This window comes from Nocardioides sp. PD653-B2 (assembly GCF_002117935.1).
Classification (GTDB): domain Bacteria; phylum Actinomycetota; class Actinomycetes; order Propionibacteriales; family Nocardioidaceae; genus Nocardioides.
In genome coordinates, this window is the sequence record NZ_BDJE01000011.1 from 1 (window position 1) to 111,778 (window position 111,778).

At 72.0% G+C, this 111,778-nt stretch carries 116 protein-coding genes and 1 riboswitch (1 of these 117 cut by a window edge); of the genes, 78 read left to right on the forward strand and 38 right to left on the reverse strand.

Annotation, left to right across the window (positions count from 1 at the left end; all coding sequences use genetic code 11):
• Positions 1-56: 56 nt before the first annotated feature.
• Entirely contained in the window at positions 57-512 is a 456-nt protein-coding gene (locus tag PD653B2_RS04895; protein WP_085871220.1) for a hypothetical protein, read from the reverse strand.
• A 397-nt stretch (positions 513-909) separates the two neighbouring features.
• On the opposite strand from PD653B2_RS04895, the gene PD653B2_RS04900 reads away from it, so the two are divergent.
• The 8 genes from PD653B2_RS04900 (at position 910) to PD653B2_RS04935 (ending at position 9,509) form a co-directional block, all read left to right on the forward strand.
• A complete protein-coding gene (locus PD653B2_RS04900) occupies positions 910-2,073 on the forward strand; it encodes a substrate-binding domain-containing protein (protein ID WP_085871221.1) in 1,164 nt (387 codons plus the stop codon).
• 169 nt (positions 2,074-2,242) lie between these two features.
• A complete protein-coding gene (locus PD653B2_RS04905; protein WP_165763328.1) occupies positions 2,243-2,959 on the forward strand; it encodes an SDR family NAD(P)-dependent oxidoreductase in 717 nt (238 codons plus the stop codon).
• 94 nt (positions 2,960-3,053) lie between these two features.
• A complete protein-coding gene (locus PD653B2_RS04910) occupies positions 3,054-4,442 on the forward strand; it encodes a YhfT family protein (protein WP_133058942.1) in 1,389 nt (462 codons plus the stop codon).
• A gap of 112 nt (positions 4,443-4,554) precedes the next feature.
• Complete coding sequence (locus tag PD653B2_RS04915) at positions 4,555-6,183, forward strand: GMC family oxidoreductase (protein WP_085871224.1); 1,629 nt, start codon at positions 4,555-4,557, stop codon at positions 6,181-6,183.
• Positions 6,180-6,641, forward strand: coding sequence for a hypothetical protein (locus tag PD653B2_RS04920; protein ID WP_085871225.1), 462 nt, complete (start codon positions 6,180-6,182; stop codon positions 6,639-6,641). Before PD653B2_RS04915 ends, PD653B2_RS04920 begins: the two co-directional genes overlap by 4 nt.
• Positions 6,638-7,738 (forward strand): Ldh family oxidoreductase, encoded by a 1,101-nt coding sequence (locus tag PD653B2_RS04925; protein ID WP_085871226.1) that lies wholly within the window; start codon positions 6,638-6,640, stop codon positions 7,736-7,738. Before PD653B2_RS04920 ends, PD653B2_RS04925 begins: the two co-directional genes overlap by 4 nt.
• The gene (locus PD653B2_RS04930) at positions 7,735-8,823 is read left to right on the forward strand and encodes a mandelate racemase/muconate lactonizing enzyme family protein (RefSeq protein ID WP_085871227.1); all 1,089 of its coding nucleotides are present in this window, start codon (positions 7,735-7,737) and stop codon (positions 8,821-8,823) included. The genes PD653B2_RS04925 and PD653B2_RS04930 overlap by 4 nt, the downstream gene beginning before the upstream one ends.
• On the forward strand, positions 8,820-9,509 hold the full coding sequence (locus tag PD653B2_RS04935; RefSeq protein WP_085871228.1) for an HAD family hydrolase: 690 nt from the start codon (positions 8,820-8,822) through the stop codon (positions 9,507-9,509). Before PD653B2_RS04930 ends, PD653B2_RS04935 begins: the two co-directional genes overlap by 4 nt.
• Before the next feature lie 17 nt (positions 9,510-9,526).
• Here the strand turns inward: PD653B2_RS04935 and PD653B2_RS04940 are convergent, their stop codons facing one another.
• The 6 genes from PD653B2_RS04940 to PD653B2_RS04965 are packed head-to-tail and all read right to left on the reverse strand — an operon-like array spanning position 9,527 to position 14,272.
• Positions 9,527-9,928: a thioesterase family protein gene (locus PD653B2_RS04940; protein WP_085871229.1), complete on the reverse strand. Its 402-nt coding sequence runs from the start codon at positions 9,926-9,928 to the stop codon at positions 9,527-9,529.
• Positions 9,929-9,974: 46 nt separating this feature from the next.
• A complete protein-coding gene (locus PD653B2_RS04945) occupies positions 9,975-10,901 on the reverse strand; it encodes a cyclase family protein (protein ID WP_085871230.1) in 927 nt (308 codons plus the stop codon).
• A complete protein-coding gene (locus tag PD653B2_RS04950; protein ID WP_089503886.1) occupies positions 10,889-11,317 on the reverse strand; it encodes a MaoC family dehydratase in 429 nt (142 codons plus the stop codon). Before PD653B2_RS04950 ends, PD653B2_RS04945 begins: the two co-directional genes overlap by 13 nt.
• Positions 11,314-12,963: an AMP-binding protein gene (locus PD653B2_RS04955; protein ID WP_085871231.1), complete on the reverse strand. Its 1,650-nt coding sequence runs from the start codon at positions 12,961-12,963 to the stop codon at positions 11,314-11,316. The genes PD653B2_RS04950 and PD653B2_RS04955 overlap by 4 nt, the downstream gene beginning before the upstream one ends.
• Positions 12,960-13,940: an aldo/keto reductase gene (locus PD653B2_RS04960; protein ID WP_085871232.1), complete on the reverse strand. Its 981-nt coding sequence runs from the start codon at positions 13,938-13,940 to the stop codon at positions 12,960-12,962. Before PD653B2_RS04960 ends, PD653B2_RS04955 begins: the two co-directional genes overlap by 4 nt.
• Positions 13,941-13,948: 8 nt before the next feature.
• Positions 13,949-14,272, reverse strand: a complete 324-nt coding sequence (locus PD653B2_RS04965) for an NIPSNAP family protein (RefSeq protein WP_165763329.1) — start codon at positions 14,270-14,272, stop codon at positions 13,949-13,951.
• A 180-nt stretch (positions 14,273-14,452) separates the two neighbouring features.
• Between PD653B2_RS04965 and PD653B2_RS04970 the strand changes: the two genes are divergently transcribed.
• The 7 genes from PD653B2_RS04970 (at position 14,453) to PD653B2_RS24200 (ending at position 20,801) form a co-directional block, all read left to right on the forward strand.
• On the forward strand, positions 14,453-15,412 hold the full coding sequence (locus PD653B2_RS04970; protein ID WP_165763330.1) for a sugar kinase: 960 nt from the start codon (positions 14,453-14,455) through the stop codon (positions 15,410-15,412).
• On the forward strand, positions 15,409-16,149 hold the full coding sequence (locus PD653B2_RS04975) for an IclR family transcriptional regulator (protein ID WP_085871235.1): 741 nt from the start codon (positions 15,409-15,411) through the stop codon (positions 16,147-16,149). Before PD653B2_RS04970 ends, PD653B2_RS04975 begins: the two co-directional genes overlap by 4 nt.
• Entirely contained in the window at positions 16,146-16,775 is a 630-nt protein-coding gene (locus PD653B2_RS04980; RefSeq protein ID WP_133058943.1) for a bifunctional 4-hydroxy-2-oxoglutarate aldolase/2-dehydro-3-deoxy-phosphogluconate aldolase, read from the forward strand. Before PD653B2_RS04975 ends, PD653B2_RS04980 begins: the two co-directional genes overlap by 4 nt.
• Before the next feature lie 210 nt (positions 16,776-16,985).
• The gene (locus PD653B2_RS04985; protein WP_165763331.1) at positions 16,986-17,738 is read left to right on the forward strand and encodes an electron transfer flavoprotein subunit beta/FixA family protein; all 753 of its coding nucleotides are present in this window, start codon (positions 16,986-16,988) and stop codon (positions 17,736-17,738) included.
• A complete protein-coding gene (locus PD653B2_RS04990) occupies positions 17,738-18,676 on the forward strand; it encodes an electron transfer flavoprotein subunit alpha/FixB family protein (protein WP_085871238.1) in 939 nt (312 codons plus the stop codon). Before PD653B2_RS04985 ends, PD653B2_RS04990 begins: the two co-directional genes overlap by 1 nt.
• 38 nt (positions 18,677-18,714) lie before the next feature.
• On the forward strand, positions 18,715-20,343 hold the full coding sequence (locus PD653B2_RS04995) for a GMC family oxidoreductase (protein WP_207559334.1): 1,629 nt from the start codon (positions 18,715-18,717) through the stop codon (positions 20,341-20,343).
• Positions 20,340-20,801, forward strand: a complete 462-nt coding sequence (locus PD653B2_RS24200; RefSeq protein WP_089503887.1) for a hypothetical protein — start codon at positions 20,340-20,342, stop codon at positions 20,799-20,801. Before PD653B2_RS04995 ends, PD653B2_RS24200 begins: the two co-directional genes overlap by 4 nt.
• A 28-nt stretch (positions 20,802-20,829) precedes the next feature.
• Here the strand turns inward: PD653B2_RS24200 and PD653B2_RS05010 are convergent, their stop codons facing one another.
• Positions 20,830-21,771, reverse strand: coding sequence for a phosphotriesterase family protein (locus PD653B2_RS05010; protein WP_165763332.1), 942 nt, complete (start codon positions 21,769-21,771; stop codon positions 20,830-20,832).
• Positions 21,772-21,821: 50 nt separating this feature from the next.
• Here PD653B2_RS05010 and PD653B2_RS05015 point away from each other — a divergent pair, with 50 nt between their 5' ends.
• Positions 21,822-22,754 carry a shikimate dehydrogenase family protein gene (locus tag PD653B2_RS05015; protein ID WP_207559335.1) on the forward strand — a complete coding sequence of 311 codons (933 nt, stop codon included), beginning with the start codon at positions 21,822-21,824 and terminating at the stop codon, positions 22,752-22,754.
• A gap of 29 nt (positions 22,755-22,783) precedes the next feature.
• Here the strand turns inward: PD653B2_RS05015 and PD653B2_RS05020 are convergent, their stop codons facing one another.
• Positions 22,784-23,578, reverse strand: a complete 795-nt coding sequence (locus PD653B2_RS05020) for a GntR family transcriptional regulator (protein ID WP_165763333.1) — start codon at positions 23,576-23,578, stop codon at positions 22,784-22,786.
• A 121-nt stretch (positions 23,579-23,699) separates the two neighbouring features.
• Between PD653B2_RS05020 and PD653B2_RS05025 the strand changes: the two genes are divergently transcribed.
• The 7 genes from PD653B2_RS05025 to PD653B2_RS05055 all read left to right on the forward strand — a co-directional run bounded on the left by PD653B2_RS05025 (position 23,700) and on the right by PD653B2_RS05055 (position 29,462).
• On the forward strand, positions 23,700-24,107 hold the full coding sequence (locus PD653B2_RS05025; RefSeq protein ID WP_085871244.1) for a DUF2620 family protein: 408 nt from the start codon (positions 23,700-23,702) through the stop codon (positions 24,105-24,107).
• Positions 24,097-24,519, forward strand: a complete 423-nt coding sequence (locus tag PD653B2_RS05030) for a PRD domain-containing protein (protein WP_085871245.1) — start codon at positions 24,097-24,099, stop codon at positions 24,517-24,519. Before PD653B2_RS05025 ends, PD653B2_RS05030 begins: the two co-directional genes overlap by 11 nt.
• Positions 24,516-25,718, forward strand: a complete 1,203-nt coding sequence (locus PD653B2_RS05035; protein ID WP_165763334.1) for a phosphopentomutase — start codon at positions 24,516-24,518, stop codon at positions 25,716-25,718. Before PD653B2_RS05030 ends, PD653B2_RS05035 begins: the two co-directional genes overlap by 4 nt.
• Positions 25,703-26,917 carry an alanine racemase gene (locus PD653B2_RS05040; protein ID WP_165763335.1) on the forward strand — a complete coding sequence of 405 codons (1,215 nt, stop codon included), beginning with the start codon at positions 25,703-25,705 and terminating at the stop codon, positions 26,915-26,917. Before PD653B2_RS05035 ends, PD653B2_RS05040 begins: the two co-directional genes overlap by 16 nt.
• A complete protein-coding gene (locus tag PD653B2_RS05045; protein WP_085871248.1) occupies positions 26,914-27,192 on the forward strand; it encodes an HPr family phosphocarrier protein in 279 nt (92 codons plus the stop codon). Before PD653B2_RS05040 ends, PD653B2_RS05045 begins: the two co-directional genes overlap by 4 nt.
• On the forward strand, positions 27,189-28,865 hold the full coding sequence (gene ptsP, locus PD653B2_RS05050; RefSeq protein WP_085871249.1) for a phosphoenolpyruvate--protein phosphotransferase: 1,677 nt from the start codon (positions 27,189-27,191) through the stop codon (positions 28,863-28,865). The genes PD653B2_RS05045 and ptsP overlap by 4 nt, the downstream gene beginning before the upstream one ends.
• A 93-nt stretch (positions 28,866-28,958) precedes the next feature.
• The gene (locus PD653B2_RS05055) at positions 28,959-29,462 is read left to right on the forward strand and encodes a DinB family protein (protein WP_085871250.1); all 504 of its coding nucleotides are present in this window, start codon (positions 28,959-28,961) and stop codon (positions 29,460-29,462) included.
• Between the two features lie 328 nt (positions 29,463-29,790).
• Here the strand turns inward: PD653B2_RS05055 and PD653B2_RS05060 are convergent, their stop codons facing one another.
• From PD653B2_RS05060 to PD653B2_RS05075, 4 genes are read right to left on the reverse strand one after another with little or no spacing between them, the layout of a single operon-like run.
• Positions 29,791-30,735, reverse strand: coding sequence for a phosphoglycerate dehydrogenase (locus PD653B2_RS05060; protein ID WP_085871251.1), 945 nt, complete (start codon positions 30,733-30,735; stop codon positions 29,791-29,793).
• Positions 30,732-31,322, reverse strand: a complete 591-nt coding sequence (locus tag PD653B2_RS05065) for a glucose-6-phosphate isomerase family protein (RefSeq protein ID WP_085871252.1) — start codon at positions 31,320-31,322, stop codon at positions 30,732-30,734. The genes PD653B2_RS05060 and PD653B2_RS05065 overlap by 4 nt, the downstream gene beginning before the upstream one ends.
• Before the next feature lie 23 nt (positions 31,323-31,345).
• Positions 31,346-32,557, reverse strand: a complete 1,212-nt coding sequence (locus PD653B2_RS05070) for an aminotransferase class V-fold PLP-dependent enzyme (RefSeq protein WP_085871253.1) — start codon at positions 32,555-32,557, stop codon at positions 31,346-31,348.
• Complete coding sequence (locus tag PD653B2_RS05075) at positions 32,547-33,863, reverse strand: aspartate aminotransferase family protein (protein WP_165763336.1); 1,317 nt, start codon at positions 33,861-33,863, stop codon at positions 32,547-32,549. The genes PD653B2_RS05070 and PD653B2_RS05075 overlap by 11 nt, the downstream gene beginning before the upstream one ends.
• Before the next feature lie 197 nt (positions 33,864-34,060).
• On the opposite strand from PD653B2_RS05075, the gene PD653B2_RS05080 reads away from it, so the two are divergent.
• The 7 genes from PD653B2_RS05080 (at position 34,061) to PD653B2_RS05110 (ending at position 42,423) form a co-directional block, all read left to right on the forward strand.
• Positions 34,061-35,116, forward strand: coding sequence for an SIS domain-containing protein (locus tag PD653B2_RS05080; RefSeq protein WP_085871255.1), 1,056 nt, complete (start codon positions 34,061-34,063; stop codon positions 35,114-35,116).
• A gap of 94 nt (positions 35,117-35,210) precedes the next feature.
• Positions 35,211-36,761, forward strand: a complete 1,551-nt coding sequence (locus PD653B2_RS05085) for a sugar ABC transporter ATP-binding protein (protein ID WP_085871256.1) — start codon at positions 35,211-35,213, stop codon at positions 36,759-36,761.
• Positions 36,758-37,744 (forward strand): ABC transporter permease, encoded by a 987-nt coding sequence (locus PD653B2_RS05090; RefSeq protein ID WP_085871257.1) that lies wholly within the window; start codon positions 36,758-36,760, stop codon positions 37,742-37,744. The genes PD653B2_RS05085 and PD653B2_RS05090 overlap by 4 nt, the downstream gene beginning before the upstream one ends.
• 96 nt (positions 37,745-37,840) lie before the next feature.
• Positions 37,841-38,626, forward strand: a complete 786-nt coding sequence (locus tag PD653B2_RS05095; RefSeq protein WP_085871258.1) for an SDR family NAD(P)-dependent oxidoreductase — start codon at positions 37,841-37,843, stop codon at positions 38,624-38,626.
• Positions 38,627-38,628: 2 nt separating this feature from the next.
• A complete protein-coding gene (locus PD653B2_RS05100) occupies positions 38,629-40,686 on the forward strand; it encodes an FAD-dependent oxidoreductase (protein ID WP_133058944.1) in 2,058 nt (685 codons plus the stop codon).
• A gap of 4 nt (positions 40,687-40,690) precedes the next feature.
• Complete coding sequence (locus PD653B2_RS05105) at positions 40,691-41,458, forward strand: electron transfer flavoprotein subunit beta/FixA family protein (RefSeq protein WP_085871260.1); 768 nt, start codon at positions 40,691-40,693, stop codon at positions 41,456-41,458.
• The gene (locus PD653B2_RS05110) at positions 41,455-42,423 is read left to right on the forward strand and encodes an electron transfer flavoprotein subunit alpha/FixB family protein (RefSeq protein WP_165763337.1); all 969 of its coding nucleotides are present in this window, start codon (positions 41,455-41,457) and stop codon (positions 42,421-42,423) included. Before PD653B2_RS05105 ends, PD653B2_RS05110 begins: the two co-directional genes overlap by 4 nt.
• Positions 42,424-42,444: 21 nt before the next feature.
• Here the strand turns inward: PD653B2_RS05110 and PD653B2_RS05115 are convergent, their stop codons facing one another.
• From PD653B2_RS05115 to PD653B2_RS05130, 4 genes are all read right to left on the reverse strand, one after another.
• Positions 42,445-43,539, reverse strand: a complete 1,095-nt coding sequence (locus tag PD653B2_RS05115) for a Gfo/Idh/MocA family protein (protein WP_085871262.1) — start codon at positions 43,537-43,539, stop codon at positions 42,445-42,447.
• On the reverse strand, positions 43,532-44,692 hold the full coding sequence (locus PD653B2_RS05120) for a Gfo/Idh/MocA family protein (protein ID WP_085871263.1): 1,161 nt from the start codon (positions 44,690-44,692) through the stop codon (positions 43,532-43,534). The genes PD653B2_RS05115 and PD653B2_RS05120 overlap by 8 nt, the downstream gene beginning before the upstream one ends.
• 44 nt (positions 44,693-44,736) lie before the next feature.
• Positions 44,737-45,570 (reverse strand): sugar phosphate isomerase/epimerase family protein, encoded by an 834-nt coding sequence (locus PD653B2_RS05125; protein WP_085871264.1) that lies wholly within the window; start codon positions 45,568-45,570, stop codon positions 44,737-44,739.
• A gap of 67 nt (positions 45,571-45,637) precedes the next feature.
• Positions 45,638-46,558, reverse strand: coding sequence for a sugar phosphate isomerase/epimerase family protein (locus PD653B2_RS05130; protein ID WP_085871265.1), 921 nt, complete (start codon positions 46,556-46,558; stop codon positions 45,638-45,640).
• A 105-nt stretch (positions 46,559-46,663) separates the two neighbouring features.
• Here PD653B2_RS05130 and PD653B2_RS05135 point away from each other — a divergent pair, with 105 nt between their 5' ends.
• Together PD653B2_RS05135 and PD653B2_RS05140 are read left to right on the forward strand one after the other, a co-directional pair.
• Positions 46,664-47,929: an ROK family transcriptional regulator gene (locus PD653B2_RS05135; protein ID WP_085871266.1), complete on the forward strand. Its 1,266-nt coding sequence runs from the start codon at positions 46,664-46,666 to the stop codon at positions 47,927-47,929.
• Positions 47,926-48,213, forward strand: a complete 288-nt coding sequence (locus PD653B2_RS05140) for a putative quinol monooxygenase (protein WP_085871267.1) — start codon at positions 47,926-47,928, stop codon at positions 48,211-48,213. Before PD653B2_RS05135 ends, PD653B2_RS05140 begins: the two co-directional genes overlap by 4 nt.
• Positions 48,214-48,236: 23 nt before the next feature.
• Here the strand turns inward: PD653B2_RS05140 and PD653B2_RS05145 are convergent, their stop codons facing one another.
• From PD653B2_RS05145 to PD653B2_RS05170, 6 genes are all read right to left on the reverse strand, one after another.
• Positions 48,237-49,484: an ROK family protein gene (locus tag PD653B2_RS05145; RefSeq protein ID WP_085871268.1), complete on the reverse strand. Its 1,248-nt coding sequence runs from the start codon at positions 49,482-49,484 to the stop codon at positions 48,237-48,239.
• Between the two features lie 70 nt (positions 49,485-49,554).
• Positions 49,555-50,181 (reverse strand): bifunctional 4-hydroxy-2-oxoglutarate aldolase/2-dehydro-3-deoxy-phosphogluconate aldolase, encoded by a 627-nt coding sequence (gene eda, locus PD653B2_RS05150; RefSeq protein ID WP_089503889.1) that lies wholly within the window; start codon positions 50,179-50,181, stop codon positions 49,555-49,557.
• 96 nt (positions 50,182-50,277) lie between these two features.
• Complete coding sequence (locus PD653B2_RS05155; RefSeq protein WP_085894206.1) at positions 50,278-50,469, reverse strand: ferredoxin; 192 nt, start codon at positions 50,467-50,469, stop codon at positions 50,278-50,280.
• Positions 50,469-51,443, reverse strand: a complete 975-nt coding sequence (locus PD653B2_RS05160; RefSeq protein ID WP_085871270.1) for an alpha/beta hydrolase — start codon at positions 51,441-51,443, stop codon at positions 50,469-50,471. Before PD653B2_RS05160 ends, PD653B2_RS05155 begins: the two co-directional genes overlap by 1 nt.
• A 13-nt stretch (positions 51,444-51,456) precedes the next feature.
• The gene (locus PD653B2_RS05165) at positions 51,457-52,944 is read right to left on the reverse strand and encodes a fatty acid desaturase (RefSeq protein WP_085871271.1); all 1,488 of its coding nucleotides are present in this window, start codon (positions 52,942-52,944) and stop codon (positions 51,457-51,459) included.
• Positions 52,945-53,121: 177 nt separating this feature from the next.
• Positions 53,122-53,715, reverse strand: a complete 594-nt coding sequence (locus PD653B2_RS05170; protein WP_133058945.1) for a hypothetical protein — start codon at positions 53,713-53,715, stop codon at positions 53,122-53,124.
• A 114-nt stretch (positions 53,716-53,829) separates the two neighbouring features.
• Here PD653B2_RS05170 and PD653B2_RS05175 point away from each other — a divergent pair, with 114 nt between their 5' ends.
• Together PD653B2_RS05175 and PD653B2_RS24770 are read left to right on the forward strand one after the other, a co-directional pair.
• On the forward strand, positions 53,830-54,246 hold the full coding sequence (locus PD653B2_RS05175) for a hypothetical protein (RefSeq protein WP_085871273.1): 417 nt from the start codon (positions 53,830-53,832) through the stop codon (positions 54,244-54,246).
• On the forward strand, positions 54,246-55,580 hold the full coding sequence (locus tag PD653B2_RS24770) for a hypothetical protein (RefSeq protein WP_165763338.1): 1,335 nt from the start codon (positions 54,246-54,248) through the stop codon (positions 55,578-55,580). Before PD653B2_RS05175 ends, PD653B2_RS24770 begins: the two co-directional genes overlap by 1 nt.
• Positions 55,581-55,632: 52 nt before the next feature.
• Here the strand turns inward: PD653B2_RS24770 and PD653B2_RS05185 are convergent, their stop codons facing one another.
• The 4 genes from PD653B2_RS05185 to PD653B2_RS05200 form a co-directional block, all read right to left on the reverse strand.
• The gene (locus PD653B2_RS05185) at positions 55,633-56,214 is read right to left on the reverse strand and encodes a hypothetical protein (RefSeq protein ID WP_085871274.1); all 582 of its coding nucleotides are present in this window, start codon (positions 56,212-56,214) and stop codon (positions 55,633-55,635) included.
• Complete coding sequence (locus tag PD653B2_RS05190) at positions 56,201-56,707, reverse strand: SigE family RNA polymerase sigma factor (protein ID WP_345775742.1); 507 nt, start codon at positions 56,705-56,707, stop codon at positions 56,201-56,203. The genes PD653B2_RS05185 and PD653B2_RS05190 overlap by 14 nt, the downstream gene beginning before the upstream one ends.
• Positions 56,708-56,797: 90 nt before the next feature.
• A complete protein-coding gene (locus PD653B2_RS05195; RefSeq protein ID WP_085871275.1) occupies positions 56,798-57,265 on the reverse strand; it encodes a PTS sugar transporter subunit IIA in 468 nt (155 codons plus the stop codon).
• Between the two features lie 158 nt (positions 57,266-57,423).
• Positions 57,424-57,882, reverse strand: a complete 459-nt coding sequence (locus tag PD653B2_RS05200) for a nuclear transport factor 2 family protein (RefSeq protein WP_085871276.1) — start codon at positions 57,880-57,882, stop codon at positions 57,424-57,426.
• A 151-nt stretch (positions 57,883-58,033) separates the two neighbouring features.
• On the opposite strand from PD653B2_RS05200, the gene PD653B2_RS05205 reads away from it, so the two are divergent.
• Complete coding sequence (locus PD653B2_RS05205; protein ID WP_085871277.1) at positions 58,034-58,468, forward strand: ribonuclease H family protein; 435 nt, start codon at positions 58,034-58,036, stop codon at positions 58,466-58,468.
• Positions 58,469-58,546: 78 nt separating this feature from the next.
• Complete coding sequence (locus tag PD653B2_RS05210; RefSeq protein WP_085871278.1) at positions 58,547-59,605, forward strand: endonuclease/exonuclease/phosphatase family protein; 1,059 nt, start codon at positions 58,547-58,549, stop codon at positions 59,603-59,605.
• A 42-nt stretch (positions 59,606-59,647) separates the two neighbouring features.
• On the opposite strand, the gene PD653B2_RS05215 is transcribed toward PD653B2_RS05210, so the two are convergent.
• Positions 59,648-60,148 (reverse strand): thioesterase family protein, encoded by a 501-nt coding sequence (locus PD653B2_RS05215; RefSeq protein ID WP_165763339.1) that lies wholly within the window; start codon positions 60,146-60,148, stop codon positions 59,648-59,650.
• A gap of 166 nt (positions 60,149-60,314) precedes the next feature.
• Positions 60,315-60,644, reverse strand: a complete 330-nt coding sequence (locus PD653B2_RS05220) for a winged helix-turn-helix transcriptional regulator (RefSeq protein ID WP_085871280.1) — start codon at positions 60,642-60,644, stop codon at positions 60,315-60,317.
• Between the two features lie 118 nt (positions 60,645-60,762).
• Between PD653B2_RS05220 and PD653B2_RS05225 the strand changes: the two genes are divergently transcribed.
• Complete coding sequence (locus PD653B2_RS05225) at positions 60,763-61,617, forward strand: SDR family oxidoreductase (RefSeq protein ID WP_085871281.1); 855 nt, start codon at positions 60,763-60,765, stop codon at positions 61,615-61,617.
• Between the two features lie 10 nt (positions 61,618-61,627).
• Here the strand turns inward: PD653B2_RS05225 and PD653B2_RS05230 are convergent, their stop codons facing one another.
• Entirely contained in the window at positions 61,628-62,446 is an 819-nt protein-coding gene (locus tag PD653B2_RS05230) for a putative protein N(5)-glutamine methyltransferase (protein WP_242665144.1), read from the reverse strand.
• On the opposite strand from PD653B2_RS05230, the gene PD653B2_RS05235 reads away from it, so the two are divergent.
• From PD653B2_RS05235 to PD653B2_RS05265, 7 genes are all read left to right on the forward strand, one after another.
• A complete protein-coding gene (locus PD653B2_RS05235; protein WP_242665145.1) occupies positions 62,415-62,774 on the forward strand; it encodes a hypothetical protein in 360 nt (119 codons plus the stop codon). The genes PD653B2_RS05230 and PD653B2_RS05235 overlap by 32 nt on opposite strands.
• Complete coding sequence (locus tag PD653B2_RS05240; protein ID WP_085871282.1) at positions 62,771-63,187, forward strand: hypothetical protein; 417 nt, start codon at positions 62,771-62,773, stop codon at positions 63,185-63,187. The genes PD653B2_RS05235 and PD653B2_RS05240 overlap by 4 nt, the downstream gene beginning before the upstream one ends.
• A gap of 35 nt (positions 63,188-63,222) precedes the next feature.
• On the forward strand, positions 63,223-63,654 hold the full coding sequence (locus tag PD653B2_RS05245) for a hypothetical protein (protein WP_133058946.1): 432 nt from the start codon (positions 63,223-63,225) through the stop codon (positions 63,652-63,654).
• A 19-nt stretch (positions 63,655-63,673) separates the two neighbouring features.
• The gene (locus PD653B2_RS05250; protein WP_085871284.1) at positions 63,674-64,861 is read left to right on the forward strand and encodes an NADH:flavin oxidoreductase; all 1,188 of its coding nucleotides are present in this window, start codon (positions 63,674-63,676) and stop codon (positions 64,859-64,861) included.
• Positions 64,862-64,976: 115 nt separating this feature from the next.
• Positions 64,977-66,068 (forward strand): diacylglycerol kinase, encoded by a 1,092-nt coding sequence (locus PD653B2_RS05255; RefSeq protein ID WP_085871285.1) that lies wholly within the window; start codon positions 64,977-64,979, stop codon positions 66,066-66,068.
• Positions 66,065-66,871 carry an SDR family oxidoreductase gene (locus tag PD653B2_RS05260; RefSeq protein ID WP_085871286.1) on the forward strand — a complete coding sequence of 269 codons (807 nt, stop codon included), beginning with the start codon at positions 66,065-66,067 and terminating at the stop codon, positions 66,869-66,871. The genes PD653B2_RS05255 and PD653B2_RS05260 overlap by 4 nt, the downstream gene beginning before the upstream one ends.
• A gap of 9 nt (positions 66,872-66,880) precedes the next feature.
• A complete protein-coding gene (locus PD653B2_RS05265; protein WP_085871287.1) occupies positions 66,881-67,942 on the forward strand; it encodes an MBL fold metallo-hydrolase in 1,062 nt (353 codons plus the stop codon).
• Here the strand turns inward: PD653B2_RS05265 and PD653B2_RS05270 are convergent.
• Entirely contained in the window at positions 67,932-68,378 is a 447-nt protein-coding gene (locus tag PD653B2_RS05270) for a GNAT family N-acetyltransferase (protein WP_085871288.1), read from the reverse strand. The genes PD653B2_RS05265 and PD653B2_RS05270 overlap by 11 nt on opposite strands.
• A complete protein-coding gene (locus PD653B2_RS05275) occupies positions 68,375-69,289 on the reverse strand; it encodes an alpha/beta hydrolase (protein WP_133058947.1) in 915 nt (304 codons plus the stop codon). Before PD653B2_RS05275 ends, PD653B2_RS05270 begins: the two co-directional genes overlap by 4 nt.
• Before the next feature lie 94 nt (positions 69,290-69,383).
• Positions 69,384-69,492: riboswitch (TPP riboswitch) on the forward strand.
• On the opposite strand from PD653B2_RS05275, the gene PD653B2_RS05280 reads away from it, so the two are divergent.
• The 6 genes from PD653B2_RS05280 (at position 69,492) to PD653B2_RS05305 (ending at position 77,851) form a co-directional block, all read left to right on the forward strand.
• Positions 69,492-70,535 carry a thiamine ABC transporter substrate-binding protein gene (locus PD653B2_RS05280; protein ID WP_085871290.1) on the forward strand — a complete coding sequence of 348 codons (1,044 nt, stop codon included), beginning with the start codon at positions 69,492-69,494 and terminating at the stop codon, positions 70,533-70,535. It overlaps the preceding riboswitch by 1 nt.
• A gap of 5 nt (positions 70,536-70,540) precedes the next feature.
• Positions 70,541-72,187 carry an ABC transporter permease gene (locus tag PD653B2_RS05285; RefSeq protein WP_242665146.1) on the forward strand — a complete coding sequence of 549 codons (1,647 nt, stop codon included), beginning with the start codon at positions 70,541-70,543 and terminating at the stop codon, positions 72,185-72,187.
• The gene (locus PD653B2_RS05290) at positions 72,187-73,191 is read left to right on the forward strand and encodes an ABC transporter ATP-binding protein (RefSeq protein WP_085871291.1); all 1,005 of its coding nucleotides are present in this window, start codon (positions 72,187-72,189) and stop codon (positions 73,189-73,191) included. The genes PD653B2_RS05285 and PD653B2_RS05290 overlap by 1 nt, the downstream gene beginning before the upstream one ends.
• A gap of 45 nt (positions 73,192-73,236) precedes the next feature.
• Positions 73,237-74,280: a phosphatase PAP2 family protein gene (locus tag PD653B2_RS05295; protein WP_085871292.1), complete on the forward strand. Its 1,044-nt coding sequence runs from the start codon at positions 73,237-73,239 to the stop codon at positions 74,278-74,280.
• A gap of 240 nt (positions 74,281-74,520) precedes the next feature.
• Positions 74,521-75,819 carry an NlpC/P60 family protein gene (locus PD653B2_RS05300; RefSeq protein ID WP_133058948.1) on the forward strand — a complete coding sequence of 433 codons (1,299 nt, stop codon included), beginning with the start codon at positions 74,521-74,523 and terminating at the stop codon, positions 75,817-75,819.
• 70 nt (positions 75,820-75,889) lie between these two features.
• The gene (locus tag PD653B2_RS05305; protein ID WP_085871294.1) at positions 75,890-77,851 is read left to right on the forward strand and encodes an acyl-CoA dehydrogenase family protein; all 1,962 of its coding nucleotides are present in this window, start codon (positions 75,890-75,892) and stop codon (positions 77,849-77,851) included.
• A gap of 121 nt (positions 77,852-77,972) precedes the next feature.
• Here PD653B2_RS05305 and PD653B2_RS05310 read toward each other — a convergent pair whose 3' ends face one another.
• Positions 77,973-78,533 carry an inorganic diphosphatase gene (locus PD653B2_RS05310; RefSeq protein WP_278247442.1) on the reverse strand — a complete coding sequence of 187 codons (561 nt, stop codon included), beginning with the start codon at positions 78,531-78,533 and terminating at the stop codon, positions 77,973-77,975.
• Positions 78,534-78,614: 81 nt separating this feature from the next.
• Between PD653B2_RS05310 and dacB the strand changes: the two genes are divergently transcribed.
• The 13 genes from dacB (at position 78,615) to PD653B2_RS05375 (ending at position 90,571) form a co-directional block, all read left to right on the forward strand.
• The gene (dacB, locus tag PD653B2_RS05315; protein WP_085871295.1) at positions 78,615-80,021 is read left to right on the forward strand and encodes a D-alanyl-D-alanine carboxypeptidase/D-alanyl-D-alanine endopeptidase; all 1,407 of its coding nucleotides are present in this window, start codon (positions 78,615-78,617) and stop codon (positions 80,019-80,021) included.
• A gap of 29 nt (positions 80,022-80,050) precedes the next feature.
• Complete coding sequence (locus tag PD653B2_RS05320) at positions 80,051-81,091, forward strand: zinc-dependent metalloprotease (protein ID WP_085871296.1); 1,041 nt, start codon at positions 80,051-80,053, stop codon at positions 81,089-81,091.
• A 13-nt stretch (positions 81,092-81,104) separates the two neighbouring features.
• Entirely contained in the window at positions 81,105-82,070 is a 966-nt protein-coding gene (gene tilS, locus PD653B2_RS05325; protein WP_085871297.1) for a tRNA lysidine(34) synthetase TilS, read from the forward strand.
• 49 nt (positions 82,071-82,119) lie between these two features.
• The gene (locus PD653B2_RS05330) at positions 82,120-82,884 is read left to right on the forward strand and encodes an Ig-like domain repeat protein (RefSeq protein ID WP_085871298.1); all 765 of its coding nucleotides are present in this window, start codon (positions 82,120-82,122) and stop codon (positions 82,882-82,884) included.
• A gap of 15 nt (positions 82,885-82,899) precedes the next feature.
• Positions 82,900-83,451: a hypoxanthine phosphoribosyltransferase gene (gene hpt, locus PD653B2_RS05335; RefSeq protein ID WP_085871299.1), complete on the forward strand. Its 552-nt coding sequence runs from the start codon at positions 82,900-82,902 to the stop codon at positions 83,449-83,451.
• Between the two features lie 267 nt (positions 83,452-83,718).
• On the forward strand, positions 83,719-85,809 hold the full coding sequence (ftsH, locus tag PD653B2_RS05340) for an ATP-dependent zinc metalloprotease FtsH (RefSeq protein ID WP_085871300.1): 2,091 nt from the start codon (positions 83,719-83,721) through the stop codon (positions 85,807-85,809).
• A gap of 4 nt (positions 85,810-85,813) precedes the next feature.
• On the forward strand, positions 85,814-86,437 hold the full coding sequence (gene folE, locus PD653B2_RS05345) for a GTP cyclohydrolase I FolE (RefSeq protein ID WP_085871301.1): 624 nt from the start codon (positions 85,814-85,816) through the stop codon (positions 86,435-86,437).
• 36 nt (positions 86,438-86,473) lie between these two features.
• Positions 86,474-87,313 (forward strand): dihydropteroate synthase, encoded by an 840-nt coding sequence (gene folP / locus PD653B2_RS05350; RefSeq protein ID WP_085871302.1) that lies wholly within the window; start codon positions 86,474-86,476, stop codon positions 87,311-87,313.
• Positions 87,310-87,681, forward strand: a complete 372-nt coding sequence (folB, locus tag PD653B2_RS05355) for a dihydroneopterin aldolase (RefSeq protein WP_085871303.1) — start codon at positions 87,310-87,312, stop codon at positions 87,679-87,681. The genes folP and folB overlap by 4 nt, the downstream gene beginning before the upstream one ends.
• Positions 87,678-88,247 carry a 2-amino-4-hydroxy-6-hydroxymethyldihydropteridine diphosphokinase gene (gene folK, locus PD653B2_RS05360; RefSeq protein ID WP_085871304.1) on the forward strand — a complete coding sequence of 190 codons (570 nt, stop codon included), beginning with the start codon at positions 87,678-87,680 and terminating at the stop codon, positions 88,245-88,247. The genes folB and folK overlap by 4 nt, the downstream gene beginning before the upstream one ends.
• 7 nt (positions 88,248-88,254) lie before the next feature.
• Complete coding sequence (locus PD653B2_RS05365; protein ID WP_085871305.1) at positions 88,255-88,743, forward strand: DUF3180 domain-containing protein; 489 nt, start codon at positions 88,255-88,257, stop codon at positions 88,741-88,743.
• A 10-nt stretch (positions 88,744-88,753) separates the two neighbouring features.
• Positions 88,754-89,347, forward strand: coding sequence for a hypothetical protein (locus PD653B2_RS05370; RefSeq protein ID WP_085871306.1), 594 nt, complete (start codon positions 88,754-88,756; stop codon positions 89,345-89,347).
• Between the two features lie 129 nt (positions 89,348-89,476).
• Positions 89,477-90,571 (forward strand): GNAT family N-acetyltransferase, encoded by a 1,095-nt coding sequence (locus PD653B2_RS05375; protein ID WP_207559336.1) that lies wholly within the window; start codon positions 89,477-89,479, stop codon positions 90,569-90,571.
• Here the strand turns inward: PD653B2_RS05375 and PD653B2_RS05380 are convergent.
• Positions 90,561-91,604, reverse strand: coding sequence for an ABC transporter ATP-binding protein (locus PD653B2_RS05380; RefSeq protein WP_207559337.1), 1,044 nt, complete (start codon positions 91,602-91,604; stop codon positions 90,561-90,563). The genes PD653B2_RS05375 and PD653B2_RS05380 overlap by 11 nt on opposite strands.
• 3 nt (positions 91,605-91,607) lie before the next feature.
• Between PD653B2_RS05380 and PD653B2_RS05385 the strand changes: the two genes are divergently transcribed.
• Genes PD653B2_RS05385 through PD653B2_RS05395 form a run of 3 tightly spaced genes read left to right on the forward strand, consistent with a single transcriptional unit; the run spans position 91,608 to position 94,084 of the window.
• Positions 91,608-92,315 (forward strand): ABC transporter permease, encoded by a 708-nt coding sequence (locus PD653B2_RS05385; protein WP_085871307.1) that lies wholly within the window; start codon positions 91,608-91,610, stop codon positions 92,313-92,315.
• On the forward strand, positions 92,312-93,076 hold the full coding sequence (locus PD653B2_RS05390; protein WP_085871308.1) for an ABC transporter permease: 765 nt from the start codon (positions 92,312-92,314) through the stop codon (positions 93,074-93,076). The genes PD653B2_RS05385 and PD653B2_RS05390 overlap by 4 nt, the downstream gene beginning before the upstream one ends.
• A 51-nt stretch (positions 93,077-93,127) precedes the next feature.
• Entirely contained in the window at positions 93,128-94,084 is a 957-nt protein-coding gene (locus PD653B2_RS05395) for an ABC transporter substrate-binding protein (RefSeq protein ID WP_085871309.1), read from the forward strand.
• 79 nt (positions 94,085-94,163) lie between these two features.
• Here the strand turns inward: PD653B2_RS05395 and PD653B2_RS05400 are convergent, their stop codons facing one another.
• On the reverse strand, positions 94,164-95,273 hold the full coding sequence (locus PD653B2_RS05400; protein WP_085871310.1) for a glycosyltransferase family 2 protein: 1,110 nt from the start codon (positions 95,271-95,273) through the stop codon (positions 94,164-94,166).
• 34 nt (positions 95,274-95,307) lie between these two features.
• Here PD653B2_RS05400 and PD653B2_RS05405 point away from each other — a divergent pair, with 34 nt between their 5' ends.
• The 10 genes from PD653B2_RS05405 to PD653B2_RS05450 all read left to right on the forward strand — a co-directional run bounded on the left by PD653B2_RS05405 (position 95,308) and on the right by PD653B2_RS05450 (position 106,844).
• Positions 95,308-96,426 (forward strand): sulfotransferase family protein, encoded by a 1,119-nt coding sequence (locus PD653B2_RS05405; protein ID WP_085871311.1) that lies wholly within the window; start codon positions 95,308-95,310, stop codon positions 96,424-96,426.
• The gene (locus PD653B2_RS05410; RefSeq protein ID WP_085871312.1) at positions 96,423-97,337 is read left to right on the forward strand and encodes a hypothetical protein; all 915 of its coding nucleotides are present in this window, start codon (positions 96,423-96,425) and stop codon (positions 97,335-97,337) included. Before PD653B2_RS05405 ends, PD653B2_RS05410 begins: the two co-directional genes overlap by 4 nt.
• A 437-nt stretch (positions 97,338-97,774) precedes the next feature.
• A complete protein-coding gene (locus tag PD653B2_RS05415) occupies positions 97,775-98,710 on the forward strand; it encodes a Rossmann-like and DUF2520 domain-containing protein (RefSeq protein ID WP_085871313.1) in 936 nt (311 codons plus the stop codon).
• Positions 98,707-99,603 (forward strand): pantoate--beta-alanine ligase, encoded by an 897-nt coding sequence (panC, locus tag PD653B2_RS05420; RefSeq protein ID WP_085871314.1) that lies wholly within the window; start codon positions 98,707-98,709, stop codon positions 99,601-99,603. The genes PD653B2_RS05415 and panC overlap by 4 nt, the downstream gene beginning before the upstream one ends.
• Positions 99,603-100,022: an aspartate 1-decarboxylase gene (panD, locus tag PD653B2_RS05425; RefSeq protein ID WP_085871315.1), complete on the forward strand. Its 420-nt coding sequence runs from the start codon at positions 99,603-99,605 to the stop codon at positions 100,020-100,022. The genes panC and panD overlap by 1 nt, the downstream gene beginning before the upstream one ends.
• A gap of 9 nt (positions 100,023-100,031) precedes the next feature.
• Positions 100,032-101,708: an L-aspartate oxidase gene (locus PD653B2_RS05430; protein ID WP_089503890.1), complete on the forward strand. Its 1,677-nt coding sequence runs from the start codon at positions 100,032-100,034 to the stop codon at positions 101,706-101,708.
• Positions 101,705-102,682: a carboxylating nicotinate-nucleotide diphosphorylase gene (gene nadC / locus PD653B2_RS05435; RefSeq protein WP_085871316.1), complete on the forward strand. Its 978-nt coding sequence runs from the start codon at positions 101,705-101,707 to the stop codon at positions 102,680-102,682. Before PD653B2_RS05430 ends, nadC begins: the two co-directional genes overlap by 4 nt.
• On the forward strand, positions 102,679-103,452 hold the full coding sequence (locus PD653B2_RS05440) for a type III pantothenate kinase (RefSeq protein WP_085871317.1): 774 nt from the start codon (positions 102,679-102,681) through the stop codon (positions 103,450-103,452). Before nadC ends, PD653B2_RS05440 begins: the two co-directional genes overlap by 4 nt.
• 89 nt (positions 103,453-103,541) lie before the next feature.
• Positions 103,542-103,868: a histone-like nucleoid-structuring protein Lsr2 gene (locus PD653B2_RS05445; protein WP_085871318.1), complete on the forward strand. Its 327-nt coding sequence runs from the start codon at positions 103,542-103,544 to the stop codon at positions 103,866-103,868.
• A gap of 396 nt (positions 103,869-104,264) precedes the next feature.
• Entirely contained in the window at positions 104,265-106,844 is a 2,580-nt protein-coding gene (locus tag PD653B2_RS05450) for an ATP-dependent Clp protease ATP-binding subunit (protein WP_085871446.1), read from the forward strand.
• Positions 106,845-106,935: 91 nt separating this feature from the next.
• On the opposite strand, the gene PD653B2_RS05455 is transcribed toward PD653B2_RS05450, so the two are convergent.
• Positions 106,936-107,802 (reverse strand): A/G-specific adenine glycosylase, encoded by an 867-nt coding sequence (locus PD653B2_RS05455; protein ID WP_085871319.1) that lies wholly within the window; start codon positions 107,800-107,802, stop codon positions 106,936-106,938.
• Between the two features lie 63 nt (positions 107,803-107,865).
• On the opposite strand from PD653B2_RS05455, the gene PD653B2_RS05460 reads away from it, so the two are divergent.
• A complete protein-coding gene (locus PD653B2_RS05460; RefSeq protein WP_085871320.1) occupies positions 107,866-108,672 on the forward strand; it encodes a hypothetical protein in 807 nt (268 codons plus the stop codon).
• Here PD653B2_RS05460 and disA read toward each other — a convergent pair.
• Both disA and radA read right to left on the reverse strand, forming a co-directional pair.
• Positions 108,669-109,751, reverse strand: a complete 1,083-nt coding sequence (gene disA / locus PD653B2_RS05465) for a DNA integrity scanning diadenylate cyclase DisA (RefSeq protein WP_207559338.1) — start codon at positions 109,749-109,751, stop codon at positions 108,669-108,671. The genes PD653B2_RS05460 and disA overlap by 4 nt on opposite strands.
• Before the next feature lie 52 nt (positions 109,752-109,803).
• Entirely contained in the window at positions 109,804-111,222 is a 1,419-nt protein-coding gene (gene radA, locus PD653B2_RS05470; RefSeq protein ID WP_085871321.1) for a DNA repair protein RadA, read from the reverse strand.
• 163 nt (positions 111,223-111,385) lie between these two features.
• Between radA and PD653B2_RS05475 the strand changes: the two genes are divergently transcribed.
• On the forward strand, positions 111,386-111,778 hold the 5' portion of the coding sequence (locus PD653B2_RS05475) for a LacI family DNA-binding transcriptional regulator (protein ID WP_089503891.1). 627 nt of this gene lie beyond the right edge of the window; only the first 393 of its 1,020 coding nucleotides appear in the window; it begins with the start codon at positions 111,386-111,388; the stop codon falls past the right edge of the window.

A 111,778-nucleotide genomic window follows, 5' to 3' on the forward strand; every position in this document is an offset into this window, starting at 1 on the left:
CAACGCGATACCAACGACCGCGACGGCCAACGAAACGACGATGGCGACAATCTGCGTCACGACACAGCCGGCCACGGCATCGGGCCGCGACCGGTGTCGACGTACCCGAAGTCGGCGTCCGCAGGGCCGGAGTAGCGCAGCCGCAGCTGCTGGTCGCCGAGAGGGAGGAACCGGTGCTCGGCGCCGCGGTTGACGAGCAGGTCGCCGCCCGTCAGCACCACGCTGACCGCGCCCTGGGAGGTCCAGAACTGGAAGAGGCCGCGACCGGAGGTGAACGTGTGCGCCTCGACGACGGCGTTGGTGTGCCAGGCGCAGTGCGCGGCGTGCTCCTCGCCGGCCGCCGGTGCCGTGGCATCGAAGGTCCCCCGCACGTGGCGCTCGTCCTCCCCGAGCACCTCGGCGACGAGCCGGGCCTCCTCGGCGCTGCCCTCGTGCCCGACCCGGTGGATCTCGGTGCCGACGCTGGCGAGAAGCTGCCGGGCGCGGTCCTCGTCGATGTCGATGAACTCCATGCGTACCTCCGTCGTCGTGCGCCTTCCGCTCGGCGCCAGGTTCCACTACTGTGCATGCCGTGCAGTCATAATGCACGATGTGCACAGTGCGCGGTAGTCGTTCCGTCGCCATGCCGAGGAACGCGCCTTTTCGGGGCCGCGTCGACGGCGCTGGGCCCGTTTTGTTCGCGGGCAACGAAAATCAGCGGTTCTCTAGACGGATATGCGAACATGTGCGCATACTTCTCCACGTGACTCGCGTCACACTGGTGCAGCGCGCTGGCGCAAGCCGCAGGGCGACTGCACATGGGGAACTACGGAGGAACCTTCCCGAGCGGAAAGAACCCCCTCGACCAGCCTCGTATCGGGGCCGACCTCAAGGAGTCCAGTGACTACTCAGAAAAGGCGCATCTCCGCCATGCTGGCGTCGACGGCGGCGGTGCTTCTCTTGACCGCCGCCTGCAGCTCGGGATCCTCGGGAAGTGACAAGGAGGCCGTCACCGACACCAACGCCGATAATCCCGCGTGTGCCGATGACGCGGCCACCGCAGTGCCCGCCCTCCAGCCCAAGGAGGTCGTCGGTGAAGGCCCCAACGGCGAGCCCGCCGCGTCGCCGGACGACGTGGCGATCTCCGACGAGGACGCCCAGAAGATCAAGGACGGCAACTTCAAGGTCGCCCTCGTCTTCCAGTTCGCCGGTGACTGGCCCAACGGCCAGACGCGTGGACTCACCGACGAGTTCTCCAAGTACAACGTCGACATCATCAGCAACACCGAGGCCAACTTCAAGGTCGACAAGCAGATCGCGAACATCCAGAACGCGATCCAGCTCAACCCTGACGGCATCGTGAGCATCCCGGTGGACGACGTCGCGACCGCTCCGGCCTACAAGAAGGTCGGTGAGGCCGGCATCAAGCTGGTCTTCATGGACAACGCGGCCAAGGGCCTCACGGCGCCCGACGACTACCAGTCGGTGATCTCCGCCGACAGCCAGGGCAACGGCCAGATCGCCGCCGCGAAGCTCGCCTGCTACATCCCCGAGGGTGGCACGGTCGGCATCGTCGACTTCGGCATCACGTTCTTCGTCACCAACCAGCGCACCAAGGGTGTCAAGGACTGGTTCGCGGCGAACCGCCCCGACGTGAAGATCAAGGAGGCGTCGTTCACCGACCCGAACCAGGCCGGTGACGTGGCGGCCAACTTCCTCACGGCCAACCCCGACGTGCAGGGTGTCTTCGCGGTCTGGGACGGCCCCGCGGCCGGTGTCATCGCCGCGCTGCGCGCCCAGGGCAGGAACATCCCCGTCACCACGATCGACCTGGGTGACCAGGCCGCGACGGACATCGCCACCGGCGAGTACCTCAAGGGCGTCGGTGCCCAGCGGCCCTACGACCAGGGCGTCGCGGAGGCGCGGGCGATGATGCTCACGCTGATCGGCAAGGACGTCCCGGACTGGATCGGCGTCCCTGCACTGGCCGTGGTCCAGAACAACCTCAGCCAGGCCTACGACGACGCGTGGAAGAAGCCGCTGCCCGACGCGGTCGCGGCAGCCTGTGAGGACGCCGCACCGGCGTGCCAGTGACGCCACGGGTGGTCTGAACGGCGGTGGGCCGGGGTCCGACAGGGCCCCGGCCCACCTGCGTCCGGGGCCGAAACCCGCCGAATAGCGGCCGAGTGCTGGACGAGCGGGTCGTCATAACGTCATGATGTTTCGGACGACCCGACGACAGAGGAGACAAACAGTGCAGCGCTTGACCGGACGGACCGTGCTCGTGACCGGAGCGACGGGCGGGATGGGCATCGCCAGCGTGCGAGCCCTGGCCCGCGAGGGCGCCCACGTCGGCGTCGCCGACATCGCGGCCGACGCGGTGGCGGCCCTGGCCGAGGAGGTCGGGGGCACACCGCTCGTCCTCGACGTCACCTCGCCCGAGGACGTCTCGCGGGTCGTCGACGGCTTCGCCGCCGAGCGGGGCTCCATCGAGGCGCTGGTCAACTTCGCCGGCATCGTCGACCCTCGCCGCATGGACGAGATCGACCCCGACTCGTGGAGCCGGGTCTTCGACGTCAACGTGCGCGGCACCTGGCTGATGTGCAAGGCCGTCATCCCGCACATGCCCGAGGGCGGCTCGATCGTCAACATCGGCTCCCGTGCCGGACTGGTCGGCGGGACGACCAGCGGCGCGAGCTATGCGGCCTCCAAGGCCGCGGTGATCTGCCTGACCAAGTCGGTGGCGAAGTTCGCCGCCTCGGCCGGCATCCGGGCCAACGTGATCAACCCGGGCTGCATCGAGACCCCGATGCTCGACAGCTTCGCGCCGGAGATCCGCGCCGCGATGCCCGGGCAGGCGGCCCTGGGCCGTCTGGGACGCCCGGACGAGATCGCCGACAGCGTGATCTTCCTGGCCGGCGACGAGTCGTCGTTCATGACCGGCGCGCAGCTGAACGTCAACGGCGGCAGCCACATGTGACCCAGGCGGCCCCGCCACCGGCGCGGGTGTCCGCCGCCGGCCCACCCGGGTCGGCCCCATCGACTAGAGAGGTGACGCAGTGCTGGGATCCGAGGTGAACCTCCCCATCCCGCTGCTCCCGGCGGTTCCGCTCTTCGCGGCCATGGGAGCCCTGTCCACGGTGTTGGTCAACCGGAACGTGAGCGTCTTCCATGACGGCTTGCGGCCGATCATGCCTTCACTGCGCTCGGGCGAGATGAGCCGGCCGGAGGTCGCCAAGATCTCGTTCTCCCTGGCGCTGGCGTTCATCTGGGCGTTCGGCCTGCCGTACTCGGTGGGCTTCGTGATCCCGCTGATCTACCTGCTCTACATCGCCACCGACTGGATCGGCGTCTCGATCCCGGCCGACTACGAGCGGCCCTGGTGGCAGGGCGGCACGAACCGCATCGGCGTCCTCGCGTCACTGGTGCTGGGCGCTGCCTGGGGTGCCGGACTGGCCCTGTTCCTCCACTATCTCGCCGTCGGCATGGACCACCTCCCGGTGCCGCTCGCCGAGGGCACCCGGCTGTTCACCGAGCCGGTGGTGCAGGGGTTCTTCCTGTTCCCGGTGCTGACGATCGCCTACCACTACGGCCTCAAGGCCGGGATCGCGGCGTTCGGTCTCAGCACGGTGGTCTGGTTCGTCGCGAGCGAGCTCGACCTCACGCGCCCCTCGGTGTGGGCGTTCTGTGCCGCGCTGCTCCTCATGGTGGTGTTCCTCGTGCGCGAGGCCCGCGGCCGGGTCGGGGCGAACGACGAGGTGCCGGCCGGCTGGCTCGAGGAGCGTCCCGGTGACGACGCCCAGCCCAGCTGGGCCGTCGACGAGGCCGAGGCGGACGACGACGAGTCGGCGATGTTCGCCGAGAACGTCCGGCGCATCAAGAGGAACCTGCCGCTGATCGTCGTGCTCGCAGCGCTCAGCGGTGCGGCGTACAACAGCGGGGTCGTGGCGATGGACCCCTTCAGTGCCCACCTGTACGCCGTGCACCTCGTGGTGCCGGCCGCCCTGGTCATGCTGATGTGGGCCTTCGCCTTCATTCCGATGAAGTTCACGACCGCGGTGGTCACCGGGACCATGGCGACCGGCACGTTCCTCGAGCCCGTCGTCGCGCTCCTGCTGCCCAACCCGTGGGTGGCCGCGGCGGCCGTGGCGGTGCTCCGGGTGGTCGAGGTCTTCTCGCTGCTGATGGTCATCGGCTGGATCGAGCGCTGGCCGAACATCCGAGAGGTCGCCGACGTCATGCGCACGGCGATCTTCCAGACGATGGAGATCGGCTTCCTCGTCGGAGGCGCCCTCGCCGCGTTCGCCTGGGCCGGTGAGTGGGGCGTCGCCGCGGTCGTCGCCGCCTGGTTCTTCAACGTCAGGGCCAAGGCTCCGGTGATGCCCATGTCGCTGGGGGCGATCGCCGCCCTGGGCGTCGGCGTCGTGGTCAACGTGATGGCCGTCGTCGGGCTGAACCTCTGAGCCGGACCGCTCGCGCGTGCCCACCGACCGTTGACAGTCGGAGCGCCCGATCGATAACCTTTGTGCAACATACGCGACACCCCTGCATATGTTGCACTGGAAAGAGGATCACATGGGAACCGCGCCGACCGCCGACATCCTGATCGTGGGGGCGGGCGCGTCCGGTGCGACCGCGGCCAAGCACCTCGCGTCCGAGGGCTTCAGCGTCGTGGTGCTCGACCAGGGGTCGTGGACCAGCGCGAGTGACCTGCCCGGCGACAAGCCCGAGTACGAGCTGATGTGGGGCAACCACCTGTGGCACCCGGACCCGAACATGCGCTCGCGCCCCGAGGACTACCCGACGAACCTCGACGACTCCGAGCAGCCGGTGTACATGTACAACGGCATGGGCGGCAGCACGGTGTTCTTCGCCGGCGTGTGGAGCCGGCCCATGCCCTCGGACTTCCGGGTCAAGACGATGGACGGGGTTGCCGACGACTGGCCGATCTCGTACGAGGACCTGCTGCCGTTCTACGAGGCCACCGACTTCGACATGGGTGTCTCGGGGCTGGGGGGCAACCCGGCCTACCCACCCGGCGGTGACCCGCCGCTGCCGGCCCACCCCATCCACCTCACCGGCCGCCGGATGGCCGAGGGTCTGAACCGGCTCGGCTGGCACTGGTGGCCGGGCTACTCCGCGATCCCGTCCCGCGCGCACAAGAACCAGGCGCAGTGCGAGCGCCTCGGCGTGTGCCGGACCGGCTGCGTGGTCGGCGCGAAGGGCTCGGCGGACGTCACCCTGCTCCCCGAGGCCATGCAGCACGGGGCGCGGCTGGAGGCCGGGGCGCGCGTCTCCCAGATCACCGTCGACGAGCACGGGCTGGCCAGCGGGGCGGTCTACTTCCAAGACGGCGTGGAGAAGTTCCAGCCCGCGAAGGTCGTCCTGGTGGGCGCCAACGGCATCGGCACGCCGCGGCTGCTGCTGATGTCGGAGTCCGCGCGCCACCCGAACGGCCTGGCCAACAGCTCCGACCTCGTCGGCCGGCGGCTGATGCTGCATCCCTTCGGATCGGTGATCGGCCTCTACGACGACGACCTCGAGGACTGGGTCGGCCCGGCGGGCACCCAGATCGAGTGCATGGAGTTCTACGAGACCGACCTCTCCCGCGGGTTCGTGCGCGGCAGCAAGTGGCACGTGATGGGCACCGGCGGGCCGCTCGAGATGGCGACCCGGTGGCACATCGGCGAGGGGGTGTCCGAGGAGCCGTTCTGGGGCGAGCAGTTCACCGCCAAGATGAAGCAGGCGGTCGGCCACTCCGTCGACTGGATCGTGCACGCCGAGGACCTGCCCGAGGAGCACAACCGGGTCACGCTCGACCACGAGAAGACCGACTCCGACGGACTGCCGGGCGCCAAGATCACCTACAAGACCTCCGACAACACCCACCGGATCCTCGACTTCGGCCTCAACCGGGCCCTGGAGGCGCATGAGGCCGCCGGGGCGACCAAGGCGTGGATCACCTTCCGCAACTTCTCCTCGGGCCACAACCTGGGCACGGCGAAGATGGGCGACGACCCGGAGACCTCGGTGGTGAACAGGTGGGGTCAGGCCCACGACGTCCCCAACCTGTACGTCATCGACGGCAGCGTCTTCACGACGTCCACCGCCACCAACCCGACGGCGACGATCTGTGCGCTGGCGAGGCGGACGGCGGCGTACCTGGTGGAGAACCGGCGCGAGCAGAAGGTGTCGACGGCATGAGCATCACGGACGTGACGATCCAGCCGGCCTCGGCGCCGGTGCTGAGCGAGGAGCAGCGGGCGCGGCTGGCGGTGCTGGCCGATCTGTTGATCTCCGGTGGTGCGGGGCTGCCCTCGGCCAGTGGCGCGGAGGTGCCGACGCAGTGGATAGACCGGGTCCTGGCGGTGCGCGCCGACCTGGACGCCACGGTGCGGGCGGTGCTGGACCTGGAGGGTGATCCGGGCGAGGTGCTGGCCGGTCTGCGGGCGGAGTCCCCGGAGCTGTTCGGGGCGTTCGCGATGGCGGTCGCCGGTGCCTACCTGATCAACCCGCGGGTGCGTCGGGGGCTGGGCTACCCCGGGCCGGCGCCGATGAAGAACCCGGCGCTGCCCGGCGAGGCCGAGGCCTACCTCGAGGGCGGGATCCTCGACGTGGTCGTCGCCCGCGGACCGATCTACCGCCCCACCCCGACCTCGTGACGGGGTCCGCCCCGGTCGCCGAGCTCCGGGACTGGACGATCCGCGTGCTCGCCGAGACCGGGCTGGCGGTCGAGGACGCCGGCACGGTCGCGGACAGCCTGATCTTCGCCGACCTGCGGGGCGTGAGCACCCACGGCGTGCTGCGGCTCCCGACGTACGTCGAGCGGCTGCGCGCCGGCGGCATCAACGTGCGCCCGCAGGTGCGCGTCGTCGCCGACGCCGGCGCCCTGGTCGTGGTCGACGCCGACGCGGGACCGGGCGCCAGCACCGGCGCGGAGGCTGCGGACCTCGCGGTCGCGCGGGCCCGCGTGCACGGCATCGCCTGCGTGGTCGCGCGCAACGCGAACCACTTCGGCGCCAGCGCCTACTTCACCAACCGGATCGCGGATGCCGGCATGGTCGGCATCGCTGCCTGCAACACCGAGCCGGTGATGAGTGCGCCGTTCGGCGGCGCCCCGGTGCTCGGCACCAACCCGATCGCGGTCGCGGTGCCGCTGCCCGCCCACCGGCGCCCGCAGCTCGACATGGCGACCACGGTGACCAGCCAGGGCCGGCTGATCATGGCCCTGCACGCCGGCGAGGACATCCCGCTCGGCTGGGCCGTCGACGCCGCGGGACGCGCGACGACCTCCGCGGCGGCCGGCCTCGAGGGCGCGCTGCTCCCCGTGGGCGGGCCGAAGGGCTTCGGCCTCGCCTTCGCCGTCGACGCGCTCCTGGCCGTCGCCGGGGCCGCCACGAGCCCCGATGTCGTCGCGCTCGCCGGCGACCCCGCGACGCCGCAGGGGCTGGGCCACCTGTTCATCGCGGTACGTGCCGACCTGGTCTCCTCGCCCGAGGAGTACACCGCCCGGATCGACGCGCTCGTCGCCGCGATCCACGCCAGCGGCGGCCAGCTCGACGTACCCGAGCCGCTCGCCCCGGGCGAGCCGGAGGTACGTCGCGAGCGCGCGGCCGGCGGCCTGGTCCACCTCTCGTCGACGGTGCTGGCCGACCTGCACCTGTTGGCCGACGCCCTCGGCGTCCCTCTCCCGACCTCCGTGTCCGGCGCACCGGTGCCGGCCACTCCAACCCCGGCAGAACAAGGCGGAGCAACGTGACGACCATCGAGTCCATCCAGACCGACTACTTCCTCGTCCCTCTGGAGACGGTGCTCAGCGACAGCACGCACGGGACCATCCCGCACTTCGAGCTCGTCACCGTCCGGGTCACCGACAGCGACGGCGCGCAGGGCATGGGCTACACCTACGCCGTGAACTCCGGCGCCCGCGCCTTCCACGCGCTCATCGAGGACTACCTCGCGCCGGTCGTCGTCGGCCAGGACCCCGACCGCACCGAGAAGATCTGGCAGGACATGTGGTGGGCGGTGCACTACTCCGGCCGCGGCGGCCACGCCACCTCCGCGATCTCGGCGGTCGACGTCGCGCTGTGGGACCTGCGTGCCCGGCGGGTCGACCAGCCGCTGTGGCGGTTCTTCGGAGGCTACGACCCGCAGGTCCCGGTGTACGCCGGTGGCATCGACCTCGACTTCACGATCGAGGCACTCCTGGAGCAGGCCGACAACTTCCAGGAGCAGGGCTACCGGGCGATCAAGATGAAGGCCGGGCGCCCGAGCCTGCGCGAGGACGTCGAGCGCGTCCGGCGGATGCGCGAGCATCTCGGTGACGACTTCCCGCTGATGGTGGACGCGAACATGAAATGGAGCGCGGACCAGGCCATCCGGGCGGCCCGCGCCCTCGAGGAGTTCAACCTGCTCTGGATCGAGGAGCCCACGATTCCCGACGACGTCGCCGGGCACGTGCGCGTCGTCCGCGAGGGGCGGACCCCGGTGGCGACCGGCGAGAACATGCACACGCTCTACGAGTTCCACACCCTGATGGCCGCCGGGGGGCTGACCTACCCCGAGCCCGACGTGACCAACTGCGGCGGGATGACGATCTTCCGCAAGATCGGTGCGCTGGCCGAGGCGCACAACCTGCCGTTGACGTCGCACGGCGCCCACGACCTCACGGTCCACCTGCTGGCGGCAGCCCCGAACAGGACGTTCATGGAGTCGCACGGGTTCTCCCTCGACCGCTACCTGGCCGACCCGATGGTGATCGTGGACGGCTACACCACGGCGCCGGAGCGGCCCGGGCACGGCATCGTCCTGGACTGGGACGCGCTCGAGGCGCACCGCCGGTGAGCGGCGACCGTCCCGGCCGTCGCCTGGTCCTCTGGGACATCGACGGCACGCTGCTCTCCAACGCCGAGTCCGAGGAAGTGCTGTTCGTCGGTGCCCTGGAGGCCGTGCTCGGGCCGGTCGCCGAGGTGGTGCACCCCTACCGGCACGGCAAGACCGACCTGCAGCAGGTGACCGAGTACCTCCTCGCGAACGGAGGCACGCCGGAGCACGTGAGCGCCGGGAGCCGGGCGCTCATCGAGGTGTCCGAGACGCACTTCGCGACCCCGGGGGAGAGGGTGACGCTGCCCGGGGTCCCGGAGCTGCTCGACGCTTTCGCGGCCCGCGGCCACGTGAACGCGCTGCTGACCGGCAACGGCCCGGAGCGGGCGCGCCTCAAGCTGCGCTCCGCCGGCCTGGACGTGGTGGCGTTCGACTTCTCGTGGAGCTTCTTCGGCGCCGACAGCGTGGCGCGCCCCGACCTCGCCCGGGCGGCTGCCAAGCGGGCGGCCGAGGGTGGCCTCGTGCCGGTGATCATCGGTGACACGGTGGCGGACGGCGTGGCAGCGGCCGAGGCGGGCATCGACTTCGTCGGCGTCGCGACCGGCGTGTACGACGTGCAGCAGCTCGCCGAGGTCGCGCACCTCGCGGTCGTCGACGACCTGGCCACCGGCGCGACGACAGTCCTGGACGTGATCGCCGGCCGGTGACCCGGGTCGAGGGTCGATCAGCTGCTGGCGACCTTCTCGGCCTTCTCGGCCAGGCGTGCGCCGAACTTCTCCAGGTCGACGACGAAGCGCTCGTGCGACCCGGTGCACACGGTGTCGATCCCGTCCGTGGCGACGATGTCGAAGACGATGCGGCGGCGGTCCACCTCGGTGACGGTGGCGGTGCAGGTCACCGTCTGGCCCTTGAGGGTGGCGGCGGAGTGCGCGATGTCGATCGTGGTGCCCACGCTCGACTGGTGCTCGGGCAGGTGCGGGGCCAGGGCCTCGATCGCGGCCGCCTCGAGCAGCAGCACCAGGTCCGGGGTCGAGAAGATCTGGTAGTCGCCGCGGGTCGTGCAGTACTCCTCGGTGATGAGACGCTCGAGCGTCCCGGTGGTGCCGACGGTGATGTCCTCGAGCATGGTGCTTCCTTCGCTGGGTGGATGGTGCGGGGGTAGGGGCGGTGGTTCAGAGGATGGCGAGGGGGTTCACCGGCGAGCCGGTGCCTCCGGGGATCCGGAGCGGCGCCATCACGAAGAGGAACTCCCACCGGCCGACCGCGGAGCAGGCGTCGGCGAGATCCTCCAGGTTCACGTTGTCGATGAGCGGCAGGCCCATGGCCGTGAGCGCGAGCGCGTGGATCGGGCTGTCGACGGACTCGACCGGGCTCGGCCGGCAGTCGCTGTCGCCGTCGCCGCCCAGGACCGCGGCCCCGGTGGTGTGCAGCCACTCCATGGACTCCGGCGCCAGGCCGGCGCTGAGGTCGGAGGGGTCCCACGGCCCGACCTCGGTGCGCCGGCGCCGGTGGCCGGTGCGCACCAGCACGATGTCGCCGGGGCGTCGCTCGGTGCCCTGCGCCTCGAGCGCCGCGACGAGATCCTCGGGGCCGGCGGCCGAGCCGGGCTCGAGCCACCCGACTCCGGCCGCACGGGGCAGGTCGACCAGGACTCCGCGGCCCACGACACCATCGCGGAGCTGGTCGACCGTGCCGAAGCGCCCGCCCCGGCTGTCGACGGTGTCGGCGGACCCGATCCCGTTGTAGAGCTGACCGCGGAAGCTGCAGTGGCACAGCGCGTCGACGTGGGTCACCGACTTGCCGTGGAAGTCCACGCCGACGAAGTCGGTGTTGACCCGCGGCTCGCCGTCGCCGACGTCGGCCTGCTGGGTCATGTAGTGCAGGGCGGGCCGGCCGTTGTCCGGCCCGCTGTGGGTGTCGAGCTCGTGGGAGAGGCTGACGGTCACCCCGGACCGCACCGACGCCGTGGCGGTGCGACGGGTCTCGTCGTCGAGGAGGTTGAGGGTGCCGCGCTGGTCGTCTGCTCCCCAGCGTCCCCAGTTGGAGACCCGGGCGAACAGCGCCTCGAACGCCCGCGGGTCCACGCTCAGGCGTTCCATTCCACGTCGAACATCACCAGCTCGGCCTCGCCCTCGACGACGACCTCGCCGCCGTTCTTGGAGACCGTGGTGTCGACGTACACGCGCCGGCGCGCCTCGTCCTTGCCGGTGACGACCGTCTCGACCAAGATGTGGTCGCCGATGTGCACCGGCCCCTTGAACCGCAGGTTCTGCGAGACGTAGGCGCTGCCGACACCGAGCAGCTGGGCCAGGGTCGCGCCGATGTAACCGCCGCACTGCATGCCGTAGGCGATCCGGCCGCCGAAGCGGGTCGAGGCGGCGAACTCCTCGTCGAGGTGCAGGGGCCCGCGGTCGCCGATCAGCCCGCCGTACATGATGACGTCGGCGTCGGTGATGGTCCGGGTCCACACCTCGCGATCTCCGATGCTGACCTGATCGACGGTGATGACCTTCACTGGTCGGCCTCCTGGAGGACGGTTCGTAGCGAGATGCCGGCGGCCTTGCGGTCCCAGGTCGTCGGGGTGATGCCCTCGTTGCGGAGCTGGACCTTCTGCGGCTTCCCGGTGGGGGTGCGCGGCAAGGCGTCGAGGTAGCGGAGGTAGCGCGGCACCATGAAGTGGGGGAGCTCGGCCGCGAGGTGTCGGATGAGGTCGGCCTCGCCCGGCACGGCGCCGGCCTCGGGCACCACGCACAGGAGCACGTCGTCGTCGCCCTCGAACTCCGACGGGACGCCGACCGCGGCGCACTCGGCGACCCCGGGGTGGGTGAGGCCGGCGGCCTCGACCTCGAAGGAGGAGATGTTCTCGGCCCGGCGGCGGATCCGCTCCTTGACCCGGTCGACGAAGTAGACGTAGCCGTCCTCGGCGATGTAGCCGAGGTCGCCGGTGTGGAACCACAGGTTGCGCCACGTCTCGATCGTGACCTCGGGCATCCGCAGGTAGCCCTGCATCATCGTGAACGGCCGGCGCGGGCGCAGCACCATCTCGCCGGTGCGCCCCGCGGGCATCTCCGCGTCGGTGTCGGGATCGACGATGCGCAGCTCGAAGTGCTCCTCGCGCAGCCGGCCGCACGACCCGATCCGCAGCGGCTCGTCCAAGGGCTGCCAGATCGGGATCGTCACCTCGGTCATGCCCCACGTCTCGATGCCGCGGATCCCGAACCGGCGCTGGAAGTCCAGCGCGAGGTGCGCGGGGAACGGCGAGGCCATGATCCGCGTCATCGGGTTGTCGGCGTCGTCCGGCGACTCGGGCAGCTGGTAGACCATCTCGACGAGCGGCCCGTGCAGCAGCGCCACGGTGCAGCCGTGCTCGCGCACCCGGGGCAGGAACGCCTCGACCGAGAAGCGGGTGTCCAGCACCACCCGGCCGCCGGTCATCATCGAGCCCATGATCCCGATGAACTTGCCGGCGACGTGGAACAGGGGGATGAAGCAGTAGAACGCGTCGTCGGCATGGAGCCCGGCGCCCTCGACGCCCAGCCGCGAGAACAGCCGGGTCTGCCCGTGCGGCATCATCACGCCCTTCGCGGGCCCGGTGGTGCCGGAGGTGTAGACGACCGACGCGATGTCGTGGGGGCCGACCTGGACGCCGGGGTCGGTGTCGGGGCCGAGGAGGTCGTCGAAGTCGACCACCGTCCAGCCGGGCACCGACGGCAGGTCGCCCGAGCCGGCGGACCGGTAGACGACCACGGTCGTCAGGTGCGTGAGCGCGGCGCCGACCTCGACCAGCCGCGGCAGCAGCTGCTCCTCGACGAAGGCGATCTTGGCCTGGGAGTTCTGCATGACGTGCTCGAGCGACCGGCCGCGGTACCCGGTGTTGATCGCCACCTCCACCGCCCCGGCCAGCGAGATCCCCAGCCACGTGCAGATGGAGTCCGGAGCGTTGTCGGCCATGATCACGACACACTCGCCGCGCGCGACGCCGGAGGTCAACAGCCCGTTGGCGACCGAGCAGGCGCGGCCGTAGGCCTCGCCGTAGGTGACGGCGGCACCGTCGACGTTGCGGAAGAACTCACGACCGGCGTCGTGCGCCGCCCGGCGCCTGAGCAGGTCGGGGAGCAGGTCGTCGACGGCCGGTTCCACCGCGGGGGCCCCGGCGCTCACAGGTTGACGGCCGACATGTCGGCGTACCGATCTCCCGCGACCGCGTCGATCGGCACGATCTCCTCCAGTCGGGTGACCTGCTCGGGCGAGAGGCGCAGCGTGGTCGCCCGGGCGTTCGCCTCGAGGTTGCGCACCCGCTTGGTGCCGGGGATGGGGACGACGTCCTCACCGCGGGCCAGCACCCAGGCCAGGGCCAGCTGGGCCAGGGTGCAGTCGAGCTCGGCGGCGATCTCGCGGCAGGCCTCGACGAGCGCCACGTTGCGGTCCAACGCATCGCCCTGGAAGCGCGGCGAGCTCCGGCGCCAGTCGTCGGCGGGCAGGTCCGCGGCGGAGGTGATGGCCCCGGTGAGCAGGCCTCGACCGAGCGGGCCGTACGCCACGAAGCCGATGCCCAGCTCGCGGCAGACCGGGAGCACCTCGGCCTCGACGTCACGGCTCTGGAGTGAGTACTCGCTCTGGACCGCGGTGATCGGGTGCACGGCGTGGGCGGCCCGGATCGTCTCCGGTCCGGCCTCGGAGAGTCCCAGGTGGCGTACCTTGCCGGCGGCGACCAGCTCGGCCATCGCGCCGACGGTCTCCTCGATCGGCGTGTCCGGGTCGACGCGGTGCTGCCAGTACAGGTCGATGCGGTCCGTGCCGAGGCGTTGCAGCGACAGGTCGCAGGACTGCCGCACGTACTCCGGGCGCCCGTTGATGCCGTGGTTGCGGCCCTGGGAGTCGCGCACGAAGCCGAACTTGGTCGAGAGCACGACGCGGTCGCGTACGCCGGCCAACCCGTGCCCGACGACGGCCTCGTTCGCGAACGGGCCGTAGACGTCGGCGGTGTCGAAGAGCGTCACGCCCAGATCCACGGCACGGTGCAGCGTGGCGCGGGACTCGGCGTCGTCGAAGTCGGTGCCGTAGGTGCCTGACATCGACATGCAGCCCAGGCCGATCGCGGACACCTCGAGCCCGGCGCCGAGCGTGCGGGTCTCCATCGGTCCGCTCACTTCCCGGCCGGCTGGTCGGGGGCGGGGAACGCCGACTCGACCTCGCGCACGACCATGGAGTCGATGAAGGCTGCGGGGCGGTCGCCGATCACCTCGGCCCGCTCGTCGGTCGCGCGGTAGCGAGCCTCCTGCTCCTCCGCGCTGCCCTCGCCGGTCAGCTCCCGGACCCAGGTGAACGTGTTGGTCTCGCGGTCCACCCACGCCGTGCGCACGGGCAGCCCGTACTTCTCGTGCAGGGGCACCACGGCGCCGTGGAACAGGTCCAGCCATTCGTCCATGAGGTTCGGCTTGATCTGATAGGTCCGCAGTTGGAAGACCACGTCTGTCTCTTCTCGTCGGGAGGGTGATCGCGGGTGGTGGCGTTGCGGCGAACCGTACCCTGCATGCAACATATGCAGGCACGTTGCATGTTACGCACTTTGAGCGTAACCTTCGGCTCGAAGAGGCGTCAAGGGCGCACGTCGGTCGGTCGTCGGCACAGGAGGAGAAGCGTGAGGTCGGTGGACCGCGTCCCCTCGTTCGTGACCGTCGGCGAGACGATGGCGGTGTTCATCCGCGATCCTGACGGACCCGCCGACCGTTACCAGCTCACTGCGGCCGGCTCCGAGAGCAACGTGGCGATCGGCCTGGCGGGGCTCGGCGTCCGGGCCCGATGGCTGTCGCGTCTGGGCCAGGACGACCTCGGACGCTTCGTCCACGACTTCGTCGCCGGCTACGGCGTCGAGGTGGAGGTGGCCTGGGACGCGACGCGGCCGACCGCGTCGTGCGTCAAGGAGGTGCAGGCCTCCGGCTCGCGCATGCGGTACTACCGCAGCACGAGTGCGGCGCGCCGGCTCGACCTGCTCGACCTCGCAGCCGTCGGTGACGCCGACCACCTGCACCTCACCGGAGTGACGCCGGCGCTCTCGTCGGAGGACCGCGACGTCGTCCGTGCCGTGCTGGACCGACGCGAGGGGACCGGCCGCACGAGCTTCGACGTCAACTACCGCCCCCAGCTCTGGGCCGGTGCGGAGCAGGCAGCCGCGGAGCTCGTGCCGCTCGCGCAGGCTGCCGACATCGTGTTCATCGGCGACGACGAGGCACGCTGGCTCCTCGGCACCGACGATCCCGCCGAGGTCGCCGACCTGCTGCTGCGACGTGAGGACCAGGAGCTCGTGCTCAAGGGCGGTGAGGGAGCGGCCATGCTGCTCACCCAGGACGGGGACCCGGTCGTCGAGCCCGCGCACCGCGTTGAGGTCGTCGACCTCACCGGCGCCGGTGACGCCTTCGCCGCCGGCTACCTCGCAGCACGCTTCTGGGGCTGGTCGCCCCGTGCGAGACTCCGCACGGGCCACCTGCTTGCGTCGCGGGTGATCGGGGTAGTCAGTGACATCGGGCCACGGCTCGACGACACCGAGCTCGCCGACCTCTCCCGCACGACGGGGGAGCGCCTTCCGGAGACGATCGGAGGACGCGCATGAGTCAGACGCTCGACCGTGCCCTGCAGGTGCTGGAGTTCGTCGGTGAGCGGCCGCGCCGCATCGGCGACATCGCCACCCGCCTGGACGTGCACCACTCCACGGCACTGCGGTTCCTGCACACACTGCGCAAGCACGGCTTCGTGCAGGAGCTTCCCGACCACAGCTACCGGCTGGGACCCACGATGTTCCGGCTCGGCTACCAGGCGCTCGAAGGCATCGAGCTTCGATCGGTGGCGCGGCCGGCCATGGAGCGCCTCCGCGAGCTCACCGGCGAGACCGTCCACCTCGGCTCGCTCGAGGATGGCAGCGTGCTCTACGTCGAGAAGGTCGAGGCCAACCACCCGGTGCGGATGCACTCCAGGATCGGCGCCGTCGCGCGGCTGCACTGCACCGGCGTCGCCAAGGGGATCGTCGCGTTCCTGCCCCAGGCCGACCGCGACGAGCTGCTCGACGGCTACGAGCTGGTGCGGATGACCGACCACACGATCGTCGACCGAGTCGCGTTCGAGGAGGAGCTGGCGCTGAGCCGGGAGCGTGGCTACGCCCTCGACGCCGAGGAGAACGAGCCGGGCATCCACTGCATCTCGGCGCCGGTGTTCTCCGGCGAGGGGCGGGTCGTCGGCGCCTTCAGCGTGACCGCCCCGACCTCGCGCGTCGACCGTCAGACCCTGCTGGGCTTCGCCCCGGCCCTGGTCGAGGCGACCCGGGACACCTCCCGCCAGCTGGGGTGGCAGTGAGTACGTCGGTGCAGGCGCCCCTGCGCACGACCGCGATCCTGCGCGGCTTCGGGCCCGAGCGCTCCCGCGACCACGCCGAGGAGTGCTGGGCCGCAGGCATGGACCTCGTGGAGGTGCCGGTGCAGGGCGAGCCCGGTTGGGCCTCGCTGCAGGCGGTCGCCGAGATGGCGGGCGGGCGGCTCTTCGGGGCCGGGACCGTGCTCACGGTCGAGGACGCCCGGCGGGCGCTCGACCTGGGCGCGTCGGTGATCATCGCGCCCAACACGGACGCCGCGGTGATCGACGTGGCTGTGGCTGCCGGAGCGATCCCGATGCCCGGTGTGCTCACGCCCACCGACGTGGGCACGGCGGTCCGGCACGGGGTGCGCACGGTGAAGCTCTTCCCGGCCTCCGTGGTCGGTCCCGGCTGGATCCCGGCGCTGCGGGGCCCGTTCCCAGGCGTCGGCGTCGTGGCCGTCGGCGGGGTGAACCTCGGCAACGCCGCTGAGTACCTGCGCGCCGGCGCGGTCGGTGTCGGCTTCGGTGGCTCCGTCACGGACCTCCTGCGCTCCGCCGACCCGGCCGCCGTGGTCGAGGAGCTGCACGAGCTCGCCGACCTGAGCGCCAGCCGGCACCGCGCCAGCTGACCCGCCCGAGCCGGCCCCGCCCGAGCCGGGCCGCGGGCGCCTCGGGGGGTCGAGGTCGGGCGGGGTCCGGCCGCCGGATTCGCCCGCGAATCGGACGTGCTGACGTCATGATGTCTCTTGACGCTGTGGTCGCCGTCACCGTAGAGTCTGCAATATGCGCGTAACCTCTGCATATGTTGCACAGTCCCTCTCGCTGCGGGTGGAGCTCTCGTGAAGGTGCTCGTGTGTGTCACCCAGGCCCTGGAGGTCTCCTCCTACCTGGAGTTCACCCCGGACGGCACCGCCATCGACGCGGCGTTCGTCTCCGGCAGCCTCAACGAGGCCGACCAGAACGCCGTCGAGGAGGCGCTCGCGCTGACCGCCGACGACGGTGAGGTGGTCCTCGTCAGCGCCGGTGGCGACGAGGCGGAGGAGGCGCTGCGCGCCGGCCTCACGATGGGGGCGCACCGCGCCCTTCGCGTGGCCCTCTCGCCGGCCGAGCTGGCCGACAGCCGCACGGTGGCCGCCGCGCTCTCCCAGGCCGTGGCGGACGAGCAGCCCACTCTGGTGCTGACCGGCGTCCAGGCCTCCGACACCGGCGGGCAGTCGACCGGGCCGGCCCTCGCGGCCGCCGCGGACCTGCCCTGGGCGACCGTCGTCCGCTCGCTCGCCAGCGACGGCCGCACGCTGACCGCCCGGCGCGAGTTCGAAGGCGGTGTCTCGGAGCTGGTCCAGGTCGACCTGCCGGCTCTCGCCACGGTCCAGGTCGGCGCGAACCAGCCGCGCTACGGGACCTTCAAGGACAAGATGCGTGCCAAGAAGGCCGAGATCGCGGTCCTCACGCCCGTCGACCTGCCGACCCCGCGGGTGGTGCTCACCAGGATGAGCGCCAACCAGGCCGGTGGCCGGACCGTCCAGATGGTGCAGGGCGGACCCGCCGAGGTCGCCGCCCGCATCCTGAGCATCGTTCGTGAGGTGCAGTGATGACCCGCTTGCTCGTCGTCGCCGAGATCGTTGACGGCGCCGTCTCCCCTCTGACCGCGGAGGCCGTCTCGGCCGCCGCCTCGCTCGGCGGGGACGTGATCCTCGCCGTCGTCGGCCCCGATGCCGGTGCGCTCGCCGCCCAGGCCGCGCCGGCGGGCGTCACCGAGGTCGTCACCGTGACGGCGCCCGGCACCGACCGCGACCACGAGCAGATGCTGCACGCGGTCGCGGCGCTCGTCGCCGACGTCGCCCCGGAGGTCGTGGTCGCCGGCTTCACGATCCGCTCCACGGCGTGGGCCGCCGCTCTCGCCGAACGCCTCGACCTGGCGTTCGTGCCGGACGTCGTGTCGCTGACCGCGGCCGGCGGCGAGGTCACCGCGGAGCGCTCCATCTACGACGGCCGGGTCCGCGCCGAGTACGCCTTCCCGACGGGCCGTCCCGTCGTCGCCCTGGTCCGCGCAGGCTCCTGGCCGCCCGCCGAGCCGGCCGCCGCGGCCGCGACCCGGGCCCTCGAGGTCGATCTCCCTCCCTCGCGCGTCCGCGCAGGCGAGCTGACCCGGCCTTCCGGCGACGTGGACCTGACCGGGTCCGACGTCATCTTCGCGGTCGGTCGCGGTGTCGGCTCGGAGGAGAACATCGCGGCCTTCGCCGACATCGCGCGTCGCCTCGGCGCGGGCCTCGGCGCCTCGCGCCCGATCATCGACGCCGGCTGGCTGCCCGCCGTCCACCAGGTCGGCCAGACGGGCGTGACGGTGAAGCCCAAGGTCTACGTCGCGCTGGGTATCTCCGGCGCCCTGCACCACCTCGCCGGCATGCAGCACAGCAAGACGATCGTCGCGGTCAACACCAACGAGGACGCGCCCATCTTCGGGTACGCCGACGTGGGTGCGGTCGCGGACATCCACGAGGTCGCCGAGCAGCTGCAGGCGCTCCTCTAGCACGACGACGGACCATCTGGTCGGGACAGGGAGAACTCGTGAGCACAGACGTGGCGGACGTCCTCATCATCGGCGCGGGCGCGTCGGGCGGCGTGGCGGCGAAGCATCTCGCCGAGGCGGGCTTCAGCGTGGTGGTCCTCGAGCAGGGGGACTGGGTCAACCAGAGTGACCTGCCGGGGCTGCGACCGGAGTACGAGGTGCTGGGCGGCGGCCCGTGGCACCCGAACCCGAACGTGCGCCAGCGTCCCGAGGACTACCCGATCAACCTCGACGACTCCGCCGCCGTGATCGGCATGTTCAACGGCGTCGGCGGCAGCACCGTCCTCTACGCGAGCTGCTGGTGCCGCGCGAAGCCGTCGGACTTCCGGGTGCGCACCCTCGACGGGGTCGCCGACGACTGGCCGGTGAGCTACGAGGAGCTCGAGCCGTTCTACCGCCAGGTGGAGTACGACCTCGGCATCTCCGGTCAGGCCGGCAACCCGGCGTACCCGCCGGGCTACGCCCCGCCGCTGCCCAGCCTGCCGATCAACATGGCCGGACGCGTGATGGCGCAGGGCATGAACAAGCTCGGCTGGCACTGGTGGCCCGGCTACAACTCGATCCCCTCCCAGGACCACCTCCACCAGAAGAAGTGCGAGCGGTACGGCGTCTGCATGTATGGCTGCCCTCAGGGGGCGAAGGGCTCGACCGACGTCGCGCTCTTCCCGGATGCCCTCGCCCATGGTGCGCGCCTGGAGACCCGCGCCCGGGTCGCGCGGATCAGCCTCGACGAGAACGGCCTCGCGAACGGGGCGGTCTACTTCCAAGACGGCGTGGAGAAGTTCCAGCCGGCCAAGCTGGTCCTGGTGGGCGCCAACGGCATCGGCACGCCGCGGCTGCTGCTGATGTCGGAGTCCGCAGGCCACCCCGACGGGCTCGCGAACAGCTCCGGACTCGTGGGCAAGCGCTTCATGACCCACCCGTTCGGCACCTCCGTGGGGCTCTACGAGGAGGACCTCGAGGACTGGGTGGGCCCCACCGGCGAGGCGATCGAGTCCATGCAGTTCTACGAGACCGACCCCTCCCGCGGCTTCGTGCGCGGCAGCAAGTGGCACATCATCCCGTCCGCGGGCCGGCCGCTCGGCATGATCAACCGCTTCACGATGGGTGAGGGCGGCGTCGCCGACGAGCCCTTCTGGGGCGAGGCGTTCACCGAGCGGATGAAGGCGTCCGTGGGCCACCTGATCGAGTGGATGATCATGCCCGACGACCTGCCCGAGGAGCACAACCGGATCACGCTCGACCACGAGAAGACCGACTCCGACGGACTGCCCGGCGCGAAGGTCGCCTACGTCACCGGCGAGAACACCCGCAAGCTGGTCGACTGGAACCTCCAGCGCAGCCTGGAGGCACACGAGGCGGCCGGAGCCACGAAGGCCTGGATCACCAACCGCAACAACCCGTCCTGGCACAACATGGGCACCGCGCGGATGGGCGACGACCCGGAGACCTCGGTGGTGAACAGGTGGGGTCAGGCCCACGACGTCCCCAACCTGTACGTCATCGACGGCAGCCAGTTCGTCACCGCCACGGGCGTCAACCCGACGGCGACGATCTGTGCGCTGGCGAAGCGGACGGCGGCATACCTGGTGGAGAACCGGCGCGAGCAGAAGGTGTCGACGGCATGAGCATCACGGACGTGACGATCCAGCCGGCCTCGGCGCCGGTGCTGAGCGAGGAGCAGCGGGCACGGCTGGCGGTGCTGGCCGATCTGTTGATCTCCGGTGGCGCGGGGCTGCCCTCGGCCAGTGGGGCGGAGGTGCCGACGCAGTGGATCGACCGGGTCCTGGCGGTGCGCGCCGACCTGGACGCCACGGTGCGGGCGGTGCTGGAGCTGGAGGGTGATCCGGGCGAGGTGCTGGCCGGCCTGCGGGCGGATTCCCCGGAGGTGTTCGGGGCGTTCGCGATGGCGGTCGCCGGTGCCTACCTGATCAACCCGCGGGTGCGTCGCGGGCTGGGCTACCCCGGGCCGGCGCCGATGAAGAACCCGGCGCTGCCCGACGAGGCCGAGGCCTACCTCGAGGGCGGGATCCTCGACGTGGTCGTCGCCCGCGGACCGATCTACCGCCCCACGCCCCAGGGCTGAGGCGAGGCCGGCCGCCTGGTCCTCCCCGTCAGCTGGGAGTCGCCCAGGTGAGGAGGCGTGCCGGGTTGCCCACCGTGATCTGGCGGATGGCCTGCTCCTCGAGGCCCTGGCGTCGCAGCCACGGCACGAACCGCCACGGGATGTAGCTGTAGCCCGGGCCGCCGCCCCAGCTGACCCAGGAGCTGCGCCGCGCCAGGTCGCCCGAGAGCACGACGTGCTCCACCAGGCCGTCGTCGACCAGGCGGGCGACGGTCTCGACGCGCTTGGCGTCGGGCTCGTACCAGTCCTTGGAGATGCAGTCGAAGCCGAGCAGGAAGCCCTCGCGCGCGAGCGCGCGCAGCTCGGGATAGCGCAGCCGGCGGTCGAGGTGGCCCAGGCACACCCGGCGGGGGTCGGCTCCGGCCGCGAGCAGGATCCGCGCCTGGTCGGGTGCCATCGTCCCCGCGGTGGTGTGGGTCGTGATCGGCGAGCCCGTGCGCCGCTGGGTGATGCCGGCCGCCGTGAGCACCCGCTCCTCGGCGTCGGTCACCTCGTCGCGGGAGCTGCCCGCCTTGATGATGCCGGCGCGCACCTCGCTGCCGTCCACGCCGACGCTGAGGTCGGCGGTCATCTCCTCGACCAGCTGCTCGACCGACAGGGCCGGGACGTCGATGACGCCGTCCCAGTAGTCGACCGACACGTGGCCGGTCGTGGCGACGACCTGCACCCCGCTCTGGGCGGAGATCGCCCGCAGCGCCCGGACGTCGCGCCCGAACTCCGCGACCGTGAGCTCGATCAGTGCTCCGCCGCCCGCCTGACGGAACACCTCCAGCTCGGCGACCGCCTTGGCGGGGTCGTCGAGCAGCAGGTCGTCGCCGTCACGGAGCCGAGGCGCGGGCGCGGTCACGAGGTGCTCGTGACACAGCGTCAGGCCGAGCGTCTCCGGAGCGACGTCACCAAGGACGGTACGGACGAATCCTTGACCACTCATGCCAGATATCATAACGTCATAACAAGATGACGTCAGGCGAGGAGGTCCCCGTGCGTCACCTCTACTTTGTCGGTGTCTCGACCACCAGGTCGAGCATCGTCACGATCTTCCCCGCCTGGGCGAAGGTGCTGGGCCTGGATGCCGAGCTCCGCGGCCTCGACGTGCCGCTGCACGCCCCGCCGGAGCAGCTGCGCGCCGCGGTCGACACCGTCCGTACCGACCCCGACATCGCCGGCGCGCTGGTCACGACGCACAAGGCCGGCGTGTACGACGTCGCCGGCACCTGGTTCGACGAGCTCGACGACGCCGCCAAGCTCTGCCACGAGGTCTCGTGCATCGCGGTCCGCTCCGGCCGGCTGCTCGGCTGGGCGAAGGACCCGATCACCTCGCGGCAGGCCTACACCCAGCTGCTCGGGCCCGAGCCGTGGCGAGACGGCGTGGCTGACGTCGTCTGTCTCGGCGCCGGGGGCGCGGGTCTCGCGCTGCTCGTCGCCGTCCTGGGCGAGACCCACCAGCCGCGTCGACTGCTGCTCACCGATCGCGACGCCGGCCGGCTCGAGCTGGCCCGCGAGGTCGCGGCGCGACTGCCCGGGCGGGTCGAGCTGGAGCTGCACCACACCACGGCCGCGGAGCACAGCGACGAGGTCGTCGCCTCGGCCGCTCCCGGATCGCTCGTCGTGAACGCCACGGGCATGGGCAAGGACTCGCCGGGCTCGCCGGTGAGCGACGCCGTGGTCTTCCCGCGGGGCGCGGTCGCGTGGGACATGAACTACCGCGGCGAGCTCGACTTCCTCCGGCAGGCGCGCGCCCAGGAGTGGGAGCGCGGTCTCACCGTCGCCGACGGGTGGCGGTACTTCCTGCACGGGTGGACCGAGGTCATCTCCGAGGTCTTCGACGTGCCCCTGGACGCCACCCTCTTCGCCCAGCTGGCCGAGGTCGCCGCCACGGCCACCGGGCGCAACGTCGCGGGGAACGCCACGTGAGCGCCGAGCCCCGCATCGGGCGGACCGCCTCAGATCGTGAACGGCGAGACCAGGGCTCCGGACGAACGCTTGTCACGGACGACGTCCATCTCGACGCGCATCCGGTCGGCCCGGTGCCAGGCCCGGAAGCACTCGATCGCGCCGCCGTTGGCGTCGCGGCCGACCGACTCGACGTAGAGCAGCGGTTCGCCCTGGCCGACGTTGAGGAGCTTGGTCATCATGCCCGCGGCAGCCGTCGCCTCGATGGAGCGGTGGCCGCTCTCGATGCGCAGCCCGAAGGAGTCCTCGAGGATCCGGTAGAGCGACCCCTGCGAGAGGTCCGCGGCGCGCAGGTGCTCGAGCAGCTGCGGGTCGTCGCGGTTCACGTAGGACTTGGTGAAGGCGACGACCTCGTCGTTGACCGCGCGCTGCCGGACGACCTCGATGCAGTGCGCGCCGGCGTCGGCGCCCATCAGCTCCCGGATCCGGCCGGCGACCTCGATCCGGTCGATCGAGAGCACCGAGCTGGAGACGGAGTGACCGTGGCTGGTCATGTCCTCGAAGAAGCCGACCGTGCTCTCCATGAACTGCTCGGAGAGCTTCGGCTTGGCCACGAAGGTGCCCTTGCCGCGCATCCGCTGCAGGACGCCTTCGGTCACCAGCTCGCCGACCGCCTGGCGTACGACGGTCCGCGACACGCCGTACCGCGCGCACATCTCGGTCTCCGACGGCAACAGGTGGCCGGGCTCCAGTCCGTTCTGCGCGATCTCTCGCAGGATCAGCTGCTTGAGCTGCTCGTAATAGGGCAGTCGAGCATCCCGCTCGATCCCGCCGTGTTCGGCCACGACGCGGACCGTATCACCCATGCTGAGGTGATGACAGGATGATGAATCCCACACCGGGCCGTGGTCCCCGCGCCGACTTGGCACCCCTCACCACCACGTCACCAGCACGAAAGGCCCCCCGATGAACGAGACCCGCTCGATCCGTGTCGTCGCCGCAGGAGTGGACGCACCGACCATGGCCAGGATCGCCCAGGACGCCGGCGGCGGCCGGGTCGAGGCCGCCGCCCTCGGCGACATGCAGGGCGCGCGACTGGTGAAGAAGGGGCAGGCCGACTACTACATCGGCACCTGCTGGTCCGGCGGCGGCGGCGCGCTCGCGGCCGCGACCGCGATCCTCGGCGCCAAGCAGGTCGGCATCGTCGGGACACCCGGGATGGTCGTCACCGAGGAGCGGGTCCGGACCATGGTGGGCGAGGGCCGGATCGCGTTCGGCTTCGCCTACGAGCAGACCACCACCGCGATCCCGTTGATCATCAAGGAGATCCTGGCCCACCGCGACGCGCAGGAGGGCCGCGCAGGTGACCGGTGACCTGACGGCCGACGCGGCCGCCCACGCCCAGATCACCGAGGAGTTCGCCGACCGGCTCGAGATGCTCGAGGAGTCCGGTCAGGTGAGCAAGCTCGCCCGCCGGCTCACCGAGCTCGCGCTCGCCGACCTCGCCGTCAGCCTCGACCTCCGGTTCACCGAGGAGAACTCCGCCCAGTTCGTGACCCACCTGGCGATCGCGCTGACCCGGATCAACCGCGGCGACCCCCCGATCGAGCTCTCGGCGGTCGCCGAGGAGGAGATCGCCGAGCGCACCCGCGAACGCGACGCCGTCGCTCGGGTGATGCGCGACTGCGCCCCGGTGCTCGAGCGCACGGTCCCCGATCCCGAGATCAGCTACATGACCGTGCACCTGTGCAGCATCGTCGACCTCCAGTCCGAGCAGGGCGGGTGACCGGCCGCGCGGTGGTGGTCGTCCTCGACGGCTTCGGTGTCGGGGCGACCCCCGACGTCGCCGACTCCGACGCGGGCTGGCACACCCTGGAGCACGTCGCGGGGGACGCACCCCTGCAGCTGCCGACCCTCGCGTCCCTCGGGCTGCACCGGCTCGCGCCTCGCGCGGTCGAGGAGCAGCAGCTGCGCGGCGCCTACGGCCGGCTCGCGCCGGTGCACCCCGGCGCCGACACCTACCTCGGACACCAGGAGCTCATGGGCGGCGGGTTGTCGCGCGTCGAGTTGAAGCTCATGGAGGACGTCGGCGAGACCGTCCGCGACGCCCTGGTGGCGGCCGGGCACCGGGTCGAGCCGCTGGTCGAAGGCCAGTCGATGCTGCTCGTCGACGGCGTCGCGGTCGTGCACGACAACATCGAGGCCCGGGCCCGCCTGAACATCAACGTGACCGCCACGCTCGACGACATCGGCTTCGACGAGCTCAGCGAGATCGGCTTCGTCGTACGCCGTGCCGTGAACGTCTCCCGCGTCATCGTGGTCGGCAGCCGCGGCTACGACGTCGACGACATCCGGGCGCACATCGTGGACCGCGGCGAGGGCCAGGTCGGTGTCGACACCCCCGGCCTCGGGGTCTACACCGAGGACTACCAGGTGCGCCACCTCGGCCTGGAGTTCCCGGTCGAGCGGCAGCTCCCGACGCGGGTGATCGAGGCCGGCGGCGACGTGGTCCTGCTGGGCAAGGCGGCCGACGTGGTGCGCTGCACCGGCGCGGTGCGCGAGAACCTGGTGCCGACCGCGGAGGTGCTCGACGCCGCCGTGCGCCACCTCACCTCCATGGAGCACGGGCTGATCGTGGCCAACGTCCAGGAGACCGATCTCGCCGGACACGAGCAGGACCGCGACCGCTACCGGCAGGTGCTCCGGCTCGTCGACGCCAAGCTGCCGCAGCTGCTCGAGCAGCTGGGTCCCGACGACGTGCTGTTCGTCACCGCCGACCACGGCAACGACCCCACCTCGGGCAGCAGCCGCCACACCCGCGAGTACGTCCCGCTGCTCGCCTACGGTGCGGCGTTCCAACCCGTCGACCTCGGCATCCGGTCCACCCTCGCCGACGTCGCCGCGACCGTGGCCGACCTCCAGCAGCTCGCGGAGCTGGAGTCCGGAGAGTCATTCCTGAAGGAGATCTCGTGTTCATCGACGTGACCCGTCGCCGCAACCCCGCCCTGATCGACGCGGCGGTCGAGCTGCACCAGGCCGGGCGCATCCCGTCCAACTGCTACGTGGTCGACCTCGACACGGTGGCGCGCAACGCCGCCGTGGTGGCGCAGGCCGCGAAGTCCCACGGCCTGACGGCCTACCAGATGACCAAGCAGTTCGGTCGCAACCCGGTGGTGGCCCAGGCCATCGCGGACGCCGGCATCGACCGCGTCGTGGCGGTCGACTTCGAGGAGGCCCGGCTGTTGCACGCCCACGGCCTGAAGATGGGCCATGTCGGCCACCTGGTCCAGGTGCCCGAGCACGAGCTCGGGCTCGCCGCCGACATGGAGCCCGACTTCGTCACGGTCTTCGGCTACGACCAGGCCGAGCGGATCAGCAAGGCGATGCAGGAGCGCGGCCGGGTCCAGGACCTGACGCTGCGGATCTCCGAGCCGGGCGACACCTTCTACCCCGGCCAGCGCGGGGGAGTGCCGCTCGCCGACGCGGTCGACGTCGCGCGCCGGATCGACGCCCTGCCCGGCGTCCGCATGCGCGGCGTCACGAGCTTCCCGGTCGTGCTGTGGGACGAGACGGCCGGAGCCTTCGGCGCGACGCAGAACCTGGAGACCCTGCGGGCCGCGTCCGAGGCGATCAACGCCGCCGGCATCGACGCGCCCGTGCGCAACACCCCGAGCGCCTGCTGCTCGGCGACGTTCGGGATCAAGGCCGCGGCCGGTGCGACCCACGTGGAGCCGGGCAGCTGCCTCACCGGGCAGACTCCGCTGCATGCCGTGAGCGACCAGCCGGAGCTGCCGGCCATGATCTACGTCTCGGAGATCTCGCACACGACCGCGGACGCGGCGTACTGCATCGCCGGCGGGCTCTACCCACGGTCGAAGGCGCGCACCGCGCTGGTCTACGACGAGGTGGGCGCCGAGCCGGTCACCGCCGCGGTCGAGCTCGACCCGGCCGAGGCGATCGACTACTACGGCACCCTGCGTCTCGACGATCCCCGGCGCCTGCGGATCGGCAGCACCGTCGTGTACGCCTTCCGTGCGCAGGTGTTCGTCAGCAAGTGTTTCGTCGCCGTCGTCAGCGGGATCGGGTCCCAGCCGGTCGTCGAAGGCATCTTCACCAGCACTGGATTCCGTCTCGGGGAGGACCTCCTCCCGGTCGGCGGACTTGACGGAAGGACCGCGCCGTGACTGCCACGCGCACCGTGACCATCGCCGACCCCCAGGGCCTGCACGCCCGCCCGGCAGCGGACTTCGTGACCGCGTCGCGCGACTTCGAATGCGACCTGGAGATCCAGGTCGGGGACAAGTCGGGCAACTGCAAGAGCCTGCTGTCGGTGCTCAAGCTCGGTATCGCGCACGGCACGCTCGTCACCCTCCAGGCGACGGGCGCCGACGAGGAACGCGCCGTCACCGAGCTGGCCGAGCTGCTCGGCCACCAGGTCCAGGGCACGTCGTCGCCGTGATACTCCAGGGCATCCCGGCCTCGGGCGGTTGCGCACTCGGCCCGGTCGTCATGCTGGAGCCCGCGGGCGCCGACGTGGACGTCACCGCCAGGAGCACGCGCCCGGTCCCGGAGTCGCTGGACCGGCTCACCGCGGCGGTGGCGGCGAGCCGCGACGACATCGTCGCGATCGCCGCGACGGCCCGGGAGCGGATCGGTGCGGAGAACTCCGCGATCGTCGAGGCCCAGCTGCTGGTGCTCGACGACCCCGAGTGGCTCGAACCCGTGGTGGCGGCGATCCGTGGCGGCGCCACCCCTGAGGGCGCCGTGTGGGCGGTCAGCCAGGAGGTGGCCGGGCTGCTGGCAGCGCTCGACGACCCGTACCTCGCCGAGCGGTCGGCCGACGTCCTCGACGTCGGGCAGCGCGTGGTGGGGCACCTGACCAACCGGCGCCGGGCTCCCGTGCTCGCCGGCCTCGAGGGCGACGTCATCATCGGCGCCTACGAGCTCACCCCGACCGACACCCTCGCCCTCGACCTGGAGGTCGTGCGCGGGATCGTCACCGAGGTGGGGTCCCGCACCGCGCACGCCGCGATCATCGCCCGCCAGCTCGGCATCCCCGCCGTGGTGGGGGCGAGCGGGCTGCTCGACGCCGTGTGCTCGGGCGATGTCGTGCTCGTCGACGGGGACCAGGGCACCTGCACGCTCGACCCCGGCGACGCCGAGGTGGCCCGGGCGCGCTCGGTGGCCGCGGCGCGCGCCAGCCAGGCCGTGATCGTCGAGCGGGTCGCCACCAGCGACGGCATCGAGGTCGTGGTGCTGGCCAACGCCGGGAGCATCCTCGACGTCGAGCGCGCGGTCGGCTGGGGCGCGGACGGGATCGGGCTGTTCCGCACCGAGTTCTTGTTCATGCAGTCCCAGGCGCCCCCCGACGAGGAGGAGCAGGCGGCATACTACGCCGCGGTGGCCCAGGCCGCCCAGGGCCGACCGGTGACGTTCCGGACCCTCGACATCGGGGGCGACAAGCCGGTGCCGGGGCTGCACGTGGAGGCCGAGGCCAACCCGTTCCTCGGGGTCCGGGGCGTGCGGCTCACCCTCGCCGACCACGACCTGTTCGCGGCCCAGCTGCGGGCGCTCGCGCGCACCGCGGCGGCGTACCCCGAGATCAGCGTGATGGTGCCGATGGTCTCCGGGCTCGAGGAGCTCGACGAGGTCCGCGCACTGCTGGCCGAGTGTGCCGGCGAGACCGCGTTCCGGTTCGGCACGATGATCGAGGTGCCCAGCGCGGCGGTGCTCGCCGCCGAGGTCGCGGACGAGGTGGACTTCCTCAGCGTCGGCACCAACGACCTGACGGCCTACGTCCTGGCGGCCGACCGGGGCAACACCCGGCTGGACTACCTCTACGACGAGTTCCACCCCGCGGTCCTGCGCACCCTCCGCCTGATCCGCGCCGGCGCGGGTGCCACGCCGGTGAGCATCTGCGGCGAGCTCGCCGGCGACCCGCGCGCGCTCGCTCTGCTGGTGGGGCTCGGCTACCACCGGTTGAGCGTGTCCGGGCCGCTGGTGCCGGTGGTCAAGGAGCGGGTCCGCGAGCTCGAGGCCGCCGGCACGGCCGACGGGGTGGCGGCGGTGCTGTCCGCACGGCGTCGCGCGGACGTCTCCGCGGCGCTGGACCTGCTCACGCCCCGGGGCTGACACCCGGAGGTCCCGTGGCCGGGTGGGCCTCGGTGGCCTCTCGGCCGCCAGCGCCCACACAGCGCGGTGGACTTCCTGACATCCTGTTTCCCCATGAGCACCGAGGCGTCAGCCGAGCGAGACCTGTTGCTCCACCGATTGGGTGACCAGCATCGCCACGTCCTCGACCAGGTCGAGGGTCTCAGCGACGGCCAGCTGCGCCAGCCTGTCTTGCCGTCCGGGTGGTCGTGTCTCGGGCTGCTGCGTCACCTCACGCTGTCTGATGAGCGCTACTGGTTCGGAGTCGTGATGGCCGGTGAGCCCCTGGACTTCTGGCCGGAGGGCATCAACGCCGACTGGCTCGTCCATGACGACGAACCCCCGGCGTCGATCGTCTCAGCCTACCGCGCCGCCATCGAACATGCCGACGCGATCATCGCTGACCTCTCCCTCGATGCGCCGCCCGCCCGGCACGAGGACTGGTGGGCCGAGTCCGGGCAGTCCTTCCCGGATCTGCGTACGGTCCTGGTGCACGTCCTGGTCGAGACCGCCACCCACGCCGGCCACCTCGACGTCGTGCGAGAGCTCCTCGACGGCAAGCAGTACCTGTCGATCTGACGTCGAGTCAGGACGCGCAGATCGCTTCCGGAGCTCGCTGGTCAGTCGGGAGGCGACGCGATGACGGCTTCGGCGGACTCGGTGCGGTCCAGACACTCGACGACCGTGTCGACATCCAGGCCGTCCGAGCCGTAGAGGTCGGTCGTCCAGGAGTGGCCGCCTCCGGGCCGCCGTGCGGTTCGCAGGAGGTGCTGAGGTCGATGTGCTGCTGGTCGTGACGAGCGAGGTGCGACAGAAGCGCGGCCGGTGCGCCTCGTTCTGTCACCACCGCAGGAGAAACCTCGGACATCTCCGGACAGGCGTGGCGAACGGGGCGTTGCCGTGCCCGTCAGGTGGCGGAGCCGACCTCGAAGAGCAGAGCAGCGCCCTCGAGCCCACGGCGGAGCTCCTCGACGGCGAGGACGCCGGCGCGCTCGACGGCCTCGACCGTGGACGCGCCGCAGTGCGGCGTGAGGATCACGTTCGGGAGGTCGCGCAGCGGACTGGCGGCGTCCAGCGGCTCCTCCTCGAAGCTGTCGAGGGCGGCCGCGTGCAGGGGACCCTGGGCCAGCGCGACGGCGAGTGCGTCCTCGTCGACGATGCCGCCGCGGGCCGTGTTGACCAGGATGCTCGACGGCCGCATCCGGCCGAGCACCTCGGCGCCGAACAGGTGCCGGGTGGTCTCGGTCAGCGGGGCATGGATCGAGATGACGTCCGAGCGTGCGACCAGCTCGTCGAAGGCGACCATCGAGACGTCGGTCTGCACGGCCACCGGGTCGTGCCCGATGACCTCCATGCCGAGCGCCCTCGCGCGGACCGCCACCTCCTGGCCGATCCGGCCGATGCCCACCAGGCCGAGGGTCCGGCCGGCGAGCTCGAGCGCGGTCGGGCGCGACCACGAGCCAGCGCGCACCGACCGGTCGAGGCTCGGGATGCCGCGGGCCGCGGCCAGCATCAGGCCGACGGTGAGCTCGGCGACCGACGTGGTGGTGGCGCCGAGCGTCCGGGTCACCCGGATGCCCTCGGTACGCGCGGCGTCGAGGTCGACGTTGTCGACCCCGATCCCGAAGCGCACCAGGACCCGGAGGCCGGTGCCCACGAGCGCCTGCGACGACGCCTCGTCGACGCCGAGGATGGCGCCGTCGCACCCGTCGAGCAGCTCCCGCAGCTCGGCCGCGGTCAGCGGCCGCTCCTGGGTCGGGTAGCGCACGTCGTAGCCGGCGTCGTGGAGCAGCTCCTGGTGCCGACCGGGGGTCTGGCGGAAGCCCCGCGGGGTCACCGCGACGGTGGTCACGCGCGGCGGTAACGCGGGTTCGCGACGATCTCCGGGCCGCGCTCGCCCTCGACCACGATGACGGGGAAGCCCTGCTCGGCGATGGTGGCGTAGTCGTAGCCCGCGTCGCCGATGTAGACCGCGTAGAACACCAGCGGCTCGTCGCCGGTGTTCACCGAGCGGTGGGCCCAGTGGCCGGGCACGTAGTTCACGATGCCCGGGCGCATCTCCTTGGTCTCGGTGGTGCCGTCCTCGAGCGCCATCACCAGCAGGCCCTGGCCGGACAGCGTCAGGTAGATCTCGGCGCGGTCGCGGGTGGCGTGGAAGTGACCCTTGGTCATGAAGTACTCGTCGCCGACCTTGCCCGGCTGGAGCACCGTGGTCGAGGAGAGGAGGTTGTTGTTCGTCGCCGGGACCCGGATCTCGTGCACGCTGTACATGTCGCCGTCGGCCGGGGTCGCCGTCTCGACGTCGCTGAGGAAGTAGCCCGCCAGATCGGCGAGACCGCGCCGCAGGACGACCGGGTCGGGCGTCAGGTCACCGGACTCGAAGTCGATGTACACCGTGAAGGGCACCAGGGCGCCCTCGGGCAGGTCGGTCGTGGTCATGGGTCACCCTCCTGGGTGGTCGGTCAGGCGGACGCGGCGGCGGAGCGGAACTCCGGGTCGGCCAGGGCGGCACGCAGGATGCGGAGCACGGTCTCGGCTCCGCCACGCATCGGGTTGACGCGTACGGCGTACCGCTCCAGGCCGGGAGCGGACTTCAGGAACGTGCTGGTCAGGTAGGTGAAGAGCGGCAGGAACTCGAACTGCGCCTCCTCGCCCACCGACTGGCTGGGTGACCCGTTGCGCCAGGCCGAGCGCAGGAACTCCTCGGCCACGGGACGGTCGAAGAGCAAAACGGCGCACCGGATCCCCGGCTGCGCGGCGTAGGCGCCGGCGAGGAACGGGTAGTCCTCGCTGCCGACGCCTTCGGTCACCGCCTGGGCGACGTCCAGCACCGTCTGGTTCTGGACTGCCAGCGCGACCGGCGCGAACACCAGTGCGCGCAGGGCTGCCATCGCGTGCGGACCCTGGATCTGGCAGCCGGCCGAGGACAGGTCGCGGCGGATCTGCCCGACCGAATCGCGGTCGGCGAGCACCGCACCGATCGGGTGGGGGGAGAGCAGCTTGAACAGCGACAGCGCCGAGGCGTCTGCCCCCATCTGGACCCCGATCCGCGGCGAGCGCATCACTGCGTAGTTGTCGTCGACGAGGATGCGTACGTCGTTCCCGCACACCGACCGCACCAGGTCGATGACCCGGGCGACGTCGTGGCTGTCCCCCAGCCGCTGCGGGACGTGCTGGAGGTAGACCGATGCGGGGCGGTGCTCGCGCAGGTAGGCCTCGAGGCCCGCGGCGTCGTCGAAGCTGGAGTAGTCGACGGTGAGTCCCATGTGCCGCATCGCCGGCAGCGTGGTCTTGTAGGGGTGCGCCTCGTGCACGACGATCCGCGAGCCGGGCTCGACCAGACCGTTGAGCATCGCGCGGATGGACCCGGTCCCGGCGCCGTGGATCAGCACGGCGTCCTCGGCGTCGAAGAACCGCGCGAGGACCTCCTCGACCCGCGCGGTCGCCCGGGGCCGTCCGCCGCCGCCGAACCCGACCGTGGCGAGCTCGCGGACCTGGCCGTAGTCCTCGACGAAGACCACGTCGGACCCCATCACCTGCTGAGCGACGTCGACCAAGCGGTGCTGGAGCCGCACCGCGTCCTCCAGGGAGATGTGCTCGCGCACGACAGTCCCCGTGAGGTCGCGGGCGAAGCCGTCCACCAGCTCACCGCGATCGGTCGGGTCAGAGCTCACCGAGCACCTCGTCGATCGCGCGGCAGGTCGCCTCGACCATGTCCTCGCCGTCCTGCTGGGTGGTGACCAGAGCCGGGAACAGCGTGATCACGTCGCCGGTCGCACGGAGCATGAAGTCCTGCTCCATGGCGCGGTTCATGATCCGGCGCCCGACGCCCAGGTCCTTGGCGAAGGGGGCCTTGGTGGCGGCGTCCTGGACCAGCTCGATCCCGATGAGGAAGCCCTTGCCCCGCACCTCGCCGACGTTCGGGTGTCCCTCGTAGCGGGAGCGGAAGGCCTCGATCATCCACTCGCCGACCTGCGCGGTGGACTCGAGGAGGTTCTCCTTCTCGATCGCGTCGAGCACCGCCAGGCCCGCGGCGCAGGCCGTCGGGTGCGCGGCGTAGGTGTGCCCGGAGACCTTGGCCTGGGTCGAGGCGCCGTCGCCGTAGATGATCTCCATGACCCGGCCGGTGGCGATGGCGGCGCCGAGCGGCACGTAGCCACCGGTGATGCCCTTGGACGAGGTCACGATGTCCGGGGTGACACCGAAGTGCTCGAAGCCGAACCAGCGACCGGTGCGGCCCACGCCGATGAACACCTCGTCGTCGATCCAGAGGATGTCGTAGCGGTCGCAGATCTCGCGGAGCCGGCGCAGGTAGTTGGCCGGCGGCACCAGGACCAGGGCGGCCGGGATGGCCTCGGCGAGGATGCCCGCGATCGTCTCGGGGCCCTCGGCCAGGATGGTGGCCTCGATCGCGTCGGCGCAGGCGTCGCCGTACTCCTCCTCGGTCATCCCGTCGGGACGGCGGTAGGGGTAGCAGGCGTCCAGCTCGACGAAGCCCGGCGCCAGGGGGGCGAACCAGGTGCGGAACTCCTGATTGTCGCTCGCGCTCGCGCCGACCAGCGTGGTGCCGTGGTAGCCCGTCTTGCGGTAGAGGAACTTGGTGCGCTCGGGGTTGCCCTTCGCGCGGTGGTAGCTCTTGGCCAGCTGGGTCGCGCTCTCGACGGCCTCGGATCCGGAGGAAACGAAGAAGCTGGTCTGGAGGTCCGCGTCGGTCAGCCCCGCGATCCGGCGGCCGAGCTCGATGGACGGCTCGTTGATGAAGGTGCGCAGCGAGACCCAGTGCAGGGTCGTCATCTGGGCGTGGACCGCGTCGGCGACGTCGACGCGGCCGTGTCCGAGTGTCGCGGCGGCGGAGCCGCCCGACAGCCCGTCAAGATAGGTCCGCCCATCGGCGTCCGTGACCCGGACGCCGCTCGCCGAGACCGCCAGCGGGCCTCGTTCGGCTCGGGTCGCGGCCGCCGTCACCCCATGGCGCCACACATAGCGGATGCAATCCTCGACCAAGTCGGCGTTCGGTCGATCTGATCCTTCATTTTTGTTGACCACAGACACTTGACCTTCTCGTGAGTCGTCGTAACATCATTACCACCCTAAGCCTGCGCGAACGGGGCTGACAACCGGAGTCTCGGAAACGACCGCCGCCGACATCCGTCGGTGCCGCCTGGAAAGAGGAGCTCGTGAGCGGGACGACCATCACCGTGGTGCCCGGCCGGAACATGGCCGCCGAGATGGTCGAGCAGCCCGACCGCGTACGCGCCGCCTTCGGCGGTGTGCAGGCGCGGACGGAGGCCCTCGCGCCGCTGCTCGGGTCCGCTCGGCAGGTGATCCTCCTGGGTCGCGGCTCGTCGCGCTCGGCGTCGACGTACGCCGCCGAGGCCTTTCGCTCCATCGCCGGGCTGCCTGCCGCCGTCGTCTCGCCCGCGCACCTGGCCTGGTCCACCTCCGGAGCGCTGCACGGCGCGCTGGTCGTGGCGGTGTCCCAGTCCGGGGAGAGCACCGAGATCCTGGCCGCGTCGCGGGCCGCCCTCGAGCGTGGTGCCGACCTGGTGGTCGTGACCAACTCCGAGAACTCCGCGCTCGGCGGACTGGTCGACGACGCTCGCCGGCTGCTCTTCCACGCCGGTCGTGAGGTCGCGGTGCCGGCGACGAAGAGCTTCACCACCTCGCTCGCGTGCCTGCTCGGCCTCGCCGCGGCGGGGCAGCCCGAACTGCTCCGTGAGGCGGCGACCGCGGTCCCGGACCTGATGGCCGCGGTGCTCGAGGACGAGACGACCAGGATCGACGTGTCCGCCGCCTCCGACTTCGTCTGCGCGGGTGAGGGCTACGCCGAGGCGGTCGGCGAGGAGGGCGCGATCAAGCTGCGCGAGACCCTGAGCCGTCCGGTCGCGTCGTTCGAGACCAGCGAGTTCCTGCACGGCAGCGTCAACTCGGTCACGGCCGGTACGGCGGTGCTGTTGACCGCCTCCGACGATGTCGGTGTCCACCTGTGCGAGGAGGCCGCACGCGAAGCCGCCCGCCGCGGTGCCCGGACCGTCACCATCAACGCGGCGCCGTCCACGGGCGCCGACCAGCACGTCCGCCTCCCCGCGACTCCGTCGCACTGGGCGCCGTTCCTCGCGGTGCTCCCCCTCCAGCGCGCGGCCCACGACGCCGCGATCGCCCGGGGCCTCGACCCGGACACCCCTGCCGGGCTCAGCAAGGTGACCCGTATCGAGACCGCGGGTGACTCGTGAGATCCCCGCGTCTCGACCCCCCAGCGTCGGCTGTCCCGCCCGCGCTCCACGACGCCCCGGTGAGCCGGGTCGTCATTCTCCAGGGAGATCGCTGATGACAACGGCCCAACCACTCGTCGACCTGCGCGACATCACCGTGAGCTTCGGTGCTGTCAAGGCGCTGCGCGGCGTGAGCTTCGACCTCAGGCCCGGTGAGGTGCATGCGCTGCTCGGCCAGAACGGCGCCGGCAAGTCGACCCTCATCAAGGTCCTCTCCGGAGTGAACCAGCGCGATGGCGGCACGGTCCTGGTGCACGGGAAGGAGACGAACTTCAAGTCCGCCCAGGACTCCCGCGACAGCGGGATCGCGATGGTCTACCAGGACCTGAGCCTGGTGCCCTCGATGTCGGTGGCCTCCAACCTCTTCCTGGGGAGGGAGCCGCACGGCGGGACGAGGCTCGTGCGCAACCGGTCCATCGTGCACGCGGCCCAGAAGTACCTGACCGAGCAGGGCTTCCCGATCAAGGCCAGCGCCCGGGTCGGCGCGCTGCCGTTCGCCTACCGCCAGCTCACCGAGATCGCGAAGGCGCTGATGGGCGACATCCGGATCCTCGTCCTCGACGAGCCCACGTCGGCGCTGTCGGCCGGTGAGGAGGAGATCCTCTTCAAGACCGTCGCGGACGTCACCGAGCGGGGCGTCGGCGTCATCTACGTGACCCACCGGCTCCACGAGGTGTTCCGGATCAGCGACCGCGTGTCGGTCCTGCGCGACGGGCTCAACGTCGGCACCCACAACACCTCCGACATCACGATGGACAAGCTGGTCAGCGAGATCGTCGGTCCCGGGCACGAACGGATGGCCCAGGCGACGCTCAGCGTGGAGGAGGGCGACCGCCGCAGCGCGTTCCGCGACGAGTCCAGCGAGTCCTCGACCCACGCGCCGGTCATCGAGCTGCGCGGTGTCACGAACGCGCGCCTCAAGGGCGTGGACCTCAAGGTGCGCCCCGGAGAGATCCTCGGGCTGGCCGGGATGGTGGGCAGCGGACGCACCGAGATCCTCGAGACGATGTTCGGTCTGCGCCGGGCCGACGAGGGTGAGGTGCTCTTCGAGGGCAAGCCGGTGCGCTGGGGCAGCCCGCACCAGGCGATCGCCGCCGGCGTCGCGCTGGTGCCCGAGGACCGGCACGAGCAGGGCCTGGTCCTCGCCGACACCATCGCTGCCAACATCGCGATGCCCCGGCTGCCGCAGCTGACCCGGGCGGGGGCCTTCACCAAGGGCGAGGCGAACAGGCGGGCGAAGAAGGCCGTGTCCGACCTCAACGTCCGTGCGCCCGGCATCCAGACGAAGCTGCAGAACCTCTCGGGCGGGAACCAGCAGAAGGTGGTCTTCGGCAAGTGGCTGACGCCCGAGCCCAAGCTCCTCCTGCTCGACGAGCCGAGCGTCGGCGTCGACGTCGGCGCCCGCGACGAGATCTACGGGATCATCCGTGGCTTCGCCCGGAACGGCTGCGCCGTCGTGGTCGTCTCCTCGGAGCTCGTCGAGCTCCAGCTTCTCTGCGACACCCTGGCCGTCATCCACGACGGTCGCGTCACCACCCGCGTCCACACGTCCGAAGTCGAGGGCGAAGAGCGCCTCCACCACCTTGTACAGGAGCCCGCACGATGAGCACTGCCACCACGCCTGCCCCCGCAGCCGCCTCCGAGAGCCGGCGCAATCTCGCCCGCGACCTGTTCTCCAGCGACCGCCCCTACGGCGTTCTGCTCGCACTGATCGCGCTCGTCGTGTTCTTCTCGATCAAGTCCGACGTCTTCTTCACCAGTGCGAACCTGCAGAACATCGGCCGCCAGACGACGCTGGTCACGATCATGGCCGTCGGCATGACCTTCGTCATCATCGCGGCGGAGATCGACCTGTCGGTGGCCTCGATCCTCAAGCTGTCCTGTGTCTCGGCCGCGCTGTTCATGAACGACTTCTCCAACAACTGGTTCCTCGGAGCCATGGTCGGCGTCGCCGTGGGCGCGTTCATCGGCCTGGTCAACGGCCTGCTCACCACCAAACTCGGGATCCCGAGCTTCTTGGTGACACTCGGCATGTTGGGCGTCGCGAAGGGAATCGCGTTCGTCGTCACCGACACCGCGCCCGTGCTCGTGGACAGCCGCCCGTTCTGGGCCGTCTTCTACGAGGGGTCGATCGCCGGGATCCCGGTCCCGATCCTGTGGACGATCGTCGCGCTGCTCATCGGCGGTGTCCTGCTGCACTTCTCGACCTTCGGCCGCAAGGTGTACGCCACCGGCGGCAACGCGACCGCCGCCCGCTACAGCGGCATCAACACCGACCGCACCAAGATCCTCTGCTTCGTGTTCACCGGCGTGCTCGCCGGTCTCGCGTCGCTGATCTTCACCGCCCAGGGCCACGCCGCCCGTCCCGACTTCGCCGACGGCCTCGAGCTCGACGTCATCGCCGCGGTCATCCTCGGCGGCACCAGCCTCTTCGGCGGCCGGGGCTCGATCATCGGCACGCTCATCGGCTCGTTGATCATCGGCGTGCTCAACAACGGCCTCGTGCTCATCGGGGTCAGCTCGTCGTGGCAGATCGCCGTGAAGGGCTTCATCATCATCCTCGCCGTCGCGCTCTCCAAGAGGCGCTGACCCGAGGATCCGAGCAGCCGGGGCGGGCGGTGCCGTACGCAAGGCCGCCCGCCCCGGCATCCACCCCCCACCTCGACCACGACCAGGGAGAACTCCGTGAGCGCTCGCCTCGCAGGCAAGACCGCCATCGTCACCGGTGGCGGCCGCCAGATCGGCTTCGCGATCGCCGCGCGCTTCGCGGCCGAGGGAGCGAGCGTCGTGCTCGCCCAGCGCAGTGAGGCCGAGGGTCGCGAGGCCGAGGCGGCGATCGTGTCCGCCGGTGGCCGGGCCACCGCGGTCCGGTGCGACGTCGCGGACGAGCAGTCGGTGGCGGCGGCGATGGAGCGCACCGTGGAGCTCTACGGCGGCGTCGACATCCTGGTGAACAACGCCGGCACCGGGGTCGCCGAGGACATCACGGAGCTCTCCTGGGAGGACTACCGCAGGGTCGTCGACATCAACGTGGGGGGCGTGCTGCTGGCCACGAAGTACGCCGCGCGCGCGATGAAGGCCGACGGCCGGCGGGGGAGCATCATCAACATCTCCTCCATCCAGGGCGTGCTGCCCCTGAAGCAGTCGGCGGTCTACGCGGGCTCCAAGGGCGCGGTCAACCTCATCACCCAGCAGACCGCCGCGGACCTCGGGCCGTTCGGCATCCGGGTCAACGCGATCGCGCCGGGCTACATCGACAACGAGATGATGCACGGCTACCACGACCTGGTCAGCGAGACGCCCGGCTCCGCGATCGCCGCGGCCCGCCGCTCGATCGTGCTGGGCCGGCTGGGGACGCCGGAGGACATCGCGAACACCGCGCTGTTCTTCGCCTCCGAGGAGTCGTCCTACGTGACCGGCACCCTGCTGCTGGTCGACGGCGGCTCGCAGTCCCACGGCGCCATCGCGTGACCATGGGCGAGACGACGACGGGCCCCGACTTCCCGACGCTGTTCTCCCCGCTGCGCATCCGCGGGGTCGAGGTGCGCAACCGCGTGGTCTTCCAGCCGCACTTCAACGCCCTCGGCGACGTGCACGGCATGCCGACCGAGGACCTCACGGCGTACCTCGAGGAGCGCGCGTGGGGCGGAGCCGGGCTGATCGTGGACGGCTCGATGGCGACCATGCCGGAGGGCCAGATGTCGCGGAAGTACCTCGCGGCCTGGGACCCGCGCGCGGTGCCGCTGAACCGGCGTACGACGGACGCGGTGCACGCGCACGGCGCCACGATCTTCGCCCAGCTCAACCACGGCGGGCACACCTCGCTGGAGCACCCGCCGCCGGTGCTGTGGGCGCCCACGCAGATGCCGGAGCCCTCCAGCCCGCACACGACGCGGGCCATGGACCGCGGCGACATGGTGCGCGCGATCGAGGGGTTCGCCGTCTCGACCCGCAACCTGGTCGCGGCCGGCTACGACGGCGTGGAGATCAAGATCGCCCACGACGGGCTGCTGCGCAGCTTCGCCTCGCCGTTCTTCAACCGCCGCACCGATGCCTACGGCGGGAGCTTCGAGAACAGGATGCGCTTCCCGCTCGAGTGCGTGGCGGCGGTGCGCGAGAACCTGCCCGAGGACCTGCCGCTCGGGATCCGGATCTGCCTGCACGAGTACACCCCGTTCGGCTACGAGCTCGACTACGGGCTGCGGATGGCCGAGCACCTGGAGGCCAGCGGGCTGGTCGACTACTTCAACTGCGACGCCGGGTCCTTCTCCAGCTTCTGGATGGAGATCCCGCCGGCGGCGGTCGCGCAGGGCTACTTCCGACCGCTCAACCAGGCGCTGAAGAAGCAGTCCGACCTGCCGATCGTCGCCTTCGGCCGGATCAAGGACGGCGGCCTCGCCGAGCACATGCTCGCGACGGGGGAGGCCGACCTGGTCGGCATGGCGCGCCAGCTGATCGCCGATCCGGAGACACCCCGCAAGCTCGCGGAGGGCCGGGCCGTCGAGGTCCGCGCCTGCATCGGGTGCAACGACGGCTGCCTGCACGCGGTCGCGCAGGAGAAGCCGATCCGGTGCGTGCAGAACCCCGCCGCCGGCCAGGAGCTGCTCTGGAGCGAGCGGCTGCTCGTCCGCGCCGCCGAGCCCCGCACGGTCGTCGTCATCGGCGGCGGCCCCGCCGGCCTCAAGGTCGCCGAGATCGCCGCGCGCCGGGGACACCGCGTCACGCTGTTCGAGCGCTCCGAGCACCTCGGCGGGCAGCTGCGCCTGGCCGCCCGCCAGCCGCACCACGAGGAGGTCGCCGAGGTCACGCACTACCTCGAGGCCGCCGTACGCCGCCTGGGCGTCGAGCTGTGGACCGGGGTCGAGGCCACCGCCGACGACCTGCTCGAGCTCGAGCCCGACGTGGTCGTGGTGGCCACCGGCTCGCAGCCCAACCTCCCGCCGGAGCACCGCCAGTCCCACACCGATCCGGACGCCGGCGCCCTCGCCCGGGCCCGGGGCCTCCAGGTGCTGCCGGAGGTGCCCGGTCTGGAGCTCGGCTGCGTCTACTCCGTCGACGAGGTGCTCGGCGGCGCCGAGCTCCCGGGCGACCGGGTGCTGGTCGTCGACGGCCAGGGGCACTGGGAGGCCGCCGGCACGGCGGAGTTCCTCGCCGATGCCGGCAAGCAGGTCACGGTGATCTCGAGCCGTCCGGTCGTGGCCGGCGAGCTGGAGGGCACCAACATCGCGATGTTCCTCCAGCGCGTGGCGGCCAAGGGCATCGCGCTGCGACCGCTCACCACGCTGCTGCGCATCGAGCCCGGCCGCGCGCGGGTCGTCGACGGCGTCACCGGGGTCGAGCAGTGGCTCGACGTCGACGTCGTGGTGCCGGTGCACTCCCGCCGCTCCCGCGAGGACCTCTACCACCGCCTGTGCGACCTGGTCGCGGAGAGTGACCGCGAGGTCCGGGTCGAGAGGATCGGCGACGCGTCGGCTGCTCGCCTGATCCAGACGGTGCTGCTCGAGGCGCACCAGGTCGCGGTGACGGTGTGACCCGATGAGGACCGTCGTGTGCGTGAAGCCGGTGCCGATGGCGCTCGCCCTCGACGCCGACAGCGGTCGCCTCGACCGCTCCGGCGGGTCGCTCCTCACCGGGGTGGACGAGAGCGCGGTCGAGAGCGCGTTGCGCGTGCGCGACGAGTGCGGCGGCGAGGTCGTCGTCCTCGCGATGGTGCCCGAGGCCGCAGCGGAGGCGCTGCGGCCCGCGCTCGCGATGGGTGCGGACCGTGCGGTGGTCGTCACCGGCGCGGCGCTCGAGGGCGCCGACCTGCTGGTCACCAGCGAGGTGCTCGCCGCGGCGGTACGCCGGCTCGAGGCCGATCTCGTGATCCTCGGCGCGTCCAGCGGCGACGGCGCCGGTGCGCTGCTGTGGTCGGCACTCGGGGAGCGGCTCGGGCTGCCGGTGCTCTCGCGCGCCGTCGAGGTGACCGTGGCCGGCGGGCGCCTGAGCGCCACCCGCCAGACCGAGACCGGCGTCCACGCCGCCGAGACCTCGCTCCCCGCCGTGCTCGCGCTGTCGGGCGAGGTGTGCCTGCCGCGCTACCCGACCTTCCGCGACGTGATCGCCGCCAAGAAGAAGACGGTGGAGGTCCTCACCCCGGAGTCGCTCGGCCTCGCCGGTGCCGACCTCGGTACGTCGGGCTCACGCACCCGCGTCCTGGCCGCCGCTCCCGCCCCGGCGCGCGGGCCGGCGGAGCTCGTCGAGGACGACGGCCACGCGCACGAGCGGGTCGTGGACTTCCTGGTGGAGAGGAGGCTGGTGTGAGCCGTCGTGCGCTCGTGGTCGTCGAGCCACGGTCCGGGCGCGTGCCCGCGGGCCAGCTGGGCGTGTTGTCCGCCGCCGCCCGGGTGTGCGACGCGGTCGAGGTGCTGCTGCCGGTGGCCGACGGAGACCCCGTCGACGAGCTGGCCGGCGAGCTGGCGAGGCACGGCGCGGGCGCCGTACGGGTCGTGACCGGGCTGCCCGCCACCAGCGCGCCCCGCGTCGCCGTCGTCGCCGCCCTGCACGCCGAGGAGCCCTACGACCTGGTCGCCTTCGAGAACTCCTCGTTGTCGGCCGACGTCGCCGGTGCCCTCGCGGTCCGGCTCGGCGCCGGCGTCTGCTGGGACCTCTCCGGCCTCGACGACGTCGACGGCGAGCTGGTCGGCCGACGCCTCGCCCTGGCGGACTCCACGTCCGTGGACGTGGGCTGGGTCGGCGGCCCCGCCATCGCGATCTTCCGCACCGCGGCGCTCGACGCCGTGCAGCACCCGGCCGGCGACGCGCCCCGGGTGGTGCCGGTCCAGGTGCCCGCCGCGACCGGGCCGGAGGTGAGGCTCGACGAGTCGCCGGGCGGCGCCGACGTCGTGCGGTCGGGCCTGGACACCGCCGACATCGTGGTCGCCGGCGGCCGCGGTCTCGGCAGCCAGGACAACATCGCCCTCCTCGAGGAGCTCGCCTCGGTGCTGGGTGGTGTCGTGGGCGTGAGCATGCCGGTGGTCGACCGCGGCTGGTACCCCTACGCCCACCAGGTCGGCCAGACCGGCCGCACCGTGCGCCCGCGCCTCTACCTCGCCTGCGGCATCTCCGGCGCCGTGCAGCACCGGGTCGGCATGTCCCGCTCGGGCACCGTCATCGCGATCAACACCGACCCCCAGGCGCCGATCTTCGACCTGTGCGACCTCGGCGTGGTCGGCGACCTGACCGAGGTCGTCCCCCGCATCACCGCGTTGCTCCGCGAGCGGTCCTGACGCCGGCGACCTCGACCGACGTCAGCCGACGGGCACCCAGCACTCGCCGGCGACGGAGTCGAGCACGGCCTGGGTGATCCGGGCCGCACGCACCCCGTCGGCGAAGCTGGGCATCCCCTCGGGCACCTCCTCGGTCCCCGAGGCGCCAACGGCCTGGTAGACGTCGCCGACCAGGGCGTTGAAGCAGTCCTGGTAGCCCTGGGGGTGCCCCGGCGGGAGCGGGGTGAGCAGCGCGGAGCCGGTCCGGTGCACGGTGACCCCGCGTGGCACGACGGACGCGTGTGAGCGGCTGCCGACCCACAGGGTCTCGGGCAGCTCCTGGTCGAAGGAGAGCGACTGGTCCGCGCCGTCGAGGGAGAACCACAACCGGTTCTTCCGGCCGGGGGAGACCTGGCTGACCACGACCGACCCGACGGCCCCGAGATCGGTTTCGAACTGCACGGTGGCGATGTCCTCGGTGGTCACCTCGACGGTCGACTCGCGGCTGTTGATCGCGGTCTTGCGCTGCGCGGACAGGCGGGTGATCCGGTGGCCGGAGACGAACTCGACCAGGTCGCACCAGTGCACGCCGATGTCCGCGAAGGCCCGCGACGCGCCGCCGACCGCGGCGTCCACCCGCCAGTTGACGTCGGCGCTGGTGGAGAGCCAGTCCTGCAGGTAGCTGCCGTGCAGCAGCCACAGCTGCCCGACGTCGCCGCTGCGCACCCGGGCCCGCGCCTCGAGCGCGGACTGGTAGTAGCGGTAGACGAACGGTACGGCGGTGACCGCACCGTGCTCGGCCGCCAGGGCGGCGAGCTCCACGGCGTCGTTCAGCGTGGTCGCCAGCGGCTTCTCGCAGACGACCGCCTTGCCGGCCTCGAGGGCCAGCCGGGCGAGCGGTGCGTGCAGGTTGTTCGGCGTGCAGATGTGGACGACGTCGACATCGTCGGAGGCGATCAGCCCCTCCGCGGACTCGGCCGCGAACCGGGCGCCGAGCCTCCGCGCGCCCTCCTCGGCCGCCTCCTGGCTGTGGTCGGCGACGGCGACGAGGTCACCGCCGGCGGCCCGGACCGCGTGCGCGTGGACACTGCCGATGAACCCCGCGCCGATGATGCCGGACCGGACGCGGTCATTCATCGATCGTGATCCAGCTCCCGGACGCGGACGACTCCATGATCGCGTCGGCGATCAGCGAGATCCGCCAGCCGTCGTGGAAGTTCGGCGACGCCTCGGTGCCCTCGACGATGCAGCGGAAGAGGTCGTAGGCCTCGATGATCTTGGTCTCGCCGTAGCCGATGCCGAGAGCCGGGATCGGCCAGAGCCCCTCGCCGTACGGGTGCGCCGGGCCGGTGTAGACCGTGCGGAAGCCGCGCCGGTCGCCCGGGTCGCTGGCGAAGAAGACCTGCAGCTCGTCGCGCCGCTCGTAGTTGAAGTAGATCGACCCCTCGGTGCCGTGCACCTCGACGGTGATGAAGTTGTTGCGGCCGTAGCCGTTGCGGGTCGCCTCGATCGAGCCGACGGCGCCGTTGGCGAACTTCAGCATCGTCATCATCTCGTCGTCGACGTCGACGGGCCCGAGCTCGCCGCCGGAGCGCGAGGTCCCGAGCGCGTCGCGGCCGCCGCTCTGCTGGGGGCGCTCGGCGATGATGGTCCGCGCCAGCCCGTTGACGGCGCTGATCTCGCCGGCGAGGTAGCGGGCCAGGTCGACGACGTGCGTGCCGATGTCGCCGATCGCGCCCGAGCCGGCGATGTCCTTCTGGAAGCGCCAGGACAGCGGCGACTGCGGGTCTGCGCTCCAGTCCTGGAGGTAGGTGCCGCGGAAGTTGACGATCTCCCCGATGGCGCCCTCCTCGATGTACTTCTTGGCGAGCGCGATCGCGGGCGTACGCCGGTAGTTGAACGCCACCATGTTGACCACGCCCGCGGCCGTCACGGCGTCGAGCATCGCCTTCGCCTCACCCGCGGTGCGGGCCAGCGGCTTCTCGCAGATGATGTGCTTGCCGGCCTGGGCCGCCGCGATCGCCATCTCCGGGTGCAGGTGGTTCGGCGTGGCGATGTCGACGACGTCGATCGTCGGGTCCTCGATCACGCGGCGCCAGTCACCGGTGCTGGACTCGAAGCCGAAGCGCGCGGCGCCCTCGGCGGCGAGCTCCTCGGTCGCCTCGGCGATGACGGCGCGGACCGGGATGGCCGGCGCGGGCCAGAAGAACATCGGCATCGAGGCATAGGCCATCGAGTGGGCCTTCCCCATGAATCCGGCCCCGATGAGACCGACGCGTAGCTCTCGCATGGTGGTGCTCCGTTCCTTTGTGCTCGCCGAGGCGAGGCGTGTCGTCAGGCGAGCCCGAGCTCAGCGAGGATGGTGTCGAGGTGGGCCTTGGAGATCTTGGCGGCGTCGAGGGGCGCGCCGGCGTACTCGTCGAGCTCGACCATCAGCCAGCTGTCGTAGCCGACCTCGTCGATGGCCCGCACGATGTCGGTGAAGTCCAGCGACCCCTCCCCGAGCGGCGTCCAGCCGAACGGGTCGAGGACGACGTCCTTGAGGTGCACGTGCTTGACGCGGTCGCCGTACTGGCGGATCAGCGTGGCGGGGTCGCCGCCACCGGCCGCGAGGTGTCCGGTGTCGGGGCAGAAGCCGATCTCGGAGACGTCCATGATCCGCTCCAGCTCGTCGGGGTTCTCGACGATGGTCGTCAGGTGCGGGTGGTACGTCGCGACGAGGCCCTTGTCGGCTGCCATCTGCGACACCCGGTCGAGGCCGCGGCCCAGGGCGGCGTAGTCCTCGTCGGTCGTGCCGGCCGCCCGCCGGGCGCCGCCTCCGACCACGAGGCGCTCGGCGCCGAACTGGGCGGCGAGGTCGATCGCGCGGCGGATCTTGTCCATCTCGTCGGGCAGGATGTCGGCGTAGACGAAGTTCGCGCCGGTGTAGACGCTGACCAGCTCGAGGTTGTTGTCGCCGAGGATCGCGTGCAGCACGTCGGGCTCGTCGGCGTACTTGGCGACGTCGCCGTCGAACATCTCGGTGCCGGCGTAGCCCGCCTCGCCGATGTCGCGTGCTGCGTCGGCCATGTCGCCGACGCCGCAGTAGAAGAGGTCCTTCACGCTCGTGACGCCGACGGGGTGGCCGAGGACCCCACCCCACGTGATGGAGCAGTAGCCGAGCTTCATGTTGACTCCCTGGACTTGCCGCGACGGACGGGGCCGTCGTGGGTGGTTGGATGACGCCGGGGCGGCGTCAGTGCACGATCAGGGGCGCGAGGGTGCGGTGGGCGACCTCGAGACCGGTCTTGATCCGGTCCTCGGTGCCGCCCCACACAGGGTCCTCGTGCTCGACGGAGAGCACGCCCTCGAAGCCGCCTTCGTAGAGGGTGTCGACGATGCGGCCCCAGTCGACCTCGCCGAGGCCGGGCACCCGGTAGCGCCACCAGCCCACGTCCCACGGGTCGTCGCGCGACGGGCCGCGGCCCGGCCAGCCGTAGCGGTTGCGACGATCGGGGAAGGTCTGGATGTCCTTGGCCTGCGCGTGCGGGATCTTGTCGACGTAGGGGCGGAGCGCCTCCACGGGGTCGATGCCCATCCAGACCAGGTGTGAGGGGTCGTAGTTGAGGTAGAGCCCGATCGAGAACATCCACTCCCACAGCTCGGGGGAGTAGGCGAGGTTGCCGGGGTAGCCGTCGGGGTGCCAGCCCTCCATCACGCAGTTCTCGATGACGAGCTTGACCCCGTGCTCGCCGGCGCGCTCGACGAGGGGCGCGAAGGCCTCCTCGGCCTGGGCGAGGTTCTCCTTGACCGACCGCGACGGGTCCCGCCCGACGAAGGTGCCGACCGTGGGGCACCCGAGCAGCGCGGCCGCCTCGATGCAGGCCAGGACGTGGGCGTTGACCGCTGCCCGCTCGGTCGGGTCGGGGTGGAGGTTGTTGTCGTAGAACGCCAGGGAGGAGAGCTCGAGCCCCGCGCCGTCGAACCGCGCCCGGATCGCGAGCGCCTCGTCTGCCGTCAGCTGCTCCACGGCGATGTGGGTCGCGGTGAACGGGCGATCTCCGAGAGCCGGCCACGCGGCGACCTCGAGTGCCTGGTAGCCCTGCTCGACGGCGTAGTCGACGAGGGTGTCCAGGCTGAGGTCCGGCAGGCAGGCGGTGAGGAATCCCAGCTTCATGGCACTCCTTCATCGGCGATGGTGCCTGGATTCTAATGTCTCTGATCGACAGAATAAAGGTCGCTGACAAAATAAACATCGGTTTCGAACGCTAATATGCATCGCATGGCCGGCCTGGATCCCCCACGCGACGTGCTCGCCGTGGTCCAGCGGGTCCGCGAGCTCGGGGCCACCACGCGGGCAGACCTGGGTCGCAGCCTCGGGCTGGGCCGCGGCGTCGTCAACCAGCGGCTCGGCGTGCTCCGCGACCTGGGCCTGGTCGAGGAGGGTGACATCCGATCCTCCTCGGGCGGTCGGGCCCCCCGGGAGCTGCGATTCCGCGGCGTCGCGGGCTACGTCCTGGTCGCCGACCTCGACGCCTCGGCGTTCGCCGCGGGCGTCAGCGACCTCACCGGGCGGCTGGTCGCGACCGACGAGGTCTGCTCGGACATCGCCGACGGGCCCGCGCTGGTCCTGGACCGGGTCGCCGACGCCTGGGAGCGGCTGTGCCGCTCGACCGGCATCCCGCTCGACCAGGTCTGGGGCATCGGGCTGGGCGTGCCCGGGCCGGTGGAGTTCGCGACCGGTCGTCCGATCGCGCCGCCGATCATGCCGGGCTGGGACGCCTACGACGTGCGCGAGCACCTCGGCGCGCGCTTCTCGGTGCCGGTGTGGGTGGACAACGAGGTCAACCTCGAGGCGCTCGGCGAGGCCCGCGCGGGCTCAGGCGCCGGGGTCACCGACATGGTCTTCGTGAAGCTCGGCGTCGGCATCGGCGCCGGCGTGATCTCCGGGTCGCGGCTGCACCGCGGCGCGCAGGGTGCCGCCGGCGACATCGGCCACGTCGCCGTCCTGGACGACGACCACGAGCTGTGCCGCTGCGGCAACACCGGCTGCCTCGAGGTCGTCGCCGGTGGCGCGGCGCTGATCCGGCGGGTCCACGAGAGGGGCGCCGGGCCCACCGGGGAGGCCGGCCCCCGCCTCGGCTCGCTGGTGGCCGCGGGCCAGCCCCTGGCCATCGCGGACATCACCTCGGCGGGCGCGCAGGGCGACCCGCTGGCGCTGGACCTGCTGACCCAGTCGGCGCGCCTGGTGGGCGGCGCCCTCGCGACGCTGGTGAACTTCTTCAACCCCTCCCTGCTCGTCGTCGGAGGCGACCTCGTGCAGGGGTCGGACCTCGTCCTCTCCACCATCCGGGAGTCGGTCTACGGGCGGTCCTTGCCGCTGGCGACGAGGAACCTCGTCATCGGCCGCAGCGGACTCGGCCTCACCGCCGGCCTGGTCGGGGCCGCGGCGATGACCGTCGACGAGCTCCTGGCGGACCGGCGGTTCCACGCCTGGGCGCCCCATCGTTCCCCGCACGGACATCCAGAGATTGCGAGCATCCCATGAGCCTCCACGTCGTCGCCCACTTCCACGCCGCGCCCGGTCGCGGGCCCGAGCTGCGTGCCCTGCTCGCGCCGCTCGTGGCGCCGACCAGCACCGAGGACGGCTGCCTCGTCTACCGCCTGCACGAGGACGAGTCCGACCCGGATCACTTCGTGTTCATCGAGGAGTGGCGCGACGCGGCCAGCCTCGATCTGCACATGCAGACGCCCCACGTCGCCGGCATGCTGGCCGACGTCCCGCCGCTGCTGGCCGGGCCCGTGGCGGCGTACCGGCTCGCCGAGGTCTGAGCCGCGCTCGGGCCGGGTTCGGCTCAGCTCGCCGTCGGCAGCAGCTGGGGGACGCTGCGGCTCCCGGCCCAGTCGGCGAAGTACTCCGGGGCGAAGATCTCGTGCAACGCCAGGGCCGCCGCGCCCTGCAGTGCCGAGCCGGAGCCGAGGCCCACCTTGCCGATCACCAGCTCGCGGGTCGCCAGCGGTAGCGAGCGCGAGTAGACGATGTTGCGCACGGTGGCGAGGTAGGCGTCGCCCGCGGCCATCAGCCGTCCGCCCAGCAGGATGAGCGCGGGGTTGAAGAAGTTGACGATCAGCGCGAGCGTGTCGCCGACCAGCCGGGCGGAGTCGTTCATCAGCTTCATGCACGAGTAGTCGCCGCTCAGCGCGCCGTCGACGACGTCGTCACCGGTGACCGGGCGGCCCGCGGTCCGCTCGAGGAGGAACGGGCTCTCGCCACGGTCGACCAGCTCCTGGCCCTGGCGGCCGAGGGCCCAGCCGCTCGCGAGGGCCTCCAGGCAGCCGGTGTTGCCGCAGCGGCACACGATCGTCGGGTCGTCGCTGACCTTGACGTGGCCGATGTCGCCGGCCGAGCCCTGGGCGCCGCGGTGCAGGACCCCGTTGGAGATCAGCCCGGCGCCGATGCCGGTGCTGAGCTTGACGACCACCACGTCCCGCTGGTTCATCGCGGTGCCGCCGCGCAGCTCGCCGAGGGCCATCACGTTCACGTCGTTGTCGACCCACACCGGCACGCCGTAGCGCTCCTGGAGGCGCCGGCGTACGTCGACGTCGCTCCACCCCGGCATGATCGGCGGACTCACCGCGAGCCCCGTGGCGTGCTCGATCGGGCCGGGCACGCCGAGCCCGACCCCCCACAGCTGACGACCGGCGTCCTTGGCGGTGACCAGGACCTTGTCGAACTCCTCGCACAGCGCCTTCAACGTCTGCTCGGGTCCGAGACCGATGTCGTGCTCGATGCTGACCTGCACCAGGATCTGGCCGCTGAGGTCGGCGAGGCCGACGAACATCGACCGGGCGCCGATGTCGGCGCAGAGCACGTGGCCGCTGGTCGTGTTGAAGTGCAGGCCGCGCGGCGAGCGCCCGCGCGGGACCGAGAGCCGATCGCCCTCACCGAGCAGCCCGAGCTCGAGGAGCTGGTCCAGGCGACGCGACACGACGGCGCGACCGAACTGCGTGGCACGGGCGAGGTCGGGCCGGGTCACCGCCTGTCCCGACCGGACCAGCTCCAGGATCTCGAGCAGGCTGCGGGACTCTTCGTCGTCGAGCATTGGCGAACGATATCGTGCGCTCAGCGCGGCGAGAGTCCGCTGGCGGGCCGACCGGGAGCGGGCAGCTCGGTCAGCCGACCGCCTGGAGGCCGGTCGTCGCGGCCGCGAGTGCACTGACCCGGGTCCAGTCGTGCGAAGCGACGGCGTCGGACGGGGTCAGCCAGGAGCCGCCCACGCACCCGACGTTCGGAAGCGCGAGATAGCTCGCCGCGTTCGCCTCGGTGACGCCGCCGGTGGGGCAGAACCGGGCCACGGGCACCGGGGCGTGCAGCGCCTTCAGGAACGCCGCGCCGCCCGCGGCCTCCGCCGGGAAGAACTTGAGCTCGCGGTAGCCGCTCTCGAGCAGCGCGAGCACCTCCGAGACCGTCGAGGCGCCGGGGAGGTGGGGCAGCCCGGTCTGCGTCATGGCGTCGAGGAGCCGGTCGGTGCTGCCGGGCGAGACCAGGAACTGCGCGCCCGCCTCGGCGGCCTGGGCGGCCTGCTCGGGGCTCACGATGGTGCCCGCGCCGACCACGATCTCCGGGACCTCGGCCGCGATGCGCCGGATCGCCTCGAGCCCGACCGCGGTGCGCAGCGTGAGCTCGATGACGGGCACGCCGCCGTCGGCCAGTGCGCGGGCGACTCCCACTGCCTGGTCGGTGTCGTGGACGACGACCACGGGGATCACGGGACTGAGGCTCAGCAGGGACTCGATCACGATGCAGAAGGCTAGCAACGCCGGCCGGCCCCTCGCGCGTCGTCTCAGGACCGTGACCCGTTGCCTGCGGCGTCGCGCCGGGCGACGACAGCTGAGTCAGTCCTGGCTGAGGGAGAGCGCGTGCACGGGGCAGGCCCAGACCGCGCGTTCGGCGGCTGCCTTCTGGTCCTCCGGCGGGGAGGCGTCCAGCACCTCGACGAAGTTCTCGTCGTTGATCGCGAACAGCCCGGGGGCCGCGGCGACACACTCGCCGTACGCCTCGCAGGCGTCGACGTCGGCTTCGATCATCACGGTGACGCGTCTCCCTCGGGGTGGGTCGGCTCCGCGCCGGCCAGGTGCTGCCGCACGTGCGCGGAGATCTCGTCGTACAGCTCGGAGGCCGCATCGAGTCGGCTCGTCATCCCGTAGAAGGCGTGGATCATCCCCGGGTAGCAGGTGTAGGTGACCGGGACGCCGTCCTCACGCAGCCGGTTCGCGTAGGCCTCGCCGTCGTCGCGCAGCACGTCGTACTCCGCCGTGACCACGAGTGCCGGGGGCAGCCCGGCGAGGCTCGCGGCCGCCATCGGCGCGGCGTACGGGTGGGTCCTGTCGTCGTCACGCCTCAGGTAGTGACCGGCGAACCACCGCATGTCGTCGGCCTCGAGCAGCAGGCCGGTCGCGTTGTCGCGCATGGACGGCGTCTCCACCCCGAACTGGGTCGGGACGTGCACGAGGATCTGGGCGGCGATCGACGGGCCGTCGAGGTCCCGGGCCTTGAGGCACACCGCGGCGGCCAGGGTGCCCCCGGCGCTGTCACCGATCACCCCCACTCGATCGGGGTCGATGCCCAGGTCCGCTGCGTTCTCCACCACCCACTGGGTCGCGGCGTAGGCGTCGTCGAACGGGACGGGGAACGGGTGCTCCGGGGCCTTCTGGTAGTTGACGGCGACGACCACGCAGCCGGTGCGGTTGGCCAGGGCCCGACTGGGAGTGTCGAAGATCGCGATGTTGCTGATCACGAAGCCGCTGCCGTGGAAGTAGACGAGCGCCGGTGCGGCGCCACCGGGCGCCGTCTCGGGCCGGTAGACCCGCACCGGCAGGTCCGCGGTGGGCCCCGGCACGAACCGGTGCTCGACCGAGGCCACCGGCTCCGGGCGACCGAACAGGTCGAGGAACCCGTAGGCCCCGCGGCGCGCCTCGGCCACCGTCTGCTGGCTCAGCGGGCGCGCGTCAGGGGTGCTCAGCGACTCCAGGAGAGCGGCGGCTTGGGGATGCAGCGGCATGGGTGGCTCTCCGTCAGGACGCGCCGGTCGCGGCGACATCGGGCCCCGGCCCGCGCAGCGCGACCAACAGTCGCCCGTCGACCACGTCGACGGGGTAGGTGGCGAGGGGGATCCGGGCCGGCCGCCGCACGGGCTCGCCGGTCAGCACGTTGAAGCGGCCGTTGTGCTTGGGGCACTCGATGATGCAGTCGTCGAGGTGTCCGGTCGAGAGATCGGCCTGGCCGTGGGTGCAGATGCCATCGGTGAGCGCGTAGGAGTTCCGCCTGGTGCGAAACAGCGCGTAGGTGTGGTCCCCGATGTCGATGCGGGTGACCTGTCCCGGCATCACCAGGTCGGCCGGGCCGAGATCGGTGCGGGACTCCAACCCGGCGGCGACGGCCATGCTGGTCGCCAGGCTGCCGGAGGACGTCCTCGTGCCGTTGAGGCGGTACGCGGCGTCGTCGGGTACCTCGCGTCCGGGGATCTCCCAGTCCGGGTTGCGACGCTGCATCCGCAGCGCCAGCACGATCTCCTTGTAGGCGGCGAACATGGAGGTCTTCGGCGCCGGGAGGTACTCCTTCACCTCCTCGTGCAAGGCCGGCAGTGCGTGATAGGGCACCGACGGGAAGAGGTGGTGCTCGAGGTGGTAGTTCATGTTGAGGTAGAGGAACCGGAAGACCGGGTTCATGTAGACGGTGCGGGTGCTGTAGCGGTGGTCGAGCACGTCCTCGTTGAGCCCGGCGTGCTGGGTGATGGCGAAGAACCACACCAGCCAGACGCCGTAGAACGACGGGAGACCCACGAACAGGAGCGGGACGAGCGAGCCCGCCGCGATGCACCAGACCACGACGGCGCCGAGAATCAGTGCGAAGGCGCGGGCCTCGCGGACCACCCGCGGCAGCTCCTCCTCGGGCACGAACTCGCGGGTGTCCTCGTCGATCCTCCCGAGTGCGTGCTGACCGATCCGGAGCAGCATGCGAGGGCCGCTGATCAGGTTCAGGTAGTTCGGCAGCACCGAGCGGAACCGGAACGGCCGCGGGAAGCTGATCTCGGGGTCGCGGCCGACGATGATCGTGTCGGAGTGGTGGCGGACGTGCGACCAGCGCCACAGCGTCGGCTCCCGCAGCAGCATGAAGGAGGCGAGCGCGTAGACGACGTCGTTGGGCCAGCGCGTCCTGAAGGCGGTGCCGTGGCCGTTCTCGTGCCACCGCGGATCGGCGGCCCCGCCGTACAGCGCGCCGTATGCGGCGAACGCCGGGATCGCCCACCACGTGCCGAGGGCGAGGTAGGCCAGCAGCCCGGTCGCGACGAGCAGGAGCAACCAGAGCGTGGTGTCACGGATCGCGGGGCCGTTGCGCCGCGTCATGAGCTCACGGAGCCGCTCCGGCGCGATGGGCGGGCGATACCACTCGGCATCGGTGAGCCCGAGCAGCACGGCTTGCTTGGATCGGGGGCCGGTCAGGCTGTAGTCACGGCCCACCGGCTCACCCGCACTGGCGATCGATGCCTGCCCAGTCTCCATCGACGCTCCTGGTGAGTGGTGACGCCAGCCGTGATATCAGTCGGCGGCGATCGAAGATATGCTGGCGACAAACATAATGTCAACGACCAGGATGCCGGCGCGAGACGGACGCGCTGCGCGTCCGTCGCGGCGGTCCGGCCGGGGGAGTTCAGCCCCCTGAATCCCTGATCGCTGTCGTCAGTCCTTCCACCGGAAGGACGCGATCACGGAGTCCACGATCTCGCGACGCTCCGCGGCCGTGTAGTCGTTGAGGCTGAAGCTGATGCTGATCGCGCGCCCGTGGGAGCCGGTCCCGACCTCCTCGTACGGTCCGCGGACCGGTGCCGTCCCGGCGATGTGGTACGCCGGCACGCCGTCGAGCTCGACGTCCGGCTTCCGGGTGAGCTTCGAGCCGGGAAGCTGGGCCATGGAGTCACGGGCCCGGTCGTCGAGGGAGTACCCCGACGCGCCGGCCAGGTCCACGATGGTGATGAGCTGGATGCCGGTGCTCTTCCGGGGGCTCCCGCTGTAGGTGTTCGGGTACCCGTTCTTGTTGTCCTTCCACCCGTCGGGCAGGTTGACGGTGGCCGACCCGGTGTCGAACAGCAGGCCCGAGGCCGCGGTCACCGAGGGCTCGGTCGACTCGCTGGGGGACGTGGAGTCGCTCGGCGAGGGCGACGTCGAGGCGGTGGGCGCCGGCGTCGGATCGTCGGGATCGTCGCCCGAGCAGGCGCCGAGGGAGAGGGCGAGCAGGGCGACCGCGCCGGCCGTCAGCTGGGTCGTGCGACGCACCATTTCCTCCTGGGTCGAAACTCGAGCGGCCAGATTGTTTTCGGAGGCCGTGACCGCGGGTATGCCCCCATCGTCGACTAGTTAGTCATGACTCGGGACGGGGGAGACACAGCAATGACCATCTTCAACCTCGGCGACGCGATCGAGTCGGTCGCGGAGCTGATCTACGACGAGGCGATCCTCGCCGAGATCAAGGCGGCGCTGCAGGCGGCAGCCGACGACCTCGAGAAGGGCAAGCACCTTCCGGACCCGCCGCCCGCCTCCTACGGCAACTCCCCGGCCGCGGCCGACCTGGCGGCCAACGCGGCCCTGGCCCGCCAGGTGGTGATGGACGCGATCACCGACATGGCCGTCGGTCTCCAGGGCTACCGTGCCGTGGTCGACGACTTCCACGCCCGGGCCGAGGGCGTGACCGAGACCAGCGTCGCCGACTCCCGCCAGATCCAGGCAGCGGCCGAGTGCGTCGGCGGCAACCACTTCAAGGAGCCCGCACAGTGCGGCCTCCCGAGCGACACCGGGAGTGATGTCTGATGGTGAAGGGTCCCCGCCAGTCGGAGCTCGACCAGTACGTCGCCACCGTCGTGCCCACCCACCTGGGTGACGCCTCGTCCGCGTGGCTGGCCGGTCAGACGGCCCTGAACAAGATCGCCTACGAGCTCGAGCGGCGAGTGCCGACGATCCACGAACGGTTCAAGGGCGCGACGGCGCAGCAGACGGCGGCGGCGTTCACGAAGTCGGCCGGGGCGATGCAGAGCAAGGCCATCGAGATGGGGAAGGGCGCCGAGGCGCTGGCGACGGCCGCGACCGCGCTGAAGACCGCCCACGACAAGAGCGTGTCGATGGGCGAGGGCGGTTCCTTCCCGACCAAGAAGCAGACCTCCCCGGGTGGCAACTCCGAGGAGGAGGTCCAGAACCAGAAGGACTACGACACCGCGGTCGGGCAGTACTGGGCGGACTACCACAGGCGCGAGACCGAGTCGGCCACGGCCATCAAGGACATGGAGACCGCGCTCGAGCACTCGTCGGGCCAGATGCAGAAGATCCACGGCCAGCCCACCCCGCGTCCCCACGATGGCGGAGGCGGCGGTGGCGGCGGTGGCGGCGGCCACCAGAGCCCGCACCTCCCGCAGGGTCCCGGATCCAGCGATGGCGGCGGTGGCGGCACCGGTGGCGGCGGCGTCGGCGGTGGCGGCGGCACCGGCGGTGGCGGGAACGGCGGTGGCGGGAACGGCGGCACCGGCGGCGGCGGCACGGGTGGCGGGACCGGTGGCGGCGGCACGGGCGGCACTGACGACGGCGGTAACCCCAGCGGGGGCACGATCGGTACGGTCGGCGGCGGCACCGGGACGCTCGGCGGTGGTGGGACCGGCGTCGGCTCGGGCGGCTCGCTCGGCACCTCGCTCGGCGCCGGCGGCGCCCTCGGCGGCGGTGTGCTCGCCGGAGGCTTCGCGGCCGGAGGCCTCAAGGGTGTCCTCGGCGGTCTGACCGGTGGCACGGCCATCGCGCCCGGTGCGCCGGGCGGCACGGCCAACGCGGCGACCCGCGGCATCGGTGCCACGTCTCGAGCCGGCGCGGCCGGCACCCTCGGTCAGGCCAGGACCTCGACCTCGACCACCGCCGCCGGCGCGGGCGCCGGCCGTGCGGCCGGCGGTGCGGGCTCGACGGCGGGTCGCCCGGCGGGGACCCGCGGCGGTGCGTCCGGCGGACGCTCGGCCGGGAAGGCCGGGGGCCGCGGCGCCGGGTCGGCGGCCGGCGGCAACGGCCGCGGCAACAGCAAGGACAAGCGCAAGAAGGGTGACGCGTTCGAGGACATCGAGTCCGACTGGATCGACGACGAGGACGTCGCGCCCGGCGTGCTCGACTGACCGAGGACGCCGCCGCACCTCGCCCTCGGGCGACAGGCGGCCCGTGTCGGGGTCAGCGGGTGATCGCCGGGACCTGTCGCGGCTCGCCGTGGTGGAACAGGTCGGCGAGCTGGTCCGTCGTCCAGGTCGGCGACAGCAGGGCGAACAGGTGCCCGCCGTTGCGCGTCGGTGCCTCGACCCAGAGCGCGGTGTCCCCCGAGGTCGGGTCGGTGCCGACCCAGGCCCGGGCCGGCGCCGGTGCGTCGAGGGGCCTCGCGTCGGCCGGCACCTCGCCCGGGTTCATCACGGCGTAGAGGTCGTCCGCGAGCTGCTCGCCGACCGCGTGCTGGTAGGTGTAGGTGTAGCCCGCGATCTCGATCGTGTCGGTGACCAGGCGCGGCGTGGCTGCGGCGCCGGGACTCGTGCCGGTGCCGGAGCTCGGACCGGCGATGGTGGTGCCGGGACCGACCGGGTCGTCGGCGTTCGTGGCGGCGACCGCGACCAGCACGCCGGCGACGGCGGCGGTGGCGGCGATCGGCAGGGCCACGGCGCCGGTACGGCGCAGGGTCGGCACCCGTCCGGCGTACTCCAGGTCGCCGGCCTCCTCGCGGAAGGCACTGCCCAGCTGGCGGGTCAGGTCGTCATCGGTCAACATCGGCGATCTCCTTCTCGGGGGCGAGCGCGGCCCGGAGGTTCTCCAGGGCGCGCGAGGTCTGTGACTTCACGGTGCCGGTGCTGCAGCCGAGCGCGGCCGCGGTCTCCTCGACCGTGAGGTCGTCGAAGTACCGCAGCACGAGGACGGCGCGCTGTCCCGGGGCGAGCCGTCGCGCGGCGCGCATCAGCTCGTCGCGGTCGAGCAGCCCGTCGGACACCGGGATCGAGAAGTCGCTCTCGATGGGCGCCTCGCTCGGCCGTCGGCCGAGCTGGCGCCACCGGTCCTTGGCGAGGTTGACCACCACCCGACGCGCGTACGCCTCGGGTTGCCGGCGTGCCGACCCCCACCGTCGTGCCGTGCGGAGCAGGGCCGTCTGGACGAGGTCCTCGGCGTGGCCGCGGTCGCCGCACAGCAGGTACGCCGTGCGGACCAACCGACCCGAGGACGCTCGGACGAACTCGTCGAAGGCGCGCTTGTCGCGGCGCGGGATCACCGGGTGTCCCCGCCGTTCCGTGTCATCACACCTGTCAAACTCCGACCCGCCTGCGCGGGTTGTCACGCGCCCCGGAGATGGGGAGGAAGCTCAGCGGCGGCCGATCGCCTGACCGACCAGGTCGGCCATGTCCTCGGCGGTGCGGACCCGGAGGAGCTCGTCGACGAACGAGTACTTCACGCAGGCGGTGGCGATCTTGGAGAGCACCTGCAGGTAGCCGGCCGGGTCGTCGCCGAGCCCGGCGATGAGCAGGACCAGGCGCACCGGGTCGGTGTCGGCGCGGAACGCCGCGGGCTCGGGCAGCCGGGCCACGGCGACGGACGGCGCCGTCACGACCACGCTGCGCGCGTGGGGGAGGGCGATCCCGCCGGGGAGCACGGTGGGGCCCAGGGCCTCGCGGGCCAGGACCGCCTCCACGAACACGTCGACGTCGTCGACCCGTCCGGCGTCGGCGAGCAGCCCGGTGAGGGCTCGGACGATCTGGGTGCTGTCATCGCCCAGGGCGACGTCGAGGCTGACGATCTGGGACGTGACGATGGGGGCCGGCGAGTCGGTCATGGCTCTATTCGACTCCACCCGGTCCGCGACGGCGAGACCGGGTCGCCTCCACGTCGGACCTCGGTCCCTCCAGCCGCCTCCGACGGCGCCTCCCAGGCGCCAGGTCTCGCGGCTCACGGTGCTCCTCACGACGGGTGTCGCAGGCGGCGCGTCGCCGGTCACGGCCGCACCTTCTGCACCGGCCGCATCTCGACGACGTCGATCGTCAGCGCGCGCCGCGCGAACCGCCACCCCTCCGGCGTGCGCCGGTAGTCGTCCGCGTAGCGCAGCGACCACGACAGGTCGACCTGGGCGCCCTCGCGCTCCATCAGGTGGTGGGCGACCCCGGTGATCGCGCCGTGCGCGACGTCCGGCGTCGAGCCCGCGTCGTACACCTCGCCCACGACCTGGTTGACCGTACGGACCGCGCGCAGCACTCCCTCCAGCGCCTGCCGGACGCCGGCCCGGCCGCGCCGCTCGACGTCGGGCTCGAGCGTGCGCGGTGGCTCCGGGGAGACGAGGACGGCGTCCTCGGTGAAGAGGGCGACCGCCCGGTCGAGGTCGCGCGCGTCGACGTACGACGCGTAGCGGTGCACCAGGTCGGCCAGGGCGAGCCGGTCCTCGGCCGCGAGGCTCACGGGGCGATCGCCCGCGGCTCGGTCGTGCCCGCGGCGGTCGGCGCGATGACGGCGTACCTCATGCGGGGACGGTAACGGCTCGTGGACCCGGCGTGGCAGGGTGCTGCCCGTGCCACCCACGAAGAGGACCTCCCGCCCTGCTCGTCCCGCGATGCCCGTGCCGGTGGGGGCCCGCGAGGTCTACACCGACGGTGCCTGCGCCGGGAACCCCGGTCCGGGCGGCTGGGCCTGGGCGCTGGACACCTCGGTCTACTCCTCCGGCGGTGACCCCGCGACGACCAACCAGCGGATGGAGGTGCGGGCCGCGCTCGAAGCGGTGCGCGCCCTCGACGGCCCGCTGCTGGTGGTGAGCGACTCGACGTACGTCGTCAACTGCTTCCGCGACCACTGGTGGCTCGGCTGGCTCGAGCGCGGCTGGACCAACTCGTCGCGCCAGCCGGTCGCCAACCGGGACCTGTGGGAGCCGTTGATCGAGCTCTTCCAGGAGCGCGGGGACATCGCCTTCGCCTGGGTGAAGGGTCACTCCGGGCACCCGATGAACGACTTCGTGGACCGGTTGGCGGTGCAGGCGACGACACGGGCGTGACCTCCGGGGCCTGAGGGGCTGGCGAGGCTAGCGTGAAGGCCAGCCGCACACCGCCAGACCGAGCCGAGGGGAAGCCGCGTGGTCCGACGGGTCCGTCTCGGACGCCGTACCGCGTCCGAGCGCGCCCGGACGTGGGCCGGTCCGCCGCCGCTGCTGGTGCTCGCGACCCTGGTCGGCTTCGGGGTGGTGCCGTTCCTCGACCACTCCACGTCGCCACCGCAACCCCGGGCCGTGGTCGTCGCCGGCGACGTACGGTCGCCGCGGTCGGTCGAGCAGCACGTCGCTCTCCCGCCGGCGGCACTGCCGCCAGGTCAGGGCGGGCACCTGACCTCCGGTCTCCGGCCCGTCACGCTGAAGCCGGTCGACGTCGGCGTCGCGACGATGAACATGTACCGCAAGCTGGCGCCGGCCGACGCCGCGGCCGACGCGCGCAGACTGACCCGGCACCCCGGGGTGGACGTCGTCGGCTGGCAGGAGGCCAACCGGTTCGGCGCGGTGCTGCACGCGCTGCCCGGGTGGGACACCAAGACGTTCCCGTTCGGCAAGCGCAACTCCGAGCTCGCGGTCTCGTGGCGGAGCTCGGAGTTCACCCTCGTCTCGGCCCGGCAGCGCCAGGTCGCGCGCGGGATCAGCTCGCTGGAGGGGCGCTACCCCTTCGGCAACCGGTTGGTCGCCACGGTCACGCTGAAGCACCGGGAGACCGGGCGGCTGCTGACCGTGATCGACGTGCACCTGCCGCAGGCCATCGAGGACCTCGACCGGCCCGGTCACTGGCGCGACACCATCAACGCCTTCCGGGCGCGCAACCAGCTGCAGCGCATCGCCGCCGCCTGGCACGGCGCGCCGGGTCGCTGGGTGGTCGGCACCGGCGACTACAACTTCGACGTGCGCGCGGACGCGCGCCACCGGCCGGCCGGCGGCCCGCGGCGGGCGCTGGCGGGCACGGCGGTGTCGTCGTACCAGGCACTCGGGACGGACGTGCAGCCCACGCACTGGCCCACCGACCGCCGGATCGACTACGTGTGGGTCGACCGGGCGGCGCTCACGGAGGGCGAGATCAGGTTCCGCGGGCAGTGGGTGCTCGGTGGCTTCCACAGCGACCACCGGCCGCTGTTCACCAAGCTCGTCCTGTCGTGACGACCACGCCTCACCGGATCCGGATCCGCTGACGCGTCTCCGCTACCGGAGCGCCATCGAGCCGGACAGCGCGGGCTGCCAGGACAGCGCCTGGTGCTCGGCGATCCGGGCGTCGAGGCCCGCCGCAACGTCCTCGGGCCACGGGGCGGTCCGCCGGGTGCCCATGTCGAGGTGGAGGAAGATCTCCTCGATCACGCAGCTGAGCTTCTGGTGGGAGTCGTCGAGCAGGTAGACGACGGCGTGCGCGGCGCGCTGCGAGCGGCCGACCAGCCGCACCCGCACGGAGATCCGGTCACCGGTCCGCAGCTCGGACAGGTAGGTCAGGTGGTGCTCGGCGCTGAAGACCGCGTGGCCCGCCACGGTGGGCCAGTTCTGCAGGATGCCGACGTCGACGAGGGACTCGTCGAGGCCCTCGCTGGCGATGCCGACGTAGTGGCGGACGTTGAGGTGCCCGTTGATGTCCTCGAACGCCGTGGGTACACCCTGGGCGGAGAACTCGGGGAGAGCGGCGAGCTGTTCATAGGTCGGGTGGTCGCTGGTCACAGGACCACTCTCTCTCCCCGCTCCGCGCGCAGCGGCACCGCCCCCTGGTCGGAGCCCTGACGAAGCGGTGTCCGGGAGGGGGAACGGCGTCGCGCGGCACCACGGTCGACCTGCACCCCGCCGAGCCCGACGGTGGCGGACGCGCGGCCGCGCCAGGTCGAGGAGGTCACCGCACGTGCTGTTGGGCCCAGTGGACGAGCGGGGCGAGCAGCCCGGCCGCCGTACGGCCCTCCGCGGTCAGGGAGTACTCCACGTGCGGGGGCACGACGGGGAGCGCCTCGCGGTGCACGAGACCGTCGGCCTCGAGGGTCTGGAGCGACTGGCTCAGCATCTTCTCGCTGACTCCGGTCACCTCGCGCATCAGCTCGCTCCAGCGCATCGTCCGGTCGTCCAGGGTGAGCAGCAGCAGCACGCCCCACTTGCTGGTCACGTGCTCGACCAGCAGGCGGGTGTCGGGGCAGGCCGTGTCGACCTGGAGGTCTCGGACGATGGTCATGGCCCATACCTTACCTCCGGGTGGGTACCCCACTTTGAAGTAGGTACCCCCGGTCGGGAAGGTGCCCCGGCCGGCCGGGGTTCTCTCCTCGTCAGCAGAACCGAACCGAGGAGGAACCATGTCGATCGTCGTCACCGGAGCCAGCGGGCAACTCGGCCCGCTCGTGGTGGAGAGCCTGCTGGAGCGTGGGGTCGACCCGGCCGAGATCGTGGCCACGGGACGCGCCGTCGAGAAGCTCGGCGCGCTCGCCGACCGGGGCGTGCGCACCGAGCGCCTCGACTTCGACGACGTCCCCGACACCGTGCCGTGGCTGGGCGAGGGCGACGTGCTGCTGCTCGTCTCCGGCAGCGAGGTCGGCAAGCGCGTGCCGCAGCACCAGGCGGTGGTCGACCTCGCGGTGCGCTCCGGCGTACGGCGGATAGCGTACACCAGCGCCCCCGCGGCCGACGACACGACGCTGGCCATCGCGCCCGAGCACGCCGCCACCGAGCAGCTCATCCGGGCGAGCGGGCTGCCGTTCACGTTCCTGCGCAACGGCTGGTACACCGAGAACTACCAGCAGGCCTTCGAGCAGGCCCGCGAGACCGGGGTCGTCACGTCCAGTGCCGGTGACGGCCGGGTGGCGAGCGCCCCGCGCGCCGACTTCGCGGCCGCGGCCGCCGCGGTCCTGGCCACCGAGGGCCACGAGGGCGCGGTCTACGAGCTCTTCGGCGACGTCGCGTGGAGCTTCGACGAGCTGGCGGCGGCCTTCGCGGAGGTGCTCGGCCGCGACGTCACCTACCAGCGGCTGATGCCGGACGAGCACCGTGCCCTGCTGGTGTCGTTCGGGCTCGACGAGGGCACCGCGGGCTTCGTGGTCGCGCTCGACCAGGCCATCGCCGACGGGCTGCTCGGCCTCACCCCCGGCGACCTGTCCCGGCTGACCGGACGGCCGACGGAGCCGCTCCTGGAGACCGTGCGCAGCTGGGTCTGACCGGACCCCGTCAGACCAGCGTGCCCGTCACCACCGTGCCGTCGACCTCGTCGTCGGTCCACACCTCGGTGGCGAGCCCGGCCTCGCGCATGAGGGTGTCGGTGCCGAGGGCCTGGCCCCGGCTGGTCTCGACGAGCAGCCGCCCGCCGGGCGCCAGCCACGCCGGCGCCCCGGCGGCGACGCCTCGGTGCACGTCGAGGCCGTCGGCGCCGCCGTCGAGCGCCACCCGGTGCTCGTGGTCGCGGGCCTCGGGCGGCATCGTCGCGACCGCGTGCGTCGGCACGTACGGCGCGTTCGCGACGACCGCCGTCACCCGCCCGCGCAGGGCGTCCGGCAGGGCGGCGTACAGGTCGCCCTCGAAGACCCGCTCCGGCGGCAGGTTGCGGCGAGCGACCGCGACGGCGGCCGGGTCGATGTCGGCGGCGTACACCTCGAGGCCCGGTGTCCTGGCCAGCAGGGCGGCGCCGATCGCGCCGGCGCCGCAGCACAGGTCGACCACGACGTCACCGGCGCGCAGGCCGGGCGCGGCCCGGTGGACGAGCGCCGTGGTCCGCCGCCGGGGCACGAAGACGCCGGGCGCCACGGTGATGCGCAGGCCGCAGAACTCGGCGTAGCCGAGGATCTGCTCGAGCGGCAGCCCGGCGACCCGGTCGGCCACCATCCGGTCCAGGTCGGTGCCGTCCGGGTCGTCGGCGGCCGCCTCCAGCAGGAGGCGCGCCTCGTCCTCGGCGAACACGCAGCCCGCCGCCCGGAGGGTGGCCACGAGCTCCTCGGGGTGCATGGTCGATGATGCTGCCATGCCGAGCGTGACGACCCAGATCACCGTCATCGTGATCGGGTACGCCGCCCTCGTGACGGTCCTGGCCCTCGTCGTGGTGCTCCGTCGCGGCGACCGGCCGCCGTGGCTCGACCAGATGGTCTGGCTGCTGGAGGTGCTGCTCGTCGTGCGCGGGCTGGCCGGTCTGGGCACGGTGTTCGGCGACGACCCGCCCGACTCCCTGTCCACGCACGTCGGCTACCTGGTCTCGTCGGTCTGCATCCTGCCGATCGCGATGAAGTCGGTCGAGGGCGACCGCGCGGTCTGGTCCTCCGGCGTCGTCGCGGTGGGCGCGCTCGCCGTCACCGTGATCGCCGTCCGACTGCAGATGACGGCATGAGCGCCCCCGCCCGCTCGGGCCCCCACCAGGCGCTGCTCGCCTTCTACGCGCTCTTCACCCTCGCGGCCGGCGCTCGCGCGCTGGTGCAGCTGACGACCCAGTACGGCGAGGCGCCGGTCGCCTACTGGCTCTCGCTCGCCGCCGCGGTGACCTACGCACTGGGCTGGTACGCCATCCGCCAGGCCTCGGTGGGCAGCACCGGCTTCGCGAGCGTGATGCTCTGGGTCGAGCTCGGCGGGGTCCTCACCGTCGGGACCCTGAGCCTGGTCGAGCGGGACTGGTTCGCCGACGCGTCGGTGTGGTCCGACTACGGCATCGGCTACGGGTTCGTGCCGGCCGTGCTGCCGATCGCGGGGCTGCTGTGGCTGCGCCGGCAGAAGCGGACAATCCGGACGGGTGCCAGCTCCGAATAGAGGTCGTTCGTCGTCGACTGCCGAAGGGGGCAGACGTGAGTCCGACTTCCATGACGTTCGTGATCGTTGTCGCAGGACTGGTGGCCTGGCTGGCCTCGGGCACCGCATCGGCGCGCTCGCGGCGCCGGTGCGAGGAGCGCCGACGCCGCTCCGTGCACCGCGATCCGCGCACGGCCAACCTGCTCGACGTCGAGCGCCGGCTTCGCGAGGGGCTGACCGACCGGCAGGTCGACTTCGTGCTGGCCAGGATCGAGCGCGACGGCATCGCGGCGCGGACGCTGTGGGCCTGGCTCGACCGGTTCGGTGCGCCCGCCCTCGTGGCGGCGCTCGCGTCCGGGCGGGGGTACGGCGAGCTGGTCCGGCTCCTCGACTCCGCCGCTCAGCCGGACCTCGACGAGATGTCGGTCCTGGCCGGGCTCGCGATGCCGGAGCTCTTCGAGGGTCGGGACGCTCGCGCGGATCTGTAACGTGTTCTAGATTGCCGGCGTGACCGCTCCGGATGTCTTCGCGCCCACCACGCTCGGCCCGGTGCGGCTGCGCAACCGCACGGTCAAGGCCGCGACGTTCGAGGGGCGTGCGCCGTACGGCCAGGTCACCGACGAGCTCATCGACTACCACCTCGCGGTCACCCGCGGTGGCGTCGGCCTGACGACCGTGGCCTATCTCGCGGTCGCGCCGGAGGGTCGCACGCATCGCGAGCAGATCGTCGTGGGGGAGCGGACGTTCGGCGGCCTGACCCGGCTCGCCGACGCGGTCCACGAGTCCGGAGCCGCGATCGCCGGCCAGGTCGGGCACGCCGGCCCGGTCGCGAACGGCCGCTCCAACGGCGTGCGGGCGCTCAGCGCCAGCCGGATGCCGAGCCCGCTGTCGATGCAGTTGGTGAAGGCGGCCACCGAGGCCGACCTGACCCGGATCACCCGGGCGTACGTCGCGGCCTCGCGGAGGCTGGTGCGCGCCGGCTTCGACGTCCTCGAGCTGCACATGGCGCACAGCTACCTGATCTCCTCCTTCCTCGCGCCGGGGCTCAACCGGCGCACGGACGACTACGGCGGCTCCCTGGAGAACCGGGCGCGGCTCGGTCGGCAGGTCGCGCGGGCGGTGCGCGACGAGATCGGGTCGGACGCCGCCATCACCGCGAAGGTCAGCCTCGGCGACGGCTTCAGGGGTGGCGTCACGACCGACGAGGGTCTCGCGTACGCCCAGATGCTGGAGTCGGACGGCACCCTCGACGCGCTCCAGATGAGCGGCGGGTCGTCGCTGATGAACCCGATGTACCTCTTCCGCGGCGAGGCGCCGCTGCGGGAGTTCGCCGAGACGATGCCGCTCGTCGTACGCCTCGGCATGAGGACGCCGGTCGGCCGCGGCTTCCTGAAAACCTACCCCTTCGAGGAGGCGTACTTCCGCGAGAAGGCGCTGCGCTTCCGCGCGGGCCTCTCCCTGCCGCTGATGCTGCTCGGCGGCATCAACCGGCGCGCGACCATGGACCAGGCGATGGCCGACGGCTTCGACTTCGTCGCCATGGGCCGAGCCCTCCTCCGCGAACCCGACCTGGTGAACCAGCTGGCCGCCGGCCACGCGACCGAGGGCGCCTGCATCCACTGCAACCGCTGCATGCCGACCATCTACTCCGGCACCCGCTGTCCGGTCATCTCGCCGGTGGGTTTCACCGGCTGACCGCCGATCCCCGCACGCCACGCCGGGGTGGCACGGCGTGTCGTGCGGGTTCTGGCGGCCGACCGGTGAAACCGCACCCTTCACAGACAACTAGAACGTGTTCTAGGTTGACCCCATGTCACACGAGAAGCCGCTGAGGGTCGTCGTCTGGTCGACCGGGACCATCGGGCGCCACGCGATCGCGGGAGTCGACGCCCACCCCCGGATGGAGCTGGTGGGGGTGTGGGTCTCCAACCCCGACAAGGACGGCAAGGACGCCGGGATCCTGGCCGACCTCGGCCGTGAGCTCGGGGTGCTGGCCACCACCGACCGCGACGCGCTGATCGCGCTGGAGCCCGACGCGATCGTGCACACCGCGATGGCCGACGACCGGGTCTTCGAGTGCATCGAGGACCTCTTCGGCTTCGTCGAGGCCGGCATCAACGTCGTCTCCAGCGGGCCGGTGCTGCTCCAGTGGCCGTACGGAATCCTGCCGGACTCGATGCTCGACCGGCTCGCCGAGGCAGGCCGTACGACGGGCGCCAGCCTGCACGTCAACGGCATCGACCCCGGCTACGCCAACGACCTCCTGCCGCTCGCGCTGACCAGCCTGAGCCGGCGCATCGACGAGGTCCGGGTGATGGAGATCGCCGACTACTCGACCTACTACCAGCCCGTCGTCATGGGCGACATGTTCGGCTTCGGCCGGCCGATGGACTTCGAGCCGCTGCTCTGGCAGCCCGGCATCCTGACCATGGCCTGGGGCAGCGTCGTGCGCCAGATCGCCGCCGGCCTCGACGTCGTGCTCGACGAGCCGCTCGTCGAGAAGGTCGAGCGGCGTGCCGCGGAGGTCGACACCCCCAGCGTGTCCGGTGAGGTGAAGGCCGGGACCATGGGCGCCGTCCGCTTCGAGCTGATCGGCACGGTGGACGGTGTGCCCCGGGTGGTGCTCGAGCACGTCACCCGCACCGCCGAGGACCAGGTGCCCGAGTGGCCGCAGCCCGCCGAGGGCGGCGGTGGCTACCGCGTCATCGTGACGGGCGAGCCCGTGATGCAGCTCGACCTCACCCACCACGGCGAGCACGGCGACCACAACGTCTCCGGGATGATCACGACCGCGCAGAGGCTGGTCAACGCGCTGCCCGCCGTCGTCGAGGCGAAGGGCGGACTGGTCACCGCCCTCGACCTCCCGCTCGTGACCGGCCGGGGCCTGGTGAGCACCACATGAGCATCCTCGACCGCTTCTCCATCGACGGTCAGGTCGCCATCGTCACCGGCGCCGGCCGCGGCCTGGGCGCCGCCACCGCCGTCGCGCTCGCCGAGGCCGGCGCCGACGTCCTCATCTCCGCCCGCACCCCCGAGCAACTCGAGGTGGTCGCCGAGCAGGTCCGGGCGACCGGGCGCCGGTGCCTGGTGGTCGCCGCCGACCTCAGCGACCTCGACGCGGTCGCCGGCCTGGCCCGGACGGCGTACGACGAGCTCGGCCGGCTCGACACGGTCGTGAACAACGTCGGCGGCACGTTCCCGCGCGAGTTCATGAAGACCAGCGGCCGCTTCCTCAACGAGGCGTTCAGCTTCAACGTGACCACCGCCCATGCGCTCACGCAGGCGGCCGTCCCGTTGATGCTGCAGGACGACGACGGGAAGCAGAAGAGCGTCGTCACGATCAGCTCGATGATGGGACGTACGGCGGACCGCGGGTTCGTCGCCTACGGCACCGCCAAGGCCGCGCTCGCGCACTGGACCAGGATGGCCGCCCAGGACCTGGCGCCGCGCATCCGCGTCAACGGCATCTACGTCGGCTCGATCCTGACCAGCGCCCTGGAGTTCGTCGCGGGCCAGCCCGAGCTGATGGGCCAGCTCGAGGGCAAGACGCCGCTCGGCCGGGTCGGTGAGCCGGAGGACATCGCCGCCGGCGTGCTCTACCTCGCCTCGAAGGCCGGGCAGTACGTGACCGGCAAGCTGATCGAGATCGACGGCGGCATCCAGCAGCCCACCCTCGACCTCGGGTTCCCCGACGTCGCCCCCTAGAGTCCGACGGTGACCTCCTCCGCCGTCCCCACCGCCTATGCCGTCTCACCCGACTCGGGCGAGCACTGGAGCAAGGAGGGTGCGTGGAAGGTGGCCGAGGGCATCCACCGGATCCCGCTGCCCCTGCCGATGGACGGCCTCAAGGCCGTCAACGTCTATGTCATCGAGACCGACGACGGGCTGACCCTGATCGACGGCGGCTGGTCGATCGAGGTCGCCCGCGACCTGCTCGAGAAGTGCCTGCGCGAGGTCGGCTACGGCTTCGCCGACATCCGCCGCTTCCTGGTCACCCACGTGCACCGAGACCACTTCACGCTGGCGACCGTGCTCGGCAACGAGTACGGCGCGGACGTCGCGCTCGGCCTCGCCGAGAAGCCGGCGCTGGACCTCCTCAACGACGCCGACCTCAGCCGGAACCCGTTCCTCGACGTGCTCCGCACGGCGGGCGCCGGCGAGATCGCGGACCTGTGGGCAGCAGGCCCGGGAGAGCTCCCGGACCCGGTGATGTGGGCCTTCCCCAGCACCTGGCTCGACGGCGACCACGAGATCCCGGTCGGCGCCCGCACCCTCGACGCCGTCCACACGCCCGGCCACACGCCGGGTCACTACGTCTTCGCCGACCGGGCGGCCGGGCTGCTCTTCGCGGGTGACCACGTGCTGCCCACGATCACCCCGTCGATCGGGTTCACGGTCCCGCCGACCCCCGACCCGCTCGGCGCCTTCATGGCGTCGCTGACCAAGGTGCGCGCGCTGCCCGACCTGCAGGTCCTCCCGGCCCACGGCCCGGTCGCGCCGTCGTCCCACACCCGGGTCGACGAGCTGCTGTCGTTCCACGAGAACCGGCTCGACCAGAGCCTGGCCGCCCTCGCGGGCGGCCCGGCCACGGGCTTCGCCGTCGCCCACCAGCTCGGCTGGACCCGGCACGAGAAGGCGTACGACGAGCTCGACCTCTTCAGCCAGGGCATGGCCGCGATGGAGACCAAGGCGCATCTCGAGCTGCTGGTCGCCCGCGGCCGGGCGAGCGCCGAGCACCGGCCGGACGGCGTCCGCTACGCGGCGCTCAGCGACTGAGCCGCATCGGGACGTGCGGGATCCCGTCCTCGAGGAACTCCGCCCCGTCGGCCTCGAAGCCGAACGTCGCGTACCACCCGGTCAGGGGTGCCTGCGCGTCGAGCACGACGTCGCGGCCCTGGGACACCTCGAGGGCGGTGTTCATGAGGTGGTCGGCGAGCCCGCGGCCACGGGCCGGCGGCGTCAGGACGACCCGCCCGATCCGCCAGGTCGCTCCGTCGTCGAGGACGCGCGCGTAGCCGAGCAGGCCCGGCTCGTCGGGGAGGGCGTCGTCGCGCAGCAGCACGTGGCGGGTGCCGGGCTCGTCGTCGCGGCCGTCGAGGTCGGGGTAGGGGCACTGCTGCTCGACGACGAACACGTCCTGGCGCAGCTTCCACACGGCGTACGCCGTCGGCCCGTCGAGGGCGGTGAACGGTCCGGCCGTGATGGTGATCATCGGAGGAGCTCCCGGGTGCGTCGGAAGGCGTCGCGCACCTCGGGGATGAAGGGCAGCAGCGGGTAGACGTGGATGAGGTCCGGGACCTCGACGTACGTGAGGTCCCAGTCGGACTCGCTCGCGCGCCGGGCCAGCAGGCGGCAGCCGGGCGCGAGGGTGTCGCGGGTGCCGCAGAACATCAGCGCCGGTGGCAGGCCCGACAGGTCCGCGAGTGCCGGGCTCACCTCGGGCCGGGCGAGGTCGGCGGGCGTCCCGGCCCACCAGGCGGCGTACGCCGTGATCTTGCCGAGGAACAGCCACGGGTCGCGCTCGGTGAACGCGGCGGTCTCGGGGGTGCTGGTCGTCAGGTCGACCCACGGCGAGTGCAGCAGCAGGCGCGACGGCTGGGGGCCACCGCGCTCGCGCAGCGTGAGGGCGACCGCGAGCGCGTAGCCGCCGCCCGCGGAGTCGCCGGCCAGGACGACCTCGGACCCGTCCGCCCAGCGCGCGGTCAGGTCGGCGATCGCGTCGTGGGAGTCGCGCCAGGTGTGCTCGGGCGCCAACGGGTAGTCGGGCAGCACGACCCGGGCGCCGAGGGCCGTCGCCAGCCGGGTCGCGTAGCGGACGTGGAACGGGTCGATCCCCGCGACGAAGCCGCCCCCGTGCAGGTAGACGATCGTGCGCTGCGGTTCGGACCCGCGCGGGGTGACGACGTACGACGGGAAGTCACCGGCCGGGCCGTTGAGCACCTCGGTGACCACCGAGAACCGCCGGGCGAAGCGCGGCACCAGCCGGGTCGGCAGCGCCGGGTCGAGCGTCGCGTGCCACGCCTCGAGGCGGGCCCGCTCGGCCTCGGGGGTGTCCAGCTCGCGCGACCTCCGGAGCCGGGGGACGGCCCAGGCCAGGGCGTCGTGACGGCGGCTCGGGCTCATGGCGGCAGCCTCGCACACCGGGTCCGGCACAGGGCTTCGTGCTTCCTCGGCCACCGGGCGACACGACCCGGGCGGTCGAGGGTCTAGGCTCGACTCCACAAGACAGGGGAGCACGCCACCACGTGCTGAGAGTGCGGATCCGCCGCAGACCCTATGAACCTGATCCGGTTAGCACCGGCGAAGGGAGTCGGAGTTGAGACACATGCGCCTTGCCGCGCCCATCCTGGCCATCGTCCTCGCGGGGTCCGCCTGCTCGGCCGTCGGAGAGGACTCGTCGCCCGGCGACGAGACCGCCTCCGACCGGGTCGTGCTGGTGACCCACGAGTCGTTCGTGCTGCCGAAGAAGCTGGAGAAGCAGTTCGAGGAGGAGTCGGGCTACGACCTGGTGGTCCGCGGGTCCGGCGACGCCGGCACGCTCACCAACAAGCTCGTCCTCACCAAGGACGACCCGCTCGGAGACGTCGCCTTCGGCGTCGACAACACGTTCGCCTCGCGGGCGCTCGACGAGGGGGTCTTCGCGCCGTACGACGCCGAGCTCCCGGCCGGCGCCGACGCCTACGAGCTCGCGGGCGACGACGACCACCGGCTCACGCCGGTCGACAACGCCAGCGTGTGCGTCAACGTCGACGACACCTGGTTCGCCGAGCACGACCTGGCCCCGCCGACCACGCTCGACGACCTCGCCGACCCGGCGTACCAGGACCTCTTCGTCCTCCCGGGCGCCGCGACCAGCTCGCCCGGCATGGCCTTCCTGCTCACGACGGTCGCGGCGTACGGCGACGCGTGGCCGGACTACTGGACGAAGCTGATGGCCAACGGCGCGAAGCTGACGGCCGGGTGGTCGGATGCCTACGAGGTCGACTTCACCCAGGGCGGGGGGCAGGGCGACCGGCCGATCGTCCTGTCCTACGACTCGTCGCCGGCGTTCACCGTCGCGGACGGGAAGACGTCGACCAGCGCGCTGCTCGACACCTGCTTCCGTCAGGTGGAGTACGCCGGCGTGCTCGACGGCGCGGCGAACCCCGACGGTGCCGAGGCGCTCGTCGACTTCCTGCTCAGCCCCGACGTCCAGGCCGCGCTGCCCGACAGCATGTACGTCTTCCCGGTCGCGTCCGACGCCCCGCTCCCGCAGGACTGGGCCGAGTTCGCGCAGCAGCCGACGAAGCCGTACGCCGTGGACCCGGCCTCGATCAGCGAGCACCGCGACGACTGGCTGCGCGAGTGGAGCGACGTCACCTCCAGGTGACCCCGATGAGCTCCGGGATGAAGCGCGCGCTCACGCTCGTCGCGCTCGCCGCGGTGCCGCTCGCGGTGCTCGGCGTGTTCTTCGTGCTGCCCGTGAGCGGGATGATCGGCGAGGGGTTCTGGGTCGACGGCACCTTCGACCCCGGTGCGGTGCTCGAGGTGCTCGGCCGGCCGCGGGTGCACCGGGTCATCTGGTTCACGGTCTGGTCGTCGGTGCTCGGCACGACGTTCGCGGTGCTGCTCGGCCTGCCCGCGGCGCACCTGCTCTACCGCCGCGAGTTCCTGGGCCGCCGCGTGCTGCGGGCGCTGCTGCTGGTGCCGTTCGTGCTGCCGACCGTCGTGGTCGGGGTCGCCTTCCGCGAGCTGATCGGGGAGTCGGGGCCGCTCGGCTTCCTCGGCCTGGACGGCTCGGCGGCCGCGATCATCGCCGGCCTGGTGTTCTTCAACGTGGCCGTGGTCATCCGTGCGGTCGGCGCGTCGTGGGAGTCGCTCGACCCGCGCCCCGCCGAGGCCGCCGCCGCGCTGGGTGCCGGGCCGGCCCACGTCTTCCGCACCGTCACCCTGCCCGCGCTCCGGCCCGCGATCGTCTCGGCGGCCAGCGTCGTCTTCCTCTTCTGCGCGACCGCGTTCGGCGTCGTGCTGACGCTCGGCGGGCTGCGCTACTCGTCGCTCGAGACGGAGATCTACCTGCTCACCACCAACCTGCTCGACCTCCAGGCGGCGGCCGCGCTCTCGATCGTGCAGCTGCTGGCGATCACCGCGCTGCTGGTCGTGACCGGCCGGCTGCGCGCCGTACCCGATCCGAGCCTGGCCCGCTCCACGGCCCGCCACCGCCGCCCGTCGCGCGGTGACTGGCCGGGGCTGCTCGCCGCCGGTGTCGTCGTGGTGCTGGTCGGCACGCCGCTGGCCGCGCTGGTGGTCGGCTCGCTGCGCGCCGACGACACCTGGAGCATCGCCAACTACCGCGCACTGTCCGGCGAGGGCTCGCACCAGGCCCTGCTGGTGCCGGTCACCGACGCGCTCGTGACCTCCCTGCGGACGGCGGTCGACGCCACCTGGATGTCGCTCTCTCTCGGGCTGCTGGTCGCGATCGTCGTGACCCGCCGCTCGCGGTCCCGGTCCGAGCGGCGGGTGCGCGGCCTGCTCGACGGGCTGTTCATGCTGCCGCTCGGCGTCTCGGCGGTGACGCTCGGCTTCGGGTTCCTGATCACGCTCGACCAGCCGCCGCTCGACGTCCGCGACTCGCTGCTGCTGGTGCCGATCGCCCAGGCGCTGGTGGCCCTCCCGCTCGTCGTCCGCACGCTGGTGCCGGTGCTCGGTGGTGTCGACGACCGACAACGTCAGGCCGCGGCGTCGCTGGGCGCCGGGCCGGTGCGGGCCTTCATGACCGTCGACCTGCCGGCGATGTGGAAGCCGCTGCTGGCGGCGGCCGGCTTCGCGTTCGCGGTGTCGCTCGGGGAGTTCGGGGCCACGTCGTTCCTCGCCCGCGACGACCACCCGACGATGCCGATCGTGATCTTCCGGCTGATCGGGCACCCGGGTGCGATGAACTACGGCATGGCCCTTGCCGCTTCTGTCGTCCTCGCCGCCACGACCGCCGTGGTGATGCTGCTCGTCGAGCGGCTGCGCGTCCCGTCGGTGGGGTCCTTCTGATGCTGTCGCTGCACGACGTCTCGGTGGCCTACGACGCGGTGCCCGCCGTCGTCGACGCGACGCTCACGCTGGCCGACGGTGACGTGCTCGCCGTCCTCGGCCCGTCCGGCAGTGGCAAGTCGACGCTGCTGCGCGCGGTCGCCGGGCTCGAGCCGACGACCGCCGGCCGGATCTGCTGGGACGGCGCCGACCTCGCCGGCGTGCCCACCCACAAGCGTGGCTTCGCGCTGATGTTCCAGGACGGTCAGCTCTTCGCCCACCTGACGGTGGCCGGCAACGTCGGCTACGCGCTGCGCCTGCGGCGTACCCCGAAGGCGCGCGAGCGGGTGCGGGAGCTGCTCGCCCTGGTCGGGCTGGAGGGGTACGGCGACCGGCTGCCCGGCACCCTCTCCGGCGGCGAGCGGCAGCGGGTCGCACTGGCCCGGTCGCTGGCCGTGTCGCCGCGGCTGCTGCTCCTCGACGAGCCGCTGTCGGCGCTCGACGCCGGGCTGCGCGAGCGGCTGGCCGCCGACCTGCGCGACATCCTGCGCGCGGCCGGCACCACCGCGCTGATGGTCACCCACGACCACGACGAGGCCTTCGCGGTCGCCGACCTGCTGGCCGTGATGCGGTCCGGGCGGATCGTCCAGCAGGGCGACATCGCCGAGGTCTGGCGCGCGCCGGTCGACGCCGAGACGGCGCTCTTCCTCGGCTACGCCCGGGTGCTGGACGGCGCGGCGGCCGGCACGCTGCTCGCCGCGGCCGGGCTGGCGGCGGCGCCCGCGGTCGCCGTACGACGCTCCGCCCTGGCCGTGGCCGAGGGCGGACCGCTCGGCGGCGTCGTCGTGTCGGGCCGGGCGACACCCGAGCAGATCCGGCTGGTGGTCGATGTCGACGGGATCGGCGAGGTCGACGCGGTCGCCCGCCTCGGCACCCACCCCGCGCCGGGGGAGCGGGTCGCGCTCGCGGTCGACCCGAGCAGGCTCGCGGCGACACCGGCAGGTCGCGAAAGATCCGGTGGTTGAGGGCCGAGGAACGAGGCGCCTCGAAACCTCCCTACACTGGCGTGCGTGTATCGCCGCGCCTACGTCCTCCTCGTGGGCAACGCCGTGCTCATGGGTGGTGCGGCGATCGTGGTCGCGATCCTCTACGACAAGCGGCTGATCGACCCCGAGGGCAGCTTCCTCGGCCCGTCCTGGCTGCGGCTGCCGCTGCTGCTGCTCGGTGCGCTGCTGCTCGACATGCTGCCGCGCACGCTCTGGTACTCGAAGCTCGACCCGCGGCTGATGCCCGCGATCGTGCGCGAGCGGTGGCGCAAGCACTGGAACCGCGAGCGCCTCACCCTGGTCGCGCTCGGCATCATCTGCTTCTACATCGTCTACGTCAGCTACCGGAACCTGAAGTCGTTCCTGCCCTTCGTGCGCGGCGAGACCTACGACCGCGAGCTGCACCTGCTCGACCAGCTGCTGCTCTTCGGCCACGACCCGGCGACCGTGTTGCACACCGTCTTCGGCGAGCAGATCGCGGCGTACCCGCTCTCCTACGTCTACCTGTGGTTCCTGCCCCTGGTGCCGCTGGCCGTGACGGCCTGGCTGGTGTGGTCGCGCAACATGTCGTACGGCTACTGGTTCGTGACGTCGCAGTGCGTGGCCTGGACGCTCGGCACCATCTCCTACTACGCGCTCCCCACGCTCGGCCCCGGCCTCGAGTACACCTGGCTGTACGACGCGCTCCCGAACACGCCGACCAGCCAGCTGATGGACTCGCTGGTCAACGGCCGCCACAACGTCTTGTGGGGCGGCATCGGCGACGCCGTGCAGTCGGTGGCCGGCTTCGCGAGCCTGCACTGCGCGATCACCCTGCTGGTCGCGCTGATGATCCAGTACACCGTGGACTCGAAGCCTCTCAAGATCGTCTTCTGGGTCAACTTCGGGCTCACCGTCGTCGCCACCCTCTACTTCGGCTGGCACTACATCGCCGACGACATCGCCGGCGTCATGATCGCGGTCATCTCCTTCTACGTCGGTGGCGTCGCCAGCGGCCAGAGGTTCGACAAGCACGGTCTGGCCTCGCACCCGACGACCACCACGTCAGCCGTCCCCGTCGACCGCTGACTGCCGCGCGCCGGGGTACTCCCTGACGTTCGCGGGGTGCTGCGCGCCCGAAAACCCCCGTTTCGTCAGGGAGTATCCGCGCTGTTCGCGAATGACAACCTTGTAATTCGTCAAGTCGACACGCCGGTAATCCCGAAAGAAGTGACCGAATTTGTTTCTTTTGGGACGAAAGTTGTCTAACGTGCTGCGAGTGCCGCATGGGGCGGACGATCACAGCAGCGACATCGGGGGGACGACACGGTGCGAGCGTTCGGAGTGGCGGCAGCCCTCGCCCTGACCCTCGCGGTCGGCGCCGTGGCCACCGGGGTCGGCACCGGCGTGGCCGTGGCGGACGACGGCGCCGTCCCCAGCCACCAGGACATCCACGAAGCCCGGGTCGCCGCCCGCGACAAGGCCGACGACGTCGACGCGGTCCGCGCCCGGCTCGTGCTCGCCAACCAGCGCCTGCAGGAGTCGGCCATCGCCGCCGCCCAGGCTGCGGAGGCCTACAACGGGGCCCGCTGGCGCGCCGCGGAGGCCCGCCGGGCCGCCGTCGAGACGCAGCGGCGATCGGCGGTCGCGGAGGCCGACGTCCAGCGCCAGCGGGAGGCGTACGGCGACGCGCTCGTCACGTCGTACGAGATGTCCCCGGGGCTGACCGCGTTCTCCGCGATCGTCCGCTCCGACGGGATCGGCACGGTCGTCGAGCGGACCACCAGCCTGCAGAACGCCGAGGCGGCGCTCGACGGCAACTACAACGAGTTCCGCGCCGCGGCCACCCTCGCCGACGTCGCGCAGCAGCAGGCCGAGGATGCCGAGGACGACGCCGTCGCCGCCGAGCAGGAGGCCCAGGACGCTCGCGACCAGGCCCGGGCCGCCGCCGACGCGGCCGCCGCCGACGCAGTGTCGATCGCCGACGAGAAGGCCGCGCTGATCGCCCAGCTCGCCGACCTCCAGCACATCAGCGTGGAGCTCGCCCAGCGCCGCCAGTCCGCCCTCGAGCAGCAGGCCGCCGAGGCCGCGGCCGCCGCGGCCCAGCACGAGCAGGAGGCCGAGGAGCAGAGCACCCCGAGCCCCGAGCCCAGCGCGCCGGCGCCCACCCCGGACCCCGAGTCCGCACCCCCCTCGACCCCGACGCCGCCGACCACCCCCGCACCCACCCCGCCTGCCCCCACGCCCACCCCGCCCGCCCCCGCGTCCGGCGCCCAGGCAGCGATCTCGTTCGCCCGCGCCCAGATCGGTGAGCCCTATCGCTGGGGAGCATCGGGCCCCAGCGCGTGGGACTGCTCCGGTCTGACCATGGGCGCGTGGGGTGCGGGTGGGAAGTCCCTCCCGCACTACTCGGTGGCGCAGTACGAGCAGTCGACGCCGATCTCGGCCGGCCAGCTCCAGCCGGGCGACCTGGTGTTCTGGGGCTCGTCGTCCGACCCGGGCTCGATCTACCACGTCGCGCTCTATGCCGGTGGCGGCCAGATCATCCAGGCGCCGCGTACGGGCCGTCCGGTCGAGGAGGTCTCGATGTACTCCTGGACGACCCCCGGCTTCTACGCCCGCCCCTGAGGGGCGCAGGTCACACGATCCCGGTCCAGAGCACTGCTTGAAGCCTGAACGGCCTGGGTAGCGTCGGGACATGGCCACCGACACCGTCGCACCCGCCGCGCAGGGATACGTCCAGCCCGAGGTCGACGTACCCGCGCTGACCGCCCTCCTCGACGGCAAGTACGCCGAGGTGCGCAACCTGGTGCGCAGCAACCTCGCCGAGTACGCGTCGATCCTCGACGACGCCGAGCAGCTCTCGACGGACGAGTTCCGGGAGCGGGTCAAGGACGTCGTCGTCGAGATGGCCGCCACCGGCCAGACCGGCATGGGCTTCCCCCAGGAGTACGGCGGCGGGGGCGACATCGGCGCCTCGATCGCGGCCTTCGAGACGCTCGCGTACGGCGACCTCTCGGTGCTGGTGAAGGTCGGCGTCCAGTTCGGCCTCTTCGGCGGTGCGATCCTCCAGCTCGGCACCCAGGAGCACCACGACGCCTACCTGGCCGACCTGATCACCGGCAAGCTGATGGGCTGCTTCGCGATGACGGAGACCGGCCACGGCTCCAACGTCCAGGCGCTCGGCACCGTCGCGACCTACGACGTCGCGACGCAGGAGTTCGTGATCACCACGACCACCGAGGATGCCCGCAAGGACTACATCGGCAACGCCGCGAAGCACGCCCAGGTCGCGGCCGTCTTCGCCCAGCTCGAGGTCGGCGGCAAGTCCGAGGGCGTGCACGCCTTCGTCGTGCCGATCCGCGAGAACGGCAAGCCCTGTCCGGGCGTCCGGATCGAGGACGACGGCCTCAAGATGGGCCTCAACGGCGTCGACAACGGCCGGATCTGGTTCGACCAGGTGCGGGTGCCGCGCACGGCGCTGCTCAACCGGTTCGCCGACGTGACCCCGGCGGGCGTCTACGAGAGCGAGATCGAGAACCCCAACCGGCGCTTCTTCACGATGCTCGGCACCCTGGTCCAGGGTCGCGTGTGCGTCGGCGGCGCCGGCATCAACGCGAGCAAGGTGGCGCTGGCGATCGCCACGAAGTACGCCGTACGCCGTCGTCAGTTCGAGGCGACGTCCGACGAGCACGAGGAGCTGCTCCTCGACTACGGCATGCACCAGCGCCGGCTCTTCCCGCTGATCGCGCGGACCTACGCGCTGCACTTCGCCCAGGAGGTCGTCGCGTCCCAGCTGCACGATGTCTTCTCCGGGATCACCGACGACGACATCGCCCGTCGCGAGCTCGAGTCGCGCGCGGCCGGCACCAAGGCGCTCGGCACGTGGCACGCAACCCGCACCATCCAGGAGTGCCGCGAGGCCTGTGGGGGAGCGGGCTACCTGGCGGTCAACCGCTTCGCCGCGCTCAAGGCCGACACCGACGTGTTCACGACGTTCGAGGGTGACAACCACGTGCTGCTGCAGCTCGTCGCGAAGGGCCTGCTCACCGACTACGCGAGCGAGTTCGAGGACATGGACCAGCTCGGGATGGTCCGGTTCGTCACCAACCTCGCGGTCGAGACCGTGATCGAGAAGACGTCGGCCCACAAGCTGCTCGAGCGGGTCAAGGACCTCCTGCCCGGCGGCGACCAGTGGGACCAGGACGCCGGCCTGCTGGACCCCGACTACCAGCTCGCGATGCTCCGCTTCCGCGAGGAGCACATGCTGGCCGGCGTCGCCCGGCGCCTGAAGCGCGGGATCGACCAGAAGATGAATCCGGGCGAGGTGTTCTCCCGGGTGCAGGACCACGTGATCGGCGCCGCCAACGCGCACGTCGAGCGGCTGGTCCTGGAGGCGTTCGTCGACAAGACCCGCTCGCTCCCCGCGGGTGACCAGAAGGTCGCGCTCGGCCTGCTCTGCGACCTGTTCGCGCTGTCGACCATCGAGGCCGATCGGGCGTGGTTCATGGAGCACGGCCGGCTCACCGTGCAGCGCTCCAAGGCGATCAGCCGCGAGATCGGCAGCCTCTGCCGCAAGGTCCGCCCGATCGCCGTCGACCTCGTCGACGCCTGGGGCGTCCCGGTCGAGATGCTCCGGTCCCCGGATCTGGTCGGCTAGTCACACCAGCCCCAGGAATCCCCGGTTGGCCGGTGAGACCCGCACGACACGCCGTGCCGACACGGCGTGTCGCGTGGCTTTCACCGGCCAACCGGTGAAACCCGCGCCACGACGAGCCCGGTCAGTGAGCCTGGGGGAGACCCTGGCCCGGAGGATGCGGCTGGCTCTCGGAGTGGCCCTCGGTCTTGAGCCGCTCGAACGACGCGTAGACCTCGGCCTCGGCCTCGGTGCGGCCGACCCACTCGGCGCCCTCGACGGACTTGCCGGGCTCGAGGTCCTTGTAGACCTCGAAGAAGTGCTGGATCTCGAGGCGGTCGAACTTGGAGACGTGCGCGATGTCGCGCAGGTGCTCGAGGCGCGGGTCGGTCGCGGGGACACAGAGGACCTTGTCGTCGCCGCCGGCCTCGTCGGTCATGCGGAACATGCCGATCGCGCGGCACTTGATCAGGCAGCCGGGGAAGGTCGGTTCCTGGAGCAGGACCATCGCGTCGAGCGGGTCGCCGTCCAGGCCGAGGGTGTTCTCGATGTAGCCGTAGTCGGCGGGGTACTGCGTCGACGTGAACAGGGTGCGGTCGAGACGGATCCGGCCGGACTCGTGGTCGACCTCGTACTTGTTGCGCACACCCTTGGGGATCTCCACCAGCACGTCGAACTCGAGCACGTCTTCCTCCGCCATCGTCATCTGTCCAGGAGGCCCGCGAGGCAGGCTTCGGCCAGTCTCCCGCACAATGACGGCAAACGTGCAGTCGGGAAGAGGTGAACTGTGGCGAGACGTGACTCACACCACGGCTCACGCCTGGCCTTCTGGCTTCCCGTGCTGCTGGTCGTGGCCCTCCTCGGCTCGGCAGGGGTGGCCTACCGGCTCGACGACGACCAGCCCGACCCGACCCACGACCCGGCCGCCGTCGCGCCGCCCGCCGGGCTGGTCCTGCCCGCTCTCAGCACCCCGGCGCCCGTCGCCGAGCCGGCGGCGGGCCCGCTCGACCCCGGGAAGGTACGGCGCGCGGTCGCCCCGCTGCTCGAGGACGACGACCTCGGTCCAGCCGTGCTGGCCACGGTGTCGGCCCTCGACGGCACCCTCCTCTTCTCGGCCGGCATGGGGACGGCGACCCCGGCGTCGACACTCAAGCTCCTGACGACCGCGGCCGCCCTCGAGGCCCTCGGTCCGGAGCACACGTTCGCCACGACCGTGGTCTCCGACGCTCCGGGGTGGATCGTGCTGGTCGGGGGCGGTGACCCGCTGCTGGCGAGCAGGCCCGGCCGCCGGGCGGCGTACCCGCACCCGGCCGACGTCGTCACCCTCGCCAGGGCGACCGCGCAGGCGCTCCAGGACAGCGGCCGCACCCGGGTCCGGCTGGGCTACGACACCAGCCTCTTCTCCGGTCCGGCCGTGAACCCGCACTGGCCGGCGACCTACGTCCCCGAGGCCGTCGTGTCCCCGATCTCACCGCTCTGGGTCGACGAGGGCCGCCCGGCCACCGGGTCCGGTCGGGTCGACGACCCCGCAGCAGCCGCCGCGACCGCGTTCGCAGCGGCCCTCGACCGGGCCGGGGTCGAGGTCGTCGGGGCGCCCCGCCCGCGCCCGGCCCCGCCGGACGCCGCCGAGCTCGCCCGGGTCACCAGCCCGCCGCTGTCGCAGATCGTCGAGCACACCCTCGAGTTCAGCGACAACGAGGCCGCCGAGGTGCTCCTGCGCCAGGTCGGCCGCGCGACCGGCGACGACGGGTCGTCCAGGGCCGGCGTCACCGGCGTCCTCCACACCCTCGAGACGCTCGGGGTGCCGACCACGGGGGCCAGGCTGTACGACGGCAGCGGGCTCTCCCGCGACGACCTGGTCAGCCCGGACACCCTGGCGGCCCTGCTCCGGACCGCCGCCGCCGTCGGCCACCCCGAGCTGCGCGCCGTGATCAGCGGGCTGCCGGTGGCCGGCTTCAACGGCTCGCTCGCCGACCGCTTCGGTGACGCCGAGCGGGGCCGGGGCCTGGTCCGGGCCAAGACCGGCACCCTGGCGGGTGTCAACGGCCTGGCCGGCACCGTGACCGACCGGGACGGCCGGCCGATGGTCTTCGCGCTCCTCGCCGACCGCGTCGCGCTGGTCGACAGGTTCACCGCCGAGGACGCCCTCGACGCGGTCGCCACGGCGCTCGCGGCCTGCCACTGCGGAGCGTGAGCGTTGGCGCCCACGGGTACGGTCGGCGCATGACGAGCAGCGGGTCCGGCATGGTCGACTGGGACCTCGCGGTCTCGATCGGGTCCAGGATCGCCGGCGACGGACCCGCCATCTCCCGCGGCGAGGCCGCGGCCGCGGTCGCCGAGCTCCGGGCCGATGCCGACCGCTCGACGGGTCTGGTCCGGGAGTTCACCGGCCTGGTGGCCGCCGACCGTACGGCGCCGGTCCTGGTCGTCGACCGGCCCGGGTGGGTGCAGGCGAACGCCGACGGGTTCGCCACCGCGCTCGCGCCGATGGTCGACAAGCTCAGCTCCGGCAAGAGCGCACCGTCGGGGCTGGCCAAGGCGATCGGCTCCCGGGTCACCGGCGCCGAGGTCGGGGGGCTGCTGGGCTTCCTCGCCGGCAAGGTCCTCGGCCAGTTCGACCCGTTCCACGCGCCCTCCGGCCGGCTGCTGCTGGTGGCCCCCAACATCGTCCACGTGGAGCGTGAGCTCGAGGTGGACCCGCACGACTTCCGGCTCTGGGTGTGCCTCCACGAGGAGACGCACCGGGTGCAGTTCACCGCCGTGCCGTGGCTGACCGACCACCTCCTCGCCGAGATGCACGCCATCGCCGACACCCTCGAGCCGGCCAAGCTCCTCGACGAGGGCCTCGGCCGGATCACCGAGGCGCTCAGGAGCGCCCGGAGCGGCGGCAGCCTCCTCGACGTCATCGGCAACCCCGAGCAGAAGGAGATCGTCGACCGGGTCACCGGCGTCATGTCGCTGCTCGAGGGTCACGCCGACGTGGTCATGGACGGCGTCGGCCCGTCCGTCATCCCGACCGTCGGTGACATCCGCACCCGCTTCAACCGGCGCCGCAAGGGCGTCGGCACCCTCGACCGCGTGCTGCGCCGGCTGCTGGGGCTCGACGCCAAGATGGCGCAGTACCGCGACGGCGCGAAGTTCGTCCGCGGGGTCGTCGACAAGGCCGGGATGGCGGAGTTCAACGCGGTCTGGGAGCACCCGGACAACCTCCCGTCCAAGGCCGAGATCGCCGACCCGCAGGCCTGGGTCTCGCGCGTCCTCTAGGGTCCGGGCCGTCGTGAGCCTCCACCCCGCCGTCGCCGCCGTCCGGCTGGCCGTACGCCGCGCCCTCGCGCACGTCGAGGCCGGTCAGCCGGTCGTCGTCGCCTGCTCCGGCGGGGCGGACTCGCTCGCGCTGCTGGCGGCCACCGTGTTCGAGAGCCGCCGGGCCGGCTGGCACGTGATCGGCGCGACCGTCGACCACGGGCTCCAGGGGGGCTCGGCCGAGCACGCGGCCCACGTCGTGGAGCAGATGGCCGGGCTCGGTGCCCATGAGACCCTCTCGGCGACCGTCCACGTCGAGGGCGCCGGGCTCGGGCCCGAGGCAGCGGCGCGTCGGGCCCGGTACGCCGTGCTCGAGAAGATCGCCGAGCGCTTCGGCGCCGCGGCGGTCGTCCTCGGCCACACCCGCGACGACCAGGCGGAGACCGTGCTGCTCGGCCTGACCCGTGGCTCGGGGGGTCGGTCCCTCGCCGGGATGCGCCGCTCGTTCGACGTGTTCGTGCGGCCCCTGCTCGACGTCGCGCGCGCCGACACGGTCACCGCCTGCCAGGTCGAGGGCATCGGGTTCTGGGAGGACCCCCACAACGTCGACCCGGCGTACACCCGGGTTCGCGTGCGCTCGCGGGTCCTGCCCGTCCTGGAGGAGGAGCTCGGGCCCGGCGTCGCCGCGACCCTGGCCCGCACCGCCGACCAGCTGCGGGCCGACATGGACCTCCTCGACGACCAGGCGGAGGCCGCGCTCGCCCGCCTGGCCGGTCTCCCCGTCGACGGGCTCCTGGCCGAGCCCGTGTCGATCCGACGCCGGGTCCTGCGGCTGGCGGCCCTGGCCGCGGGGGCGCCTGCCTCCGAGCTGTTCCACGACCACGTGCTCGCGATGGACGCGCTGCTCACCGACTGGCACGGTCAGCGCTGGGCCGAGCTGCCCGGCGCGGTCCGCTGCCGCCGCGAGGGCGGGCGGCTCCATTTCGGGTCTCGAGGATGAGAAATCACAGGTTTGCACCTGGTGGGCCGATATTCACGTCAGACTCCCTATGACCGACCGTCTGGTCAGCGTCACCCCCGAAACGAGGAACGAGATGTCCTACCGTCGTACGGCCGCCGCGGCCGCCGCTCTGATCGCCGTCGCTGCGATCGCACCCCAGGCGCTCCCGGCCTCCGCTGCGCCGGCCTCCGGCCACGCCACCTCCGCTCCGCGCGCCGGGTCGGCGCTGATCCAGGGCGTTGTGGTGGACCAGTTCGGCACGTACCTCGACGACGTCCAGGTGCAGGCCACGAAGGCTGACGGGACCCCGAGCGCATCGGCGCTGACCTACGCGAGCGACCGCGAGGACGGCCCGCAGCACGGCTACTTCTTCCTCGAGGTGACACGGGGCACCTACACGTTGACCGTCACCCGCGATGGCTACACGACGCTGGTGCTCGACGACATCGAGGTGGCGAAGGCGCGCCAGAAGGTCAGCCTCGGCGAGATCGAGATCCAGAAGAAGCTCGCCGACACCAGGACGAAGGGTGCGCTCGAGGACAGCTCGATCACGACGAAGCAGAACGGCGTGGTCGACGTCGAGGTGTCGTCGAAGGCGACGTCCAAGCCGACCGGCACGGTCGAGGTCCGCGAAGGCCGCGAGGTCCTCGGTGAGGGCACGCTCAGGACCAAGAACCGCGGCGAGCTCACGATCGGGATCGACAAGCTCGACAAGGGGATCCATCACCTCAAGGTCTACTACCTCGGCTCGTCGACGCTCAAGGCCTCGAGCTCCGACAACCTCACCCTCAAGGTCGTCAGGCCCAAGCACTGACCTAGGCTCTCCGCCATGGACGCTTCGCACGTGGAGAACGACCTGGTCAACGTCCTCTTCACCGAGGAGCAGATCCAGACCCGCCTGCGCGAGCTCGCGGCCGAGATCGAGCAGGACTACGCCGGCAAGGACCTCCTCATCGTCGGGATCCTGCGCGGCGCGGTGATGGTGATGGCCGACCTCGCGCGCAGCTTCACCCGGCACCTCGAGATGGACTGGATGGCGGTGTCGTCCTACGGCTCCGGCACGAAGTCCAGCGGCGTCGTCCGGATCCTGAAGGACCTCGACACCGACATCTCCGGGCGGCACGTCGTCATCGTCGACGAGATCATCGACACCGGCCTGACGCTGTCCTGGCTGACGGCCAACCTCGCCTCGCGCAGCCCCGCGAGCGTCGAGATCTGCACCCTCCTGCGCAAGCCCGAGGCGCTGACCATGCCGGTCGACGTGCGCTACATCGGCTGGGACATCCCGAACGAGTTCGTCGTCGGCTACGGGCTGGACTACAAGGAGCGCTACCGCAACCTGCGCGACATCGGCACCCTCGCCCCGCACGTGTACTCCTGAGCGGGGACGCGCCAGCGGACCCGCTGATGGTGGTCGAGCGAGCCGCGCGACCGAGCTCGCGAGGTCGCGACCGGCGTGTCGAGACCGGGTGAGACGGAAGGCGGCGGCGAGCGCGACCCCAGCCGGCCGTCCCGTGGGCCCGCTGCGCCCCACCCGCCGATTCCTGAGACAATGCCCATTGCCCGCGGTGTGTACCGTCGGCAGTTCAGATGAGCGTCCGTCCGGCCAACCGGTCGACGGGCGGCAACGTCGCGTCGAGAGAAGCCTGTGAAGCGCATATTCAAGGGTCCCTGGCTGTGGATCGTCCTGGCCGTGGTGGGCGTGCTCGTCGCGCTCCAGTACCTCGCCCCCAACGGCGGGTACGACGAGGTCGAGACCTCCACGATGGAGTCCTACATCGCCCAGGGCGAGGTCAAGGAGATCACCTTCGTCGGAGGTGACCAGGTCATCCAGGCCACCCTCGACAGCGGCGTCCGGGACGACGGCGACAAGGTCGAGGCGTACTGGGTCGACGGTCAGCAGCAGGGCATCATCAAGCAGGTCGACCAGCAGATCGCCGACGGCGCCATCGAGAAGTCGAACTCCAAGATCGCCAAGCCCAGCCTGCTCGGCTCGATCCTGGCCACCCTGCTGCCGTTCGCGCTGATCATCTTGCTGTTCCTGTTCTTGATGAACCAGGTCCAGGGTGGCGGCGGCCGCGGCGTGATGCAGTTCGCCAAGTCCAAGGCGAAGTTGATCTCCAAGGACATGCCGAAGACGACCTTCACCGACGTCGCCGGCTGCGAGGAGGCCATCGAGGAGCTCGAGGAGATCAAGGAGTTCCTCCAGGAGCCCGCGAAGTTCCAGGCCGTCGGCGCCAAGATCCCCAAGGGCGTGCTGCTCTACGGTCCTCCCGGCACGGGCAAGACGCTGCTCGCGCGCGCCGTCGCCGGCGAGGCGGGCGTGCCGTTCTACTCCATCTCCGGCTCCGACTTCGTCGAGATGTTCGTCGGTGTGGGTGCGTCCCGCGTCCGCGACCTGTTCGAGCAGGCCAAGGAGAACGCCCCGGCGATCGTCTTCATCGACGAGATCGACGCCGTCGGTCGCCACCGCGGCGCCGGCATGGGCGGCGGTCACGACGAGCGCGAGCAGACGCTCAACCAGCTGCTCGTCGAGATGGACGGCTTCGACGTCCGCGGCGGCGTCATCCTGATCGCCGCGACGAACCGCCCCGACGTGCTCGACCCGGCCCTCCTGCGCCCGGGCCGATTCGACCGCCAGATCGCGGTCGACGCCCCCGACCTGTCGGGTCGCCACCAGATCCTCAAGGTCCACTCGCGCGGCAAGCCGATGGCCCAGGACATCGACCTGCTCTCCGTGGCCCGTCGTACGCCGGGCTTCACGGGCGCCGACCTGGCCAACGTGCTCAACGAGGCCGCGCTGCTGACCGCGCGGGCCAACCAGAAGCTGATCACCAACACCGCGCTCGACGAGGCGATCGACCGGGTGATCGCCGGACCGCAGCGGCGCACCCGCCTGATGAGCGAGAAGGAGAAGCTCATCACGGCCTACCACGAGGGCGGCCACGCCCTGGTCGCGGCGGCGCTGCCCGGCACCGACCCGGTGCACAAGATCACGATCCTGCCCCGCGGCCGGGCGCTCGGCTACACGATGGTGCTGCCCGACGAGGACAAGTACTCCCAGACGCGCTCGCAGATGCTCGACTCGCTCGCCTACATGCTCGGCGGCCGGGCCGCCGAGGAGATGGTCTTCCACGACCCGACCACGGGTGCCGGCAACGACATCGAGAAGGCCACCGCCCTGGCCCGCGCGATGGTCACCCAGTACGGCATGACGGAGACGCTCGGCGCGATCAAGCTGGGCGACTCGACCTCCGAGCCGTTCCTCGGCCGCGACATGGGCCACCAGCGCAACTACTCCGAGGACGTCGCGGCCAAGATCGACGAGGAGACCAAGAAGTTCCTGGCGCACGCCCACCAGGAGGCCTTCGAGATCCTCGAGGAGAACCGCGACGTGCTCGACGCCCTCGTGCTCGAGCTCTTCGACAAGGAGACCCTCGACAAGGAGCAGGTCGCCCGCGTCTTCGAGCCCCTGCGCCGGCGCCCCGAGCGCCCCGCGTGGACCGGCTCCGACCAGCGGCACCCGTCGGCGATCCCGCCGGTCGAGATCCCGCAGTGGATCAAGGACCGCGCGGCCGCCAACGCTGCGGCCTTCGCCGCCTCGAACGGCGACGGCCCGAAGGACACCGAGGAGGGTCAGAACGGCTCCGGCGCGATCCTGACCCCGCCCGGGTCCGGCGGCGACGTGCACGGCGACCCCGGAGTCCAGGGGCCCGGGACCCAGCTCCCGCCGCACTGAGACCGTGACCGACTCCATCCGCCCCGACGACCGGGCGCCCGAGGACATCCCGCCGTTCGACCAGGCGCGGGCCGAGGCCGCCGTGCGCGAGCTCCTGGCCGCGATCGGCGAGGACCCCGACCGCGAGGGGCTGCGGGACACCCCGGCGCGGGTCGCCCGGGCGTACGCGGAGGTCACGTCCGGGATGCGGATGGCCCCGGAGGACGTCCTCACCACGACGTTCGACCTCGGACACGACGAGATGGTCCTGGTCCGCGACATCGAGCTGTGGTCGATGTGCGAGCACCACCTGGTGCCGTTCACCGGCGTCGCGCACGTGGGCTACATCCCGGCCGAGAGCGGCAAGATCACCGGCATCTCGAAGCTGGCCCGGCTGGTCGACGTCTACGCCAAGCGCCCCCAGGTGCAGGAGCGGCTGACCACCCAGGTGGCCGACGCGCTGATGCGGATCCTCGACGCCCGCGGCGTGATCGTGGTGATCGAGGCCGAGCACCTCTGCATGACGATGCGCGGGGTCAAGAAGGCCGGCGCCCGCACCATCACCTCCGCCGTGCGCGGCATCATGCACAACGCCGCGACCCGCTCCGAGGCGATGTCGCTGATCAACAGCAGCCGCGGCCACCGCTGACCCCGGCGGGGCCGCACACCGCTAGCCTCGGTGCCCATGACGACGCGCACGCTCCCGCAGCTGATGGGCGTCGTCAACGTCACGCCCGACTCGTTCTCCGACGGCGGCCGCTGGCTCGAGCCGGAGGCCGCCGTCGCACACGGCCGCGCCCTGCTGGCCGACGGGGCCGACATCCTCGACATCGGCGGGGAGTCGACCCGGCCGGGCGCGACCCGGCCCGTCGTCGAGGAGGAGCTCGGCCGGGTGATCCCGGTGATCACGGAGCTGGCCGCCGACGGAGCCGTCGTCTCCGTCGACACCATGCGCTCCGAGGTGGCCGAGGCGGCGCTCGCCGCCGGCGCCACGATGGTCAACGACGTCTCCGGCGGCCTCGCGGACCCGCGCATCCTCGAGGTCGTGGCCGCCGCGGGTGCGCCGTACATCGCGATGCACTGGCGAGCTCACGCCGACCACATGCGCGACTTCGCCGTGTACGACGGCCCGGGCGGCGTGGTCGGGGCGGTCCGCGACGAGCTGTCCGAGCGGGTGGAGGCGATCCTGGCCGCGGGGATCGCCCCCGACCGGATCGTCCTCGACCCGGGCCTCGGGTTCGCCAAGCACGGCGAGCACAACTGGCAGCTGCTGCGCGACCTCGGGCCGCTGCAGGCGCTCGGCTTCCCGCTGCTGGTGGGTGCGAGCCGCAAGTCCTTCCTCGGTAGGCTGCTCGCGGACGCTCGCGGGACGCCCCGTCCGGTGGAGATGCGGGAGCACGCCAACACCGCGCTCACGATCCACCTCGCTCACCAGGGGGTGTGGGGCCTGCGGGTGCACGACGTACGCGCCGCGCGCGACGCCCTCCGGGTGCTCGAGCGGCTGACCGGGGAGGACGGACCATGACCGACGAGCTCACGGTCCGCGGCATCGAGTGCTACGGCCACCACGGGGTGTTCGAGTTCGAGAAGCGCGAGGGGCAGACCTTCGTGATCGACCTCACCCTCGGCATCGACACCGCACCCGCGGCGGCGTCCGACGACTTGCCAGACACCGTCGACTACGGGAGTCTCGTGGCCTCGGTGAAAGCCGCCGTGGAGAAGGATCCGGTCGACCTGATCGAGACCCTGGCCCAGCGGATCTCGGGCGTCTGCCTCTTGGACGACCGTGTTGAATGGGCGCGGGTCACGGTTCACAAGCCGGACGCACCCATCGACGCGACGTTCGAAGACGTCGCGCTGACGATCACCCGGAAACGTGAGGGCCGCCCGTGACTGAGACCCCCAACCCCAACATCATCGATGCCGACACGCTGACCGGTGAGATGCGTCCGATCCGTCGGGCGGTGCTGGCGTTGGGCTCCAACCTCGGCGAGCGGCTGGCCAGCCTGCAGGGCGCCGTCAACGCCCTGGCGGACACACCGGACGTGTGGATCACCGGTGTCTCGCCCGTCTACGAGACCGAGCCGGTCGGCTGCCCGCCCGACACGAAGACCTTCCTCAACGCCATCGTGATGATGGACACCACGTTGGCCGCCAGCCGGCTGATGGACCGGGCGCTGGCCATCGAGGACGCCTTCGAGCGGGAGCGCAGCGAGGTCAAGAACGCGCCGCGCACCCTCGACGTGGACCTGATCGTCGTCGGCGACCGGCGCAGCGACGAGGAGTCGCTCCGGCTGCCGCACCCGCGGGCGGCCGAGCGGGCGTTCGTGCTGCGTCCCTGGCTCGACCTCGACCCGGAGGCGGAGTTCCCGGACCTCGGTCCGGTGGCCGACCTGCTGGAGGCGACCGACCAGAGTGGCATCAAGCTGCGGGACGACCTGGTCCTCGAGGTCCAGTGACCCGCCGGTGAGCGCCGACCCGTCCGGCGAGGAACCGTCGGGTGGGCGGCTCCGACCGACGTCGGCCGGTGTCCTCACCGGATGGGGGGTCGCCGGCCTGGTCGGCGGCTGGCTGCTGCACCCCCTCACCGTGCGGTGGCGGGGCAGCGCCCCGATCGTCACCTGGGCGCAACCGCTGGCGCTGGTCCTGGTCGCCGCGATCCTCGGCGCGACGGCGTACCTCACCTGGCGCACCGTGCACGTCCAGCGCCGGCGGCTCGAGCCGAACCAGGCGGTCAACCGCCTCGTGCTGGCCCGGGCCTGCGCGCTCGTCGGTGCGCTCGTCGCCGGCGGCTACGTCGGCTACGCCGTGACCTGGCTCGGCAACGACGCCGAGCTCGCGGCCCAGCGAGCGCTGCGGTCGGGCATCGCGGGGGCCGCGGGCGTGGCGATCGTCGTCACCGCGATGCTCCTGGAGCGCGCGTGTCGCGTCCGTTCCGACGGGGACGAAGCCTAACCTCGGGGGTATGGCTTCCCCCCAGGCATCATCCGCCGGCCGACGCCGGCAGCGCAGCACCCGACTGACCGTCGCCGTCGTCCTGCTCGCCGTCTCGGCGCTGGCCGTCCTCGGCGCGGTCATCAGCGGCACCTGGATCCTCGTGGTGCTCGCCGCCGTCCTCGGTGTCGTCCTCGGCGCCGCGGCCACCCGGATCACCCACTCCGAGCTCGCCGACGCCCGCCGCGACGCCGCGCGTGACCGCGCCGAGCAGGCCCGCGCCTACCGCGACCTGACCGACACGCGCACGGCCGAGCACACCGCCTTCGCCGAGTCCATGCAGGAGCGCCTGACCCGCCACCAGACGGCCGTCCACGAGCTCGAGGACGCGCTGACCGCCGCCCAGGGGCGCGCCGCCGAGGCGACCCGCAGGCTGGACGCCGAGACGCGGCGCGCCGACCTCGCCGAGACCGACGGCCGCACGACCGCCACGTTGCTCGAGCAGTCGCAGCAGCGCGCGGCCGAGGCGATCGTCCGGGTCGCCGAGCTCGAGCAGGAGCTGGACGTCGTCCGCGCCGAGCTCGAGGCCATCACCCAGATCCGGGCCGCGAAGCGGACCGGATGACGGTGGTCGAGCAAGCCGCGCGAGCGAGGAACGAGGTCGCGACCCGCGTGCCGAGACCTCGTGACGTACGAACGGGCCTCGACCACGGCGCGTGACGCCCGTCGGCAGGGGTGCGGCACAATCGCGACCGTGATCCCCGACGACAACCGGTTCGAGAGCGACCCCGACGAGGTGCTGGGCGACGTGCCCGGCCTGCCGCGAGGCTGGACGGTCGGCACGCCCGACCCCGCCGACCGGTTCGACGTCGCCCGGCTGACCCAGCTGCTCCGTGCCCACGAGCGGCACGGCCGGGGCTGGGCGGGTGCCTCGGTCGACGACGTCCTCGTCGAGGTCTCCGAGCACGGCCTGTTGATGCGCGAGAACGTCGTGGTCCGCGACGCCGAGGGCGACATCCAGGCCTGGGGCAGCGTCCACGACCGCTCGGTCGGCCGGATGCTCTTCGTCCACGTCGTGCAGCGCGAGCTGCCCGACGACGTCGCCGACACCTGCTCGGACCTGCTGTTCGAGTGGGCCGAGGCGCAGGCCCGCTCCGTCGGCGCCGCGCGCGGTCTCGAGACCCAGCAGATCGACACCGGCGCCTTCGAGGGCGACGAGCGCCAGGCCCGCTGGCTGGCCGGGGCCGGCTTCGAGAAGGTCCGCACCTGGTGGCAGATGAGCCGTCCGGTCACGCCCGACGAGGAGGGTCTCGTCGAGACCCCCGACCACTGGGAGAACGGCGGTGTCGTCTTCCGGCTGGTCCGGCGCACCGGCACCGGCATGCCCGACGAGAGCGACCTGCGCGAGGTGCACGACGTCCTGGAGGGGGCGTTCGTGGACCACTTCAACTCCAGCGAGGAGACCTTCGAGGAGTTCATCCACCGGCTGCGCGAGGACCCCGGGCACCGCTGGGACCACTGGTGGCTGGCCGAGCTGGTCGACCCCGACAGCGGCGACCGGCCGCAGCCGGTCGGCGCGCTGATCGGCACCGTCTCGGAGAGCGCGAACGGCCCGGACGGCTCGTACGTGTCCTACCTCGGCGTGCTCGAGGCCGCTCGGGGCCGGGGGGTGGCCAAGGGCCTGCTGCGCACGATCATCGCGGACGCCGCCGGCCGAGGCCGCGACCGGGTCGGCCTCGAGGTCGACGCCGACTCGCCGACCGGCGCGGCCGGGCTCTACACGTCGATGGGCTGGCAGACCAAGTACGTCACGGAGTCCTGGCACCGCGACGTCCCGGTCACGTCCTAGTCGCCGCCTCGGCCTCGGTCATCTCGGCGAGCGCCGCGCGCAGCGCGTGGTGCACCCCGTTGGGCGTCAGCACGCCCACGAACTGCGCCCCCTGCTTGATCCCGATCATGCCGCGGTCCTCGCGCAGGAGTGCCGCGAGCGCCGCGCCCAGCGTGGTGTCGGCGTCGATCGCCGAGCCGAGGTCGCCGACGCTCACGCGGTCGAGCGGCTCGACGTGGGCGGGGTCCAGCGGGATCACGTCGAGCCGGCGCAGGCCCGAGGTCGACCCGACGAACTCGGCGACGAAGTCGTCGGCCGGGCGGCCGAGCACCCGGGCCGGGGTGTCGTACTGGGCCAGCCGCCCCCCGGCCGCGAAGATCGCGACCTTGTCGCCCAGCCGGACGGCCTCGTCGATGTCGTGGGTGACCAGCACGACGGTGATGCCGAGCTCGTCGTGCAGCCGGAGGAACTCGTCCTGGAGCCGCAGCCGCACCAGGGGGTCGACCGCGCCGAACGGCTCGTCCATGAGCAGCACCGGTGGGTGCGCCGCGAGCGCGCGGGCCACGCCGACCCGCTGCTGCTGACCGCCCGAGAGCTGGTGCGGGTAGCGGTCGGCGTACGTCGCCGGGTCGAGCCCGACCAGCTCCATCAGCTCGGCGGCCCGCTCCCGCGCCGTCGCCTTGGACTCGCCGTACAGGAGCGGCACTGTCATCACGTTGGTGATGACCTTCTGGTGCGGGAAGAGACCGACCTGCTGGATGACGTAGCCGATGCCGCGGCGCAGCGTGACCGGGTCCTGGTGGGTGACGTCCTGGCCGTCGATCTCGATCGTGCCGCTCGTGGGCTCGATCAGCCGGTTGATCATCTTCAGCGTCGTCGACTTGCCGCACCCCGAGGGCCCGACGAGGGTGACCAGCTCACCCCGGTTGACGACCAGGTCGAGCTCGTGGACGGCGACGGTGCCGTCCTCGTAGGTCTTGCCGACCCCGGAGAGCCGGATCATCGGATCGCGCGGCGTCGTGGAGGTCGGGGCGGAGGAGCGGGTACCGTCCATGCGGTGACCCTACTCGTGGCCGCCGCCGCAGCCGGTGAGCCGAGTTGCTACAGCAGGCTCACGAACGAGTGGTTCTGCGGTCAGTACCTCCAGGACCGCAGGTCCGAGCTGGTGGACGCGACGACCCAGCACCTGGAGATCACGGTCGTCTCGGTGCTGCTCGGGGTCGTGATCGCGTTTCCCCTGGCCCTGCTGGCCCGGCGCCTCCCGCGACTGGAGTCGGGCATCCTCGGCCTGACGACCGCGATCTACACGATCCCATCGCTCGCGCTGCTGCCGCTGCTCGTCCCGTTCACCGGCCTGAGCGCCACCACCGTCGTGATCGGGCTGGCGCTCTACGCCCTGACGATCCTGGTGCGCAGCATGCTGGAGGGGCTGCGCTCGGTGCCCGACGAGGTCCGTGAGTCCGCGATCGGCCTGGGCTTCGGCAGCACCCGTCTGCTGCTGAAGGTCGACCTCCCGCTCGCCCTGCCGGTGATCATGGCCGGCCTGCGCGTCGCCACCGTGTCGACCGTCGCGCTGACCACCGTCGGTTCGCTGGTCGCGTACGGCGGTCTCGGGAACCTGATCAAGGACGGGGTGAGCACGAACTTCCGCGCCGAGCTCATGGCCGCCTCGATCCTTTGCGTCGTGATCGCCGTCGTGCTCGACCTGCTGATCGTCCTCACGCAGCGACTCCTGACGCCCTGGACCCGGGGGGTGCGGGCATGACCGTCGTCTCCGACGCGTGGGACTACCTCACGACCGCGGCCAACTGGACCGGTGACGACGGCATGCTCCAGCTGCTGGTGCAGCAGCTGTTGCTCAGCGCCACCGCGCTCCTGGTCGCGGTGGTCATCGGTCTCCCGATCGCGCTCTGGCTCGGGCACCTCGGCCGCGGCGGGTTCCTCGCCATCAATGTCTCGAACGTCGGCCGCGCCGTCCCGACGTTCGCGCTGCTGGCCCTCCTGGTCACCGCCGACTGGCCGGGTACCGCGTCGTTCGGGCCCTACGGACGTGCGGGCCTGGCGACCATCATCGCCCTCACCCTCTTCGCGCTACCGCCGATCATCACCAACGGCTATGTCGCGGTCGTGGAGGTCTCGCCCTCCGTCAAGCAGGCGGCCGACGGCATGGGCATGACCGGCTGGCAGAAGTTCTTCCGCGTGGAGCTGCCGCTCTCCGCGCCGTTGGTGATGTCCGGGGTGCGCCTGGCACTGGTCCAGGTGTGGGCGACGGCGACGATCGCCGCGCTGGTCGCCGGGCCCGGCCTCGGCCAGGTGATCACCGACGGCTTCTACCGCACCAACTACGGGAAGGGCATTGCCGGAGCCATCGTGGTGGCCCTGGTCGCGCTCCTCCTCGAGGTGGTCGCCGCCCTGGTCCAGCGGGTGCTCGACCCGACGCCCCGGGCGTCGTCACCACCACGTCTCCGGGGAATGTCGGAGGGCGGGCCTATCGTTACCGAGGCGACCGACGCCGTCGGCCACTAGCGCGACCGGACACGCGCGGCCTCGTGCCGCGGGACACAGAAGGTGACTCACATGCACGCACGCCGCTCCCTCGCCGCGGTTCTCGCCGTCGGCTCCCTCTTGCTCGCCACGGCCTGTGCCGGCAGCGACCTCAGCGACGACACCGCCAGCGAGGGCGACACCACGCCCGCCGCCGGGGCCGACCAGGGCCCCGTGCGGATCTCCGGGCAGAGCTTCCCCGAGGCCGCCCTCGTCGCGGCGATGTACGACGAGCTCCTGACCGACGCCGGCTACCAGACCGACGTCAAGCTCGTCGACACCCGCGACGCCTACATGGCGACGTTCCCCCAGAGCATCGACGTGGTGCCGGAGTACGTCGGCGGCATCGTCAACTTCCTCAACGCGAAGAAGAACGGCGCCGACGCCGAGCCGTTCACCGCCGGAGACGGCGCCGAGCTCGCCGACCAGGGCAAGTCGCTGCTCGACGAGGCCGGGATCTCGCTCCTCGACACCTCCCCGGCGACGGACACCAACGCGTTCTTCGTCACCCAGGAATACTCCGACTCCGAGGGCGTCACGACGCTCTCCGACCTCGCAGGCAAGTCGGTCACGCTGGCAGCGGCTCCCGACTGCGAGGGCCGCCTCGACTGCGAGGGCGGTCTCACGGACGAGTACGGCATCGACGTCACCAAGGTGCTGCCTCTCGGTTACGCGAGCGACCAGACCTACCAGTCGGTGATCGATGGCGAGAGCGAGCTCGGCGAGACCAGCACCACCGACGGCACCCTGGCGTCCCAGGGCCTCGTGGTGCTCGAGGACGACAAGCAGATCCAGCCGGCCCAGAACCTCGTGCCGGCGGTGAGCACCGCGTTCCTCGACGCCCACCCGGACGTCGCCGACGTCCTCAACAGCCTGATGGCCGCCCTCACCACCGAGAAGCTCACCGAGCTCAACGCCTCGGTGTCGGTCGACCGTGAGAAGCCCGAGGACGTCGCACACCAGTTCCTGGTGGACGCGGGTCTCCTCTGACCCGCTGCGGTCCCGACGATGCCGGGAGCGGCGCCGCCGGCGCCGCTCCCGGGTCGGCACGTCTCCAGCAACCGCAACCTCAGACGCGGATCTCGAAGTCCCGCACCGCGAGCGCGGCCGGGTCGACCGAGGCCGGGTCGAGGACCGGTACGTCGATCCGTGGGCCCGTCGGCGTGACGACCTGGGGCACCGGCGCGCCGAGCCCGGCGACGTAGGTCATCACCGCGGCGGCGTCCTCCCGCCGCCCCTGCTCCACCAGCCAGCCGGTGAGCCGGTGCACGGGCGGGAGCCCGGAGTGGGTGAGCGACCGCGCGCCCCAGAGCTCGCGGACGCCCGCCGTCAGCAGCTCCCACCACGCGTCCGTGCAGCCCGGGATCTCGGTGAAGTAGCGGTGCAGGTCGCCGGCGAGCACCCGGTCCACGAAGACCTCCGTCACCTCCTCGGAGCCGAGGTCGCGCACGCTGGCCAGCGACATCCGCTTGGTCTCCCACCGGTCGCGCAGGTCGTCGAGCGAGGACCGCTGCTGGGTGATCGACGAGCCGTCGTGGCGGATCCGCCAGTGGTAGACGACCTCCGGGACCACGCCGAAGCGCTGCGCCGCGACGTACGCCCGGGTCGTGGTGGGCTGGTCCTCGTAGCGGATGCCCTCGGGCCAGGAGAGGTCCGCGCCGTCCCAGAACGCCCGGCGGAAGAGCTTGTTCCAGGCGAAGACGTCGCCGAGGATCTCGGGGTGCTCGGTGATCGGGTACGCCGCGCGGTCGCGGTGGAGCCGGCGCATCCACGGCAGCTCGGTCAGCCGCTCGCCGTCCCACCGGGCGACCGACCCGGTCACGAAGTCGGAGCCGGTGCCGGTGAGCTGGCGCAGCAGGGTCCGGTAGGCCTCGGGGGGGACGACGTCGTCGGAGTCGGCGAAGGCCAGGATCTCGCCGGTCGCGTGCCGGACGCCCTCGTTGCGGGCGGCGCCGAGTCCGCGGTTGGCGGTGTGCACGACCCGCACCCGCGGGTCGCGGGCGGCGTAGTCGTCGGCGAGCGCGCCGGAGCCGTCGGTCGACCCGTCGTCGACCACGACGACCTCGAGGGCGCGGTGGCTCTGGGCGAGCACGCTGTCGAGGGCCTCCGGCAGGTACGCCTCGACGTCGTACACCGGGACGACGACGCTGACCAGTGGCGCCCGCCGTCCGAACTTCATGGCCTCACCGTACTGACCGTTAGGCTCCTTGCTCGTGACTGACCGCCCCGCCGACCCTAGCTCGGACCCCAGCTCGGACCCCAGCGCCGTCGACCCCGCCGACTACCCCCGCAAGGTGCTGTTCGTGGCGGGTGCGGGACGCAGTGGGACGAGCACGATGGCCGGGCTGATGCAGATCATGGGGCTGCACGTGCCGCAGCCCGAGGTGGTGGCCGACGAGACCAACCCGAAGGGCTTCGGAGAGCCGGCCTGGGTGGTCGAGAACCACGACCGGCTGCTCAGGGAGGCGGGCGTCCAGGTCAGCGACTCCCGGCCCGACGCGTGGTTCGAGACCGGGCGGGTCTCCACCAGGGAGCAGGAGCGGATCCGCGCCGCCGAGTGGCTGGAGAGCCACTTCAGCGAGGCGCCCGGCAACACCGAGCTCGTGGTCAAGGACCCGCGGCTGAGCTGGTTCCTGTCGCTGTGGCGGGTCGCCGCGGTCCGCACCGGCGCGACGCCGGTCTTCGCGACCATGCTCCGCCCGCCGGCCGAGGTGGTCGGCAGCAAGCAGACCTACTACAAGAACCGGCTGGGCTCGGCCCACCTCGCCGCCTCCTGGCTGAACATGCTGCTCCACACCGAGCGCGCCACCCGCGAGTCGGTCGCCGACGGCGGCCGGGTGTTCGTGCGGTACGCCGACCTGCTCGACGACTGGACCCGCGTCGTGATGCAGCTCGGCGAGCGGCTCGACCTCCAGCACGTCATGCACGCCCGCAGCGAGGCGATCCGCGACGGGCACCGCTTCGTCGACCCGAGCCTGCGCCGGATGACGCTGAGCCTCGACGACCTCGGCCTCCCGCCCCGGCTGCACGAGCTGACCGGCGAGACGTGGGAGGAGCTCAACAAGCTCGCCGAGCCCGGCGGGGACACCCCCGCCGCGCACCAGGCGCTCGACCAGCTGCGCGAGGCGTACGTCGAGCTCTACGAGGAGGCCGAGGCGATCTCGCGCTCCTCCGTCGTGGCCGCCGAGCAGCGCACCCGCAAGCAGCTGAGGGGGGCCGCGCCCGCGCCCGCAGCGCCGTCGCGGGTCGACAAGGTGCCGCACCGTCTCCGCGCCGCGGTCCCGGCACCGATGCGGCGCGGTCTGCGCAAGATGCTGGGCCGCAGCAGGTGACCGCTCACCTCGGGGCGACCGGGATCTCGAACCTGGAGGGCCACACCGACTACGACATCACCTGGCCGTGGCTGCGACCGGAAGGGCTGCGCCCGGGCTCGACCGCGGTGCTCCGGGTCAAGGACGAGGCCCCGTCGCTGCCGTTCGTGCTGCCGCCGCTGCTCCGCGCCTGCGACCACGTGCTGCTGGTCGACAACGGCTCGACCGACGCCACCACCGACGTCGCGCGCGAGACCGCGGCACGGGTGGGGCGCACCGACAAGCTGACGGTCACGTCGTACCCCTTCACGGTCGCCCGCGCCGGCGCCGAGCACCTCGCCCAGCACGAGCTGTCCGTGCACTCGCTCTCGTACTTCTACAACTGGTGCTTCGCGCAGGTCACCACGCGCTACTCGTGGAAGTGGGACGGCGACATGGTCCTCACCACCGAGGGCGAGGTCTCCATCGCCGACCTCGGCTGGCAGGTCGGCGACGTCCAGTCGATCATCCGGGTGCCGCGGCACGGGCTCTACCTGGCGAGCGACACGGTGGGCTACCTCGACCTCGGGCTCCGCAACGCCGAGGAGTGGGGCTTCCCGATCGGGCCGGACTTCGTCTACACCAAGGCCTTCGAGTGGGAGATCCGTACGACGCCGGTCGGCGTCCGCTCGATCGGTCTGCCGCAGGGCATGTGCGTGGAGCTGAAGTACCTCGACGGCGACGAGTTCGCGCACTGGACCGACCCCGAGTCGTTCGCGACCAGCTGGCGCAACAAGCGCAAGCGCCGCGAGTGGGAGGTCTTCCACGCGCTCCGGGAGGGCCGGGTGCTGCCCGGTGTCCACGAGATCACCGCGCCCGCCGGCGTGCACATCGTCGACCACGTGACCCACGACTGGCTGCCGCGCGCCCCGCGCCCCCTCGCCGTCGGCTGACCGCGACCCGTCGCTTGCGCACGTCGTGGGGTCGCTGACCCGTCGCGTGTGCACGTCCCGAGACCGCTGACCCGTCGTTCGTGCACGTCCCGGGACCGCTGACCCGTCGTTCGTGCACGTTGTGGAATCGCCGACCCGTCGATCGTGCGCGACCAGCTGCGACGGGTGAGCGCAGAATCCCGGGGCGCAAGCGACGGGTCAGCGCAGAATCCCGGAGCGCAAGCGACGGGTCAGCGCAGGAGAGTCGGTGTCGGGTAGGTCACGTCCGGATCCGTTCACTTGCCGAAACCGCAGGCGTAGATTCGAGATCGTCGGGGAAGACCAGTCCTCGACAGGGTTCATCCACAGACGAGCACACCGTCCGGTACCCACCCCGGCCCTCCCCGCTGATCGCGACAGGAGGGTGGTCGGAGGGACTGGAACGAAAGGTTCGACACATGCCGCACCTGACCCGCGAGACCGGCCTGCGCGTGGGCGTGATCGGCGCCGGACGCGTCGGCGCCGTCCTGGCCGCCGCCCTCGAAGCCGCCGGCCACCACGTGGTCGCCGCGGCCGGCGAGTCCGACGCCTCCCGCACCCGCATCGCCGACCTGCTGCCGGGCGCCACGCCCGCGAAGCCGACCGACGTCGCGCGCGCCAGTGACCTGCTGCTCCTGACCGTCCCCGACGACATGCTCCCCAACGTGGTGCGCGTGCTGAGCGACAGCGGCGCCGTCCGCGAGGGCCAGTACGTCGTGCACACCTCCGGCCTCCACGGCCTCCGGGTGCTCGAGCCGGCCGCCCGGGTCGGGGCCCGCGTCGTGGCGATGCACCCCGCGATGACCTTCACCGGCACGGCGCTCGACCTGGACCGCCTGCACGGCTGCGTCTTCGGCCTGACCGCCGGCGACGCCGAGCACGAGATCGCCGAGCAGCTGGTGGCCGACCTCGGTGGGCGCCCGATGTGGGTGCCCGAGGAGATGCGCACGCTCTACCACTCCGGGCTCGCCCACGGCGCGAACCACCTGGTCACCCTGGTCAGCCAGGCCATGGAGCTGCTCGCGGCCGCCGGCGCCGACGACCCGGCCGGCACCCTGCGCCCGCTGCTCACCGCCGCGCTCGACAACGCGCTCGAGCAGGGCGACTCGGCGCTCACCGGCCCGATGGTGCGCGGCGACGTCAACACCGTCCGCGCCCACCTCGCCGAGATTGCCGCCAACGCGCCGCACACGCTGCCGTCGTACGTCGCCATGGCCCGCGACACCCTCGACCGGGTCGTGACCGACGGCCGGCTGCTGCCGATCCGCGCGGCCGCGATGCGCCGGGTGCTCGACGCGGCCGTGGCCCCCGAGCGCGTGACGGGCCAGCCCGCCCCGGCGCCGCGCCGGCGATGAGTGCCTCACCCGTCCTCGCGCACACCCGCGAGGAGCTGTCGTCCTTGCTGTCCGCCGCGCGCGCAGGCGGCCGGCCGGTCGGGCTGGTGCCGACGATGGGTGCCCTCCACGAGGGCCACGCCAGCCTGATCCGTGCGGCGCGCGAGCGGATCGCCGACGGGCCGCTCGTCGTCTCGATCTTCGTCAACCCGCTCCAGTTCGGGGCGGGGGAGGACCTCGACCGCTACCCGCGCACGCTCGAGGACGACCTCAAGATCTGTGAGCGCGAGGGGGCCGACATCGTCTTCGCGCCGAGCGTCGAGGAGGTCTACCCGGGCGGCGACCCCCAGGTCACCGTGGCGCCCGGGCCCCTGGCCGCCGTCCTCGAGGGCAAGACCCGGCCCGGCCACTTCCAGGGCGTCCTGACCGTGGTGGCGAAGCTCTTCGGGCTGGTCCGGCCCGACGTCGCCGTGTTCGGGGAGAAGGACTACCAGCAGCTCGCCCTGATCCGGCGGATGGTGCTCGACCTCAACCTGGCGGTCGACGTCGTCGGCGCCGAGACCGTCCGGGAGCCCGACGGGCTGGCGCTGTCGAGCCGCAACCGCTACCTCGACGCCGAGCAGCGCCGCCAGGCGACCGCCCTCAGCCGCACCCTGCACGCAGCCCAGGACGGCGCTCGCTGGGGCGCCGACGTGGCCCTGGACGCCGCGCGGGCCGAGCTCCGGGCCGCCGACGGCGTCGACCTCGACTACCTCGTGATCACCGACCGCGACCTGGGCGACCTGCCCGCCGACGTACCCCCGGGCGCCGAGGCCCGGATCCTCATCGCCGCCCGGGTCGGCACCACCCGCCTGATCGACAACATGCCGCTCGTCCTGGGGTCTCCCGTGGCGCCGCGGGAAGGAGCGTCCTGATGCTGCGCACGATGATGAAGAGCAAGATCCACCGGGCGACCGTGACCCAGGCGGACCTCCACTACGTCGGTTCGGTCACCGTCGACGAGGACCTCCTCGACGCGGCCGACCTGCTGTCCGGCGAGCTGGTGCACATCGTCGACATCACCAACGGCGCCCGGCTCGAGACGTACACGATCGCGGGGGAGCGCGGCTCGGGTGTGATCGGCATCAACGGCGCCGCCGCCCGGCTGGTGCACCCCGGCGACCTCGTGATCCTGATCGCCTACGGGCAGATGGAGACCGCCGAGGCCCGTGAGTTCCAGCCGCACGTCGTCTTCGTGGACGCCGACAACGCCATCCTCGCGACCGGCTTCGACCCGGCCGAGGCGCCCGAGGGCTCCGGGCTGGTCCGCGGCGACCAGCTGGCCAGGCGCTAGCCTCCTGGGGTGCCTGCCCGCGAGATCGACGCGCCTGTACGCCGCGTCCCCGGCCGCCTCACCGCGCCCGAGCCAGGGTGGACCACCACCGCCGACGTCGTCGTGATCGGCTCCGGGATCGCCGGCCTGACCGCCGCGCTCCGGCTCCGGGGCCGGGTCGACAAGGTCCTGGTCGTCACCAAGGACGTGCTCGCCGCCGGCTCGACCCAGTGGGCCCAGGGCGGGATCGCCGCTGCCCTCGGTCCCGGTGACACGCCGGCCGAGCACGAGATCGACACCCTGGTCGCGGGCGCCGGCGCCTGCGACCCCGAGGCCGTACGCGTGCTCGTCACCGAGGGCCCCGAGGCCGTGCGCGAGCTGATCGCGCTCGGCACGAACTTCGACCACGACCCCGACGGCGAGCTGTCGCTGACCCGCGAGGGCGGCCACCACCGCGACCGGATCGCGCACGCCGGCGGCGACGCCACCGGCGCCGAGATCCAGCGGGCCCTGATCGCGGCCATCGAGCAGGCGCCCGAGATCGAGGTCATCCAGCACGCGCTCGCCGTCGACCTCCTGCTGGCCGACGACGGCGGCGTCGCCGGGGTCACCCTCCACGTGATGGGCGAGGGGCAGCGCGACGGCGTCGGCGCGGTGCGCTGCCGGGCGGTCGTGCTCGCCAGCGGCGGCCTCGGCCAGGTCTTCTCCCAGACCACCAACCCCGCGGTCTCGACCGGCGACGGCATGGCGGTCGCGCTGCGGGCCGGTGCGGTGCTGCGCGACCTCGAGTTCGTGCAGTTCCACCCGACCGTGATGTACCTCGGCCCCGAGTCCCGCGGCCAGCAGCCGCTGATTTCCGAGGCGGTGCGCGGCGAGGGCGCGTTCCTCGTCGACTTCGAGGGCAACCGCTTCATGCAGGGCGTCCACGAGCTCGCCGACCTCGCGCCGCGCGACGTCGTCGCGAAGGCGATCATGCGCCGGATGCTCGACAGCGACCACCCGCACATGTGGCTCGACGCCCGCCACCTCGGCGCGGACTTCTGGGAGCGCCGCTTCCCGACCATCCTGGCCACCGCCCGCAGCCACGGCGTCGACCCGGTCACCGACCTGATCCCGGTCGCGCCCGCCTGCCACTACGCCTCCGGCGGGGTCCGCACGGACCTGTGGGGCCGCTCCGACGTCCCCGGCCTCTACGCCACCGGCGAGGTCGCCTGCTCGGGTGTGCACGGCGCCAACCGGCTCGCCTCCAACTCGCTGCTCGAGGGGCTCGTCTTCTCCCGCCGGATCGCGACGGTGCTGCCCGGCGAGCTGCGGCCGCTGGCCGAGCCCGCGACCGACGTGCGCACCGCCGGCCTGGTGCCGGGTGGCGTACGCCGCGAGCTACAGGAGGTGATGACCTCCCAGGTCGGAGTGCTCCGCTCGGCCGCGGGCCTGGCCGACGCCACCCAGCTGCTCGACAAGCTGGCCGGTCTGCGTGCCGACGTGATCGACCAGGAGTCGTGGGAGACCACCAACCTGCTCACCCTCAGCGTCGCGCTCGCCGACGCCGCCACCCTGCGCGAGGAGACCCGCGGGTCCCACTGGCGTGAGGACTTCCCCGAGCGCGACGACGTGCACTTCGCCGGTCACTTCGACGCGGTGACGTCCGACGGCGCGACCACGCTGGAGTTCGTGGTCGCCGCCCCGAGTGATGGAGGCAGCGCATGACGATCGCGCGCACGCCGTACGGCGACCTGCCCCGCACCCTGATCGACGAGCTCACCGCGGCCGGGCTCGACCCGGTCGTCGTCTACGGGCTGGTCGAGACCGCCTTCGAGGAGGACCTCCCGCACCGCGGCGTCGACGTCACCAGCGAGGCGATGCCGAGCATGGGCACCGGCACCGCCGACTTCGTCGCCCGCGAGCCGGGCGTGGTGGCCGGGCTCGCCGTGGCCGAGCTGGCGTTCGTCTACGCGATGGACGGCGCGGTCGAGGTGTCCGACCGGGTCCCCGACGGCACCCGCGTCGCCGCCGGCGACACCGTGCTGCGGGTCAGCGGGCCGCTGAAGGAGCTGCTCACCGCCGAGCGGACCGCGCTCAACTTCGCCTCCCACCTGTCCGGCGTCGCGACCGCGACCGCCGCCTGGGTCGCCGCTCTCGAGGGCACCCGGGCGCGGGTGCTCGACACCCGCAAGACGCTCCCGACGTACCGCGCGCTCCAGAAGTACGCCGTGCGCTGCGGCGGCGGCGTCAACCACCGCTTCAGCCTCAGCGACCGCGCCATGGTCAAGGACAACCACGTGCTCGCCGCCGGCGGGGTGGTGCCGGCGTACGAGGCCGTGCGGGCCGCCTACCCCGATCTGCGCGTCGAGGTCGAGGTGACCGACCTCGACCAGCTCGAGGAGCTGCTGGCCGCCGGCTGCACCGAGATCCTGCTCGACAACATGGACACACCCGTCATGGCCGAGGCCGTGCGGCTGGTCCAACGGTCGGGGGCCGCCGGGCGGGTCACGCTGGAGGCGTCGGGCGGGCTGACCATCGAGCGCGCCCGCGAGGTGGCCGAGACGGGCGTCGACTTCATCTCGGTCGGGGCGCTCACCCACTCCGTCAAGGTCTTCGACCTGGGAATGGACCTCTCACCCCGCGACGACACTCGCTCGGCTCCCGCCGCGCCGGAGCCCCCGGGATCTCGGCCGTCATGAGCCTGCTGGTCGCCGACATCGGCAACAGCCACACGATGCTGGGCCTGCTCGTCGACGGGGAGGTCACCGCCGACTGGCGGGTCGCCACCGACGAGCGGCACACCTCCGACGAGTGGGCGGTGCTGCTGCGGGGTCTCCTGGGCCGCGCGATCGACGACGTCGACGGGATCGCGGTCTGCGCGACGGTGCCCGCGGTGCTGCACGAGTGGCGCGACATGCTGGCCCGCCACTTCGACGGCGTCCCCTGCGTGGTCGTCGAGCCGGGCATCCGCACCGGGGTGCCGGTGCTGATGGACAACCCCCGCGAGGTCGGCACCGACCGGATCGTCAACGCGCTCGCCGCGGTCCACGAGTACGGCGGACCCGCGATCGTCGTCGACTTCGGCGGCACCGCGACGACATTCGACGTGATCAGCCCGCAGGGCCAGTACGTCGGCGGCGCGATCGCCCCGGGAATCGAGATCTCGCTCGAGGCGCTCGGCCGTCGCGGCGCCCAGCTGCGCAAAGTCGAATTGCTCCGCCCGCGGTCGGTGATCGCCAAGAACACCGTCGAGGCGCTCCAGTCGGGAATGGTTTTCGGCGTGGCTAGCCAGGTCGAGGGAATTGTCTCGCGGATGATCGCCGAGCTCGGTGTGGCGACCGAGGACGTGCACGTCATTGCGACCGGTTACCTCGCGCCTCTGGTGGTCGACGAGTGCCGCAGCTTCACCCACCACGCCCCGTGGTTGACACTGCGTGGGCTGGGGCTGGTCTTCTCTCGTAACGCGTGACCCTATTCGGTTTCGGTAATTCTTCGGGTGCGTGGCATGATGCTGAATGTTGTTCCAATAACCCCCGAATTCGATAGAGGTTTCCTGAAATGGCTCAGAAGGTCAGCATTGTTCTCGTCGATGACCTCGACGGTAGTGAGGCAACGGAGACTGTCTCTTTCGGCCTCGACGGCACGTCGTACGAAATCGACCTCAACGACAAGAATGCCGCGAAGCTGCGCGACGCTCTCTCGGGTTATGTCGGTCACGGCCGCAAGGTCGGCGCCGCCCCGCGCCGCGGACGCAAGTCCGCCGCCAGCACCAGTGGACCCAGCGCCGCCGAGATCCGCGACTGGGCCCGTTCCAACGGTCACGACGTCCCCGACCGCGGTCGGGTCTCCGCCGAGGTGCGCGAGGCGTTCGCCGCCGCGCACTGATCACGCCCCCGCGAGTGAGCTTGCGAACTCGCGGCTCAGGGCGGGAGGTCGAGTAGCGCCGTGGCTGAGGGACGAAGCCACAAGGCGCGTATCGAGACCCGATAAGACAAGGCAGGGCGGTGACCACGGGACGTGGTCACCGCCCTCGTTCGTCTCACCGGATTTCGATGCGCCGGTCGCGACCTCGCCAGCTCGGTCGCGCGGCTTGCTCAATCTGGTGGAGCTCACGCGCCGCGTTCGTCCCTCATACGTCGCTGCACCGCTCCCATGTTCGCTCTCAGCGGAGTGTCTGGGCCCTGACCGGGGAACGCGTAGGCTGTCAGCGGGGTTAGTTGTCTCGTACCTCCCCTCCGATCCAGGCGGGCGGGGCCCCGAAAAGCTTCAGGAGCGATGCGCATGTTCGAGCGGTTCACAGACCGAGCCCGACGGGTTGTCGTGCTGGCCCAAGAAGAGGCCCGCATGCTCTCCCACAACTACATCGGCACCGAGCACATCCTGCTCGGCCTGATCCACGAGGGTGAGGGCGTCGCGGCCAAGGCGCTCGAGAGCCTCGACATCTCGCTCGAGGCCGTGCGCGCGCAAGTCGAGGAGATCATCGGCCAGGGCCAGCAGGCGCCCAGCGGCCACATCCCCTTCACCCCGCGCGCCAAGAAGGTGCTCGAGCTGTCGCTGCGCGAGGCGCTCCAGCTCGGCCACTCCTACATCGGCACGGAGCACATCCTGCTCGGCCTGATCCGCGAGGGTGAGGGCGTCGCCGCCCAGGTGCTGCAGAAGCTCGGCGCCGACCTCAACCGGGTCCGCCAGCAGGTCATCCAGCTGCTCTCCGGCTTCCAGGGCAAGGAGTCGGCCGGCTCGGCCGCGGCCGCAGGCGCCTCCGGCAGCGACGCGCCGTCGTCGTCGCTGGTGCTCGACCAGTTCGGTCGCAACCTGACCCAGGACGCCCGCGAGGGCAAGTTGGACCCGGTCATCGGCCGGGAGCAGGAGATCGAGCGGGTCATGCAGATCCTGTCCCGCCGGACGAAGAACAACCCGGTCCTCATCGGCGAGCCCGGCGTCGGCAAGACGACGATCGTCGAGGGCCTGGCCCAGGACATCGTCAAGGGCAACGTCCCCGAGACGCTCAAGGACAAGCAGATCTACACGCTCGACCTGGGCGCCCTGGTGGCCGGCTCGCGCTACCGCGGTGACTTCGAGGAGCGCCTCAAGAAGGTCCTCAAGGAGATCCGCACCCGAGGCGACATCGTGCTGTTCATCGACGAGATCCACACCCTCGTCGGCGCCGGCGCGGCCGAGGGCGCGATCGACGCCGCCAGCATCCTCAAGCCGATGCTGGCCCGCGGCGAGCTGCAGACCATCGGCGCGACCACCCTCGACGAGTACCGCAAGTACCTCGAGAAGGACGCCGCCCTCGAGCGCCGCTTCCAGCCGATCCAGGTCGCCGAGCCGTCGATCGCCCACACGATCGAGATGCTCAAGGGCCTGCGCGACCGCTACGAGGCCCACCACCGCGTGACGATCACCGACGAGGCGCTCGTCTCGGCCGCGACGCTGGCCGACCGCTACATCTCCGACCGCTTCCTGCCCGACAAGGCCATCGACCTGATCGACGAGGCCGGCTCGCGGCTGCGGATCCGCCGGATGACGGCCCCCGCCGACCTGCGCGAGTACGACGACAAGATCGGCGAGGTGCGGCAGCGCAAGGAGGCCGCCATCGACGGCCAGGACTTCGAGGCCGCGGCGCGCCTGCGCGACGAGGAGAAGCAGCTCATCCTGAAGAAGTCCGAGCGCGAGAAGCAGTGGCGCGCGGGCGACATGGACGAGGTGGCCGAGGTCGACGAGGAGCTCATCGCCGAGGTCCTCGCGGTCGCGACCGGCATCCCGATCGTGAAGCTCTCCGAGGAGGAGTCCACGCGGCTGCTCAACATGGAGGACGAGCTGCACAAGCGGGTCATCGGCCAGGAGGAGGCCGTCAAGGCCATCTCGCGGGCGATCCGTCGTACCCGTGCCGGCATGAAGGACCCGAAGCGCCCCGGCGGTTCGTTCATCTTCGCCGGCCCGTCCGGTGTCGGTAAGACCTGGCTGTCCAAGACGCTCGCCGAGTTCCTCTTCGGCGACGAGGACGCGCTGATCCAGCTCGACATGTCGGAGTACGGCGAGAAGCACACCGTCTCGCGGCTCTTCGGCTCGCCTCCCGGCTACGTCGGCTACGAAGAGGGCGGCCAGCTCACCGAGAAGGTGCGCCGCAAGCCGTTCTCCGTGGTGCTCTTCGACGAGGTCGAGAAGGCTCACCCGGACATCTTCAACAGCCTGCTGCAGATCCTCGAGGAAGGTCGCCTGACCGACTCGCAGGGCCGGGTGGTCGACTTCAAGAACACCGTCATCATCATGACCACCAACCTCGGCACCCGCGACATCGCCAAGGGCGTCAACCTGGGCTTCCAGGCCTCGGGCGACGCGGCCGGCTCCTACGAGCGGATGAAGGCCAAGGTCTCCGACGAGCTCAAGCAGCACTTCCGCCCGGAGTTCCTCAACCGTGTCGACGAGATCATCGTGTTCCCGCCGCTGACGCAGGAGCAGATCGTCCACATGGTCGACAACATGATCGCGGGGGTCGAGCTCCGGCTCAAGGACCGCGACATGTCGCTCGAGCTCACCCAGCCGGCCAAGAACCTGCTGGCCGAGCGGGGCTTCGACCCGGTGCTGGGCGCGCGGCCGCTGCGGCGCACGATCCAGCGCGAGATCGAGGACGTGCTGTCGGAGAAGATGCTCTTCGGCGAGGTCGGCCCGGGACAGATCGTCCTGGTCGGCGTCGAGGGCGAGGGCCCGGAGGCGAAGTTCACCTTCGCCGGCCAGAAGGTCGGCGTGCTGCCCGACCTCCCGCCGTTCGAGACCGCCGAGGTCGCCGCGTCGGAGGTGCCGCCGATCGAGGGTCCCGACGACAGCGACGGCCCGATCGACGTCCCGAAGGCCGACTGAACCAACGCCGAGTCGGCGCCAGTTTCCCCACCAACGGGACACTGGCGCCGACTCGGCGCATTTACGCGGGAAACTGGCGCCGACTCGGCGCTCAGGGGAGCGCGTAGGTGTCCGGGCCGGCGTGCACGACCAGCGCGTCCTCGACCAGGGACGCCAGGCAGCGGACCCGCTGTGCCTCCTCGGACCACGCGGCGTCGAGGCTGCTGCGGTGCACCGGCCCGTCGCTGTCGCGCAGCACCGCGAGCAGCCGCCCGCGGCACTGCCGGTCGGTGCCGGCCCAGGTCTGCACCTTGCGGGGCGGCCCGTCGTACGCCGGGTGGCCGGCGGCGCGCCACGCACACAGGTCGGCCACCGGGCAGGCGTCGCAGCGTGGCTTCGCGGCCGTGCAGACCAGGGCGCCGAGCTCCATCACCGCGACCGACCAGGTGGCGGCGGTGGGCACGTCGTCGGGCAGTACCTCGAGCGCCACCTCGCGCTCCGCCTTCGTGACCGACGGGGCCGGGAACTCCACGCCCTGCAGGGTGCGCGCGAAGACCCGGCGCACGTTGGTGTCGAGGACGACGTGGCGGCGCCCGTGCGCGAAGGTCGCGATCGCCGCGGCGGTGTAGTCGCCGATGCCGGGCAGCGCGCGCAGGTCGTCGTACGACGCGGGCACCTCCCCGTCGTGCCGCTCGACGATCGCGACCGCCGCGGCGTGCAGCCGCAGCGCCCGGCGCGGGTAGCCCAGCCGTCCCCACGCGCGGACGGCCTCGCCGGTCGCCTCGGCCGCCAGGTCCGCCGGCGACGGCCAGCGCGTGAGCCACTGCTCGTGCACCGGCAGCACCCGGGCGACCGGGGTCTGCTGCAGCATGAACTCCGAGACCATCACCGACCACGGGGTCGCGTCGACCCCGCGCCAGGGGAGCTCGCGGGCGTGCGCGTCGTACCAATCGAGGATCGGCTCGTGCAAGGCGCTCATCACCGACCATTGTCGTCGGTGTGGCAGCACGATCCGGAGCGGGTCACTGACTAGCGTGGCGGCATGCCCGCCATGACCCGAGGCCCGCTCCCGGCGCGGGTGTACTGGGTGCGCCGGACGATGGTGCTGGGCACCGCCCTGCTCCTCGTCGTCGGCATTGCCCGGTTGCTCGGTGGCGGCAGCGACGCGTCGTCGGTCGGCGACACCGCAGCCCAGGTCGCCGCGGACCGGACGCCCAGCGAGATCCTCACCTCGTCCCTGCCGGTGACACCGAGTGACTCGGCGCGCAAGCCCGGCAAGCCCGGCAAGCACCGGCCGAGCGGTCAGCAGTCCAGCGAGGCGCCGCCGCTCGCCACGCCCGACGGCACGTGCGCGAACGACGACATCGCCGTCACCCCCAAGGTCGAGAACGCCGTGGCCGGGCGCGACGTGCTGATCGTGCTCCAGCTCCGGACCCTCGACTCGGAGGCGTGCACGTGGCCGGCGTCCTCCGACGCGCTCACCCTCTCGATCACCTCCGGTCGTGACGACATCTGGTCGAGTCGCGACTGCCCCCACGCCGTGCCGGTCCGCGACGTCGTGGTGCGCAAGGCGGTCACCACGAACCTCGGCGTCACCTGGCGGAGCGCTCGCCGCTCCGGCGAGGAGTGCTACCTCCGGACCGACTGGGCGATGCCCGGCTGGTACCACGTGACCGCGTCGGCGCTGGGCGGCGAGCCGTCCGACCTGCAGTTCCAGCTGACCACCCCGGTCGCCGGGACGGTCACCGAGACCGCCAAGCCGACGAACTCGCCGTCGGGCTCGCCGACCGGTCGGCCGGTCACGCCGTCGAACTCGAAGTCCCCGACCGGAGCCGTCGAACCCGACTAGACGTACCGCTCCAAGATCGTCGACTCGGCCAGCCGGGAGAGGCCCTCGCGCACGCTGCGGGCCCGGAGCTCGCCGACGCCGTCGACGGCCTGCAGGTCGTCGACCCCGGCGGAAAGCAGCTTCTGGAGGGTGCCGAAGTGGTCGACCAGCCGGTCGACGACGGCGGTGGGCAGCCGCGGCACCTTGGCGAGCAGCCGGTAGCCACGCGGGGCGACGGCCCCGTCGAGGTGCTCGCCGTTGCCGAGCCCGAGGGCGCGGGCGGCGGCGGCCGGGTCGACCAGCTCGGTCGACGAGAGCGACTCGAGCCGGTTGAGCAGCGCCTCGGGGCTCTTGGACCGCCGGCCGGCCGGCAGGTAGTCGCGGATCACCAGCTCGCGCTCGGTGTCGACGCCGGTCACGAGCTCCTCGAGCTGGAGCGACAGCAGCCGGCCGTCGGTGCCGAGCTCGAGCACGTAGTCCTCGATCTCGCTCGCGATCCGGGTCACCATCTCCAGTCGCTGCGCGACCACCGCGACGTCGCGGACCGTGACGAGGTCCTCGATCTCGAGCGCGGACAGGGTGCTCGAGACCTCGTCGAGGCGCATCTTGTAGCGCTCGAGGGTCGCGAGCGCCTGGTTGGCGCGGGACAGGATCTGGCCGGAGCCCTCGAGCACGTGGCGGGTCTCCCCGACGTACGCCGCGATGATCTGCATCGACTGCGACACCGAGATCACCGGGAAGCCGGTCTGGCGGGCAACCCGGTCGGCGGTGCGGTGCCGGGTGCCGGTCTCCTCGGACGGGATGGTGTGGTCGGGCATCAGGTGCACGGCCGCCCGCAGGATCCGGGTGACGTCCTGGTCGAGGATGATCGCGCCGTCCATCTTGGCGAGCTCGCGCAGGCCGGTCGCGGTGAACGGGACGTCGAGGGTGAACCCACCGGTGGCGATCGACTCGACCACCTTGTCGTGGCCGAGCACGATCAGCGCGCCGGTGCGGCCGCGCAGGATCCGCTCGAGGCCGTCACGCAGCGGCGTGCCGGGGGCGATCGTGGCGAGGGTCGCGCGCAGGCGCAGCGTCTCGTCCGAGCGGTCGATGGCCACGTTCGCCGATCCCTTCGTGTGGGCGCGGCGCACCTCGGCCGCTGCGGGAAGTCTAGAGCCCTTCGACCGGGCGGGGCTTCTGATGCTGCGAGTTGGTCAGGTGGAGCAGCCGGAGGGCGGCGCCGATGTCGGGGACGTCGAGCACGCGCATGCCGTCGATCGTCCAGGACTCGGGGGACCGAGCGGCGGGCCGTCCGGGCTCGGTCGGGACGACGGCGAGCTGGAAGCCCAGCCGGGCGGCCTCGGCCAGCCGTTGGGGCAGGTCGCGGACCCGGCGCAGCTCGCCGGCCAGCCCGATCTCGCCCATCGCGACGACCCCGCGCGGCGCGGGCACGCCGCGGGTCGCCGAGGCCAGCGCCACCGCGACCGCCAGGTCGCTCGCAGGCTCGGTCACCCGCGCGCCGCCGACCGTGGAGGCGAAGACGTCCATCGTGTGCAGCCGGATGTTGGCGTGCTGCTGGAGGACGGCCATCACCATCGCGACCCTCGACGAGTCGAGCCCAGACGTCGTACGTCGTGGCCGCTCGGCCGCGCTGTGGGTCACCAGCGCCTGCACCTCGGCCAGCATCGGCCGCCGGCCCTCCATCGTCACGGCGACGCAGGTGCCGGGGACCATCGCGTGGTGGTTCTCGACGAAGAGGCCGGTCGGGTCGGTGACGGCGGTGATGCCGTCGGGGCCGAGGTCGAAGCAGCCGACCTCGTCGACGGGGCCGAAGCGGTTCTTCATCGCCCGCACCACCCGGAAGCGCGAGTCGCGGTCGCCCTCGAAGTGGAGCACCACGTCGACGACGTGCTCGAGCACCCGGGGACCGGCGATCGAGCCGTCCTTGGTGACGTGGCCGACGATGACCATGGTGATGTTGCGGGTCTTGGCGACGCGGATCAGCGCCGCCGCGACCTCCTTGACCTGGGTGACGCCGCCGGGCACGCCCTCGACGCCGGGCGCCCCGATGGTCTGGATCGAGTCGACGACCACGAGCGTGGGGCGGACCTGCTCGATGTGGGTCAGCACCGCACCGAGGTCGGTCTCGGCCGCGAGATAGAGCTCGTCGTGCACGCCCCCGGTCCGGTCGGCACGCAGCCGGACCTGGGAGGCCGACTCCTCGCCGGTCACGTAGAGGGTGCGGCGCTGGTAGCGCGCCGTCTGGGCGGCGACCTCGAGCAGCAGCGTGCTCTTGCCGACGCCGGGCTCGCCGGCCAGCAGGATCGCGGCGCCCGGCACCAGCCCGCCGCCGAGCACCCGGTCGAGCTCGGGGACGCCGCTGCTGCGGAACTCGGAGTCCTCGGCAGAGACCTGGCCGATCGGCACCGCGGGCCGGGTGACCGGGGTGGCCGTCGTCCGCCCGGCCGGCACGACCGCCGCCTCGGCGACCGATCCCCACGCCTGGCACTCGCCGCAGCGCCCGACCCACTTCGTCGTCTCCCAGCCGCACTCGGAGCAACGGAAGGCGGCGCGGGGGGTCTTCGACATGGGTGGAACGGTAGGCGCCGGCGCCGACACTGCGGTCGAGGACCGGGGGTCCTTCTGCAAACGCCCGCGGCTGTGGTGTCATTGGATCGATCAAGACGATCCCCGGCAGGTCGAGGAGGTGGGGTTGTCCAGGAGCTCGGGTCGGCCCGCAGGCCGGCTTTCGGTGACCCCGCTGAGCACGACCCCTCCCACGTTGGCGGACGTCGCCGAGCTGGCCGGGGTCTCGCGGCAGACGGTCTCGAACGCCGTCAACAACCCCGACCTGCTGCGCTCCGACACCCTCGCCCGCGTCCAGGACGCGATCGAGGCTCTCGGCTACTCGCCCAACCGGGCCGCGCGCAACCTGCGCACCCGCGCCTCCCACCTGATCGGGATGCGGATCGGGCCGGCCCAGGAGGGCACGGCCAACGCGACGATGGACCGGTTCGTGCACTCCCTCGTGGAGACCTCGCGCGAGGCGGGCTACCACGTGCTGCTCTTCGCCGGCTCGAGTGAGGATCCGATCGCGGGCTACGAGGACCTGCTCCGCTCGACGGCCGTCGACGCGTTCGTCGTC

Excerpts from the sequence above, each read along its gene's own strand:
- panD (WP_085871315.1), top strand. The coding sequence starts at position 99,603 with ATGCTGCGCACGATGATGAAGAGCAAGATCCACCGGGCGACCGTGACC.
- PD653B2_RS05255 (WP_085871285.1), top strand. The coding sequence starts at position 64,977 with ATGTCACACGAGAAGCCGCTGAGGGTCGTCGTCTGGTCGACCGGGACC.
- radA (WP_085871321.1), bottom strand. The coding sequence starts at position 111,222 with ATGTCGAAGACCCCCCGCGCCGCCTTCCGTTGCTCCGAGTGCGGCTGG.
- PD653B2_RS04975 (WP_085871235.1), top strand. The coding sequence starts at position 15,409 with ATGAGTCAGACGCTCGACCGTGCCCTGCAGGTGCTGGAGTTCGTCGGT.
- PD653B2_RS05185 (WP_085871274.1), bottom strand. The coding sequence starts at position 56,214 with ATGTTGACCGATGACGACCTGACCCGCCAGCTGGGCAGTGCCTTCCGC.
- PD653B2_RS05135 (WP_085871266.1), top strand. The coding sequence starts at position 46,664 with ATGGCCGGCCTGGATCCCCCACGCGACGTGCTCGCCGTGGTCCAGCGG.
- PD653B2_RS05025 (WP_085871244.1), top strand. The coding sequence starts at position 23,700 with ATGAACGAGACCCGCTCGATCCGTGTCGTCGCCGCAGGAGTGGACGCA.
- PD653B2_RS24200 (WP_089503887.1), top strand. The coding sequence starts at position 20,340 with ATGAGCATCACGGACGTGACGATCCAGCCGGCCTCGGCGCCGGTGCTG.
- PD653B2_RS05230 (WP_242665144.1), bottom strand. The coding sequence starts at position 62,446 with ATGACGGTGATCTGGGTCGTCACGCTCGGCATGGCAGCATCATCGACC.
- PD653B2_RS05090 (WP_085871257.1), top strand. The coding sequence starts at position 36,758 with ATGAGCACTGCCACCACGCCTGCCCCCGCAGCCGCCTCCGAGAGCCGG.
- PD653B2_RS05370 (WP_085871306.1), top strand. The coding sequence starts at position 88,754 with ATGGCTTCCCCCCAGGCATCATCCGCCGGCCGACGCCGGCAGCGCAGC.
- PD653B2_RS05240 (WP_085871282.1), top strand. The coding sequence starts at position 62,771 with ATGAGCGCCCCCGCCCGCTCGGGCCCCCACCAGGCGCTGCTCGCCTTC.
- PD653B2_RS05145 (WP_085871268.1), bottom strand. The coding sequence starts at position 49,484 with ATGCTCGACGACGAAGAGTCCCGCAGCCTGCTCGAGATCCTGGAGCTG.
- PD653B2_RS05235 (WP_242665145.1), top strand. The coding sequence starts at position 62,415 with ATGCCGAGCGTGACGACCCAGATCACCGTCATCGTGATCGGGTACGCC.
- PD653B2_RS05010 (WP_165763332.1), bottom strand. The coding sequence starts at position 21,771 with ATGAGTGGTCAAGGATTCGTCCGTACCGTCCTTGGTGACGTCGCTCCG.
- PD653B2_RS05160 (WP_085871270.1), bottom strand. The coding sequence starts at position 51,443 with ATGCCGCTGCATCCCCAAGCCGCCGCTCTCCTGGAGTCGCTGAGCACC.
- PD653B2_RS05220 (WP_085871280.1), bottom strand. The coding sequence starts at position 60,644 with ATGACCATCGTCCGAGACCTCCAGGTCGACACGGCCTGCCCCGACACC.
- folP (WP_085871302.1), top strand. The coding sequence starts at position 86,474 with ATGACGACGCGCACGCTCCCGCAGCTGATGGGCGTCGTCAACGTCACG.
- PD653B2_RS05155 (WP_085894206.1), bottom strand. The coding sequence starts at position 50,469 with ATGATCGAAGCCGACGTCGACGCCTGCGAGGCGTACGGCGAGTGTGTC.
- PD653B2_RS05140 (WP_085871267.1), top strand. The coding sequence starts at position 47,926 with ATGAGCCTCCACGTCGTCGCCCACTTCCACGCCGCGCCCGGTCGCGGG.
- PD653B2_RS05260 (WP_085871286.1), top strand. The coding sequence starts at position 66,065 with ATGAGCATCCTCGACCGCTTCTCCATCGACGGTCAGGTCGCCATCGTC.
- PD653B2_RS05065 (WP_085871252.1), bottom strand. The coding sequence starts at position 31,322 with ATGACCACGACCGACCTGCCCGAGGGCGCCCTGGTGCCCTTCACGGTG.
- PD653B2_RS04990 (WP_085871238.1), top strand. The coding sequence starts at position 17,738 with ATGACCCGCTTGCTCGTCGTCGCCGAGATCGTTGACGGCGCCGTCTCC.
- nadC (WP_085871316.1), top strand. The coding sequence starts at position 101,705 with ATGACGATCGCGCGCACGCCGTACGGCGACCTGCCCCGCACCCTGATC.
- PD653B2_RS05130 (WP_085871265.1), bottom strand. The coding sequence starts at position 46,558 with ATGAAGCTGGGATTCCTCACCGCCTGCCTGCCGGACCTCAGCCTGGAC.
- PD653B2_RS05285 (WP_242665146.1), top strand. The coding sequence starts at position 70,541 with ATGAGCTCCGGGATGAAGCGCGCGCTCACGCTCGTCGCGCTCGCCGCG.
- PD653B2_RS05395 (WP_085871309.1), top strand. The coding sequence starts at position 93,128 with ATGCACGCACGCCGCTCCCTCGCCGCGGTTCTCGCCGTCGGCTCCCTC.
- PD653B2_RS05270 (WP_085871288.1), bottom strand. The coding sequence starts at position 68,378 with ATGATCACCATCACGGCCGGACCGTTCACCGCCCTCGACGGGCCGACG.
- PD653B2_RS04920 (WP_085871225.1), top strand. The coding sequence starts at position 6,180 with ATGAGCATCACGGACGTGACGATCCAGCCGGCCTCGGCGCCGGTGCTG.
- PD653B2_RS05175 (WP_085871273.1), top strand. The coding sequence starts at position 53,830 with ATGACCATCTTCAACCTCGGCGACGCGATCGAGTCGGTCGCGGAGCTG.
- PD653B2_RS05225 (WP_085871281.1), top strand. The coding sequence starts at position 60,763 with ATGTCGATCGTCGTCACCGGAGCCAGCGGGCAACTCGGCCCGCTCGTG.
- PD653B2_RS05310 (WP_278247442.1), bottom strand. The coding sequence starts at position 78,533 with ATGACGATGGCGGAGGAAGACGTGCTCGAGTTCGACGTGCTGGTGGAG.
- PD653B2_RS05305 (WP_085871294.1), top strand. The coding sequence starts at position 75,890 with ATGGCCACCGACACCGTCGCACCCGCCGCGCAGGGATACGTCCAGCCC.
- PD653B2_RS05400 (WP_085871310.1), bottom strand. The coding sequence starts at position 95,273 with ATGAAGTTCGGACGGCGGGCGCCACTGGTCAGCGTCGTCGTCCCGGTG.
- PD653B2_RS05280 (WP_085871290.1), top strand. The coding sequence starts at position 69,492 with ATGCGCCTTGCCGCGCCCATCCTGGCCATCGTCCTCGCGGGGTCCGCC.
- PD653B2_RS05085 (WP_085871256.1), top strand. The coding sequence starts at position 35,211 with ATGACAACGGCCCAACCACTCGTCGACCTGCGCGACATCACCGTGAGC.
- PD653B2_RS05055 (WP_085871250.1), top strand. The coding sequence starts at position 28,959 with ATGAGCACCGAGGCGTCAGCCGAGCGAGACCTGTTGCTCCACCGATTG.
- PD653B2_RS04900 (WP_085871221.1), top strand. The coding sequence starts at position 910 with ATGCTGGCGTCGACGGCGGCGGTGCTTCTCTTGACCGCCGCCTGCAGC.
- PD653B2_RS05330 (WP_085871298.1), top strand. The coding sequence starts at position 82,120 with ATGACCGACCGTCTGGTCAGCGTCACCCCCGAAACGAGGAACGAGATG.
- PD653B2_RS05380 (WP_207559337.1), bottom strand. The coding sequence starts at position 91,604 with ATGGACGGTACCCGCTCCTCCGCCCCGACCTCCACGACGCCGCGCGAT.
- PD653B2_RS05460 (WP_085871320.1), top strand. The coding sequence starts at position 107,866 with ATGCCCGCCATGACCCGAGGCCCGCTCCCGGCGCGGGTGTACTGGGTG.
- PD653B2_RS05445 (WP_085871318.1), top strand. The coding sequence starts at position 103,542 with ATGGCTCAGAAGGTCAGCATTGTTCTCGTCGATGACCTCGACGGTAGT.
- panC (WP_085871314.1), top strand. The coding sequence starts at position 98,707 with ATGAGTGCCTCACCCGTCCTCGCGCACACCCGCGAGGAGCTGTCGTCC.
- PD653B2_RS05455 (WP_085871319.1), bottom strand. The coding sequence starts at position 107,802 with ATGAGCGCCTTGCACGAGCCGATCCTCGATTGGTACGACGCGCACGCC.
- PD653B2_RS05205 (WP_085871277.1), top strand. The coding sequence starts at position 58,034 with ATGCCCGTGCCGGTGGGGGCCCGCGAGGTCTACACCGACGGTGCCTGC.
- PD653B2_RS05450 (WP_085871446.1), top strand. The coding sequence starts at position 104,265 with ATGTTCGAGCGGTTCACAGACCGAGCCCGACGGGTTGTCGTGCTGGCC.
- PD653B2_RS04940 (WP_085871229.1), bottom strand. The coding sequence starts at position 9,928 with ATGCTCGAGGACATCACCGTCGGCACCACCGGGACGCTCGAGCGTCTC.
- hpt (WP_085871299.1), top strand. The coding sequence starts at position 82,900 with ATGGACGCTTCGCACGTGGAGAACGACCTGGTCAACGTCCTCTTCACC.
- folB (WP_085871303.1), top strand. The coding sequence starts at position 87,310 with ATGACCGACGAGCTCACGGTCCGCGGCATCGAGTGCTACGGCCACCAC.
- PD653B2_RS05290 (WP_085871291.1), top strand. The coding sequence starts at position 72,187 with ATGCTGTCGCTGCACGACGTCTCGGTGGCCTACGACGCGGTGCCCGCC.
- PD653B2_RS24770 (WP_165763338.1), top strand. The coding sequence starts at position 54,246 with ATGGTGAAGGGTCCCCGCCAGTCGGAGCTCGACCAGTACGTCGCCACC.
- PD653B2_RS05165 (WP_085871271.1), bottom strand. The coding sequence starts at position 52,944 with ATGGAGACTGGGCAGGCATCGATCGCCAGTGCGGGTGAGCCGGTGGGC.
- PD653B2_RS04895 (WP_085871220.1), bottom strand. The coding sequence starts at position 512 with ATGGAGTTCATCGACATCGACGAGGACCGCGCCCGGCAGCTTCTCGCC.
- PD653B2_RS05105 (WP_085871260.1), top strand. The coding sequence starts at position 40,691 with ATGAGGACCGTCGTGTGCGTGAAGCCGGTGCCGATGGCGCTCGCCCTC.
- PD653B2_RS05115 (WP_085871262.1), bottom strand. The coding sequence starts at position 43,539 with ATGAATGACCGCGTCCGGTCCGGCATCATCGGCGCGGGGTTCATCGGC.
- PD653B2_RS05120 (WP_085871263.1), bottom strand. The coding sequence starts at position 44,692 with ATGCGAGAGCTACGCGTCGGTCTCATCGGGGCCGGATTCATGGGGAAG.
- PD653B2_RS04945 (WP_085871230.1), bottom strand. The coding sequence starts at position 10,901 with ATGGAACGCCTGAGCGTGGACCCGCGGGCGTTCGAGGCGCTGTTCGCC.
- PD653B2_RS05320 (WP_085871296.1), top strand. The coding sequence starts at position 80,051 with ATGACGAGCAGCGGGTCCGGCATGGTCGACTGGGACCTCGCGGTCTCG.
- PD653B2_RS05275 (WP_133058947.1), bottom strand. The coding sequence starts at position 69,289 with ATGAGCCCGAGCCGCCGTCACGACGCCCTGGCCTGGGCCGTCCCCCGG.
- PD653B2_RS05390 (WP_085871308.1), top strand. The coding sequence starts at position 92,312 with ATGACCGTCGTCTCCGACGCGTGGGACTACCTCACGACCGCGGCCAAC.
- PD653B2_RS04960 (WP_085871232.1), bottom strand. The coding sequence starts at position 13,940 with ATGGAGACCCGCACGCTCGGCGCCGGGCTCGAGGTGTCCGCGATCGGC.
- PD653B2_RS04915 (WP_085871224.1), top strand. The coding sequence starts at position 4,555 with ATGGGAACCGCGCCGACCGCCGACATCCTGATCGTGGGGGCGGGCGCG.
- PD653B2_RS05440 (WP_085871317.1), top strand. The coding sequence starts at position 102,679 with ATGAGCCTGCTGGTCGCCGACATCGGCAACAGCCACACGATGCTGGGC.
- PD653B2_RS05195 (WP_085871275.1), bottom strand. The coding sequence starts at position 57,265 with ATGACCGACTCGCCGGCCCCCATCGTCACGTCCCAGATCGTCAGCCTC.
- PD653B2_RS05125 (WP_085871264.1), bottom strand. The coding sequence starts at position 45,570 with ATGAAGCTCGGCTACTGCTCCATCACGTGGGGTGGGGTCCTCGGCCAC.
- PD653B2_RS05100 (WP_133058944.1), top strand. The coding sequence starts at position 38,629 with ATGGGCGAGACGACGACGGGCCCCGACTTCCCGACGCTGTTCTCCCCG.
- PD653B2_RS05415 (WP_085871313.1), top strand. The coding sequence starts at position 97,775 with ATGCCGCACCTGACCCGCGAGACCGGCCTGCGCGTGGGCGTGATCGGC.